The sequence below is a fragment of the Amycolatopsis tolypomycina genome, from assembly GCF_900105945.1.
GTDB lineage: Bacteria > Actinomycetota > Actinomycetes > Mycobacteriales > Pseudonocardiaceae > Amycolatopsis > Amycolatopsis tolypomycina.
Genome location: NZ_FNSO01000002.1, coordinates 56,686 through 170,005 on the forward strand (window position 1 = coordinate 56,686; position 113,320 = coordinate 170,005).

Here is a 113,320-nt window from a genome sequence, read left to right on the forward strand (position 1 = left end):
GGCGGTGGCACCTATCGGCTCGTCCTGCTCGACGGCTCGACCCTGCTGCTCGGCGACCTGCACGCGGACGTGACGTTCGCCGAGGGCGAGCGGCTCACCGTCCTCGTCGATCGCGGCCGGTTCGTCCGCGCCATGCTGCCCGAAGAGGTCGACCCGGCGGTTCCCGCGGCTTTCGTGCTGGGCGGCGCCGGGGTCCTCGGCGTCACCGTGCTCCGCTACGGCTATCCGCTCCGCCGGCTCAGCAGCGGCTGACCTGGTGCGCCCGCAGCACCTTCAGGCAGTGCTCCACCAGCTCGTCCGCGGCCTCCGGCTCGAACAGCGTCACGTACGACTCGTAGATCCCGTCCCGGTGGCCCGCCGCGTCCGGCAGGTAGCCCAGGTACCCGTCGGTGTAGCCGATCACGCGGGTGTGGCGGAACGGGCTGCCGCGGCGGATGCGCAGGCCCAGGGACGCGAACAGCTCGAACGGCGTGTGCAGCCAGGCGATCTCCCCCAGCGACACCACGCTGACCGGCACCTCGGCGCAGCCCGTCGGCCTGCTGCCCGCCGCCATCGTCGCCAGCATCGCGCAGCCCTCGTAGCGGGTCTGGGCGATCCGGACCGCCGGGTGGTCCTCGCCGTGGCAGGCCAGCTCGCGCTGCCACGCCGCCTCCGCCGCGTCGCGCAGCTCCACGCTGGTCTCGAGGGAGGGCACCTCGCGGTAGGGCAGGTGCAGCGTCGACCGGGTCAGCCGGACCGGGCCGGCCGCCGCGGCCGGGGGCGAGACCGCCGTCAGCGTGCGCGCGATCGACGTCGCGAGGTGGCCGCCGAGCGTGCGGACCTCGGCGTGGTCGCGGCCGCGGCGGACGAACCGGGAGCTCGCGTCGCCCGCCGCCCCCTGCAGGAACGCCGCGACCGGCTGGCCGACCAGCGTGGCCAGCTCGCGGCGGGTCGCGCCCGGCCAGTCCGCCGACCAGGCGAGGTTGTCCGGGCCGAGCACCGTGGGGTGGCTGGCGTAGTCGAACAGCAGCGCGGCCGGCCTGCCGTCGTCGTGCCGCAGTTCGAGCACGCCGAACGACGTGTCGTGCGGCCCGTCGGGCCGGTAGCGGTTGCTGCCGACGGCTTCGGTCGACCCCGCGTGCCAGCGGGCCCGGACCCGGCCGCGGCAGGCCCGCAGCCGCAGCGCGGCACTGGTGACCTTCTCCGCCATGCCGCCGACCAGCCCGGCGTCGCGCCGCCCCGGCAGGCCGGGGTGCAGCGGGCCGGTCCAGCCCTCGGGCCCGGAGTGCGTGTGCGACGCGCAGACGAGCACCCGGTCCGGGTCGATGCCGACCGCCGCGGCGACCGCGTCGGCCAGGGTGCGGGTCAGGCGAGCGTCGACGGCGAGGGCGTCCAGCGCCACCCACACCACACCGGGGTCGTCCTCGGTGGACAGCCAGATCAGCGACGCTTCGAGGTCGTCGTGCGTGCCGGTCGCCACGCCGTGCCGGGCCAGGTAGCCGCCGAGCGGGTGCCCGGGCCCCGGCGTGATCCGGACGTCTTGCGCGGCGAGCAGGAGCGCGGCGGTCACCAGGTCGATTCCAGGACGTCGACGACGCCGTCGCGGCCGGCGGCGCGCGCCACCCCGGCCAGCTCGGTGACGTCGTCGGTCGTGTGCAGCAGGACTTCCAGCAGCATCGGCAGGTTCAGCCCCGAGACCAGCTGGAGGCGCGGGTGCCCGGCGGCGAGCGTGCGGACGGCGTTGAACGGCGAACCGCCGTGCAGGTCGGCGAGCACGAGCACGCCCGGGGCGTCGCCGGCCAGCGCGAGCACGCGGGCGCCGAACTCGTCCGGGCTGTCGCGCGGGCTCAGCTCGCAGACCTTCAGCCGCGACTGCGGGCCGAGGATCATCTCGGCGGCCTCGCCGACGCCGGAGGGCAGCCGGCCGTGGCCGGCGAGGATGATCGGAACGGACAAGGCGGACTCCTAACTCTTCACCGGGGCCGATGGCGCGAACCAGCCGAGCCACCCCAGGACGACCCCGGCCACGACGACGACGCCGATGATCCAGACCGGCCGCAGCCGCGCCTTGACCGTCAGCAGGTAGACCCCGGCGGTGACGAGCACCGGGAGCAGGAACGGCAGCAGCTCGTCGAGCTGGTTCTGGATCGCCACCGCCTGCGTCACCGGCTGCCCCTGGACCGTGGTGGTCTGCCGGTAGGTCAGCGTGGTGACGACCTTGACGATCGACGGGATGAACCCGCCGAGGACGACGAACCCGAGCACGGTCGCCCCCTGCGCGACGCGCGCGAGCGCGCCGGCGGCGAGGTGCCCGGCCAGCCGCTTCCCTTCGCGGTAGGCGAACCCGAACTGCCAGCGCCGGATCAGCGCGTACGGCACGAGCACCATCACGGCGGCGAAGACGGGCCCGAGCCAGTTGCCCTGCAGCGCCCACGACGCGCCCATGGTGAAGACGATGCTGTTGTACAGCGCGAAGACGACGGTGTCGCCGATGCCGGCCATCGGCCCCATCAACGCGATCTTGGTGCTGGCCGCCGACTTCGGCGTCCCCGCTTCTTCGAGCGCGACGCTGGAGCCGAGGATCAGCGGGCCGCCGACGAGCACCGAGGTGTTGAAGAACTGCAGGTGCCGCTGCAGGCCGGCGACGTAGTCGGCCTTTTCCGGGTAGAGCCGGCGCAGTGCCGGCTCCATCGAATACGCGAAGCCGAGCGCCTGCATCCGCTCGTAGTTCCAGGAGATCTGGCTCGACCAGAAGTACCGGCGGTACACCCGCCGCAGGTCCTGTTTCGTCAGCCTCGGGTCCACTGTGGACTCGTCGGCGGCGGCTTCGGGGACGACGATGGCCGGCTCGTCGCGCTTCAGCGTCACGAACAGCATCGCGACCGCGACGCCGATCAGCGCGATCCCCAGCACCGGCAGGTGCAGGTACGCGAACCCGACGAACCCGATCAGCAGCAGGTACCAGTACCGCGACAGCTCCATCATGCCGAGCAGCAGCGCGAACCCGACCGCGGGCAGCAGCGAGCCGGCCAGTGTCATGCCGTGGACGAACCCGGCCGGGATGCTCGCGGTGATGTCCTTGACGAGCCCGCCGGACGCGGCGAGCGCGGCGAGGAACGTCGGGACCGCGCGCACCGCCACCCACGGGACCAGGCTGACCCAGTGGATCAGCGCCAGGCCGCGGGCGTTGCCGTCGGCGGCGTAGCCGTCGGCCCGGTGCACCAGCGCGGTGGTGACCATCTTGCCGACCGGGTCCAGCGCCGAGAGCAGGATCGCCGCCGGCAGCCCGACGCCGATGCCGATCGCGGCCTGCGCGGCCGCGTCGCCGGCGGCGCCCGCGGCCAGCGCGGTGCCGACGATCGCGCCGGTCTGGTAGTCCGGGATGGTGGCGCCGCCGTAGGTGTAGACGCCGAGGGCGGCCAGCTCCAGCGTCGCGCCGATCAGCAGGCCGAGCAGCGGGTGGCCGGTGATCAGGCCGGCCACCGAGCCGGCGATGAGCGGGCGCTGGGCGTAGATGAGGAACGGCCCGAGGCCGTCGTACGTGCAGTAGATCGCCCAGAGGGTCAGGGCCAGCGCGACGAGCATGCGGTGCTAAAGCCCTTTCCGGTCGAGCAGCGGGACGAATTCGGCGGGCTTGTCCTGCGGCAGCAGCTGCGTGACCAGCGGGACGCCGGCGACGGCGAGCTTCCGGTAGGCGTCGGCCTCGTCCGCGGTGACCGCGACCGAACGGGTGACCATGGTGTAGGAATCACCCGGCCGGGGGGCGACGTTGCCGACGTTGACGAGCTCGGGGCGCAGCCCGCCCTCGACGAGGCGGAAGACGTCGCCGGGGTGCTTGGCGATGATCATGACGTCCGCGCCGGCCTCGGCGGCCAGGGTGGCCTCGACCGTGAGCACGTCCGTGGGCAGCCCGCGGGCGGCCTGCGGGAGCAGCATCCGCTGCAGTTCGTCGGCGGCGACCTCGTCGTTGCAGACGATCAGGCGGCGTACGCCGAGGCGGCGGGTCCACGCGAGGGTGACCTGCCCGTGGATCAGCCGGTTGTCGATCCGGACGTGTGCCCCCGCCATAGTTCTCCTCCCGGACGGCAGGAGACATACTGGTTCGTACCAGTATCTGTGTCAACACTGCCGGTGACCGGCCTTCGCGCGGCCGACGGAAGGACCCCTCAGACCTTCCGTCGGCCCACGAGCGCGAAGTCCCCCTGGATTTTCTCCCGGACCCTCCCATAAAGGTATATACCAGTATGGACCGACGTGATCGACTGTCAAGACCCGGAGCACGGCGAAATCCGAAAAATTCTCGACCGGTCAGCCGACCGAAATTGTCCGGAACATTCCGGGAGAAACCGCGCAACCTCACCCGGTCACCGTCGTTAACCGCATCGTCCGTTCAGGGGAGGAAAGCATGCCGGCCGTCAGATCGAACATCGTCCCGCTCCGGCACGCGCGGCCCGGCGTGGTGGCGTACGTGAAGAGCCCGGCCGAGTGGTTCGTCGCGAACAGCGGCTGGATCCAGGGCACCGAGGGCGTCGCGCTGATCGACACCTGCGGCACCGAGCAGGCGACCCTGGAGCTGCTGCGCGACGTCCGCAAGTACGCCGGCGAGCAGGAGCTCACGGTCGTCATCACGCACGCGCACGGGGAGCACCACAACGGACTGGGCGTCGCCCTGCGTGACGGCGGGACCGCACTGGCCGCGCCGGGCAGCCTCGACCAGGTGAAGGCCGGCCCCCAGACGTACGGCAACGTCTTCACCTACACCCGCTGGGGCGCGCTGGAGCCGCCCGCGCCGGAGGCGGTCCGCCCGGTGACCGGCCGGCACGAGCTGGACCTGGGCGGCGCGACGGTCGACGTCGTGGCGGTGCCGGGCGTCGCGCACACGGCGGGCGACCTGGTGGTGCACGAACCGCGGTCGAGCACGCTGTTCACCGGCGACCTCGTGTACATCGGCGACACCCCGATGGCGGTCCACGGCTCGATCCCCGGCTGGCTCGACGCGCTCGACTGGCTCCAGGACACCTTCCGCCCGCGCACGGTGGTCCCCGGCCACGGCCCGGTGGCGACGCCGGCACACCCGGCGATCCACGCGATGCGCGGCTACCTGGAGTGGCTGCTGGAGGCGACGGTGCGCCAGTCGAACTTCACGAAGCTGGCGAAGCAGGCGTCGCTGCGCTGGCCGTCGTGGCGCAACCCGGAGCGGCACATCGGCAACCTGATGCGCGCGTACGCCGACCAGCACGGCCGCAAACTGGACGTCGACCTGGCGATCGACGCGGTCCTGGCCGCGGCGGGCGGCCGGATCGACCTGGATTCCCTGCTCGGGAGCGAGCCGGCCCGGCGGATCTCCTAGCCGCACCAAGCGCCCCAATGTGGCGTTGGTTGCGTCCAACGCACCGAACGCCACATTGAGGTTTTCTCAGTAGGGCTGGGCTCGGGTGGGCGTGTTGGCGTGGGATGAGGCGTGGGGCCCCTGGTAGGACTGGATTTGCGAAGATCGAATCCTAGAGTTCCAGAGGCCCCACGTGATCCATTATGGTGCCACCCTCGATGTGGCGCGTGAACTGGTCTGGTTCGTTGCCCGTGTCCTGCACACCGAGCGTCGGCGGCGTGGCACCCGCCGGGGCCGGCGCGCGTTGACCCCGTACTGGCAGGCGGTGCTGGTGCTGCGCTGGTTCCGCGACGCCACCCCCCTGCACCGGCTGGCGGCCGACCATCGCATCAGCGTCGCCACCGCCTACCGCTACCTGCACGAAGCGATCACCGCCCTCGCCGCCCAGGCCCCGGACCTGCATCAGGTCCTGCGCGAGCGCCACACCCGAGGTGACACACACGTGATCCTGGACGGCACCCTGATCCCGTGTGACCGGGTCGCGGCGACCACGATCAAAACCAAAGGTAAGAACCGTGGCCGGATCGTGCACCTGTGGTACTCGGGCAAGCACCGCGCCTTCGGCGGGAACATCCAGTTCCTGGCCAGCCCGGACGGGTTCCCGCTGTGGGTCTCGGCGGTGCTGCCCGGCTCCCGCAACGACCTCTCCGCCGCCCGCGACCACGGAATCGTCGGCGCGTTGACCGCCGCTGCAGGTCAGGGCCTGAGAACTCTGGCCGACAAGGCCTACCACGCCGCCGGGATCGGCATCCTCACCCCGTTCAAGAAAACCGCAGGTCAACCACCCCTCAACGCCCGGCAACGGGTCCACAACCTGCTGCACGCCCGGGCCCGGGCCCTGGGTGAACGCGCCATGGCACTCCTCAAAACCCGCTGGCGAGCGTTGACCCACATCAGCCTCTGCCCCCACCGCATCGGCCACATCGTCCAAGCAGCCCTCGTCCTCACCCACCACGAACACCACGGCCGCTACTGAGAAAACCTCATTGGGGCGCTTTAGGACCCGGCGCCGCCGAGGCTCTCCAGGAGCGTTCGCAGGGTCGCCGCCAGCTCGTCGCGCTCGCCGGGGGCCAACGCCGCCAGGATGCGGTGCTCGGTCTCCACGTGGTCCGGTAGCGCGCGGTCGATCAGCTCCCCGCCCGCCTCGGTGAGCCGCACCCGGACGCCGCGACCGTCCGCCTCGTTCGGCGTGCGCGCCACCAGCCCGCGCGCCTCCATCTTGTCGAGCCGCTGGGTGATCGCCCCGGACGTCACCATCGCCGAGCGCATCAGCTCCGTCGGCGTCAGCCGGTACGGCGGACCGCTGCGGCGCAGGGTCGCGAGGACGTCGAACGTCGCGCGGTCCAGGCCGTGGCGGGCGAACGTGCGGCGCAGCTCCGCGTCGACCAGCGCGCTCAGCCGGGACAGGCGGCCGATCACCGCCATCGGGGAGACGTCGAGGTCGGGGCGCTCGGCGTGCCACTGCGCCAGCACCCGGTCCACGTGGTCGGCCATCGGCACAGGGTAACGGATGCCTTAGCGGTAAGTGAGCATTGGCCATTTACCTTAGCACTGAGGTAATCTGCCTTAGTGCTAAACAAACAGCTCCTCCTCACCGCCCTCGCCCCGGCCATCTGGGGCACCACCTACCTCGTCACCACCGAGTTCCTGCCGCCCGACCGCCCGCTGCTCGCCGCCGTCATCCGGGCGCTGCCCGCCGGCCTGCTGCTGGTCGCGCTCACCCGCCGGCTGCCGAAGGGCGACTGGTGGTGGCGGTCGCTCGTGCTCGGCACGCTGAACATCGGCGCCTTCCTCGCCCTGCTGTTCGTCGCCGCCTACCGGCTGCCCGGCGGGGTCGCCGCCACCCTCGGCGCCCTGCAGCCGCTGCTCGTCGCCGGCCTGTCCACCGGCCTGCTCGGCGAACGCCTGACCCGGCGCACCGTGCTCGCGGGCGTCGCCGGGGTCGTCGGCGTCAGCCTGCTGGTCCTGCAGTCCAGCGCCCGCCTCGACGCGATCGGCGTCGCCGCCGCGGCCGGGGGCGCGGTCGTGATGGCCTTCGGCGTCGTGCTGAGCAAGCGCTGGACGTCCCCCGCTCCCCTGCTGGCCACGACCGGCTGGCAGCTCGTCGCGGGCGGCCTCGTCCTCGTACCCGTCGCGCTGGCCGTCGAAGGCGCGCCGCCCGCGTCGCTGTCCGGCGCGAACCTCGCCGGCTACGCCTACCTCGCGCTGATCGGCGCCGCGTTCGCCTACGCCCTGTGGTTCCGCGGGATCCGCGCCCTGCCGGCGACCCACGTGACGTTCCTCGGGCTGCTGAGCCCGGTCGTGGCCACCCTGCTCGGCTGGCTCGTGCTCGGCCAGCGGCTGACGGCGTGGCAGCTACTGGGCGCCGTGATCGTGCTCGCCGCCGTCGTGGCCGCGGGGCGGCGGCCGTTGGGCCGGACGGGGGCTGATAATTATCAGCCTTTGACAACTCCTCGCCGGGCCACCGACGCTGAAATGGTCTGAACAACTTGCGATCATCGGCCTCGACGAGGAGGCGCCCGTGCGCACGAAGACGTCCGTCCGGAAACGGCTTGCGGTACTGGCCGCGGCGGTCGCGGTGGTCACCGCGACCGCCCCCGCCGCCGAAGCGGTGCCGGCCACGATCCCCCTGAAGATCACCAACAACTCCGGCCGCAGCGACCCGGTCTACATCTACGACCTCGGCACGAACCTGGCCACCGGGCAGCAGGGCTGGGCCGACGCGAACGGCGGGTTCCACGCCTGGCCCGGCGGCGCGAACCCGCCTGCCCCGGCGCCCGACGCGTCGATCCCCGGCCCGGCCAACGGCCAGTCGATCACCATCCGGATCCCGAAGTTCTCCGGCCGGATCTACTTCTCCTACGGGCAGAAGCTCGTCTTCAAGCTCGCCACCGGCGGCCTGGTGCAGCCGGCGGTCCAGAACCCGTCGGACCCCAACGTCAACACCCTCTTCAACTGGTCGGAGTACACGCTCAACGACGGCGGCCTCTGGATCAACAGCACCCAGGTGGACATGTTCTCCGCGCCGTACGCGGTCGGCGTGCAGCCCGTCGGCGGCACCACGCGCAGCACCGGGCACCTGAAACCGGGCGGCTACAACGGGTTCTACACCGCGCTGCGCGGCCAGCCGGGCGGCTGGGCCAACCTGATCCGGACGCGCTCCGACGGCACGGTCCTGCGGGCACTGGCCCCGAGCCACGGCATCGAAGCGGGCGCGCTGCCCGCGACCGTGCTGCAGGACTACATCAACCGCGTCTGGACGAAGTACAGCTCGTCGACGCTGACCGTGACACCGGTGGCCGACCAGCCGAACGTCAAGTACTACGGCCGGGTTTCGGGCAACACCATGAACTTCACGAACACCTCCGGCGGGTTCGTGACGGCGTTCCAGAAGCCGGACTCCGACAGCGTCTTCGGCTGCTACAAGAACCTCGACGCGCCGAACGACATCCGCGGCCAGATCTCGCGCACGCTCTGCGCGGGCTTCAACCGCTCGACGCTGCTGACCAACGCCAACCAGCCGGACACGAGCTCGGCGGGCTTCTACCAGGACGCCGTCACCAACCACTACGCGCGCAAGATCCACGCGCAGATGGCCGACGGCAAGGCGTACGCCTTCGCGTTCGACGACGTCGGCCACCACGAGTCCCTGGTCAACGACGGCAACCCGGCAACGGCCTACCTGACGCTGGACCCGTTCAACTAGAGCCGCACGACGACCGGCGCCACCGGCGTGTCCCCGAGCAGTGCGCACCGGGGCGCGCCGGTGCTCGCCGGCACCGGCCGCGCGCGGCCTCTCACCTCCTCCACCGGCTGTCCGCACGCGACCAGTTCCACCACCAGCACCGGTACGACGAGCAAGATCCGTCCACGCATGACCGGCTCACCCCGATCCGTCTCCACCACTCCCACCGGGCACACGGCGGCCGTGGCGGAGGCGGTTCAGGTGGTCCCGCAGGCTCACCGGATCGGCCGAGCGGGGTGAGGTCGAAGGCCGCGGCTGAACCCGTAACCCGCGTGATCCGAGCCGTAACTCGCGTGATCCGGGCCGTTCCGGCTTCAGTCACGCGAGTTCCGGCTTCAGTCACGCGAGTTCCGGCTTCCGTCACGCGAGTTCCGGCTTCCGTCACGCGAGTTCCGGCTTCCGTCACGGCGGCCGAGCAGGAGCCGGGTCATGATGGAGCTGTGCGGATCACGGCTTGGTGGGGCGGGCTCAGCCCGCGGCGGCGGTTGATGCTGAGCAGTGTCGCCGTCGGCGTGGTGGCGGTGGTCGTCATCGCCTTGATCGCCGGCTCCGGGGCCAAGGCCGCGCCCCAGGCCGGGACGCCGGACCAGGACAAGCCCGGTCCCGTCCTGCTCGTCCCCGGCTACGGAGGCGGCCGGGGCGCGCTCGAAACCCTCGCCGAGCGGATCCGGCAGGCCACCGGCCGCCCGGCCGAAGTCCTCACGCTGGCCGGCGACGGCACCGGTGACCTCGTCGAACAGGCCGCCGTCCTCGCCGAAGCCGTCGAGAAGGCCTACGAACAGGGCGCGCCTTCGGTCGACGTCGTCGGGTACTCCGCCGGCGGTGTCGTCGCGCGGCTGTGGGTCGGCCGGGAAGGCGGCGCGCACCAGGCCCGCCGGGTCGTGACGCTCGGCGCGCCGATGCACGGCACCGGCCTGGCCACGGCGGGTGGCGCGCTCGTCCCGGGCGGCTGTCCCGCCGCCTGCGTGCAGCTCGCGCCGGGCAGCAGCCTCCTGCAGGAGCTGGCCAAGCAGCCGCTGCCGCCGGGCCTGCCGTGGCTGTCGCTCTGGACGGAGAACGACGAGACCGTGACCCCGCCCGACACCGCCCGGCTCGACGGCGCCGTCAACGTCTCGCTGCAGGAGGTCTGCCCCGGCAACGCGGCAGGCCACGGCGACCTGCCCACCGATCCCGCCGTCACCGAGATCGTCCTGCAGGCCCTCGGCACCACGCCGCTCGAGGCACCCGCCGAATGCCTCAGCTCGTGACGTCCTTCGTCGCGAAGTTCGCCCACGCGGCCCCGAAGAACACGACGATGTAGCCTGCCTGCAGCAGCAGGCCGTGGTCGATGTTGCGCCACAGCACCGGATCGCGGAAGAAGTCGATCCACGACAGCCAGTAGTGCGTCGGCAGGTAGGGCTTCACGGACGCGGCCGCGTCCAGCGTCTCCAGCACCGAGCTCGTGATGAGCACGGCCAGCCCGCCCAGCGCGGCCCCGAGCGCCGAGTCGGACACCGTCGAAAGGAACACGGTGATCGCCGCGAACCCGAGCATCGACACGACGATGTAGCTCACCGCGCCCAGCAGCCGCAGGCCCAGCGCGGACGAGCTGAGCGACTGCCCCGACAGCGACGTCACGCCGGTCGGCTGCCCGCCCGGGCCGGCGACGCCCGGGTTGCCGCCGGTGCCGAACAGGATCACGCCGAGCACCAGCGACGTCAACACGACGATGACGATCGCCGCGGTGACGTACACGGCCAGCGCGACCATCTTGGCGCCCAGCAACCGCGTCCGGCCGACCGGCCGCACCAGCAGGTAGCGCAGGGTGCCGGTGGCCGCTTCGCCGGCGATCGCGTCGCCCGCCGTGACGGCGACCGCGATCGGCAGGAACAGCGGCAGCACCAGCGCGAGCGCGGCCGCCGGGAACAGCGCGCCGTCGTTCACCACCGCGGAGAGGAACGCCCCGCCCTGCCCCGGCGGCGGCGCGAAGTCCGCCGTCGCCAGGAAGACGCCGACGATCGCGGGCAGCAGGCACAGCAGCAGCACGCTGAACCACACCCGCGGCCGCAGCACGAGCTTCCGCAGCTCGACGCCGATCACCGCGTCGCCCCGAACCGGTCCGAACCCGGGCCGGTCAGTTCGAGGACGACCTGTTCCAGGGTCCGCTGTTCGGCGTGGATCGACGTCACGCGCACCCCTGCCTCGACGAGCATCGCGTTCAGGGCCGCCGGATCGGCGTGCCGGATGACCAGGCGCTCGCCGTCGCGGGCTTCGAGCTGCCCGTCGAGCACCGCGGCCGCCTCGGCGGGGTCCGGCGTGCCGACCAGGATCCGGCCGGTGGCCGCCCGCAGCGTGGCCAGGTCCTCTTCCAGCACGAGCCGGCCGCGGTCGACGACGCCGACGCGCGTGCACAGCTGTTCCACTTCGGCCAGCAGGTGGCTCGACAGGAACACCGTGGTGCCGCCCGCGTTCAGCGCGACCAGCAGCTCGCGGATCTCCTTGATGCCCTGCGGGTCGAGCCCGTTGGTCGGCTCGTCGAGGATCAGCAGCCGGGGTTTCCGCAGCAGCGCGCCGGCGAGCCCGAGCCGTTGCCGCATGCCGAGCGAGTACGCCTTCACCGGCCGCTGGTCGACCCCGCCCAGCCCGACCTGTTCGAGGGCTTCGTCGATGCGACGCCGCCGGGTGCGCCGTCCTCCGCCGCGGCCTGCGGCGTCGAGCAGCGCCAGGTTCCGGCGTCCGGACAGGTGCGGGTACGCGGCCGGGCCCTCGACGAGCGCGCCGACCTCCGGCAGTACCTCGGCGACCCGCTTCGGCACCGGTTTGCCGAGCACCTCGATCTCCCCGGCGGTCGCGTAGACCAGGCCGAGCAGCATCCGGACCAGGGTGGTCTTGCCCGAGCCGTTGGGGCCGAGGAAGCCGTAGCGGTCACCTTCGCGGACCTCGAGGCCGACCCCGTCGACGGCCACCGTGCGGCCGTAGCGCTTGGTCAACGCGTGCGTGACGATCACGGGCCGCTCCGGCGCAGCCGGGACAGCTCGTCGGCCACGGACTTCAGCACCTCCGGGGTCACCGTCCCGGCCAGCAGGTAGGAGCGCCGGGACACCGACGACCGCACGATGGCCAGTGACAACGGCGTGATCGACAGCTGCACGACGCTCCCCGCGGCCAGCTTGACCTGCACGGCACCGGCCTTCCCGGCCGCCTCGCCCGCCGCGTTGGCCACGGTCCGCGGCACGGCGATGACGGCGAAGGCGGCCAGCCCGCGGCCGTAGAGCGCGGCGCCCTGCACGCCCCCGAAGTTCGACGACAGCACGGGCCGCCCGCCGAGCTGCGAGGGCAGCGTGACCTGGCTGAACGCGCCGAGCGTGTCGGTGACGTCCGGGGCACTCGCCACGGTGAACCCGGACCCGAGCACCGGTCGCGGCGCCTCGACGACCGGCATCGTCTGCTCGAGCTGCCGGAACTCGGTGACGAGGATCGGCGCCTCCTGTCCCCGCGCGGTCACCTCGACCCGTACCGCGACCCCGGTGCCGGCGTCCGCCCAGACGTCGACGCGCCCGACGGTCGTGTCCGGATCGGCGGGGACGAGCCGCAGCCCGGACGCGGCGACCCCGGCGACGTTCCGCCCCGGCAGCGAGCTCACCGGATCGCCCTGCGCGGCACGCAGGATCCGCCGCGCGAGCTCGGGCGGCAGCAGGTCACCGGCCCGCGGCAGCCGGACACCCGGCTCGCCGATCAGCGAGGTCAGCGTGTTGTCGCCGTAGTCCCAGGTGTATTCGCCATCGGGCAGCCGGTAGACGTCGTGCTCACCGGCGGTGCCGAGGATGTCGACGCGGTACCGGTCGGGCCCGGCGTACCAGGCACGCATCGGCGTCCGCATCGAGAAGAGCGCGGTGACGGCGGCGAGGTTCGGCAGTTCGGGCAGGGCGAGCGACCCGGCACTCTCGGCGTACCCCTGGTACGGCTTCCCGGCGGAGTCCAGCACGAGGGCCCGCAGCCGCTCCGGATCGACGGCCGCACCACCCGGAGCAACGGCGGCGACAACCGAAGGAGCGGAGACAAGCACCCCGGCCACGGCGGCGACGACCGCCCACCGGCGCCCCTTCCCGTGCCGCAACACCATCAGGCATCACCTCTTCGTCCTTTGTACGCCATGGCCCCGGGTCCCCAGCTAGAGTCGAAGGGTGACGAATCCCGTTCATGCTGCCGTCCTGAGCTAGTTCCCGCTCCGGTCCTTCGCACACCCCGCACCTCTCGCGGGTTCTTCGACGTGCCCGCAGCAAGAACGGAAACCCCATCCAGTGGCTCACCTCGTCATGCCCGGCGAACCCCCTCGCCGGCTCTTCACCCCACCGTCCCGCCTCGCAACCGCGGCGGACGACAGCCTCTCCGCCGACGCAGCCCTGGCCATGATGCAAGAGGGCACCGCCCTGCTCTGGCACGGCGACTACCCGTCGGCCCGCCGCCTCCTGACCGCGGTGAACCGCCGAATCCCCCAGCCCCCACCGAACGACTACCACCGCCACCGCACGAACCAGTCCCACCGCGCACGCCTGTTGTCCCTGCTGTACGTACCCCTGGATCCCGGCCACGTGATCCCGCTGCACCGGGCACCGGACGTCTCGGCAGCCTGCCTCGCGGTGTACGGGCCCCTGGATGTCCCGGCAGCGGTGCCATTGCGGGAGCTGCTCGGCGCGCTGGGAGCGGCGGAGTGGCGGCGAAGTGGCGTCGCGATACGGGCACTCGGAGCACGGATCCACCCGCACTACGGCGTGTTCGCCCCGATCCGCCAGGAGTACGTCGACCTGGTGGCGAAGGCACCATTGCCGAGCACGGAGCAGGCATTCGACATCGGAACGGGAACGGGCGTACTCGCAGCGGTCCTGGCCCATCGCGGCGTTCGCCGAGTGGTGGCAACGGACACGTCGGCGCGGGCGGTCGAGTGCGCGGTCTCGAACCTGGCGAGGCTGGGTTTCGCCGACCGCGTCCAGGTGGTGGAGGCGGACCTCTTCCCCCGCGGCCGGGCCCCGCTGCTGGTGGCCAACCCACCATGGCTCCCAGGCCGCCCCCGCGGACCACTGGACCACGCGGTGTACGACCCGGGCAGCCGAATGTTGAGGGGCTTCCTGGATCGGGCGAGGAGGCACCTGACGCAGGACGGAGAGGCATGGCTGGTGTTGTCGGACCTGGCGGAGCACCTGGGACTGCGCACGCGCGAGGAGCTATTGGGCTGGATAGCGGCGGCGGGGTTGCGGGTGGCGGGCAGCACGGAGGCAGCGGCACGGCATCCGAAGGCGCTCGACCCGAGTGACCCGCTGCATCGCGCAAGGACAAAGGAAGTGACAACCCTCTGGCGACTCAGGGTGTAGCGAAACCCACGGCGCAGACCGGCCAGCAAAACCGGCAGCCGACAGCGCAAGCCAACCACCGAAGCGAACGAAACCGGCGGCCGGCAACGCAAGCCGGCCAACGACGTCACCAGACCTCCCCCGCCCCTCATCCCAGCCGCACTTAAGTCGACGACCGGGTTTGTCAAGGCACGCTTTCCCGCCTTGACAAACCCGGGCGGCGACTGACAATCCGAGAGGAGGGGCGGGGGAGGTCGGACCCGCAGCCGCGGCAGACGTCCCGGCAAAAGACAAAAGAATGTCCTCGCCGGACGGGCAGGCTCCGGGATGACCAAGCCCCGCTGCCACCTCACGTTGGCGAGGTGGGCCGCTAGGTGGTCATCCCGTCGCCTGAACGAGGCCATTTCACGGCCTCAGGCGACGGGATGACCACCCTGCTCCTTCTTTTGGTCCAGTGCCGCTACCGCCTCCACCGCTTCCCTTGTCTCCCTTACGTTGTGTGCTCTGAATACTGCTGCTCCCGCTTTTGCCGCGATTGCCGTGGCTGCCAGGGTTCCCGCCAGGCGGTCTTGGGGCTCCACGTCCAGTGTTTCGCCGATCAGGTCCTTGTTCGACAGGGCCACCAGTACCGGCCAGCCGGTCTCCGTCAGCCGGTCGAAGTGCCTGAGGAGCTCCAGGCCGTGGCGGGTGCTCTTGCCGAAGTCGAACGTCGGGTCCACCAGTATCCCGCCGCGCGGTACCCCGGCCGCCACCGTGCGTGACGCCGCCTCCGTCAGCTCCGCTGTCACCTCTGCCACCACGTCGTCGTAGCGTGGCCAGAACGGGCGCTCGGGGGTGGGGGCCGGGTACGGGTCCGTGCGGACCGGCATGCCGCCTACGTGGGAACACACGTAGCCCGCGCCGAACTCCGCGGCCACCTCCACCAGCTTCGGGTCGGCGCCCGCCCACGTGTCGTTCAACAGATCCGCGCCCGCTTCGCAGACCTGGCGGCCGACCTCGTGGCGCCACGTGTCGACGCTGATCACCAGGTCCGGGTGGCGGTGACGCACCTCGGCCACGAACGGCACCACCCGGCGGCTCTCCTCGTCGACGTCGACTTCGGGGCCTTCGCCCGCCTTCACCCCGCCGATGTCGACGATGTCGGCGCCCGCGGCGACCGCGCGGTCCACCGCCTCGAGCGCCGCGGTGTCGGCGAAGGTCGCGCCCTTGTCGTAGAACGAGTCGGGGGTGCGGTTGACGATGGCCATGACCAGGGCGCGGTCGCCGGGCATGCGACGGCCCCGGAAGACCATCTCCGGCCGGTGTGACGTCATGGCACCAACCCTGCCAGGTCACGGCTGGGTCCGAAACGCCGCGTCCGGGGTCCGCGCCGGTTATCCTCGGGCGCGCAAACCGATCAGGGGGGACGAAATGAGCGAGGAACCGGCCCGCAGCGACGCCGAGGCGATGATCGCCGAGGCCAAGAAGGCCCTGTGGGTCATGGTCGGCCTGCTGGCCGTGCTGTGGCTGGTGCAGCTCGTCAACGCCCCGACCGGCTACGACCTCAGCCGCGAGTACGGCATCGAAGCGCGCGACCCGACGTCGCTGCCGGAAATCCTCAGCTCCCCGTTCCTGCACTTCAGCTGGGGCCACATCGAAGGCAACTCGGGACCGCTGTTCATCTTCGGCTTCCTCGCCGCCTACCGCGGGGTGAAGAAGTGGCTCGGCGTGAGCCTGCTGATCATCGTCGCCAGCGGGCTCGGCGTGTGGTTCATTTCGCCGTCGCACTCGGTCACCGTCGGTGCCAGCGGCCTGGTCTTCGGCTACTTCGGGTACATCATCGTGCGCGGCCTCTTCGACCGGCACCTGATCGACATCGTGATCGGGCTGGTGATGGCGCTGTGCTTCGCCTACACGTTCACGTCGCTGCTGCCGTCCGAGGAAGGCGTCAGCTGGCAGGGCCACCTGTTCGGCTTCGTCGGCGGCATCATCGGCGGCTGGCTGTTCCGCGACCGGCGGCCCAAGGCGGTCGCCGCCCCCGACCCGGCGACCACCCTGCTGCCCAGGAACCTCAGCTAGGCGGCTCGAACTCCGCCTCGACGTCGATCCGGACGTACCGGCCGATCACCGCGCGCGGCACCCGCATGCCGAGCGGCGCCCGGTCCAGCGTTCCGGTCGCCCGCACCCGGGTGCCGGTGACCGGCTCGACGGTCAGTGTCAGCGGGCACGACGTCCCGCGCAGCCGCAGCTCGCCGGTCACCTCCCAGCCGTTGTCCTGCCGCCGGACGCTCCCGGACACGAACGTCAGGTCCGGGTGGGCCGCGCTGTCCAGCAGGTTCGGCTTGCGCAGGTCGACGTCGCGCCGCTCGTTCCGCGTGTCGAGCGCGCCGAGGTCCAGCTCCGCGCGGACGGCGGTCACCACGCCGTCGCGCACCTGGACCGTGCCGGTGCGGACCGGGATCGTGCCGTGCACCCGGTTGACGCCGAAGTTGCGGACCTCGAAGGCCGCCGTCGTCCGTCCACTGCGGACGGTCCAGGTGCCGGCGCGCAGCGCGGGCGCGGTGTGCGGGCTCATCGCGCACCCGCCGGGGCCGGCAGGGCCGCGTGGAGCACGCGGTGCAGGTCGACCCGGTCCGGGCCGGGCAGCAGCGCGGGGTCCTCGCCGGCCAGCAGCTCGGTGGCCATGATCGCCTCCTGGACGGCTTCGATCGTCGCCGTCGACGCGCCGAACCCCACGACGGCCAGTGACCGGTCTTCGGCGATGAGCGTGTAGCTCGCGCCGACGCCCTCGACGTCCCGCACGGCGGGCCAGATGCGCTCGCGGCCCGCCCGCAGCTCGGCGGCCGACTGCTCGGCGCCGCGCGGCCCGTCGAACCAGGTGAGCTGGGCGTAGGTGGCCGCGTCCGACGCCCAGTGCGCGTCGGTGACCCGGTAGCTGCCGGTGTCGAGCCAGGTGGTCCCGGCCGGCCGCCGGGCCGCGGCCGCGTCGGCGGACGCGGCGTCGGGCCAGAAGGTGACGACGGCGCCGGCCGGGCCGCCGAGCTGGGTGAGCGTCGCGGCACCGAGGGCGCCGTCGCCGAGGTCGCAGGCCCCCAGCGGACTCCGGAACTGGTGGATGGTGGCGTACATCGGGTGCTCCTTTTCGCTGGTCAGTGCGTTGGGAACCACTCTCGCCGCCGGCCGCGGCCCGGACATCAGTGCCAGTACGGAGGGCGACGCGGAAACCGGACACGGAGGGGATACTGCTCGGGTGACGCGCAGCGAACCGTTCGTCGGGCGGGCCGGTGCCGCGGCCGACCTGCGCGGGTGGCTCGCGGCGGCGGACGGCGGCACCGGCGCGCTGGTGCTCGTCGGCGGCCCGGCGGGGATCGGCAAGACCCGCCTGGTCGAGACGGTCACCGGGCCGGCCGCCGTCTGGGGCCGGTGCGTCGACAACCCGGGTGCCCCGCCGCTGTGGCCGTGGCGGCGGGTGCTGCGGGCGCTGCCCGCGGTGGGCGCCGAGATCGACCAGGCCCTCGCCGACCTCGACGACGCCGCCGACCTCGTGGCCGCGCGGTTCCGGTTCGTGGCGACGGCCGCGGACGCCCTCGTCGCGGCCGCCGAGCCGGCCGGGCTCGTCGTGGTCCTCGAGGACGTCCACTGGGCCGACGAGGCGTCCCTGCGGCTGCTGGGGCACCTGGCCGGGGAGATCCGCCGGTCGCGGCTCGCCGTGGTCGCGACCTACCGGGACACCGGACCGTACCCCGACGCCGTGGGCGACCTGCTGGGCAGGCCGGGCACCGAAAGCCTCCGCCTGGAGCCGCTGACCGAGCCCGACGTCCGCGCCTACCTCGCCGAAGCCGGCCGATCGGGGGTCGACGCCGTCGACGCGCTGCGGCGCTCGGGCGGGAACCCGCTCTACCTCAAGGCGGTGGCCCGGTCCTCGGCGACCGGCGGCGGCGAGGCAGAGCTTCGGCACCTCGTCCGCACCACCGTCGCCGGGCTGGAGGCCGGGACGCGGGAGCTGCTGGCGATCGCGTCGGTCCTCGGCGAGGAAGTCGACGCGCACGTCGTCGCCGAAGTGGCCGCGCAGCCGGCCGACGACGTCGTCGCGGCGCTCGACCGCGCGGTGCGGGCCGGGGTCCTGCGGCCCGCCGTCGCCGGCTCGCGGCGGTTCGCCCACGCCGTCGTCCGCGACGGGATCTACGCCGACCTCGACCAGGGCGTCCGCGAGGAACTGCACGCACGGGCGGCGGCCGCGCTGGAGCACCGGGCCGAGCCGGGCGTGGTGGCCGGGCACTGGCTGCGGTCGGCGGCGACCCCGGACGCCCTCGCCAGGGCCGCGGACTGGGCCGAAGCGGCGGCGCAGGACGCCACCCGCTCGCTCGCCTTCACCGAAGCCGCGCGCTTCCTGGACCTCGCGCTCGGCTGCCGCCGCCGGGCCGGCACCCGCGACGGGCTCGCCGCGCTGCTCGTCGACCTCGCAACCGCGGAGTACCGGGCGGGCCGGTTCGCGCGCAGCCTCGGGCACGCGCGCGAGGCCGTGGAGCTGACGTCCGACCCGGCGCTCGTCGCCGCCGCGGCGCTCGTCGTCCGGGACACCTCGGCACCCGACCTGCTGCCCGCGATGGCCGAGCTCACGGCGTCCGCGCTGGCCGCGACCGGGCCGGCCGCGGACCCGGCCGTGCGCGCGAAGCTCCTCTCGCAGTCGGCCGCGGTGACCGCCGACTACGGGCGGGCGACCGAAGCCGTCGCGACCGCCGACGAAGCACTGGCGCTGGCCGAGCGGTCCGGCGACCAGGAGGCGCTGCTCGACGCCGTCCGCGCCCGGATGAAGATCCGCCCGTTCGAGCTGCCGCTGACCGAGCGGCTGCGGCTCGGCGCGCTGGCGGTGGCGCTGGGCGGCACGGGACGGCCGCTCGTGGCGCTGTGGGGGCACAAGTGGCGGGTGGACGCGGCGTTCGAGGTCGGCACCGTCGCCGTCGTCGACACCGAGGTGTCCGCGATCGCCGCGCTGGCCGCGACCACCCGGCTGCCGCTCGTCCGCTGGCACGAGCTGCGGCTGCGGGCCTCGGTCGCGGCCTACCGCGGCGCGTTCGCCGAGGCACGCACCCACAACCGGCTGGCCCTCGAGCTCGCCGAGGCGGAGCTGGCCGAGGACCGGTCCGCGATCGGGATGTCCTTCGCCTTCGCCCAGCAACTGGCCGAAGTCGTCGGCGATCCGGCCGAGCTGCCCGACGGCTACGACGAGCTGCTGGCGATCGCGCCGCCGCTGCCCATCACGGTCGTCTCCCGGCCGCTCTGCGCGCTGATCGCGGGCCGGCTCGACGAGGCACGGGCCGGGTACGACGCGCTGCGTCCCCGCCTGCGCGACCCCGACTTCATCGGGCAGGCGCCGGGGATCGGGCCGCACCTCCTGCCGCTGCTGGAGGCGTTCGAGGACGTCGAAACGGCGGAGTGGCTGGCCTCGCGGTTCGCCGGTGCGTCACCGGTCGGGTCGGGCGGGGCGGGCACGTTCTGCAGCGACTGCTCCAGCAGCTGGGCCGGCCGGCTGGCCGCGCTCCTCGGGCGGCACGCGGAGGCCGTGGCGCACTTCGAGGAGGCGATCGCGTGGGACACGCGGCTCGGCGCCCGGCCGTACGTGGTGCACAACCGCGTCCGGCTGGCCGGCGCGCTGGCCGCCGCCGGGGAGCCGGCCCGCGCGGAAACCCCGGCCCGCCAGGCGGCCGACGAAGCCCGGCGGCTCGGCATGCCCGGCTGGCTGCGGCAGGCCACCGCGCTGCTCGACCGGGTGCGGACCGAGGCCGACCCGCTGACCGGCCGCGAACGGGAGATCGTGGCGCTGGTGGCCGGCGCGCTGAGCAACCGCCAGATCGCCCACCGGCTCGTGCTGTCCGAGCGCACGGTGGAAAGCCACGTCCGGAGCGTCCTGGCCAAGCTGGGGCTGGCGAACCGGACCGAGGTGGCGGCCTGGGCGCACCGCCGCGGCCTCACTGTGTCAACCGGGGCTCCGCCCCGGGCCGGGGGCTCCGCCACCCGGAACCCCCGGTGAGCGGACCGAACGCGAACACCGCCTCGGTGAACTGGTCCGGGTCGAAGTCCATGGCCTGGTGGGCCTGGCCGCGCATCGGCACGACGTCCGCGCCGGGAATCCGTTCCGCGACCGCGTGGGCCGCGAGCCGGAGGTAGGCCGGGCTCTCGGTGCCGGCGAACAGGCGGACCGGGATCGCGATCTCGCCGAGCCACTCGTCGAACACCACGCCCTCGACGACGTCGAGCTCGCGCGGGATCGTGGGCGCCGCGGCCACCCGGGCGCGCCAGACCGGCGTGCCCCGCATCGCTTCGACGTCCGCCGGTGGGAGCCGGAGCGCTTCCTGAAGGAAGATTTCGAGGATCTTCTCCGGGTCTTCCGCGGCCCGCATGCGGTTTCGCGCGTCCGGGCCGACCACGGACCCACCCGGCTCCGGCCGTGGCGGCTCGTACGCCACCAGCCTGCGGACCGCTTTCGTGAGCCGGACGGCTTCCAGCGCGCACAAGGCGCCGTAGGAGTGGGCGACGAGGTAGACGTCTCCGCCCGCGGCTTCGGCGACGGCGGCGATGTCCTCGCCTTCGCGCCGGATGTCGTAGGCCGGCGCTTCGGCGCGGCTGAGGCCCCGGCCGCGGCGGTCGACGACGTGCAGGCGGTAGCGCCGGGCCAGCCGGTCCTGCACGGCGGCCCAGCGCGTGTGGTCCGCGCCGGTGCCGTGGACGAGGACCATCGGCGGGCCGTCGCCGAGGGTCTCGAAGCCGATGACCGTCCCGTCGGGCGAGGTGACCGATGCCGTCATGGTCCCGAGGCTAGCCGCCTTGCTCCGAGCTGACCTCGGCTCGCGCCGAAGCCCGCGCGTTCGGGCAGTCTGTGTGGCGCTGTGCCTGCGCTATGAGGTCGCTGTGCATCGGGCCGCGCACGCTGCGGACGTGGCGCCGCTGTGGTGATCTGGACCGGTGGCGATCACGTTTCCCCGCACCGCGCTGGCGGCCGCGGCGGCGTTGCTGGTCCTGGGGGCCGGGCTGGTCCTCGGCGCCGGCACGACCACCGACGACGCCTACGCCGCGGGCGCGCCGGCGCCGGTCACCACCACCCCGGCCACCTCGGTCGCTCCGCCCAGGTCCGCCGCTTCCGCGGTCGGGGCCCTGTTCGCGAACGGGAGCCACTTCTGCTCGGCCAGCGTCGTGCACTCGGGCGCCGGCGATCTCGTCCTGACCGCCGCGCACTGCGTCCGCGACGGCATGTCCTTCGCCCCGGGCTACCACGACGGCGTCGCGCCGTTCGGGATGTGGACGGTGACCTCGGTGGCCGTCGCCGGCGGCTGGACGGCCTCGGCGGACCCGGACCTCGATTTCGCGTTCCTGACCGTCCGGCAGGCCGGAAACCCGGCTTCGCTGGAAAGCCGCACCGGCGCGAACGTGCTCGGCACGAATCGCGGTTTCGAGCACCGGATCACCCTCACGGGCTACCCCGACACGACCGATTCCCCGGTGGTCTGCGACGGGAACACCACCCAGGCGGACACCTATCAACTGCGCGTGGCGTGCCCCGGTTTTCCGGACGGAACCAGCGGCGGGCCGTGGGTGACCGGCGGCGAAGTCATCGGCGTCATCGGCGGTTACCAGCTCGGCGGCGACAGCCCGGACGTTTCCTACAGCGCGTATTTCGACGACGACATCGCCCGGTTGTACGCGTCGGTCACCGGCTGAAACGCGAAACCGGGCCCGTGTCCCGGGAGGACACGAGCCCGGTTCACTTTTTAGCTCAGCAGGACACGATGAGCCCGGTGAGCGCCGAGCACGTCTTCGACGCGCTGTCGTTGGCGGGGTTGGGATCCGCGGGCGAGCTCGCCGTCCGGGCCGCCGTCGTGGTGTACGAACCGAGTGCGAGCAGGCCGCCGTTCACCGAGAACTTCGGCGTCGCCGAAGCGCCGCTGGCCAGCGAAGCGACGTCACAGTTCACGGTGCGGGTGGTGCCGACGCGGACGCAGCCGTTGCCGCTGGCGAACGACAGGCCGGCCGGATACGTGGCCACGACCCGGATTCCGGTCGCCGCGGACGGGCCGTTGTTCGTCACCGTGAGCGTGTAGTCGATGCGCGCGTTCAGCCCGCCGTGCCCGGTGGCGCCCAGCGCGACCTTGATGTCGGCGTTGGTCACCGGGTTGCCGATCGTGATGACCGGGCCGTCGAAGGTCTCGAACGAGTAGTTGTCACCGACGAACTGGTGCTGCAGCGTGAACGACCCGGGTGCCGCGGTGTCCTTGACGCGCAGGGTCCACACCGTGGTCTTCGTGCCGCCGGCCTCGAGGTCGCCGAACGCGGCACGGTAACTGCTGCCGGCCTGGAAGCAGCCGACCGCCGTCGTGTTGGTGCAGGAAACGACGTCGACGACGTCGGTGATCGCGGTCGGCGTGCCGTAAATGGCGCCCTTCGCGAAAGTCACCGTGAAATCGCGGTCGTTGTGAATGGTTTGCGTGACGGTGAATGTCTGCCCCGGAAGTACCGTGGTGGGACTGACTTCGACGGAACTGGTGGGGGTGTCCGCCTGCGCGGCGGGGGCGATTGCGATGAACGCCGTGGCCAGTGCGGCCACCGAGGACAGGATCGTGGTCCGTCGCCAGCTTCTTTGCATAGTCGTCATCTCGCTGTTCCGGTCCGGGGAATGCCGCTCTGACAGATGGTGCATTGGGGTCTTTTTGGACAGCCGACGCTGATCAGTCGTCGCACTCCCGGAATTCGTTACCGCCATCCGGACGCGTTGCGGCACGGCCGTCAGGAGGGACGCCAGCGGCCGTTCATCTCACCCGGGCGGGGCGGCGGGCCCGGCAAATCGGGGCCTTTCGCCGACAAACCCTCGATGAGCAGGGCGAGGTACCGGTTGCGCAGCTCGAGCGTGCGGTCCGGGTCGCCGTCGACGCGGATGGCGGCGCAGCACTCGAGGATCATGCCGATGTCCTCGGGGACGGCGTCCGGGCGCAGCCGCCCGGTTTCGTGCGCGCGCTCGACCAGCTTCTTCGTGAGCTCGCCCGCGCGGCGCGCGTCCTGGCCCATCTCGGGGGTGGGGGTGAACGTGCCGGCGAGGTGGACGGTCAGCGAGTGCACGTCGTGCTCGACGACCCGGGCGAGGAACCCGGTGAGCGCCGCCCAGCCGTCCGGCTCCTCCGCGGCGACCTCGGCTTCGCCGATGTAGAGCAGGAGCCCGTCGTGGCAGATGTGGCGGAGCAGGATCTCCTTGCTCGGGTACCGGCGGTAGAGCGCGCTGATGCCGACGCCGGCGCGCTCGGCCACCTGCGAGATCGGCGCCTTCGGATCGCCGAGGAAGACGTGGCGGGCGGCGTCGAGGATGAGGATGTTGTTGCGGGCGGCCTGGCCGCGGCGGCCGGGCAGGGCGGCTGTCTCACTCATGCGCCGAGATTACCACTGGAACGGATCGTTCCGGTCTGCTACAGTTCGGAACGAAGCATTCCGTTCCACCCTCTCGAGGAGTTCACCATGACGGTCCCCGCCCTCCGCCCGTTCCGCGCCGAGATCCCCCAGTCCGCCCTGGACGACCTGCAGAACCGCCTGCGCGGCGCGCTGTGGCCGGACGACCTGCCCGCCGAGTACGGCGTCACGAACGAGCGGGTCCGCGGGCTGGCCGAGTACTGGCTGGAGAAGTTCGACTGGCGGGCGTTCGAGGCGCGGCTCAACGCGTACCCGCAGTTCGTCACCGAGATCGACGGCGAGAACATCCACTTCCTGCACGTCCGCTCGTCGCGGCCGGACGCGACGCCGCTGGTGCTGACCCACGGCTGGCCCGGCTCGATCGTCGAGTACCTCGACGTGATCGGCCCGCTGACCGAGCCGGCATCGGCCGACGAGCCGGCGTTCCACCTGGTCATCCCGTCCCTGCCGGGCTTCGGCTTCTCGGGCCCGACCCGCTCGGCGGGCTGGGGCACGCACCGCACGGCGGCGGCGTGGACCGAGCTGATGAGCCGGCTGGGCTACGAGAAGTACGGCGCGGTGGGCAACGACGGCGGATCGATGGTCTCGCCGGAGATCGGCAGGCTCGTGCCGGAGAAGGTCGTCGGGGTGCACGTCACGCAGCTGTTCTCGTTCCCGTCCGGCGACCCGGCCGAGATGGCGGACCTGAGCGAAGCCGACCAGGCCGCGCTCGCGCACCTGCAGTGGTTCTACGAGAACATGTTCTCCTTCAACACGCTGCACAGCCAGCAGCCGCACACGCTGGCGTTCGCGCTGGCGGACTCGCCGCTGGGGCTGCTGGCGTGGAACGCCCAGCTGTTCGGCGAGCACCTCGACCCGGAGTTCGTGCTGGCGAACGTGGCGCTGTACTGGCTGACCCGCACGGCAGGCTCGTCGATCCGCTTCTACTACGAAAACGAGCACGCGAAGGCCCAGCCCGAAGGCCCGACGACGGTCCCGACGGCCCTGGCCATGTTCGCGGGCGACTTCCAGTCGATCCGCCGTTTCGCCGAGCGCGACCACGCGAACATCGTCAGCTGGAACACCTACGACGTGACGGCGAGTTCGGGCGGCCCCCGCGACGCGGCGGGCCACTACGCGGCCCACGAGGCCACGGAGGTCCTGGTGGCCGACATCCGCGGGTTCTTCGCCGGCCTGACGCAGCAGCAGAGCTGGCCGGTGCTCGCCGCCTCCCACCAGGCCCTGCGGGCGGCCGTCGCGGGAGTGACGGACTGGACGGCCCCGACACCGTGCGCGGAGTGGAACGTCACCCAGGTCCTCCAGCACGCAGCAGGCGACCAGCTCGGCTACGCGGCGGCGATCACCGGAACGGGCGGCCCGGACTTCAACCCGTTCGCCCCCTCGGGTTCCCTGCCGGGCGCCCCGTCGGAGTTCCTGGAGCCCACGCTGGCCGCGGCATCGGCGGCGTTCGCCACGGTGGCACCGAACGCACCCGCCGTCCCGACGCCGTTGCCCCAGGGAGCCCTCCCGGCGGAGGTGGCAGCAGGAGCGGCAGCCCTGGACGCGGCGGTCCACGCCTGGGACATCGCAGTGGCCACGGGCCAGCAATCCCCCCTGACCCCCGAGCTGGCCGGCCAGCTCCTCCCGGTAGCACACCAGCTGGCCGAGCCCCTGCGCGGCTTCGCCTACGCCCCGGCCCTGGAGGACACCCCCGAGGACGACGCGGTGGCCACGCTGCTCCGCTACCTGGGCCGCAATCCACTGTGGACCGCCTGAAGCGAGGAGGCGGAAGTGCCTCCGCCCCAGGCGGGAGGCCGGAAGTGCCTCCGCCCCAGGCGGGAGGCCGGAAGTGCCTCCGCCCCAGGCGGGAGGCCGGAAGTGCCTCCGCCCCAGGCGGGAGGCCGGAAGTGCCTCCGCCCCAGGCGGAGTGCGGGAGTGCCTCCGCCCCAGGCGGAGTGCGGGAGTGCCTCCGCCCCAGGCGGAGTGCGGGAGTGCCTCCGCCCCAGGCGGAGTGCGGGAGTGCCTCCGCCCCAGGCGGAGTGCGGGAGTGCCGGGGGCCGCGTCGCGGCCCCCGGCACTCCCGCGCGTCCCTCGCAACCTCCAGCGCCTCAGCACCCCTCGGTACCTCAGCACCCGTCGGCACGCCCAGCACCTCAGCACCCGTCGGCACCCCCAGCGCCTCAGCACCTCAGCACCCCTCCGCAACCCCCAACACCTCGGCCCCCAGCAGTTCAGCACCCCCTCGGCAACCCCCAGTACCTCGGCACCCCGCACCACCCCGGCGGCCGCACCCGCCGGGGTGGACCCATCCGTCTCGGCCCACCACCCGGGGTGGCCCATCCGTCCCGGCCCACCACCCGGCTCCCGCCCACCTCCGGCGGCCCACTCCAGTCCCGCCGAGCCTTGCTGCACCCGACTCCCGACCCCCGGCGCCCAGCTCCCGACCCCACACGGCACTCGGCACCCGCCGGATCCATCCGACTTCGCTGCCCCAGCCCTGCCCCCTGCCCCGCCCCGGCCCGGCCCCTTGCCCCGACTTCAGCGCCCGGCTTCCAGCTCCCGCACAACAACCCGACACCCGACCACCCCCGCCCCACCCGACCACGCCACGCCCCCGGCTCCCGCATAGCAACCCCGCACCCCTCCGACACCCGACCGCCCCGCCGTCGTGCACGTGGCCGATGAGGCAACCAGCCGAGCGGCGTCCTACGTCCTGATCGGCACGGGCCTGCTCGCCGCGGGCGCCGTGCTGGCTTGCCTGCCCGAGTCGACCCAGTACTACCGGCAGGCCGCCCTGTGGCGATTCCGCCGGAAGAACTGATCGAGTCCGGAACAGAGACGCGAAGCCCCCCGGAGCCGCCGCACCGTCCCTGCCGCGAGTCCCGGCACACGGCCACCGATCACCCGCCCGCGACCTGCGGTCCTGACTGTCCGCACAGGCCGAGGAACCCACATTCGGCGCCTCCCGCCAACCCCGGACCCTCGGTACGGTGACCGCATGATGCGGAAGGCGGTTGCCATGCGGCGCGAGGAAATCGTGCGGGCCGCTCTCGCCCAGATCCGCCTCCGGGGCATCGCCGGCGTGCGGGCCGCCGATGTCGCCCACTCACTCGATGTCAGCACCGCGCTGATCTTCTACCACTTCGGGACCCTCGAAACGCTCGTCATCGAAGCCTTCCGGCAGGCCGCCGAACACGAACTGGCCAAGCTGAACGACGCGCTCGGCAAAAGCGGGCCCGCCGACAAACGACTTCGCGCCGTCCTCGGCCTGTACGGGCCCAGCAAGCACGACAACTGGCAGCTCTGGATCGAAGCCGGCGCCGCGGCCATGCGCGACTCCGCCCTGCGGGCCGTGCTGCAACGCCTCGACCTGCGGTGGCGGGACGCCGTTGTCGCGCTGATCGCGGAGGGTGTCGGGGCCGGGACCTTCCGGTGCCCCGATCCGCACGGCGCCGCCTGGCGGCTGACCGCCCTGCTCGACGGGCTCGCCGTCCAGGTCGTCGCGCGGCAGGGCACCGTCACCACCGGGGACTGCGCGCGGTGGGTCGAGCAGGCGATGGCGTACGAGCTCGGATGTTGACCGGGGGATCAGGAGGGGCGATGACCGAAACAGCCTTGCTCGAGGTGGCGTGGACCGATCCCGTCACCGGGTGCCGCGGGTACCTGGTGATCGACCGGCTCGTGCGCGGCGTGGCCAGCGGGGGCCTGCGCATGCGCCGCGGCTGCTCGCTGTTCGAGGTCCGCGGCCTGGCCCGCGGCATGACGCTCAAGGAAGGCCTCAACTACGACCCCGACGGCCGCTACATCCCGCTCGGCGGTGCCAAGGGCGGCATCGACTTCGACCCCTACGACGAGCGCGCCCGCGACGTCGTCGCCCGCTACCTGCACGCCATGCGGCCGCTGATCGAGCAGTACTGGACCATGGGCGAGGACCTGGGCCTGCGGCAGGACGTCATCGACGGCGTCATCGCCGAAATCGGCCTGCTCAGCCCCGTCCAGGCCATCTACCCGCTGCTCGAAGACCGCGAAGAGGCCACGGCCCGGCTGGCGGACGCGCTCCGGATGGAGGTCGGCGGCCTCGGGCTCGACGAGCTGGTCGGCGGCCTCGGCGTCGCGCAGGCCACGCTCACCGGGCTCGAAATGCTCGGCCTGGAGAACCAGCCGAACCGGGTCGTGCTCCAGGGCTTCGGCGCGATGGGCGGCGCCACCGCGCGCTTCCTCGCCGACGCCGGGTTGCGCGTCGTCGGCGTCTCGGACGTCCGCGGGGTCGTCGCGAACCCGGACGGGCTCGACGTCGAAAACCTGCTCCGGCACCGCGACCGCTTCGGCGGCATCGACCGCGACAACCTCAAGCCCGGCGACGAGCTCCTCCCGCCGGAAGCGTGGCTGGACGTGCCGTGCGAAGTCCTCGTCCCGGCCGCGATCTCCTACTGCGTCGACGCCGACAACCAGGCCAAGATCGGCGCCCAGCTGATCGTCGAGGCCGCGAACCTGCCGGTCACCCCGGACGCCGAAGAACTCCTCGACGCCCGCGGCATCCGCGTGATCCCGGACTTCGTCGCCAACTCGGCGACCAACTCGTGGTGGTGGTGGACGCTGTTCGGCGACGTCGGCGCGGACGCCGAGGAGGCCTTCGGCAAGGTCCGCGCCCGGATGCGCGCCCTGGTGACCAGCATGTTCGAGGTCGCCACCCTGGACGGGCTGAGCCTGCGCGCCGCCGCGCTGCAGCTGTCGGAGAAGAACCTCGAAGCCATCCAGGCCCGCTTCGGGTGAAGAGGGGAACGAATCCGGCGCCCAGATAGTTGAGCGTTGTATGAAACTCGGCATCTACAGCTTCGGCGACCGCGCGCCGGACCCGCACACCGGCGCACAGCCCACGTGGCGCAGACGCTGGCCGACACGCTCGAGCGGATCAAGCTGGCCGACGAGCTGGGCCTCGGCTTCTACGGCCTCGGCGAGCACCACCTCGACCAGTACGCGATCTCCAACCCGGGCACCGTCCTGGCCGCCGCCGCGAGCGTGACGAACCAGATCACCCTCAGCTCCGCCGTCACCGTGCTGAGCACCGAGGACCCGGTCCGCGTCTACCAGCAGTTCACCACGCTCGACCAGCTCAGCCACGGCCGCGCCGAGCTGCTCGCCGGGCGCGGGTCGTTCACCGAGTCGTTCCCGCTGTTCGGCAACGACCTCGGCGACTACGACGAGCTCTTCGAGGAGAAGCTCGCCCTGCTCCTGCGCATCGACCGCGAAGACCCGCTGACCTGGTCGGGCAAGTTCCGCCCGCCGCTGGAGAACGCGCGGATCCTGCCGCGGCCGTACGGCAGGCGCCTGCGCATCTCGGTCGGCACCGGCGGCAACCCCGAGTCGTCGATCCGCGCCGGCCTGCTCGGCCTGCCGGTGGTCTACGCGGTGATCGGCGGGCAGCCCGAGCGCTTCGCGCCGCTGGTCGACCTCTACCGGCAGGCCGGCGAGGCCGGGGAACAGGACCCGGCCGACCTGCACGTCACCATGGGCGCGATCGGCTTCGTCGCCGAGAAGTCCCAGGACGCCAAGGAAACCTTCTACCCGTACTGGCTCGAGACGATGAAGTACGGCGCCCGCGCCCGCGGCTGGGCGGTCCCGACGCGCGCCGAGTACGACGAATACACCCGCGACGCGAACGCGCTGTTCGTCGGCAGCCCCCAGGAGATCGCCGAACGCCTGATCACCGTCGGCAAGCTCACCGGCGCGGACCGGTACGCGATGCAGATGGACTGGTCCGGCGTGCCGCACGCCGAGGTCATGCGCGCGATCGAACTCCTCGGCACCGAGGTGCTTCCGTTGGTGGAAAAGGAGTTCTAGACGTCGTTCGCGGCGATGTAGCCGAACGTCATCGCCGGGCCGATGGTCGACCCGGCGCCGGCGTAGCTGTGGCCCATCACCGCCGCGCTCGCGTTGCCTGCCGCGTACAGGCCGCGGATCACGGAGCCGTCCGGGCGGAGCACCCGCGCCCGGGCGTCGGTGCGCATGCCGCCCTTCGTGCCGAGGTCGCCGGGGACGAGCCGCAGCGCGTAGTACGGTGCGCTCGCCAGCGGGGCCAGGCACGAGTTGGGCGTCACCGCCGGGTCCGTGTAGTAGTGGTCGTACGCACTCGCGCCGCGCCGGAACTCGGTGTCCACACCGGACCGCGCGAAGCCGTTGAATCGGTCCACAGTGGACTTCAAGGCGGCCGCCGGGACGCCGATCCGCGTGGCGAGGTCCGGCAGCGTCGACGCCTTGAACACCGCGCCGGCGGCGTACCAGGCGTCCGGGAACGGCAGCAGCGGCGCGATGTCGCGGAACAGGTACCGGTTGCGGTAGTTCTGGTCGACGATCAGCCACGCCGGGATGTCGGGGGCCGTCGGGTTCTTGTCGTACATGGTGTGCACGACGTCGCTGTAGGGCGCGGCTTCGTTGACGAACCGCTGCCCGGCCTGGTTCACGATCAGCCCGCCGGGCAGGGTCCGTTCGGCCAGGCAGAAGTACGGGTCGCCGGGGGTCGGGATGGCCGGGCCCCACCAGGCGTCGTCCATCAGGTCGAGGGCGGCGCCGGCCCGCTGCCCGGCGCGGTGGCCGTCGCCGGTGTTCTCCTTCGCGCCGACGGTCCAGTCGGTGCCGATCGGCTGCCGCTGGTACTGCGCGCGCATGGCGGCGTTGTGCTCGAACCCGCCGGAGCCGACGATCACGCCGCGCCGCGCCCGCACCAGCCCGGTCGGTGTCAGGACACCGGTGACCGCGCCGTCTTCGACGTTCAGGTCGACGAGCGGGGTGTTCAGCAGCACCGGGACGTTCGCCCGGAGCAGGCCGACGCGCAGCCCGGCGGCGAGCGACTGCCCCATGGTGAGCGGCTTCTGCCCGGCCAGCGCGGCCGCGGTGCCGCGGGCGAGACACTCCGCGGCGACGGCGGCGCCCTTGGCGTTCACCAGTGCGAGGTTCAGCCACTTGTAGTCGGCGCTGAAGACGACGAGCCCGGCCGGCGTGGCGAGGTAGGGCGGGTTCAGGTTGGCCAGTTCGGCGCCCAGCAGGCGGCCGTCGAGCACGTCCGGCTCGATCGACCGGCCGCCCGGCAGCCCGCCGGGGAGCTCCGGGTAGTAGTCGGAGTAGCCGTCCATGAAGCGGAACCGCAGCGGGCTGTTGGCCATGACGAAGGAGAGCATGGCCGGGCCGTGGCGCAGGAAGGCATCCTGCCGCGCGGCCGGGACATCCGGCCCGACGACGGCGGCGAGGTACTGCGCGGCCTTGGCGGGCGTGTCGGGCACGCCGGCGGCGAGCAGCACCTGGTTGTTGGGGATCCAGATCCCGGCCCCGGACCGCGCGGCGGAACCACCGAAGGTGGGCGCCTTTTCGAGGACGACGACGCTCAGCCCGCGCTTGGCCGCGGTGAGCGCGGCGGTCATGCCGGCGGCCCCGGACCCGACGACGACAACGTCGTACTCGCCGAGCGGCGCCGCGGCCGCCGGGGACGCAAGCCCGGCGGTGACGGCGAGGCCCACCCCGGCGGCGCTGCCGCGGAGGAGCTGACGGCGGGTCAGGTCGGCATCCATGGCGACTCCTCGCTCGCGGAAACGGCGAGGGACATGGTCTACGCCCGAGCAACGGAACTGGAACAGGTTCTACCCGACTGGAGCAGTGACGGCCGGGATCGCTCGGCCGGTGGCGCCAAGGGGAACCGGCATTCGGCGCAGGCTCGACCCGGCAGCGCCGCCGACCGCGACCGGCCCGGCCGCAACCCGCCTGACCGCCGTCGGCCCCTTCAGGCCGACCAGGTCACCGGCACCTCCTCCGGCCCCCGCACCGACAGCGGCGGCCGCCAGGCGATCTCCTCCGCCGGTACCGCCAACGCCAGCCCCGGCAGCCGCTCCACCAGGGCCCGTAGCGCTATCTCGCCCTCCAGTCGCGCCAGGGCCGCACCCAGGCAGAAGTGGATTCCGTACCCGAAGCCCAGCTGCTGCGCGTCCTTGCGGCGGATGTCGAACTCGGCCGCCGACGGGAACGCGTTCTCGTCGCGGTTCGCCGCTCCGACGTGGGCCAGTACCGCCTCGCCACGGCGGACCAGGACCCCGCTCAGCGTCACGTCCTCCAGCGCCACCCGCAGCAACGACGAGTCGACCGGGCCGTCGAAGCGCATGATCTCCTCGATCGCGCCCGGCGTCAGCGAGGCGTCCGCGCGCAACGCCGCCAGCTGCTCCGGGTGCCGGCACAGCAGGACCACTCCGCAGCCGATCAGGCTCACCGTCGTCTCGTGGCCCGCCAGCAGCAGTTGCGTGGCGAGGTCGATCAGCTCCGGCTCGGTGAGGCGGTCGCCGTCCTCGTCCCTGGCGTGCACCAGTGCGCTCAGGAAGTCGTCCGCCGGGCGGGCCCGCTTCTCCGCCACCAGCGCTCCCATGTCCTCCGCGCCGTCGCGGCGGGCCTGCTCGACGTCGGCCGGGGCGTGCTGCATCGGGGTCACGATCACGCGGGACCACCGGCGGAACCGCTCGCGCCCGGAGAACGGGACGCCGAGCAGCTCGCACATCACGAGCGTCGGCAGCGGGAAGGCGAACTCCTCGGCCAGGTCCGCCGGCGGGCCGTGGGCGATCATCGCCGTCAGGAGCTCGTCGGCGATCTGCTCGATCCGGGGCCGGAACGCGGCGATCCGGCGGACCGTGAACGCCTGCGCCGACAGCCGCCGCAGGCGGGTGTGGTCGGGCGGGTCCATGTTGAGGATGCTGTGCTCGCCGGTCGAGAAATCACCCGGCTCGATGAGGCACGGCGCGCCCGGGTACAGCAGGTTGCGGCTGAACCGCGGGTCGGAAAACACCGTCCGGACGTCTTCGTAGCGCGTCACCAGCCAGCCCTCGTGCCCGCTGGGGAACGCGATCCGGGACACCGGCGGGTGCCCGGCGTAGACCTCCCCCATCGGGACGGCGGGATGGTCCTTCTCGGCGGGATACACAGCGGTCATGCCGCCGATGATGAGCGTCGCTCCCGCCGTCGCGGAAGGCGGCGGACCCCGGAAAACCCGTCCGGACGCCGGAAACCGCCCGGACGGCCGCACGACGTCCATTGTAGACACCAGATCCCAAGTTGACGACACCCTCATCTTGTGGCTAAGTTGAGGACATACTCAAATTAAGGAGGATCCCTTGCCGAAAGTGCTCGCCGTCCTGGGCGTCGGCCCCGGGCTCGGCCTGTCGGTCGCCCGCCGGTTCGGCCGCGAAGGCTTCACGACGGCGCTGGTTTCCCGCAGCGACGCCCGGCACGCGGACTACCGTGCGTCGCTGTCCGGGGTCCGCGCCCTCACCTACACGGCCGATGTCACCGACGAATCCCGGCTCCGCGACGTGCTCGTCCGCATCACCGCCGACGCCGGAGAGCTCGACACGGTGTACTTCGGGCCGGCCGACGCCACCGGCGGTGGCGGGATCACGCCCCTCACCGAAGCCGGCGCCGGCACCCTGCGCGCGACGTTCGACTCGATCGTCGCCCCGGCGGCGCAGCTGGTCGAAGCCGTGCTGCCCGGCATGCTGGCGCGCGGCTCGGGTTCGCTGCTGTTCGCCGGCGGCCTGAGCGGCAAGTACCCGATGCCGATGCTCGGCAGCCTGGCCCCGGCGTCGGCGGCGCTGCGGATGTACGTCCTCACGCTGCACGCGGCCCTGCAGGGCACCGGCGTCCACGCCGGGCTCCTGACCATCGGCGGCCTCATCGAGCGCGGCGACATCCACCGCGTGTTCACCGCGCAGGACCACGGCTTCGAGGTGGGCACGCTCGACCCGGACGACATCGCCGACCGGGCGTGGACGCTCTACACCGAGCGGGAAGCCGAAGCCGAGTTCAACGCGATGGCGGCGGTCTAGCCGAGGTAGGCGAGTTCCGGGTGCGCGGCGACGTAGGCGTCGAGCAGCCGCCGGGCGACCGGCACCGAGCCGACCAGCGGGTGCAGCGCGAACGCCCGCAGCGCCGCCGCCCGCGAACCCGTCGTCGCCGCTTCGAGCACCGCCCGCTCGACGGCCTTGACCGTCGTCACCAGGCCGAGCGCGTGGTCCGCCAGCGGCGCGGTGGCGAGCGGGCGGGCGCCGCCGGTGCCGACCTCGCACGGCACCTCGACGACCGCGTCCCCGGGCACGCCCGGGAGCGCGGAGCCGTTGCGGACGTTGAGGATCAGCGTCGTGCGCTCGCCGTGCGCGAGGGCCCGCATCAGGGCCAGCGCGACCTTCTCGTAGCCGCCACCCTCGAGATCGTCTCGCTCACCTTCGCGCGATTCGGCCATGTACGTCGCTTCGCGCTCCAGGCGCGTGCGTTCCCACGACGCCAGTGAGGGTGAAGCGTAGAAATCGCGTTGCTGCTCCAGCAGGAACGCTCCGCGCGACTCCGCTCCGGCGGCTTCGCGGGCGAAGTAGTAGTAGTGCAGGTATTCGTTCGGAACGGCGCCGAGCGTGCGCAGCCAGTCCGCGCCGAAGAGCTTCCCCTCTTCGAACGACTCGCACGCGGCGGTGTCGGCGAGCAGCCGCGGCAGGACGTCCTCGCCGCCGACGCGGACCGAGCGCAGCCAGCCGAGGTGGTTCAGGCCCGCGTAGTCGAACTTCGCCGTCTTCGCGTCGATCCCGAGGGCCCGGGCGACGCGGCGGCACAGCCCGGCCGGCGAGTCGCAGATGCCGATCACCCGGCCGCCGAGGTGCGCGGCCATCGCCTCGGTGACCAGCCCCGCCGGGTTGGTGAAGTTGATGACCCACGCGCGCGGCGCCAGCTCGCCGACCAGCCGCGCGAGGGCGACGGCGACCGGGACCGTCCGCAGCCCGTAGGCGATCCCGCCCGCGCCGGCCGTTTCCTGGCCCAGCACGCCTTCCGCGTGCGCGATCTGCTCGTCGAGCCGCCGTCCGCGCAGCCCGCCGACGCGGATGGCCGAGAACACGAAATCCACATCGGACAGTGCGGCCCGCAGGTCGGTGGTGGTGCGCACGCGCGGCGCGGCCGCGACCCCGGCGGCCTGCTCGGCCAGTACCCGTTCGACCGCCGCGAGGCGCCCGGCGTCGACGTCGTGCAGGACGAGCTCGGTGACCCCGCCGCCGTCGAGCAGCGCGCCGTGCACCAGCGGCACGCGGAACCCGCCGCCGCCGAGGATCGCCAGCCTCATCCGGCGACCCTAGCAGCCGGATTCACGCAATCCGTGGCCGAAAGGGCGCAGCGCTTGCGAATCTCGCGCCGCTGACGCAGGCTCGGGCCACCGTTGCGTGATCCCCTGGAGGCGCCCGTGCCGGCTGAGCCCGCACCCGACATCGATGTCTTCCTGTCCGGCCTGTTGTTCTTCGACCTGGTGTTCACCGGGCTCGAGCACCCGCCGGCCCCGGGCACGGAGGTGTGGACGGGCGGCATGGGCTCGGGACCGGGCGGGATCGCGAACTTCGCGGTCGCGCTGAGCCGCCTGGGCCTGCGGACGTCGCTGGCTGCGGCGTTCGGCACCGACGTCTACGGGCGCTACTGCTGGGACGTGCTGGGCAGGCAGGAGCACATCGACCTGTCGCGGTCGCGGCGGTTCCCGGAGTGGCACTCGCCGGTGACGGTCTCGCTGGCCTACGCCGGCGACCGCGCGATGGTCACCCACGGCCACCCGCCGCCCGTCCCGGTCGCGGAGCTGGCCGGCTCCCCGCCGCCGAGCCGCGCGACGGTGGCCCACATCGGCCTCGACACGGCCGAGTGGGTGCACACGGCGCACCAGGCGGGCAGCCTCGTGTTCGCCGACGTCGGCTGGGACCCGTCAGAGGCCTGGTCGCCCGCGCTGCTGGAGCAGCTGGCGTGCTGCCACGCGTTCCTGCCGAACGAGATCGAGGCGATGCGCTACACCCGCACGGACACGCCGGAGGCGGCGCTGGCCACGCTCGCGGAGCTGGTCCCGATCGCGGTGATCACCCGCGGCGGCGACGGCGTGCTGGCGGTGGACGAGACGACCGGCGAGACGGCGGCGGTCCCGGCCCTCCCGGTGGAGGTGCTGGACGCCACGGGCGCGGGCGACGTGTTCGGCGCGGGTTTCGTGGCCGCGACGCTGACGGGCTGGCCCCTGGTGGAGCGGCTGCGGTTCGCGTGCCTGACGGCGAGCCTGTCGGTCCAGCACTTCGGCGGCGCGCTGGCGGCCCCGGGCTGGCACGAGATCGCCCAGTGGCACGCGCGGACCCGCAGCCCGGAGTACGCGTTCCTGGACGAGGTGCTGCCGGCGGAGACGGTGGCGGGCATCCGCCGCGGCCCGGTGACCCTCGGCTTCGGCGACGACAGCTGGCGCTGACCGGAGACCGGGGCCAGGCCGGACGCCGTGCCGGGTTGGGCCGGGCTCCCGGGTTGAGCCGGGCGAGGCCGGGCCACGCTCCGGGCTGGACTCCTGGCCCTGGCCGCTCCGTGCCGAGCCGCGCTCCAGCCCGGGCCGAGCGAGGCCGGGCCACGCTCCGGGCTGGACTCCTGGCCCTGGCCGGGCCACGCTCCAGGCCGAGCCGCGCTCCAGCCCGGGCCGAGCGAGGCCGGGCCACGCTCCGGGCTACCGGGTGGGCGGGGCAGGCTCCGGCCCCGCCCACCCGGTCTGCGCGAGTCAGCGTCTTCGGGCGGCGGCCGCGGGGGCGCCCCCCGAATTCCACTCTACCGGCGACCACCGACAATTCCCGGCGCTCGCAGGCGGGACGTTCACCCGACCGAGACCCGCAAAAGCCGGTTGTGGCTGTTGTGCGGCACGCCGTCCTTGTCACCGTCCACACTGGTCGCCAGCCACAGCCCGCTGTCCGGGGCCGGCTCGACCGTGCGCAACCGGCCGTACGTCCCGGTGAAGAACGACTGGACGTTCGTCAGCGTGTCCCCGCTGATCACGGTCCGGTACAGCCGCGCCCCGCGCTCGCAGGCCACGTACAGCGCGTCGCGGACGATCGCGATTCCGCTGCACGATGCCTGCGCCACCGGGTACGTCTGCTTCGGCGCGACGAACCCGTCGCACGATCCCGACGTCCCCTCGCACGACGGCCAGCCGTAGTTGCCGCCCTTCACGATCAGGTTCGTCTCGTCCATGACGTTGTTGCCGAACTCCTGCTCCCACAGCCTGCCCTGGGCGTCGAACGCCAGGCCCTGGATGTTGCGGTGCCCGTAGCTCCACACCGCATTCCGGAACGGGTTGTCCGACGGGATCGAGCCGTCCGGGTTGATCCGCAGCACCTTCCCGTTGAGGCTGCTGGTGTTCGGCGCGGTGCTGGTGTTCTGCGCGTCGCCGGTGCCCGCGAACAGGTACCGGCCGTCCGGGCTGAACCGCAGCCGGCCGCCGTTGTGGTACTTGTTGCGCGCGATGCCCGTCAGCAGCACCTGCTCGGTGTTCGTGAGCAGCGCGCCGGCGGCCGGGTCGTACTGGATCCGCACGATCCGGTTGTCCGTGGCCGAGGTGTGGAAGAGGTACAGCCAGTGGTCCGTGGCGAACGACACCGGGTTGATCTCCAGGCCCAGCAGGCCGCCTTCGCCGTCGGTGTTCTGCACGCCGGGCACGGTGCCGATCGTCTTCTTCGCCCCGGTCGCCGGGTTCAGGTGGACGATGTCGTGCGCGTCGCGCTGGTTGTAGAGGATCGTGCCGTCCGGCAGCGTCACCAGGCCCCACACGACGTCGTCGTCGGTGGCGATCTCCGTCGCGCCGCAGACGCCCTGCGCCGGCGTGCAGTCCGACCCGGCGCGGGTGGTGACGTCCAGGACCGGCGTGCTCGGCTCGCTGAGGTTGCCGTTGCGGTCGACGGCCCGCACCTGCAGGTGGTACGCCGTGTTCGGGGTCAGGCCGCCGAGGGTGGTGCTCGTCGTGTCCGACGTCCCGATCTGGGTGCCCGCGTGGTAGATGCGGTAGCCGGTGACGCCGGTGTCGTCGGTCGACGCCGTCCACACGAGACCGATCGACGTGCTGTTCACCGCGGTGGTGCGCAGGTTCGCCGGCGCGGACGGCGGCGTGTGGTCGTCCGACGGCGGCGTCTTGACGGCCAGCGTGCCGCTGGCCTGCGACACGTTGCCCGCCGCGTCCCGCGCGTTGACGTAGAAGCCGTAGGTCCAGTTCGGGCCGAGGTTGCCGCAGGTCGCCGTCAACGCGCCGGTCGTGCTCGCGCAGAGCTGGCCGTCGCGGTAGACGTCGTAGCCGGTGACGCCGACGTCGTCGGTCGCCGCGGTCCACGAGATCGTCGCGCTGCTCGAGGTGACGCCCACGAGCGTCGGCGTGCCGGGCGGCGACGGCGGCTGGACGTCCCCGGCCGCGCCGTAGACGCCGAACTCCTGCAGCGAATAGCCCCTCGACGCGTCGGTGCGGCACCGTTTCGTGCCGTACACCCGGACGTAGCGGCCGGTGCCGTCCAGTGCGGTCAGGTCCTCGACGCCGCCCTTGCCCGCGGTCGTCGCGTAGATCTTCGTCCACGTGACACGGTCGGTGGACGTGGCGATTTCGTAGGCGGTGGCGCAGGAAGCGTCCCACTGCAGCCGGACGCGGCTGATGTGCATCGCCGCGCCGAGGTCGACGTAGATCCACTGTGGATCGACGCCGGCCACGCTGGCCCAGCGGGTGCCCGAGTTGCCGTCGACCGCGTTCGCCGCCGGGCAGCACCCGCCCGACGACGACACCGTGACGGGCTTTCCCCGCGACAGCAACGGGTCGGCGGCGTCCGCCGGCCCGGTGATCGTCATCCCGGCGACGAGCGCAAGCGCGATCGCCCCCACTCGAATCCGTCTGCTCATTCCGTCCTCCGTGTCGGTGAGTGACGGCGGAGCGCTCCGGGATCGCGCCAGGCGACCTCGAAAAAACCTTACGAGGTGACCGTCCGGGTGGTCAACTCCCGTCCCGTTCGACGGAAAGCGTGTTCAGCCGCCCAAGGAAACCGCGGATGTACCCGGCGATGGCGTCGAGGTGCGTTTCCAGCGCGAAATGGCCGGAATCGAGCAGGTGGATTTCGGCGTCGGGCAGGTCGCGGGCGTAGGCGCGGGCGCCGTCGGCGATGAAAATTTCATCGTTTCCGCCCCAGACGGCGAGCAGCGGCACCCGGCTCGTGCGGAAGTATTCGTGGAACTTCGGGTACAGGCCGATGTTGTGGTGGTAGTCCGCGAGCAGCGCCTGCTGGATCGCCGCCGCGCCCGGCCGGTCGAGCAGTGCCTGGTCGTGGATCCAGACGTCCGGGCTGACCAGCGTCGGGTCGGGCACGCCGTCGAGGTACTGCGCCTTGGTCGCGTCGAGGGTGACCATGCCGCGCAGGTCGTCCTCGGTCAGCGTGCCGGCGGCCAGCTTCTGCGGCAGGCCGGCGCCCAGGCCGTCGACGTAGGCGTTGCCGTTCTGCGTGACGATCGCGGTCACCCGGTCCGGGTGCGCGGCGGCGATGCGCAGGCCCACCGGCGCACCGAAGTCCTGGATGTAGAGCGCGAAGCGGCCGAGGCCGATCCGGTCGAGCAGGCCGAGGGTGAGGTCGGCGAGCGCGTCGAAGGTGTAGGTGAAGTCGCTGACGGACGGCGCGTCGGACGCGCCGGCGCCGAGGTAGTCCGGCGCGACGACGTGGTAGCGGTCGGCCAGCGCCGGGATGAGGTGCCGGAACATGTGCGAGCTCGTCGGGAAGCCGTGGAGCAGCACGATCGTGGGCGCGTCGGCGGGGCCGGCCTCCCGGTAGAACAGCCGGTGCCCGGCAACGGTGGCGTAGCGGTGGTGAACGGTGACCACGGCGGTCTCCTCTCATGGTTATCTTTATATTTATCCATGAGATGACATAGGCTGTCAACGGTCGGGGACACTGCGGGCACGGACTTCGGGAGGCGGACATGGTCACGACGGCACCCGGCGAGGACCGCTCGCCGGCATTGGCGCTGGTCAACACCCGGCGCGTGGCGGCGGACGACCTGGCCACGCCGGCGCTTGCCGCGGCATGGCTGGGTGCGCACGGGCTGACGGCGGAGGTCCCCGACACGGCCGCGCTGAGCCGCCTGACGGACCTGCGGGAGGCGATCCGCGAGCTGCTCCGCTCCCCTGACGCGGCGGCCGTGTCGACGGTGAACGCGGCGGCCCGCGCGGACGGCGCCGCACTGGCGTTGACCTGGCGTGACGGCCCGGTCCGCGAGTGGGTCAGCACCCGGCCGGGCAGCCTGGACGCGGCGGTGGCGACCCTGGCACGCGACGCGATCGAGGTGGTCAGCGGCGAGCTCGGCCCGCTGGTCCGGCCGTGCGAGGCCCACGGCTGCATCCGGTATTACATCCGCGAGCACGCCCGCCGCCGCTGGTGCTCGACAACCTGCGGCGACCGAGTCCGAGCAGCCCGCCACCAGCGGCTGGTGGTGGAGCAGCGCGAAGGGACCAGCTGAGATTCCGCGGCCACCGCCGCGCGCCCTGCCGCGCCGCCGACGCGCGCCCGGCCGAAGCGCCCCGGACCAAAGTGCGCCGCCGCAGCCACGAGCCCTCCCGCCGAAGCGCCCCAATGTGGCGTTGGTTGCGCTCAACGCACCCAATGTGGCGTTCGGTGCGTCCAACGCACCGAACGCCACATTGGGGCGCATGGAACCGACCGGACCCCCGCGGCCGCGGTCAGTCGACCAGGGCGCCGCAGCTGATGTTGACCGTTGCCGCCGTCATTGCGGCCGCTCGGTCCGATGCCACGAAGGCCGCCGTCGCGCCCACGTCGGCCAGGGTTGCCGCGCGGCCGAGCATCGTCTTGCCCGCGATGCTCTGCTCGATCTCCGCCCTGGCCGCGAAGTCCGCCGGGAGCGTCTCCGGGATGCCGCCCGTGCGCAGCGTCACCGTGCGGATCCCGTGCGGGCCGAGCTCGGCGGCGAGCTGGCGGCGCATCGCCTCCAGCGCGTGGAACGCCACCTGCAGCCCGCCGACCGCGAACTCGCGCACCGGATCGCCCGCGCCCCCGAAGAACAGGATCGCGCCCGGGCGCCCGTCGGCGATCATCCGCCGGGCCGCCGCGCGGGCGGTCAGGAACTGGGTGCGCACGGCCGTCACCACCGGGCGCTCGTAGTCCGCGAGGGTCATGTCGACCAGCGGCGTGCCCTGGACGTCGCCGTGGCCGATGAGGTTGAACGAGACGTCGATCGGGCCCACGGCCGCGGCGTGCTCGTCGACCGAACGCTCGTCGAGGGCGTCGACCTCCGCCGTCTCGGCGAGACCGCCTGCCGCGCGGATGCGGTCGGCCACCTCGTCCAGCCGGGCCCGGGTGCGGCCGGCGAGGAACACCCGCGCCCCTTCCGCGGCGAAGGCGGTGGCGACGGCCGTGCCGATCCGCCCCGCGGCGCCGTAAACGATCGCGTTCTTGCCGGCGAGCAACGTCATGGAGTCCTCCGAATGTCCGGGTACGTTCACCGGTGCGTCGAACGGGCGCGCCCCGAATCGACACTCAAGGCCGCGGAACACCCACCGGGTTCGGCACGGTGACCAGCCCGCTGTCGACGACCGCCCGGCTCAGCGGCACGGCCAGCGCCAGCACCCGCTCGACCGCCGGTCCCAGCGCGGCCACCGGCGCCGCCGCGAGCCGGTCCGTGTCGTCCTCGAGCCGGCGGCGCAGCTCACGGCCGGCGCCGGTCAGGCGGCCGTCGGCGTCGAGGATGCCGCGGTCGCGCAGGCGGCCGGCCGCGGCGTCCCACTCCGCGTCCGACCAGCCGCGGTGGGGCTGGATGTCCGCCCGCGTGAGCACGCCGTCGCCGACGTGGGTGAGGGTGGTCTCCAAGCCGCCCAGCCCGGCGTGGACCGCGGCCAGGACGTGGCCGTCGCCGCGGTGCTCACGCAGGATCGTCGCCGCCAGCCACAGCCGCGCCAGTGGATCCTCCGGCATCAGCACGGCCGCCCACGCGGCCGCGAGCGGACGGCCGTCGAACGCGCACGCGTCCACCGCCCGCCACAGGAGCGAGCTCAGTTCCGAGACGTCGACGGCGACTCGGCGCAGCGCCGCCGCAACGGCCTCGATCCGGTCCCGGAGGACGGCGCCGGGCGCGGCGAAGGACCAGGCGTCCGGCAACGCCCGCGCGACCATCGCGGGCGCGAAGCCGAACAGCACGGCCGTCGCCGGTCCGGGACCGATCGGGCCCAGGGGCGCCAGCCGCCCCGCGAAGTACCCCATCCAGTAGCCGCGCAGGCCGGTCGCCTTCGCCGCGGCGGCCGTCTCGGGCGCGAAGTAGACGACGGCGTGCAGCGGTTCCACGGCCGCCCAGAGGCGACGAGCTGTCATGGCACTCCTCACGGGGTCAGCCGGTGCAGGTCGCGCGGGAAGAGCGTGACCTCACGGACGTTGGCGGCGCCGAGCAGCCGCGCTGTCCAGCGTTCCAGACCGAGGGCGAACCCGCCGTGGGGCGGCATGCCGTGCGCGAAGGCCTGCAGGTAGCCGGCGTACCGGGGCGCGGCCTCGCCCAGCACGGCGAGGTAGTCGGCGTGCCGGTGCAGGCGCTGGCCGCCGGTGACCAGTTCGACGCCGCGGAAGAGCAGGTCGAAGCTGTTCGAGTAGCCGGGTCGCGCGGGGTCCGGGTGGGTGTAGAAGGGCCGTTTCGCCATCGGGTAGCCGGTGACGAAGAGGAAGTCCGAACCGTGCTCCCGCAGCGCCCACGCCGAAAGCGCCCGCTCGTGCGCGGGAGCGAGGTCCGGCTCCCGCGTGTCCGCGCCGAGGAGTTCCAGCGCCGCCGCGAAGGGGATCTCCGGGATTTCGGCGGGCACGGTGACGAGCGCCGGGTCCGCCATCCCGGCGAGGACCTCGCAGGACGGCCATGACGTCGTGGTGGTCCCCGACGAACCCGAGTTCGACGTCGAAGCTGGTGTACTGCGCGAGGTGCCGGGCGGTGTCGTGCGGCTCGGCGCGGAAGACCGGGCCAGCCTGTTTGCAGAACTGCGGCGACTGCGCGAGGTAGGCGGGCCGGCCGAAGTAGTCGATGCCGAAGACGTTCGCGCCGGACTCGGTCGCCTCGGCCACGATCTTCGGCGTGTGCACCTCGGTGAAGCCGAGTGCGTCCAAAGTGGACCGAAACCCGCACACCGCGGCGGCGGCCACGGCGAAGCGCTCCTTCAGCGCGGGGTGCCGCAGGGCGACGGGCGCGTGGTCGAGGATCGTCGGCAGCGACGCGGCGAGCGCGGGCCGGTGCAGGTCGAGCGGCGATTTCGCGGCTTCGGCCAGCGTTTCCACGACGGGCTCGGTGAGTTCGACACCGCCGGGCGCGCGGTTGCCCACAAAGTGACCCACATGTGGACAACCTTCGGATGCGCGGGCCGAATTGCCGTCCTTGTCGGAGGGGGCCGGTAGACTGGACTCGGGACGCCCCCCAGGGAGGGTTGGGGCGCTTTTATCTCTCTTGCGCCGCCATGACAAGGCGTCCGCCGACGTGCCGAGGCAGGTCGACGGCCAGCACGCGAGAACTCATTTCGCCCTCCCAGCACGGATCCCTCGGGAGTGCGGGCGACGGGGGTAATCGCGGTGCCACCGCACTTTCACCGCCGGCAGGGCGGCCTCATCACGGCCCGGTGACGGGGGCCGGCCGGCGGGGCATGGGGCGCGCGGCGCCGTTCCTCCCCGCACTCCGGAGGGTCTTCGCCGCCCGGACACGGGACCGCCTTCCCAGCTACCGGCGGCTCTCTGGACCCGTGCGATCCGGGACTACTCGTCTCCATCAGCGCATTGCCGACCACGGTAACCGGCGGGAGGGGAGGACGCCCACGCATTTTCGGCCCCGGCGGGGGTGCGCGGGGCGGGGCGCGTGGGGCGGGCGCGCGGCGATGCGGCGCGGGGCGAGCGGGGCGCTCGGCGATGCGGCGCGGGGCGAGGCGGCGCGGGCGCGCGGGGCGGGGCGGGGGCTCGGCAATGCGGTCGGAAGCGACCACCCCCAAGCCCCCGGCGCGCCCCGACCTCCCCGACCCCGCAGCAGGCACTAACCAGCCAAACGTCACCCCCAAGCGACCGGCAGCTCTCGCACCCCGTACACGAGCGTGTTGTGCTTGAACTCCAGCTCCTCCCGCCCCACCCCCAACCGCAATTCCGGCACCCGCCGGAACAGGCCCGTCAAAGCCTCCTGCAGCTCCACCCGTGCCAGCTGCTGCCCCACGCACTGGTGCGCCCCGAAGCCGAACGCCACGTGGGTGCGGGGCGACTCGCGGTCGAAGTCCAGCTTGTCCGCTCCCGGGAACACCTCCTCGTCCCGGTTCGCCGAATTCAGCGCCGCCACCAGCCACTCGCCCGCGCGGACCCGGTGGGACCCGACCTGGACGTCCGATGTCGCCTGGCGCAGCACGCCCCACTGCACCACCGACAGGTACCTCAGCAGTTCCTCCACCGCCCGCTCCGGCGACGCCAGCACCACCTCGCGCTGCCCCGGGTGCTCCAGCAGCACCAGCGTGCTCAACGCGATCATGTTCGCCGTCGTCTCGTGGCCGGCCACCAGGAGACTCAGGCCGAGCACGACCAGCTCCTCCATCGTCAGGCCGGCCACGGACAGCCTGCTGAACAGGTCGTCCTGCGGATTCCGTTGCTTGGCCACGAACAACTCGGCCAGATAGCCCGACAGCGAGTCGTACGCCTGCTCGCCTTCCTCCCTCGTCGCGTCCGTGCTGACCAGCGTCGCGCTCTGGCGCTGGAAGTGCGCGCGGTCCGCGTACGGCACGCCGAGCAGCTCGCAGATCACCAGCGACGGGATCGGCAACGCGAACTCCTGCACCAGGTCCGCCCGCCCCGGCCCGGCGAGCATCGCGTCGAGGTGGCTGTCCACCAGCGAACGCACGTACCCGCGCAGCGCCTCCACGCGCCGCACCGTGAACTCCGGGATCACCTTCTTCCGGAGCCGGGAATGGTCGGCACCGTCCAGCTGGATGATCGACCCCGGGCTGACCTCGAAGTCGAGGTCCGCGTTGGGGTTCGCGTGCACCGAGGACGCGCCGCGCGAGCTCATCGTGCGGTCGGCGAGCACCGCGCGGACGTCGGCGTAACGCGTCACCAGCCACGCGTCCATGCCCGCCGGGCAGCGCACCTTCGACGTCGGCGCGGTTTCCCGCAGTGCGGCGTAGGTCGCGGGCGGGTCGAACGGGCAGCCGGCAGGCCGGGTCGTCGGGAGGGCCGGGGTTGCGGGTGCGGCCGTCACGGCGGATCACCTCTTTCTTCCGGTGGTCTCTGACCCTTCCACCATGGAGAAGACCGTGGGCCGGCCGCCGCACTTGCGACCCGGATGGCCTAGCGGGCGCCGTACGCGCCGCCGTTCACGTGGACGACCTGGCCGGTGAGGTGCGCGGCTTCCGGCGCCGCCAGGAACCGTACGGTGTCCGCGATTTCCTCCGGACGCCCCGCCCGCCCGTTGAGCGCCACCGAAAGCCGCGCCGCCAGCCATTCTTCGGTCAGCGTGCCGTGGAAGAACTCCGTGTCGAGGACGACGCCCGGCGCGACGACGTTGGCCGTCCCCGCGGCCCCCAGCTGCCGCGCGAGGTCGGTGTTCCACGCCTCGATCGCCGCCTTCGCCGCGCCGTACGAGCCGGAGCCCTGCTTCGCCGCGATGGAGCCGAGAGTCACGACACGCACGTTGTCCGCGAAGCGCGGCTTCAGCGCCGCGGTGACGAGCACGGCGGAAAGCACGTTGGCCTCGAAGTTCGCCTGCCACGCGTCGGCGAGCCCCTTGAGGTCGCCGGGCGCGGGCGCCTCGCGGACCCGGTCGGTGTTGCCGCCGGCGTTGTTGACCAGGACGTCCACCCGTGCGGGCAGGTCCGCCAGCGCGGCCTGCACCGCCGCCGGGTCGCTCGCGTCGAACGCCACTGCCCGCGCGCCGATCCGCTCCGCCGCCGCTTCGAGGACGTCCTTGCGCCGCCCGGTGACGGTCACCCGCTCGCCCGCCGCCGCGAACCGGCCGGCGATCGCCAGCCCGATGCCGGTGCCGCCCCCGGTGACCACGATTTCCCGCTGTTCGCTCATGTCGCCATCTTCGCCGAGGAAACCGCTTCCCCACCGGATTTTCCCGGCAAGCGGGACACGAACCCGCATTAGTTAAGAAACTTTACGAATAACTCTTGACGCACTGCCGAACCCCGGCGAACCTGGACCCACGCCGCAGTCAGAGTCCGCCCAGTCCCCCGGAGGCAGCATGACCCGGCGCGCGCTCGTGCTCGTCGCAACCCTGTTCCTCGCCCTCGCCGGCGCCGCAAGCGCGGACGCGGCCACCACCCAGCCGACCTTCCTCACCTTCTACGGCTGGTGGGACAACACCCCGCCCGGCGGGGACATCGCCTACCCGCAGATCCACGACACCGCGGGCGGCAAGGGCACCTACACCGACCCGATCACCTTCGCCACCAGCAGCGACGAGCTGAAGCCCGGCACCAAGGTCTGGGTCCCGCGGGTGAAGAAGTACTTCATCATGGAGGACGGCTGCGACGAGTGTTCCGACGACTGGAACAGCGAAGGCCCGAACGGCGGCCCCGGCCTGCGCCACATCGACCTCTGGCTCGGCGGCCAGGGCGGCAGCGCCTTCGACGCGATCGACTGCGAAGACGCGCTCACGCACTACAACCCCGACAACACCCCGGTCATGGAGCCGGTCGTCGTCGACCCGCCCTCGAACGAGCCGTACGACCCGACGCCGATCTTCGACACCAGCACCGGTGAGTGCTACGGCGGCGCGCAGCCGAACACCACGGTCGGCCAGTACCGCAACAACTCCACCGGCACCTGCCTGGCCGCCCCGAGCAGCGGCACGACGCTGAAGGTGGCCGCCTGCACCGGAACCGCCGAGCAGCGGTTCACCTTCCACGGCGCGTTCCTCGTGATCAACGACAGGTGCGCGGGCATCTCCGGCAGCTCGATCGTGCTGCAGACCTGCACCGGCGGCCCGGCACAGCAGTGGTCGATCAACCCCGACGGCACCATCTCCGACATCCAGAGCAGCAGCAAGTGCTTCCGCGCCTCCAGCACCACGCTCACCGCGGGCAGCTGCTCCGGCACCGCTGCCCGCTGGACGTTCACCCCGGCCGCCACCTCGGGCCTCACCGTGACGCCGTCGTCGGTGTCGGTCGCGCCGGGCGCTTCGGCGACGGCCACCGTGACCTCCGCCGAGGCCGCCACGCTCTCCGCGAGCGGCGCTCCCGCGGGCGTGACCGTGTCCTTCTCCCCCGCGTCGGTGCCGGCCGGCGGGACCTCGACCGTCACGGTCGCCGCCGCGGCCACCGCGGCCCCCGGCTCGGCGACGATCACCCTCACCGGCGGCACGAAGACGGCCTCGATGAGTGTCACCGTGACCGGCGGCTCGGAAGCCCTGCTCTCACAAGGGAAGCCCGCGACGGCGTCCTCCCTCGAATCGTCGTCGTACCCGGCGGGCGCGGCCTTCGACGGCAACCTGACGAGCACGCGCTGGGCGTCCAAGGAGGGCAGCAACGCGGAGTGGCTGCGCGTCGACCTCGGCGCGGCGAAGTCCGTCACGCACGTCAAGCTGAGCTGGGAAGCCGCGTACGGCAAGGCCTACAGCATCCAGACGTCCGCCGACGGCACGACCTGGACGACGATCTACACCACCACGAGCGGCAACGGCGGCACGGACGACCTCACCGGCCTGACCGGCACCGGCCGGTACGTCCGGATGAACGGCGTCACGCGCGGCACGTCGTACGGCTACTCGCTGTACGAGATGCAGGTGTACGGACCGGCATAGTTGCCAGACCGGCAACAGGGTTTGCCTTCTCGGGGACGTTGTCCGCATGCTCGGAGGACGTCCTTGAGGAGGAACCATGTCCCACGACCACCCGATGACCGTCGACGCCATGCTCAAGCAGGACTTCTGGGAAGCGCTGTACCAGCGTGACGAGCACCGGATCTGGAGCGGGAACGTCAACGTCAACCTGCGCACCGAGGTCGAAGGGCTGAAACCCGGGCACGCGCTCGACCTCGGCAGCGGCGAGGGCGGCGACGCGATCTGGCTCGCGAAGCAGGGCTGGACGGTCGACGGTGTCGACATCTCGACCATCGCGCTCGCCCGCGCCGCGGAAGCCGCCGCCGAGGCGGGCGTGACCGTGAACTGGCTGCACCGCAACATCCTCGAGTGGCGGCCGGAAGCGCAGTACGACCTGGTCTCGGCGCAGTACATGCACCTCCCGCCGGACCTGCGCCGCGACGTCTTCACGGCGGCCGCGGCGGCGCTCCGGCCGGGCGGCTCGCTGCTGGTCGTCGGGCACTCGCCGAAGGCCATGCGGCAGTTCGACGGCCAGAAGCCGCCGGAGGAGCTGTACTTCGAGCCCGAGGAGATCACCGGCTACCTCGGCGACCCGTGGCAGTGGGTGGTCGAGACGTGCGAGACACGCGGCGAGGGCCACCACACCGACGCCGTCTACCGCGCGCGGCGCCTGGAGTCCTGACCCGCGAACGGGGGCACTTTCACGTGAAAGTGCCCCCGTTCGGGAGTGGATCAGGCGAGCTCGAGGCCGTAGGCCTGCAGCTCGAGGGTGAGCGGGTAGAAGTAGCTGGTCTGGGTGTCGCCGCCGGACAGCGTGCCGAGGCCCTTCGAGCCGTCGTACGCGGGGCCGCCGGAGTCGCCGTGGTCGGTGTGCGCGGTGGTGCCGAACTCGTGGTTGAGCACGCCGACGTCGAAGTTGACCGACTCGTCGACCGAGGTCACCTCGCCGCTGCCGCCGCCGGTGGTCGAGCCCTGCTTCTGGATCTGCTCGCCCACGGTCGGCGTGGCCGCGCTGGTGATCTGCTGGCCGGTGTTGATCTCGCCGGGGCCGGTGCCGTTCGGGCGGGTCAGCAGGCCGGAGTCGGCGCCGGGGCAGTCGCTTTCGACGACCTGCGCGCCGGAGACGTCGCCGCCGGACCAGGTGCCGCCGAGGTTGGTGCAGTGGCCCGCGGTGAGCAGGAACGGCGAGCCGCCGCGGGTCACGTTGAAGCCGAGCGAGCAGCGGCCCTGGCTGTTCTGGATCGCGTCGCCGTCGGCGATGTACAGCTCCAGCTTCCCGGTGCGGTGCTCGACGCGGACGCTGTCGCCGTACTTCGCGGCGGCCGCGGAGACCTTGTCGGCGGCCTCCTTGCCGGCCGCGTCGTAGACCTTCACCACGACCTGGTTGGTCTTGGTGTCGATGCCCCACGCGGTCTGCGGCACGTTCTTGACCGCGTCCAGCTCGTTCTTGACGCTCGTGAGCGCGGCGAAGGTGTGCTTGACCTTCTTCGCGGTGAAGCCGGCGGCCTGCACCTGCTGCATCGCGGCGTCGTCGACGACGTTCACGACGGCCTTGCCGTTCTCGAGGTAGATGCCGCCGGACGCGGCGCCGAGGGCGTTCGCGACCTGGGTGGCGCCGGTGATGGCGTGGGCCTGCAGCTCGGCGAAGGCCAGCGGGGACGCGGTGGCCACCGAAGCACAAACACCGCTGGTCAGCGCGGCGGCCGACAAGACGGCGAAGGTCTTGAGAGCGGTCTTCCGGGGAGTCATCAACTTCCTCCAGGGTTGCCGTTGAAGCCTGTGCCGACACTTTCGTTGCCAGGCAACCAACGCACTACCGACGAAGGTTGGTTAATAACCAAGGGAACCGGACATACCACTCAGACCGCCCCGAACGGCCTACCGCGTCACCCCGTTGGGCCTACTCCCGCGGCCAACGGACGTGGTCTTCGTAGCCGGGGTTCTTCTTCAGGTACCCGGCGATGAACGGGCAGACCGGCACGATCGTCCCGCCGCGGGCGACGACGTCGTCGAGCGCGCCCGCCGCCAGTACCTTGCCCAGGCCCTGCCCGGCGAAGGCGTCGTCGATCTCGGTGTGCGTGAACACCGTGAGGTCGCCGCGCCGGTCGTACGCGGCGAAGCCCGCCAGCTTGTCCGCCGCCCACAGCTCGTAGCGGTTCTCGCCGGGGTTGTCGACCACCCGGTTTTCCTCGGTCATCTGCTCTCCTCGTTCGGTGACACCACCATCGTGCGACGGCCGGCCACCGCGCGCCGACCGGGCCGGGAACGCCGCTGCGCCGGCCGGGGGAAGTGCTCGTCCCGTTCGTGTGCTTCGCGGCTGTTCCCCTTGGCGGGCACCGCGACCGGCTGGTTGCCTCGCGGGGTGCCTGATCAGCCGTTCGTCCTCCCCGAGTTCTACATGCCCCACCCGGCGCGCCTGAACCCGCACCTCGACCGGGCGCGCGAGCACAGCAAGGCGTGGGCGCGCGAGTTCGCCATGATCGACGTGCCGCAGCACGGCACCGTGATCTGGACCGAGCACGACCTCGACTCCCACGACTACGCGCTGCTCTGCGCCTACACCCACCCCGACGCCGGCGCCGAAGAGCTCGACCTGATCACCGACTGGTACGTCTGGGTCTTCTACTTCGACGACCACTTCCTCGAGCTCTACAAGCGCACCGGCGACATCGAGAGCGCGCGCGGCTACCTCGACCGCCTGGACCTGTTCATGCCCGCCGAAGGCGAGATCACCGCGACCCCGGAGAACCCGGTCGAGCGCGGCCTCGCCGACCTGTGGACCCGGACGGTCCCGCACCGCTCGGCCGGCTGGCGGCGCCGGTTCGCCGACAGCACGAAGGCGCTGCTCGACGAGTCGCTGTGGGAACTGGCCAACATCAACGAAGGCCGGCTCGCCAACCCCATCGAGTACGTCGAGATGCGGCGGAAGGTCGGCGGCGCACCGTGGTCGGCGAACCTGGTCGAGCACTCGGTGCACGCCGAGGTGCCCGGCGAAATCGCCGCGTCCCGGCCGATGGAAGTCCTGCGCGACTGCTTCGCCGACGCCGTGCACCTGCGCAACGACCTGTTCTCCTACCAGCGCGAGGTGCAGGACGAGGGCGAGCTGTCCAACGGCGTGCTCGTGTTCGAGAAGTTCCTCGGGCTGAGCACGCAGCAGGCGGCCGACGCCGTCAACGACCTGATCACCTCGCGCCTGCACCAGTTCGAGCACACGGCGCTCACCGAGGTACCCGCGCTGTTCGAAGATCCGCTGTTCGAGGGGCGCTGCGTCGACCCGGCCGCCCGCGCGGCCACCTTCGCCTACGTCAAGGGCCTGCAGGACTGGCAGTCCGGCGGCCACGAATGGCACCTGCGGTCCAGCCGGTACATGAACGAAGGGGCACGCGGCCTCGGCGGCTCCGCGTCGAGCATCTTCTCGTCGGTGCTCGCCACCGCCCCGCAACGGCTGCGGGCCCACAGCTCGACGCCGTTTTCCGCGGCCGGCCTGCCGCGTCCGTCGCTCGACCTGCCACTGCCGCTGCGGCTCAGCCCGCACCTGTCCGAGGCCCGCGACCGCAACGTCGACTGGGCGCGGCGCACGGGCCTGCTCGACGGCGTGGTGTGGGACGAGCGGCAGCTGCGGGCCGCCGACCTGCCGCGGTACGCCGCGGGCATCCACCCGGACGCGACGGCCGACGCCCTCGACGTCACCAGCGGCTGGCTGACCTGGCGCACCTACGCCGACGACCACTACCCGCTCGCGTTCGGTGCCACCCGCGACCTCGCGGGCGCGAAGGCGGCCAACTTCCGGCTGCCGGCGTTCATGCCGGCGGACGGCGCGCCGATGCCCACGCCGATGACACCGCTGGAAGCAGGCCTGGCCGACCTCTGGCCGCGCACCCCGGCGGAGCGCCGGCCCGCCGTGCGCCGGGCGGTCGAGGCGATGACGTCGAGCTGGCTCTGCGAGCTGGCGAACCAGGCCCAGAACCGCATCCCCGACCCGATCGACTACGTCGAGATGCGGCGCCGGACGTTCGGCGCGGACCTCACGATGCAGCTCGCGCGCGGCCACGCGCTGCCGACGGCGCTGCACCGCGCGCGCCCGGTGCAGACCCTCGAGCACGCGGCGGCGGACGTGGCGTGCCTGGCCAACGACCTGTACTCCTACCGCAAGGAGATCCAGTACGAGGGCGAGCTGCACAACGCGGTGCTGGTGGTGCGGAACTTCCTGGACTGCCCGGTGGAGCGCGCGGCCGAGGTGGTGACCGACCTGGTCCACGCCCGCCTGGCGGAGTTCGACCACGCGGCGGCGACCGAGCTGCCGGCCCTGTACCGCGACGACGCCACGGAGCGGACGCTGCTCGGGTTCGTCCGGGAGCTGCGCGACTGGCTGGCCGGGACCGTGCACTGGCACCAGACCTCGGCCCGCTACACGGAGCCGGAGCTGGGCTGCCGGCCGGCGGCGGTCCCGGTCTTCGGCGGCCCGACCGGCATCGGCACGTCGTCGTTGCGCATCTCGTCGCTGCTCCCCGCGGGTCGCTGAACGGCGTTACCCCGGCGGAGGCGATACTCGGGGTCGCACCCGGTATCGGAGGGAGTTCCGTGAAACTGACGGTCTACGGCGCGAGCTGGTGCCCGGACGTGAAGCGCAGCCGCGCGCTGCTCGACCGCGAAGGCGTCGAGTACGCCTACGTGGACGTCGAGGCGGACGCGGAGGCCGAGCGCCGCGTCCGCGAGCTGCAGGACGGCGCCCGCCGGATCCCGGCCATCGTCTGGGCGGACGGCTCGTTCCTGGTCGAGCCGTCCGACGAAGAGCTGAGCGCGCGGTTGTGAAGCTGCTGCGCGAACTGCCCCTGGGCACGCGCGTGGTGGTGCGCTACCGCATCGAGGGCGGCTTCACCGATGCGCTCGGCAACCTCGTCGCCCGCGACGAGACGACGTGCACGGTGGAGACGCGGCGCGGCCCGGTCGTGGTCGCGTTCGACGCCGTCGCGCTCGCCAAGCCCGTGCCCCCGCCGCCGGTCCGGAAGTCGCGGTTCGACGAGCTGGTCGCCAAGGCGGAGGCGGAATCCGTCGACGGCTGGGACTTCTCCTGGCTCGACGGCCGCGCCACCGAGGAGCGTCCTTCCTGGGGCTACCAACGGCTGCTGGGCGCCCGGCTCGGCGGCGTCGAGGCGGCCCTCGACCTGGAAACCGGCGGCGGCGAAGTCCTCGACGGGTGTCCGTCCCTGCCGCCGCTGATGATCGCGACGGAGTCCTGGCCGCCGAACGTCGCGAAGGCGTCGGCCCGCCTTCGCGCGCGCGGGGTGGTCGTCGTGGCCACCGACGGCATCCCGTTCGGGGACAACGTGTTCGACCTCGTCTCCAGCCGCCACCCGGTGACGACCGACTGGCCCGGCATCGCCCGCGTCCTGCGTCCCGGCGGGACGTACTTCTCCCAGCAGGTCGGCCCGGCGAGCGTGTTCGAGCTGGTCGAGTTCTTCCTCGGCCCGCAACCGGAGGAAGCGCGCGACAGCCGTCACCCCGACCGGGCGGTGCGGGAAGCCGAAGCGGCGGGCCTCGAGGTGGTCGACCTGCGCGCGGAGTCGCTGCGCACCGAGTTCTTCGACGTCGGCGCGGTGGTCTACTTCCTGCGCAAGGTGATCTGGATGGTGCCGGGCTTCACGGTCGGGCAGTTCCGGGAAAAGCTGCGCGAGCTGCACGAACGCCTCGAGCACGACGGCCCGTTCGTCGCTTACACGACGAGGTTCCTCATCGAGGCCCGGAAGCCTTGACGATCGCCGCTTCGACGCCGTCGAGCAGCAGCTCCAGGCCCGCCTCGAACGACAGCCGCGCCTCGCGCTCGAGGTAGGGCTCGTCGGAGCCGGACGCCTCGTACTCGCCCTCCTCCCCCAGCCGCGCCACCGTCGGGAACCGCTGCGTCAGATCGGGTGCCAGCTCGCCGAGCAGCGCCGACCGCGCGGACCACCAGTCCTCTTCGGACTGTCCCGTCTCGCGCGCCGCCTGCCGCGACTCCGCCGCCGCCTGGACCGAGCCGCGGACGACGTTGAACAGGGCCGCCACCACCCAGCGCACCCGGGACAGCGGCAGCCCGGTCGACGCCAGGACGGACAGCAGCGTCTCCTGCACGTGGAACTCCCCCGGCCCGAGCACCGGCCGCGCCGGCGAGACCTGCAGCAGCCACGGGTGCCGCAGGTGCAGGTCCCACAGGGCGGCGGCCAACGACAGCGCCGCCGAACGCCACCCGTCGGAAGCGGGGAAGGACGACGGCAGCTCGCCCAGCGTCCGGTCGTACATGAGGTCGACCAGCTCGGTCTTGCCCGGCACGTACGTGTACAGCGCCATCGCCGTGCGGCCGAGCCGCTCCCCGACCGAACGCATCGACAGCGCCGGCATGCCGTCGGCGTCGGCGATCTCGATCGCCGCGGCGACGATCGCCTCGACGGACAGGCCCGGCTTGGGTCCCGGGCCCGTGCGCGGCGCCACCACCCGCGGCCCCCACAGCAGCTCCATGGACCGGCGGGCGTCGCCCTGACCCGCGAAGACGACCACCTTGCCGACTCCTTACACCCTAAAGTAATGTACGCTGAAGAATCACTTTACAGCCTAAAGTATCAAGAAGGACGGTATGACTTCACCCAGGCGGGCCGCCGACACCCACGACGTGATCGAGGTCCGGGGGGCCCGGGAGAACAACCTGACCGGCATCGACCTGGACATCCCGAAGCGCCGGCTCACGGTGTTCACGGGCGTCTCCGGCTCCGGCAAGTCGTCCCTGGTCTTCGGCACCATCGCGGCCGAGTCCCAGCGGCTGATCAACGAGACCTACAGCGCGTTCCTCCAGTCGTTCATGCCGAGCCTCTCGCGCCCGGACGTCGACCTGCTGGAGAACCTCAGCGCGGCCATCGTCGTCGACCAGGAACGGATGGGCGCCAACTCGCGCTCGACGGTCGGCACCGCGACCGACGCCTACGCCATGCTGCGGATCGCCTTCTCGCGGCTCGGCGAGCCGTACGTCGGCACGTCCGGCGCGTTCAGCTTCAACCTGCCCGAGGGCATGTGCCCGGCCTGCGAGGGCCTCGGCCGGGTCTCCGACCTCGACGTCGACGCCCTGCTGGACTTCGACCTCTCGCTCAACGAAGGCGCGATCCAGGTGCCGGGCTTCACCCCGGACACCTGGTACGTGCAGACCTACCTCTCCTCCGGCTTCTACGACCCCGACGCCAAGATCCGCGACTTCACGCCGGAGCAGCTGGACGCCCTGCTGCACAAGGACTCCTGCAAGGTGAAGGTCGGCAAGACCAACGTCACCTACGAGGGCCTCGCCGTGAAGGTCCGGCGGCTCTACCTGCACAAGGACGTCGAATCGCTGCAGCCGAAGCTGCGGGCGTTCATCGAGAAGGCGGCGACCTTCAAGACCTGCGGCGAGTGCGGCGGCGCCCGGCTCAACCAGGCCGCGCTGTCGGCCAAGATCGAGGGCCGGAACATCGCCGACTGCGCCGCGATGCAGATCAGCGACCTCGCCGAGTTCGTCCGGCACCTCGACGCGCCGTCGATCCGGCCGCTGCTGGGCAACCTGCGCGACACCCTCGACTCGCTGGTCGAGATCGGCCTCGGCTACCTCTCCCTCGACCGCGAATCCGCGACGCTCTCGGGCGGCGAGGCGCAGCGCGTGAAGATGGTGCGCCACCTCGGATCCAGCCTCACCGACGTCACCTACGTCTTCGACGAGCCGACCGTCGGGCTGCACCCGCACGACATCGAGCGGATGAACAACCTCCTGTTGTGCCTGCGGGACAAGGGGAACACGATCCTGGTCGTCGAGCACAAGCCGGAGACGATCCGGATCGCCGACCACGTCGTCGACCTCGGCCCCGGCGCGGGCGCCGACGGCGGGCGGCTCTGCTACACCGGCAGCGTCGACGGCCTGCGCGCGTCCGGCACGCTCACCGGCCGCCACCTCGACCACCGGGTGACACTGCGGGACGAGGTCCGGAAACCCACCGGCCACGTCTCGATCACCGGGGCCAGCCTGCACAACCTGCGTGACGTCAGCGTCGACGTCCCGCTCGGCGTGCTGACCGTGGTCACCGGGGTGGCCGGGTCCGGGAAGTCGTCGCTGATCCACGGCTCGCTGGGCAGGCGCGACGACGTCGTCGTGGTCGACCAGTCGGCGATCCGCGGGTCCCGCCGCTCCAACCCGGCGACCTACACCGGCCTGCTCGACCCGATCCGCGCCGCGTTCGCCAAGGCCAACGGCGTCAAGGCGAGCCTGTTCAGCGCCAACTCCGAGGGCGCCTGCCCGAAGTGCAAGGGCCTCGGCGTGATCTACACGGACCTGGCGATGATGGCCGGGGTCGCTTCGGTCTGCGAAGAGTGCGAAGGCAGGCGGTTCACGCCCAAGGTGCTCACGTTCGAGCTGCGCGGCAAGAACATCAGCGAGGTGCTGGCGATGTCCGTCGCCGAGGCGCGCGAGTTCTTCACCGGCGGCAACGCGCGGACGGTGCTCGACCGGCTCGCCGACGTCGGCCTCGGCTACCTCACCCTCGGGCAGCCGCTGACCACGCTTTCCGGCGGCGAGCGGCAGCGGCTCAAGCTGGCGATCCGGATGGCCGAGCGCGGGTCGACGTACATCCTCGACGAGCCGACGACCGGGCTGCACCTCGCCGACGTCGACCAGCTCCTGGCCCTGCTCGACCGGATCGTCGACGCCGGCAACACGGTGATCGTCATCGAGCACCACCAGGCCGTGATGGCCCACGCCGACTGGCTGATCGACCTCGGACCGGGGGCCGGCCACGACGGCGGCCGGGTCGTCTTCGAGGGCACGCCGGCCGAGCTCGTCGCGGACGCCTCGACGCTGACCGCCCGTCACCTGCGCGAATACCTGGAGAAGCCGTGAAGCCGACCGGTCTGCTCGAGGTGACGGCGGTGCGGCGGGTGACGCCGCGGGTGGTGCGGGTGACCTTCACCGGCGCCGGGCTCGATTCCCTCGAGCCGTGGCCCGACCAGCAGCTCAAGCTGCTCTTCCCGCCACCGGGACGGCCGGTGCGGCTGCCGTCGGCCGACGACGACGTCATGCGCTGGTACCAGGCGTACCTGGCGATCCCGGCCGAGGAGCGCCCGGTGATGCGCAGCTACACCGTGCGCTCGCACGATCGCGAGACGATCGACGTCGACTTCGTCCTGCACTCCGGCGCGGCGGGGCCGGCCACCGCGTGGGCGGCCCGGGCGGCGGTGGGTGACGTCCTCGGCCGGTACGGCCCGGACCCCGCCTACCGGCGGCCACTGTCCACAGCGGACACGCTGCTGTGCGCGGGCGACGAGACGGCGATCCCGGCCATCGCGTCCCTGTTGTCCGAAGTGGACAATGCGGTGGCGTTCGTCGAGGTCGCGGACGCGGCGGAGGAGCAGCCGCTGCCCGGCGAGGTGCACTGGCTGCACCGGAACGGCGCCGAACACGGCAGCCTGCTCCTGGCGGCGGTGCGCGAGGCGGCTTGGCCTTCCGGTTCGGTGACGGCGTGGCTGGCGGGTGAAGCGGGCGTGGTGCGTTCGCTGCGACGGCACCTCGTCGGCGAGCGCGGCCTGGCCAAGAACGCCGTCGAGTTCACCGGTTACTGGCGCCGCAGCCTGACCCAGGACGACGCCCCGACCCCGGAAGACCTGGCCGACGCGGCGGAGAAGCTGGAAGACTCGGCCGGGTGGAAGGGGAACTGACGGCATCGGGCATCGACCCGGCGGCGGTGGTGACGGCCGAGGAGATCGGCGGCGGAACGTACAACCGGGCGATCCGCCTGGTGCTGGCGGCCGGACGGCGGCTGGTGCTCAAGATCGCGCCGTCCGGCCCCGGCCTGACGTACGAGCACGACCTGCTGGCGACGGAGGCGGAGTACTACCGCCTGGCGTCCGGGCCGCTGCCGTCGGTGATGGGCGCGGGGCCGGAGTTCCTGCTGATGACGGAGGTGCCGGGCGAGCCGTGGAACCGCACGCCCGGCGCCGGCCCGCACCTGCGCCGCGAACTGGGCGCGATCGTGGCCCGCCTGCACGAAACGACCGGCCCCGGCTTCGGCTACCTCCAGGATCCGCTGCACCCGACGTGGCCCTCGGCGTTTCGGGCGATGGTGGACGCGGTCCTGGCGGACGCCGTCCGTTACGGCGTCCGCCTGCCGCGCCCGGCGGCGGAGATCGCGCACCTGGTGCGGCGGCGCGAGCCGCTGCTGGAGCCGGTGACGACGCCGGTGCTGGTCCACTTCGACCTGTGGCAGGGCAACATCCTCCTCGACGGCGACAGCGTCTCGGGCATCATCGACGCCGAGCGCGCGTTCTGGGGCGACCCGGTGGCGGAGTTCGTGTCCCTGACGCTGTTCCACGACCTGGATGCACCCTTGCTGGAGGGCTACGGCGCGGGCCACTTCGACGCCCCGGCCCGGCGACGGCTGACGTTGTACCGGGTGTACCTGGGCTTGATCATGCTGGTGGAAATGGTGCCGCGGCAGGACACGAACGCGGACCGCGAGCGGTTCGTTGCGGCGTGGCTGGCTTCGAACCTGGACTCGGCCCAGCGGGCGCTGTGACCGCAAGCCGCTCACGTGAACACCAGCGAAACCAGCTCGTCCACGAACGGCTCCACCAGCTCCGCCCCGGTCCGGTTCAGGGCACTGTGGAACAACGCGACCCGTCCGTGCGCCCCGACGAACACCACCGCCGCCGCGCGGCCGGGGGTCACGCGCAGCTCGTGGCCCGCCTCGACGCAGCGTTCGAAGCCCGCTGTCAGCCGGTCGATCACGTCCAGGAGCGGGCCCGTCGGGCGGGCGCCGGACTCCAGCCCGGACGCGCCGTTCGCCAGCATCAACCGGTAATGGCCCGGGTTGTCCATCGCGAACGCGCAGTACGCGTGAATCTGCGCCCGTACCCGGCCGACGACGTCGGTTTCGCCGATTGACTCCTCCGCCGCGCGCATCGAATCCCGCAGCCGGGCGTATTCGTGGTCGAGCAATCCGCGGACCAATTCCGCACGATCGGAGAAATGCTGGTAGATGCTCGCCGGGGCGATGCCGACGGCGCGGGCGACGCCGCGGATCGTCAGCCCGTCCTCGCCCCCGAGCTCGGCGAGCAACCGGCCGGCCGCGGCCAGGATCTCACCGCGCAACCGTTCGCCTTCGCCCCAGCGGTTTCTCGTCCGACCCATTCCCGCTTCGACGCGTTCCGCCACCCGCCTATTCATACGCCCGCGGCGGACGGCGCCGTATTCCGGGGTGCGGAAAACGCCTTCAGGAAACCAGCGAGGGGTACAGCGCGGGAAGATCGGCGGCGAGCCCGGCCCGCACGTTCCTGCTGAGGTCGTCGGCGAGCACCTCGAACCGGCCCTCCGCGACCCCGTCCAGCGCCAGTCCCGCCACGACCGCCGGGTCGCTCTTCGGGCCGTCGACGCCCTTGGCCATGTCGGTGTCCATGTACCCGACGTGCAGCGCCGTCACCTGCGTCTTCTGCCGCGCCAGCTCCAGGCGCAGCGCGTTGGTCAGCGACCAGGCCGCGGACTTCGCCGCGGAGTAGGCCGCGACCTGCGGTGCGGTGAACCAGGACAGCACCGACAGCACGTTGAGCACCGCGCCACCGCCGTTGCGCTCGAGGACCGGCGCGAACTCGCGCGTCACGGCGAGCGTGCCGAAGTAGTGCGTGTCCATCTCCAGCCGGATGTCCTCGAGGGACCCGCCGAGCAGCGACGCCCCGGTCGACGAGCCGGCGTTGTTCACCAGCAGCGTGACGTCGCCCGCGGCGGCCACGGCTTCGCGGATCGACGCCGGATCCGTGACGTCGAGGCGCAGCGGAACCACGCCCGGCAGGTCGATGGACTCGGGATTCCGCGCGGCCGCGTACACCTTGGCCGCGCCGCGCTCCAGCAGTGCCGCGGCGAACCGGCGGCCGAGTCCCCGGTTCGCTCCGGTGACCAGTGCCACCGCACCCGTGATGTCCATGACGAGCTCCTCTCGCACCTGGCTTGCTCGTTGCAAGCTAGCCGAAACCGACTCTACGACGTAAACTTGCTCCGAGCAAGTCAGGTCGAAGGGATCACACGATGAGCCGTCGCATCACCTGGGCGGACGCCGCCTGCCCGATCGCCCGCGCCGCCGACGTCCTCGGCGAGCCGTGGACGCTGCTGATCCTGCGCAACGCGACCGCGGGCACCACCCGGTTCGAGGACTTCCGCAGCCAGCTCGGCATCGCCGACAACGTGCTGACCACCCGGCTGGCCAAGCTCGTCGACCGCGGCCTGCTGACGAAGCTCCCCTACCGCGACGGCGGCCGCACCCGGCACGAGTACCGCCTCACCCAGGCCGGCTCGGACGCACTGCCGGTGCTGCACGCCCTCGGCACCTGGGGACACACCCACACGACCTCGGACGCCGGGCCGACGACACTGGTCCACACGCGCTGCGGGCAGCCCACCCGGCCGGGCGCGAACTGCGACAGCTGCGGGAAACCCCTGGCCAGGGGCGATCTGGCGTGGCGCGGATCGTGGCTCGGCGAGGACGAGATCCCGCTGGCGAATCCGGTCGACTGAGCCGAACGGCCCCAAGCCGGTACGAAAGTCGGGTCACAAACGCCGGGCGATTCCGTAAGTTCGACACCCAGCGCGCGCATATCCGGCAAATTCCCCACGGCAAGGAGTCGTCCCGATGTCCCGCAAGTACCTGCTGCCCGGCGCCGCCGCTCTGGCGATGATCGTGACCCCGCTGACCGCCGCCCCGGCCCTCGCGGCGCCGGAAGCCGCCACGATCGTCTACTACGACACCTCGGCCGCCCCCAGCTTCCGCGCGGTGATCAACGCGGGCGCGGCCAACTGGAACGCGGCGGTGTCGAACGTCAAGCTCCAGGAAAGCTCTTCGGGCGCGTCGCTGCACTATACCGAGGGCAACGACCCGCGCGGCTCGTACGCCCAGACCGACGGCCACGGCAGCGGCACGATCTTCATCGACTACACGCAGGCACAGCAGTACGACAAGACCCGCATCGCGGCCCACGAAACCGGGCACGCGCTGGGCCTGCCGGACCACTACGAAGGCCCGTGCTCGGAGCTGATGTCGGGCGGCGGCCCCGGCCCGTCGTGCACCAACGCGAACCCGAACGCGACCGAGGCGTCCCGGGTGGAATCCCTGTGGGCCAACGGCTTCACCGGCGCCCGCAAGGCCGCGACCCGCGTCTACGAAATGACCATGCCGGTGCGGTAACGGGCAGCACGCACGTCGGCTAGGTTCTGGGCATGCTCACCACGCTGGCCGTCGCGAACTACCGCTCGCTGCGTGACCTGGTGCTGCCGCTGTCCGGCCTGACCGTCGTCACCGGACCCAACGGCAGCGGCAAGTCGAGCCTGTACCGGGCGCTGCGCCTGCTGGCGGACGCGTCCCGCAACGGTGCCGTGGCGGCGCTGGCCAGGGAAGGCGGCCTGCCGTCGACGCTGTGGGCCGGTCCGGAGAACGGCGTGCGCCGCGGCACCACGCGGGTCCAGGGCAAGGTGCACACGAAAGCCGTCGGCCTGCGGCTCGGCTTCGCGGGCGACGACTTCGGCTACGCACTCGACCTGGGCCTGCCGGTGCCGGGCGCGACGCTGTTCAACCTCGACCCCGAGTTCAAGCGGGAGGCGGTGTGGTCGGGGCCGGTCCTGCGGACGGCCGCGCTGCTCGCGGACCGGGCCGGCCCCTCGGTGCGCACCCGCGTTTCGTCCGGGGCATGGGGCGAGGAGCGGTTCAAGATCCGGTTGACGGACAGCATGCTGAGCGAGTTCGCCGACCCGCGGGCCTGCCCGGAACTGCTGGTGCTGCGGGAGCGCATCCGCTCGTGGCGCTTCTACGACCACTTCCGCACCGACGCGGACGCCCCGGCCCGCCAGTCCCGCCTCGGCACCCGCACCCCGGTGCTGTCCCACGACGGCGCCGACCTCGCGGCGGCCCTGCAGACGATCATCGAGGTGGGCCGGGCCGCGGAGCTCGCGGAGGTGGTCGACGCGGCCTTCCCCGGCTCGACGGTGGAGGTGCGGCGCTCCGAGGACGGCCTGCTGGCGGTCGAGTTCCGCCAGCACGGGCTGCTGCGCCCGCTGTCGGCGGCGGAACTGTCGGACGGCACCCTGCGGTTCCTGCTGTGGGTGGCGGCCCTGCTCACCCCGCGCCCGCCGGAAATGCTGGTGCTGAACGAGCCGGAGACGAGCCTCCACCCGGACTTGTTGCCGGCACTGGCCACGTTGATCGCGACCGCGGCCAAGGAGACCCAGCTGGTGGTGGTGTCCCACGCCCAGCCCCTGATCCGCGCCCTCGCCGCGATCACCGACGTGGGCACGGTGGAGCTGGAGAAGGAGTACGGCGAGACGAAGGTGGCCGGCCAGGGCCGCCTGGACCGCCCCGCCTGGCACTGGCCCGGCCGCTGACCAAGCGCCCCAATGTGGCGTTGGTTGCGCTCAACGCACCGAACGCCACATTGGGCGCGTTCAACGCACCGAACGCCACATTGGGGCGTTCGGAACCTCAGCGGCCGGCGGTGCTCTCGCGGATCTCCAGTGCGAACGGGGTCTGGATGTCCTGCGGCGGTGACGTCTTGTCCCCGGTGATCCGCCGGTGCACGAGGTCCACCGCCGCCTCGGCCAGTGCCGTCTTGTCCGGTGCGATCGTCGTCAGCGACGGCAGCGAGAATGCGCTCTCTTCGTTGTTGTCGAACCCCACGATCGCCACGTCCTCCGGCACCCGCAGGCCCCGCTCGGCCACCGCGCGCAGGGCGCCGATCGCCAGCAGGTCGTTGAAGCAGAACACCGCGTCCGGCGGCGACGGCAGCGCCAGCAACGACTGCATCGCCGTCGCGCCGACCGCCCGGTGCCACATCTGGGCCGGTGCCACCAAAGCGTCCGAATAGGACAATCCGGCCTCGGCCAGTGCCGCCCGGTACCCGGCCAGGCGCTGCGACGACGTCCCGCGCGCCGGGTTGCGCCCGATGGCCGCGATGCGCGTGCGGCCCAGGGAGGCCAGGTGGGCCACCGCCGTGCGCGCCGCCAGGACGTTGTCGATCGCCACGTGGTCGATCGGCACGTCCACCGCGTGCTCGCCAAGCAGCACCAGGGGGATCCCGCCCGGGTCGGCCGGGAAGTCCGCCGCCTCCAGGGCTTCCGGGTGCACCAGAGCCCCGTCGACCAGGTGCGGCCCCAGCGAAGAAAGCGTTTCCCGCTCGCGCGAGCGGGTGCCCTGCGTCTGCTCGATCAGGACGCTCCAGCCCCGCTGCTGCGCCGCCGTGATCACCAGGCCGGCCAGCTCGCCGAAGTACGGGATCGACAGCTCCGGCACCATCAGCGCCAGGAACCCGGTGCGGCCGCGCCGGAGGTTGCGCGCCCCGATGTTCGGCCGGTACCCCGTCGCCGCCAAGGCTTCTTCGACACGCCGCCGGTTCTCCGGCTTGACGAAGGCGTAGCCGTTCACGACGTTCGACACCGTCTTCACCGACACTCCGGCAAGCGTGGCGACGTCCTTGAGCGTCACGGTCACGGGCGGTCCCTTCAGAGAGTGAGCACGAAGTGTAGCCAACGATGACCGGTTTACAACGTTGTTCCAACGATGTAAAAAGTACTCCAAGGCTCTCGGAGTGACCCCGATCACCCCGGAGCGGGCCACCGATGACGCTGCCCGAGGAGTCGCCGTGCTCTTGCCGTCCCGTCCCCGCCTTCTCCTGGTCACCGCGGCCGCCGCCGCGCTGACCCTCACCTCCTGCACCAGCCGGGAGGAAACCCCGGCCGCCCCCGTCAGCGGCGGCGGCCCGGCCGCCAGCGCCCAGTCCGCCGCACCGTCCGCCGGCGGCTGCACGCTCGACCGGACCGGCTACCCGAAGGTCGACCTCAAGACCGCGGTGGTGGGGTTCTCCCAGTCCGAAAAGGAGGCCAACCCCTTCCGGACCACCGAGACGCAGTCCATCCGTGACGAAGCCGCCAAGCTGGGGATCGGCAAGCTGCTGGTCACCAACGCCCAGAGCGACCTGAACCGGCAGATCAGCGACATCAAGTCGCTGCTCGACCGCGGCGCCCAGCTGCTCGTCGTCGCGCCGCTCAACTCCGACGGCCTCCAGCCCGCGCTCGACGCGGCGAAGGCCAAGAAGGTCCCGGTCGTCACCATCGACCGCAAGGTGACGTCGCAGCCGTGCACGGACTACCTGACGTTCATCGGCTCCGACTTCGTCGAGCAGGGCAAGCGCGCCGCCCAGGCGATGGTGAAGTCGACCGGCGGCACCGGCAAGGTGGCGATCCTGCTCGGCTCGTCCGGCAACAACGTCACCACCGACCGCACCAAGGGCTTCAAGGACGAGCTCGCGAAGACGCCGGGGCTGTCCGTGGTCGCCGAGCAGACCGGCGAGTTCGACCGGTCCAAGGGCCAGGCCGTGATGGAACAGCTCATCCAGAGCCACCCGGACATCACCGCCGTCTACGCCGAGAACGACGAAATGGGCGTCGGCGCGGTCAACGCGCTCAAGACGGCGGGCAAGGCACCGGGCAAGGACGTCAAGATCGTCTCCATCGACGGCACCCGCAACGCCGTGCAGCTCATCGTCGACGGCAGCTACAACGCCGTCATCGAGTCGAACCCGCGCTTCGGCCCGCTGGCCTTCCAGACGCTGCAGAAGTTCGAGAACGGCGAGCCGATCCCGCCGAGCGTCGTGATCAGCGACGACCAGTACGACGAGACGAACGCCGCCCAGAAGGTCGGGAACTCCTACCGATGACGGCCACCACCGAAGTGCGCACCGCGCCGGTGCTCGAGGTGACCGGGGTGACCAAGCGGTTCACCGGCACCCTCGCCCTCGACGACGTCAGCTTCGCGCTGGCGCCGGGCGAGGTGCACGCGCTGGTCGGCGAGAACGGCGCCGGCAAGTCCACGCTGATCAAGGTGCTCACCGGCGTCCACCGGCCCGACGCGGGGCAGGTGCGCCACCTCGGCGAGCCGGTGGCGTTCAAGCGGCCGATCGACGCCCAGCGCGCCGGCATCTCGACCATCTACCAGGAGGTCAACCTCGTCCCGCTGATGAGCATCGCCGGCAACGTCTTCCTCGGCCGCGAACCCCGGACGAAAACCGGGCTCGTCGACTGGCGGAAGCTGAACGCCGATGCCCGCGAACTGCTCAAGGGCTACGGCATCACCGACGACGTCCGGCGCCCGCTGCACACCCTCGGTGTCGGCGCGCAGCAGATGGTCGCGCTCGCCCGCGCGGTCTCGACCGACGCCAAGGTCGTCATCATGGACGAGCCGACGTCGTCGCTCGAGCCGCGCGAGGTCGAGACGCTGTTCGAGGTGCTGCACCGGCTGCACGACCACGGCATCGCGATCGTCTACGTCAGCCACCGGATGGACGAGCTGTACCGGGTGTGCGACCGCGTCACCGTGCTGCGCGACGGCCGGGTCGTCCACAGTGGACCGCTGAAGCCGTTGCCGCGCATCGAGCTCGTGTCGCTGATGCTCGGCCGCGAGATCCGGCAGATCCGCGAAGAGGGCGTCACGGCGTTCGGCGAGGAACACGACGTCGAGCACGAGCCGCTGCTCAAGGCGGAAAACCTCAGCGGCCTGCGGAAGCTGCACGGCGTCTCGGTGAGCATCCGGCCCGGCGAGGTCGTCGGGCTGGCCGGCCTGCTCGGCTCCGGCCGCAGCGAGACCGCGCGGGCCCTCGTCGGCGCGTTCCCCCTCGACGGCGGCAGCGTGCTGCTGGCCGGGAAACCGCTGCGCACCGGCCGGATCAAGAACGCCGTGCGGGCCGGGATCGCGCTGCTGGCCGAGGACCGCAAGACCGACGGCATCATCCCGAACCTGTCGGTCCGGGAGAACATCGTGCTCGCCGCGCTGCCGGCGCTCTCGCCGTTCGGCCTGGTCAGCAGGGCCAGGCAGGACCGGATCGTCAAGATCTTCACCGACCGCCTGCGGATCAAGGCCGCGAGTCCCGAGCAGAAGGTGTCGGAGCTCTCGGGCGGCAACCAGCAGAAGGTGCTGCTCGCCCGCTGGCTCGCCACCGGCCCGAAGGTCCTGCTGCTCGACGAGCCCACCCGCGGCATCGACGTCGGCGCCAAGGCCGAGGTCCAAGCCCTGATCGACGAGCTCGCGCGGGAAGGCCTCGGCGTGCTGCTCATCTCGTCCGAACTGGAGGAACTGATCGACGGCGCCGACCGCGTGGTCGTCCTGCGCGACGGTGCGGTGGCCGGCGAGCTGACCGGCGACCGCATCACCGAGGAGAACGTGCTCACGGCGATAGCAGCGGAGGGTGACAACGATGTCGACCGCCACCCTTGAGCGCGCGAAGGTCACCGCGTGGCTGCAGAACTACGGCGTCTACCTGGCCGTCGTCGTGCTGCTGCTGTTCAACGTGGCCTTCACCGAGAACTTCCTGTCCGCGGCCAACTTCCGCACCCAGCTGGTGCAGGCGGCGCCGGTCTGCATCGTCGCGCTCGGCATGGCGCTGGTGATCGGTACCGAGGGGATCGACCTGTCGGTCGGCTCGGTGATGGCGATCGCCGCCGCGCTCATCCCGCTCTACCTGGGCGCCGGCCCCTTGACGGCGATCCTCGTGGCCGTCGTCGCCGGGGTGGTTTCGGGCCTGTTCAGCGGCTACCTGGTCGCCCACCTGGGCATCCAGCCGATCATCGCGACCCTGGCGCTGCTGGTCGGCGGCCGCGGGCTCGCCCTGGTCATCGCGCACGGCCAGCTGGTCCAGCTGCACAACCGCGACTTCCTCGCCCTCGGCACCGGCGACGTCCTCGGCGTGCCGGTCACGGTGATCGTCGCGGGCGTGCTCGCGGTGCTGGCCGGGCTGGTCGTCCAGCGCACGACGTTCGGCCGCCACCTGGTCGCCATCGGCGGCAACCGGGCGGCGAGCACGCTGGCCGGGCTGCCGGTGAAACGCGTGCTCGTCAGCGTCTACGTCATCTCCGGGGCGCTGGCCGCGGTGGCCGGCGTGCTGGCGACGTCGAGGCTGGGCGCGAGCGACCCGAGCGACGTCGGCCTGCTCATGGAGCTGTCCGCGATCACCGCGGTCGTCGTCGGCGGCACCCCGCTGACCGGCGGCCGGGTCCGCGTCCTCGGCACCGTGTTCGGCGCGCTGCTCATGCAGCTCGTCCAGGCCACCCTGATCAAGCACAACCTGCCGGACTCGACCGCGCAGATGGTCCAGGCGGCCATCATCGTCGCCGCGGTCTACGTCGCCCGTGAGCGGAGCAGCCGATGACCCGGACCGCGGAACGCAACGCCGCCTTCGCGGGAGTCCTGCAACGCCAGGGTGCGGCGGTCGTCCTCGTGCTCGGCATGGCCGCCGCGTGGTTCGCCTTCCCCCGCTTCGGGTCCGCGGACAACCTGCGCGACCTGGCGCTGCAGAGCTCGTTCCTCGCGGTGATCGCGCTCGGCATGACGTTCGTGATCATCTCCGGTGGCATCGACCTCTCGGTCGGCTCGAACTACGCGCTCGGCGGCGTCCTCGCCGCGTACGGCGCCCAGTACGGCCTGGTCGTGGCGATCCTGTTGCCGCTGGCGGTGTGTTCGCTGATCGGGTTCGTCAACGGCGTGCTCATCGCGCGCACCGGGATGGCGCCGTTCATCGTCACGCTGGCGTCCCTGCTGTTCGCGAGAGGACTCTTGCTGGCGCTGACGTCCGAAGGCGCGACGACGTACAAAGTGGACCCGGGCTCGGCGTTCCTCTGGCTGGGCCAGGGCACGATCTTCGGCATCGGCGTGCCGGTGTACCTGACGCTGGTCCTGTTCGCGCTCGGCGGGCTGCTCCTGCGCCGCACCCGGTTCGGCCAGTCCGTGTTCGCCATCGGCGGCGCCGAGCAGTCGGCCGTGCTGATGGGCCTTCCGGTGGCCCGCACCAAGATCGGCCTCTACACGCTCAGCGGCGCGCTCGCCGGCGTCGCGGGCATCCTCACCGCCGCGTACCTGCAGTCCGGCGTCACGGTGATCGGCGTCGGCACCGAACTCGACGCGATCTCCGTCGTCGTCATCGGCGGCACGCTGCTCACCGGCGGCGCCGGCACGGTCATCGGCACGCTCGTCGGCGTGCTGCTGCGCACGCTCATCCAGAACGTCATCAACCAGATCGGCACCCTCGACTCGAACTACCAGACGGTGGTGAGCGGGGCCTTCCTGCTCGTCGTCGTGGTGATCCAGCGCCTGCTGGCGCGCTCCCGAACCCGCTGAACCCTGCTCCCCAACCAGGAGGTTCACCGATGTTCCGCCCCGCCCGACTGGCCGCCGCGCTGGCCATGGCCCTGACCGGACTCGCGGTGCCCGCCGCGCACGCCGAGTCCCCACCGCAGTGGCAACGGCTCGCCCCGCCGCTGTCCACGCCGTGGACGAACGACGTCTCCCCCGCCAACGCCCTCCCCGACTACCCGAGACCGCAGCTGACCCGCGCGAAGTGGCAGAACCTCAACGGTGTCTGGGAGTTCTCCTCGGCGAAGCCCGGGGAAGCCGCCCCGATCGGCAAGACGCTCGGCGAGCGCATCCTCGTGCCGTACCCGGTCGAGTCCGCGCTGTCCGGGATCATGCGCCACGAGACGAACATGTGGTACCGCCGCACGTTCCAGCTGCCGCGCGACTGGCGCGGCCAGCGGATCCTGCTGCACTTCCAGGCCGTCGACTACGACACGACGGTGCTCGTCAACGGCAAGACCGTCTCCCGCCACACCGGCGGCTACGACGCGTGGTCCGTCGACGTCACCGACGCCCTGACCACCGCGCGCGACCAGGAGTTGATCGTCGGCGTCGCCGACCCGAACGACACCGGCGGACAGCCGCTCGGCAAGCAGCGCAAACCCGGGGACGGCATCTTCTACACGCCGTCGTCGGGCATCTGGCAGACCGTGTGGCTGGAGCCGGTGGCGCCCGCGCGCATCGACCGCCTTGACCTCACGCCGGACCTCGGTTCGGTGACGGTGAACGCGGTCGTCGGCGGGCCGGCGCGGCAGCGCGTCGAAGCCGTCGCCTACGACCGCGGCCGCGTGGTCGGCCGCGTGACGGGTGACGCGAACAAGCCGTTGAAGCTCAAGGTGGACCGGCCGCACCTGTGGTCACCGGACGACCCGTTCCTCTACGACCTGCGGGTGAAGCTCGTCCCGTCGGGTGACGAGGTCGGCTCGTACTTCGGCCTGCGCACGGTCGGCCTCGGCAAGACCGCCGACGGCAAGCAGCGGATGCTGCTCAACGGCAAGTTCGTCATGCAGGTCGGCCCGCTCGACCAGGGCTTCTGGCCGGACGGCATCTACACCGCGCCGACCGACGCGGCGCTGAAGTTCGACCTGGAGCAGGAGAAGGCGCTCGGCTTCAACATGGTGCGCAAGCACATCAAGGTCGAGCCGGACCGCTGGTACTACCACGCCGACAAGCTCGGGTTGCTGGTGTGGCAGGACATGCCGTCGATGAAGGACGACATCGAGCCGCCCGCCGCCGCGCGCGTCACGTTCGAGTCCGAGATGAAGCGGATGATCGACCAGCACCGCAGCTTCCCCTCGATCGTGAGCTGGGTGCCGTTCAACGAAGGCTGGGGCGACTACGAGGTCGGCCGCATCGCCGACCTGGTCAAGTCCTGGGACCCGACGCGGCTGGTGAACGCCGAATCCGGCGTCAACTGCTGCCGGTCGGAACCGGACAGCGGCCGCGGTGACATCTACGACGACCACAGCTACACCGGTCCGGGCACGCCCATGCAGACCGGCACCCGCGCGGCGGTCGACGGCGAGTACGGCGGCCTCGGCCTCAAGGTGGCCGGCCACGAGTTCGACCCGGCGGGCAGCTTCGCCTACGAGATGGAGCCCGACAGCGCGACGCTGACCCGGCGCTACGGCGAGCTGCAGCAGCGCCTGCTGCTGGTCGCGCAGCGGTGCGGCGTGTCCGCGGGGGTCTACACGCAGACCACCGACGTCGAGAAGGAGGTCAACGGCTTCTTCACCTACGACCGGCAGGTGAAGAAGATGGACTTCGCGGCGGTCCGCACGGCGAACCTCGCGGTGATCAAGGGTGCCACCGGCGCTCCGGTCGCCGGCCCTTCGGTGCCCGCCGGCACGCCCGGGATCGACGGCATCGCCGCGTACCCGTTCGACGAGAACGCGGGCACGGTGGCCGCGGACGTCGTCGGCGACCACGACGCGACGCTCGTCGGCGGCGCGTCCTGGACGGCCGGGAAGAACGGTTCGGCGTTGGCGGTGAACGGATCGGGCCAGTTCGCCGACACGGGCGCGGCCCTGCTGAACACCGAAGGCAGCTACAGCGCGGCGGCGTGGGTTCGCTTCAACGCCGTGGGCGACGGCTTCCAGACCGTCGTCAGCCAGGACGGCCCGAGCAACAGCGCGTTCTTCCTGCAGTACTCGGGTGCGGACCACCGGCTGGCGATGAGCTTCGTGGGCACGCGGGCCCTGGCATCCACGGCTCCGGAACCGAACCGCTGGTACCACGTCGTAGGCGTCCGCGACGCGGCATCGGGCACGCTCAAGCTGTACGTCGACGGTCAGCTGGCGGCCACGAAGAGCGTCTGCCTCGGCGAGGCATCGACGGGCCACACGGTGATCGGCCGCGGCAAGTACGGCGGCAACCCGGTCGACTTCCTCAACGGAGCCGTCGACCAGGTCCACGTCTACGACCGGGCATTGTCCGACGCCGACGTGAGCGCGTTGTACTCGAGCGGCAAGTAGGGCGCCCGTGACGGCCACCCGCCGTGGTGGCCGTCACGGTTGACCTGGAGCACGCTCCAGCCCCTAGCGTCGATCGGGCAACGACGTACTGGGGAAAGGAACCCGCCATGACCGACGCGCGCTTCGAACTCGGCCTGAAGACCTTGACCGCCATCGACGGCGAGAGCGGGCAGCGCGTGCTCGACAACCTCGCCGACGTCTCCCCCGCGCTGGCGGAAGCCGTCGTGTCGTGGGGCTTCGGCGAGGTCTACGCGCGGCCGGGCCTGGCGCCGCGTGACCGCCAGCTGGTGACGCTCGGCATGCTCACCGCCCTCGGCGGCTGCGAGCCGCAGCTGGAGGTGCACGTCAACGCGTCCCTCAACGTCGGGCTGACACCCGCGGAGATCGTCGAGGCGCTCCTGCACTCGGCCGTCTACTGTGGATTCCCGAAGGCGCTGAACGCGACCTTCACGGCCAAGAAGGTCTTCGCCGAGAGGGGGCTGCTGCCGGTGACGAGCGCATGAGGGTCGTCCTGTTCGGCGCGACCGGCATGGTCGGCCAGGGCGTACTGCGGGAATGCCTGCGCGACGAACGGGTCGAGGAGGTGCTGGCGATCGGCCGGTCCCCGGCCGGCACCAGCCACCCGAAGCTGCGCGAAGCCGTCGAGGAGGACCTGTTCGCCCTCGAGCCGATCACCGGGTACGACGCCTGCTTCTTCTGCCTCGGGGTGTCGTCGGTGGGCGTGGCGCCGGAGGAGTACGAGCGGATCACGTACCAGCTCACCCTTTCGGTGGCCCGCAAGCTCCCGGACGGCACCACGTTCGGGTACGTCTCGGGCGCGGGCGCCGACAGCACCGAGCGCGGCCGCGTGCGCTGGGCCCGCGTCAAAGGGGCGACCGAGAACGCGCTGGCACGGCTGCCGCTGCGGACGTTCGCCTTCCGCCCCGGCTACATCCAGCCGCTGCACGGCAGCACGTCGAAGACCCGGCTGTACCGGGTGCTCTACCGCGTCGCGATGCCGCTGTACCCGGTGCTGAAGCGGCTGTTCCCGCGCGCGGTGACGACCACCGAGGACATCGGGCTCGCGATGCTGGCGGTGGCTTCGGCGGGGTACGCGCGGCCGATCCTGGACAACGCGGACATCACCGCCCTCGCGCGACGAGCCCGGCCAGCAGGTTCGTGAGCCCTTCGGCCAGCCCGAACACCGGCGCGTCCCCCTGCTCGACGGCCGCCACGGCCGCCGTCGGGTGGGCCGCGGGCCACGAGCCCGACAGCAGGACCACGACCCCGCGGGCGAAGTGCCGGGCCGCGTCCGACGGCAGCTCCGGCACCCGGACCCGCACCAGCTCGCCCAGCCGTTCGGTGTTCGCCGCGGCCCGGCGCCGGAAGCTGCGGGCGAAGTCCACCGGGATGTTGCGCTCCAGCACCGGCGCCATCGAGCTCAGCAGCTCGCACAGCACCCGACGGCCGGTGAGCGTCGCCGCGATCGTCGAGGCGACCCGCTCCTCGCGCGCGAAGCCGGGCTCCGGCGGGCCCGGCTCGCCCAGCGCCTCCTCCAGCTCGTCCAGCCACGCCGTCCACGCGCTGTCGAGGACCTCCAGGAAGATCGCCTCGCGGCTGTCGAAGTACCGGATGACGTTGGACTTCGCCAGCCCGACGTGACAGGCCAGCTCCCGCAGGCTGATGTCGGCGACCGGACGCTCGGCGAGCAGCTCCCCCGCCGCGGCGAGGATCGCCCGCCGGCGCGCCTCGATCTGTTCGGGACGGCGGGCGCGCTGGAATCCGGCGCTCATGGCGCCGAGGCTACCGGTCGGTCGAGGCCTTGGTCCCGGTGTCGCGGCGCGTCTTGACCCGCTGATAGCTCCAGATCAGCAGCGCGAACAGGATCACCGACGACAGGATCAGGCTCGACCCGGTGCTCCAGCCGCTGAACGGCAGCGACTTGACCGTGCCCCAGACGATCCCGGCCGCCAGCAGCGCCAGCCCGGCCAGCACCGACCCGGCGATCCGCAGCGGCGACGACACGCTGTCCTCGGCCGCCTTCATCGCGCGGTCGCGCACCGGGTCGACGTACCGCTCGAGCGCCGGGAACTCCGACGCCAGCACCAGGAGCCCGGCGAGCACGAGCAGCAGCCCGGGGCCGGGCAGGACGAGCAGCAGCACCCCGACCAGCAGCAGGACGGCCCCCGCCACGGTGATCAGGATCCGCTTCGTCTGTTTGCCGATGCCCACTCGGTGTCTCCCGTCGTCCTGTCCGATTGTTCCTGGTCGCGGCCTCGCGTGCCACTCACGAGGGCCCGTGCCCTGGCCGCGGCCACGGTCAGGCCCGCCAGCGCGACCACGCCGAGCGCGACCACGAGGCCCGGCCAGACGTGCAGCACCTGGCTGTAGGTACCCCGCCGTCCGGCGAATACCCACCCGAGCAGCTGCGGCAGGAAGACCAGCGGAACGAGCGGCAGCAGCGGCGGCACGACCCGCCACCACGCGCGCTTCCGGGCCCGGCGCACACCGAGCACGGCGAGCCCCACCGCGACCAGGGCCAGCGCGCCGAGCACCCGGTCCGCGACCACCCCGGCGGGTAGTGCGGGTTCCGGCGCGCCGCCTTCCAGCAGGCTCGCGAGGTCCTGTGCCAGCAGCTCGGCCTCGTTGTCCAGGGCCATCCCGGTGTTGGCGAGCACGGCGACGCCGTAGCCGCCGGGCAGCAGCAGCTGCGCCGCGGTGTGGGAGAACCACTCGCCGGTGTGCCCCACGCGGCCGTCCCGGACGCGCCAGCCCAGCGCGTAGTCGCGGCCGGCCGCGGGGGTGTGCGCGCCGCGGACCGACTCGGGGGTCAGCACCCCACCGCCGTCCTGCTGCGCTCGCAGCCACTTCGCCAGGTCTTCGGCGGTGCTGAGCACGCCGTGGCTGCCACCGGTGAACCAGTCCGGTTCGGACACGGGCACCTCGATCCCGAAGGCCCGCACGTACCCCTCGGTCCCGGACGGCGGCGCGTCGGCGGAGGCGCTGTGGGTCATGCCGAGCGGCCGGAAGACGTGCCCGTCGAGGTAGTCCGCGAACGGCCGCCCGCCAACGACTTCGACGATCCGCGCGGCGACCTCGTAGTTCGGGTTGTGGTAGTGGAACCGCGCACCCGGCTCGTCGGCGAGTGGCGCGTCCCGCAGCCGGGCGACGGCCTCGGCAAGGGTGTGCGGCTGCGGCAGCGTCAGATCGGGGAAGGCTTCGTCGGCCATGCCGGAGGTCTGTTCCAGCAGCATCCGGACGGTGATCCGGGCACCGCGCGGATCGGCGAGCCGGAAGTCCGGCAGGTACCGCGTCACGGGATCGTCCAGGTCAATTCGGCCGTCCTCGACGAGCCGAAGGACGGCAAAGGCGGTCATGGACTTGCTCACCGACGCGATCGGCAGCCGAGTAGACGCGGTCATGGGGTTGCCGTCGGCATCGTGGCCATAGCCCGCGACGCGGACGACGTCGTCGCCGTGCGTGACCGCGATGGCGGCGCCCGGCAGGCCGGTGTGGTCGAGGTAGGCGCGGACGTAGCCGTCGATGTCAAGCGGAGCGGCCGCGCGCGCCGGGGTCGCGGTGGCGAGCAGCAGGGCTGCGAGCAGGAGGAAGAGCCTGGTCATGCCGCTGAAGGTAGGTGCCGGGCACCCCGGCTGACTGCTGCCGGACGGCGGGTACCACCCCCTACTTTCGGCACCCCCTGCGCTCGTCATGTGGAGATTCGTTGCAGCGTAAGGGTTTATGCATTCTTGACATCGGCAACCACCTGATCGAGTGATGACTTTTGTTCGATAGCAGGTAGTTTGGAGGTATGACCGGCAACGCGGCTCACTCCTCCTCCGAAGCGGTGGCATTCGCCGACCGCATCGGTGAGCTGCTCACGACCATACGCTCCGCCGAGGCCGAACTTGGTGCGCTGCTGGTGGAAATCGAGCAGCGTGGAGTGCTGGAGCTGTTCGGATACCGTTCTGCAGCACGGCTTCTGGAGCACCTCGCCGACGAGCCCAAGCCTTTCGTGGAACGTCTGATGAAGCGTGCCCGCTTGGTCAATCCCGGCCGCAACCTCGATGGCAGCCCGATTCCCGCCCTGGCACCCGCGACCGGTGTCGCTGCCCGGGCTGGGCGGCTGAGCAACCCGATGATCGACGTGATCACCGATGTCCTGACCCAGGTTCCGCCCGAGCATCGGTTGAGTGCCGAGGCCAACCTGCTGACCTTCGCCGAGGAGGCTGGCCACAAGCAAGTTGCCGCTCTCGGTGCCCGCATCCTCGCCCATCTCGTCCCCGACGGCCCCGCCCCCGACGACACCGAGCCGGTGGCGCCGACGCGGGAGTTGTTCCTGCGCCGGAAAAGAACCGGGGTATGGGAGCTGAGCGGCCGGTTCGACGACGAAACCGGCACCCGCGCCAACGCGTTGCTCGACGCCCTGGCCGAACGCCGCACCGGAGACGACGGCCCCGACTTCCGCACCACCCCGAAACGCTACGGTGATGCCTTCTCCGACGCCGTGGATCTCGCCCTCAACTCCCCGGACCTGCCGATGCAGGCCGGGGAACGCGCCCACGTCATGGTCGCCGTGTCGTTGGCGGATCTGAGGTCCGGGGTCGGGAAGGCCACCCTCGGCGACACCGGGACGATGACTGCCGCCGAGGCCCGGGTCCACGCCTGCGACGCCATGATCATCCCCGCGGTCCTGGGCGAGAAAAGCGAACCCCTCAACCTCGGCCGCCTCCGGCGCCTGATCTCCGCAGGCCTCCGCCGAGCCCTGTTCCTCCGCGACCGAGGCTGCGCCTTCCCCGGCTGCCACCGCCCACCCCGACACTGCCAGGGCCACCACATCCGGCACGTGCGCCATGAGGCGCGTGTTTATCCGATCGGAGGTGCAAGACCTCCGACGCTGGATCGTCACAGCGGTTCGGTGAAGCTGAGGGCAGCCTGACCTGCGGGAATGGGCAGGTTGAGGTGGCAAGCGGCCCTGACAAAGTCGAGTCGTGCCAGTATCGCCAGATGGTGCGGGCTCGGTGAGCGAGACGAGAAGGTATACGAATAGGAATCAGTGTCTGAAGCCTCGTTATGTGGAGCCGACTCGAACCTGGCGGATATGGGTCGGTAGTGCAGTGCGCGTGAACCAAGTGGTAGGGGTAGCGTCCGCCCGGGAATTGTTCTCGGGCAGCCTGTGGAGAAAGTCTGTGGCGTATTCACAGGGACTGCCGGGGTAAAGCTGGGTGCCTCACTCGTCGATCGGGAACACGTGAACATGGGAACCACCGCAAGCCTTCCATAAACGGGTCACAGCCGGTGGTCTGATGACGGATAGGCGCATTGCCTGCCGAGAGGCTTGCGATGGGGCGGAGTCGCCGTAGTACTCCGAGGACGGGAAAGCCGTCCACATGGGGAAGGGCGACAGCGAGACGAAGCAGGGAAGTTGAGGTAATGCCAGAAGAAGCCTCACCGGTGAACATCGGTGATCTGCTGTTGGTGCCGTTCACCGCAGGGCAGCGGGTACTGGGAATGCAAACGAAGCTGCACCGTTGGGCGGCGGCCGATCCCGGCCGCCGGTTTGATGATCTCTATAACCTCGTGGCCGACCCCGCATTCCTCGTCACGGCGTGGGAACGGGTGTCGGGGAACACCGGAGCACGCAGCGCGGGTGTCGATCGGCGGACTGTCCGCTCGATCACCGAATCGAAACTGGGTGTTGTCGGGTTGTTGGAGGAAATCCGGGCTGATCTGAAGGCTCGGGCGTTCCGTCCGCTCCCGGTCCGGGAACGGCACATTCCCAGAACCGGCGGGAAGACGCGCCGGCTGGGGATACCGACCGTGACCGATCGGGTCGTTCAAGCCTCGCTGAAGCTGGCCCTGGAACCGATCTTCGAGACCGGGTTCCGGGACTCCAGTTATGGTTTCCGGCCCAGGCGCCGGGCCCAGGACGCCGTCGAGGAGATCCGCCACTATGCCCAGCAGGGCTATGAGTGGGTCTTCGAGGGCGACATCGCCGCCTGTTTCAACGAGATCGACCACACCGCCCTGCTCGGGCTGGTGCGGAAACGGATCAAGGACAAGCGGATCCTGGAGCTGATCAAGGCGTTCCTGCGCGCGGGAATCCTCAGCGAGGACGACGCCGACCGGGACACCCATTCCGGAACCCCTCAGGGCGGCATTCTGTCGCCACTGCTGGCCAACATCACTCTCTCCGAACTGGACGACTATTTCCACCAGATCTGGGAGAACCACAGGAACTCCTGGACCCGGGCGCGCCATCGCCAACGCGGCGGCGCAACATTCCGGCTGACCCGTTATGCCGACGACTTCGTCGTCCTGGTCAACGGAACCCGAGACCACGCGGAGAAACTATGGGATGAGATCGGTGCGATCCTGGACCGGATCGGGCTTCGGCTCGCCCCGGAAAAGACACAGATCGTGCACATCGACGAGGGATTCGACTTCCTGGGATTCCGCATCCAGCGGCACACTCAATACGGAAGCGACCGGAAACTGATCTACACCTATCCGTCGAAGAAGTCGATGACTTCCATCAAACGGAAGGTGAAGGCAGCGACCAAGCGGATCACCCATCAGGACGCGGACCGACTGTTCCGGCAACTCGGGACGATGACCCGCGGATGGGCCCAGTACTTCCGGCACAGTTCCTCCAGCAAGGCCTACCACCATCTCCAGCACTACCTGTGGTGGCGGGTCTGGGAATGGCTGAAGAACAAACACCCCCGCACCAGCAGACGGTGGATCATCCGCCGCTACTACAACCGGTGGTGGCCGGAATACAACAGTGTCGCACTCTGGCAACCCGCCACGATGACCATTCAGCGTTATCGCTACCGGGGCCACCGGATACCGACACCATGGGACAAACCAGGCGTCTCGCCTGCCTGACGGCGACTCGTGGAGAGCCCGGTACTCGGAAACGGGTACGCCGGGTTCGGGAAAGCGGCAAGGGGAAACGACCCGGCGAAATCCGGACACCACGCCCCCTGCCGACTCTCACTGGGCAGACGGCGGCCCCACAAACTTGAACAACCTGATCCTGATATGCGCCCACCACCACCGGCTCCTGCACCGCTCCGGCTGGGAAGTCCGCATCGCCCCCGACGGCCTCCCCGAATTCCTCCCACCAGCATTCATCGACCGGCGCCGAAAACCGCGGCGCAACAACCTCCACGAACCCCTGCCATTCGCAGCCTGAACACGGGAAAGGCCCGCAGCCACACGGCTACGGGCCCACACCCACGCCCGCCGAACTCAGCGAACCGATCCCGGAAATCTTCACTCAACCGCCCGAGGCGACAGCCCCCGACTCGCAACAACCTCAGCCCGACCACCAGCCGGCCCCCGCGTCACCGCGACGGCCGGCCGCGTCACTCCGCTGCCAGCAACTGTTCGAACGGAACGAAATCCGGCTCCTTCGCCACCGCAACCCGCCCCTCGGCCGCCGATGCCAGTTCCGCGCCCGCCTTCTCGATCCGCCGCTGCAACGCCCCCGCCGCCTCGCCACTGCCCCAGTCGGACGAAGCCGCGTACACGCCCGTCGCCACTGGAGCCGCCTTCAAGTACCCGAACAGCGGCCGCAACTGGTAGTCCACCACCAGGGAATGGCGTTCCGTCCCGCCCGTCGCCGCCAGCAGGACCGGCTTGCCCACCAGCGAATCCGTGTCCAGCACGTCGAAGAACGACTTGAACAGCCCGCTGTACCCGGCCGTGAAGACCGGCGTCACCGCGATCAGCGCGTCCGCGGACACCACCGTCTCGATCGCCGTGCGCAGCTCCGGGCTCGGGAAGCCCGTCAACAAGTTCTTCGTGATGTCCAACGCGATGTCCCGCAGCTCCACCACGGAAACCTCGACCGGCGCCCCGGCCGCGGCGGCAGTCGCCGCGGCCAGGCGGTCGGCCAGCAGGCGGGTCGACGATGGCACCGACAGACCCGCCGTCACCACTGCGAGCTTCATACCCCAGCCTCCACCGAAGCCGAAGCCGAAGCCGCCGCCGAAGCTGCCGCCTTGAGAGACTCGTGGGTCGGCGCGTCCGGCACATGAGCCGGCCGCATGGCGTCCAACTCCTTCCGCAGCACCGGAATGACCTCCGAGCCGAGCAGGTCGAGCTGCTCCAGGACCGTCTTCAGCGGCAGCCCCGCGTGGTCCATCAGGAACAGCTGGCGCTGGTAGTCACCGAAGTGCTCACGGAACGTCAGCGTCTTCTCGATGACCTCCTGCGGGCTGCCCACCGTCAGCGGCGTCTGCGAGGTGAACTCCTCCAGCGACGGCCCGTGCCCGTACACCGGCGCGTTGTCGAAGTACGGCCGGAACTCGTTCCACGCGTCCTGGGAGCGGGGCCGGATGAACGCCTGCCCGCCGAGGCCGACGATCGCCTGGTCCGCCGAGCCGTGGCCGTAGTGCTCGAAGCGCTGGCGGTAGAACGCGATCAGCTGCTGGAAGTGGGACGTCGGCCAGAAGATGTGGTTGGCGAAGAAGCCGTCACCGTAATACGCGGCCTGCTCGGCGATCTCCGGGCTGCGGATGGACCCGTGCCACACGAACGGCGGAACTCCGTCCAGCGGCCGGGGCGTCGACGTGAAGCCCTGCAGCGGGGTGCGGAACTTGCCTTCCCAGTCCACCACGTCCTCGCGCCACAGCCGCCGCAGCAGCGCGTAGTTCTCGACTGCTAGGGGGATGCCCTGGCGGATGTCCTGGCCGAACCACGGGTACACCGGGCCCGTGTTGCCGCGGCCCATCATCAGGTCCACGCGGCCGTCGGCGAGGTGCTGCAGCATCGCGAAGTCCTCGGCGATCTTCACCGGGTCGTTCGTCGTGATCAGCGTCGTCGACGTCGACAGGATCAGCTTGGACGTCTGCGCCGCGATGTAGCCGAGCATCGTCGTCGGGGACGACGGGACGAACGGCGGGTTGTGGTGCTCGCCCGTCGCGAAGACGTCGAGGCCGACCTCCTCCGCCTTGAGCGCGATGCGGACCATCGCCTTGATCCGCTCGTGCTCCGTCGGCTCGGTGCCGTTGGTGGGATCGGTCGTGACGTCGCCCACCGTGAAGATTCCGAACTGCATGACCTGCTCCCTTCGCGAGCCCCATCTTACATGCGCGTTCAACTACTTCCAAGCAAGAGATATTCCGGCCGACAAGTGCCTTGGGGGCACCGGCTAAGGTCGGGGACATGGACGCGGAGCTCGCTCGGCTGGGTTTGGCAGAACGTTCGGTACGACTACTCGCCGGTCGCGACATCTGGGCCTCGATCACCCCCTTGCTCGCCCCGCGCCGGAACCTCGTGGCCGCCTTCGGTCACGTCGGGCCCGGCGCGGCGGCCCTGCTGCCCTTGCAACCCGGCGACACGCTGATCACGGACGCGAGCCTGGACACCGTGCTGTCCGGCGCGACCAGCCCGCACGCGCTGCTGCACTGGGTCAAGGCGGGCGTGATCGTGCACTCGCTGCGGGGGCTGAACGCGAAGCTGGTGATCGCCGAGGACGACCCGTCGTTCGTCGTGGTCGGCTCGGCCGACGTCACCGCCGCCGGCCCGCGGCAGCTGTTCGAGGCCGTCACCGTCTCGCACGAGCGGCACACCGTCGAGGAGGCCCAGGAGGCCTGGCTCGAGTGGTGCGACCTCGCCGGCCCGTCGCTGACCGCCGGCGACCTGGAGCCGCTGCTGGAGCAGTACGGCGCCGGCAAGCCGGTCACGGCCCGCCCGGCCACGACCCGGCCCGCCCCCGCACCCGCCCGCCCGGTGGTGACCAGCCGCCCGGCGACCCCGGTCCGCCCCGCGGCCGCGACGCCGCCGCCATCGCCGGTCCGCCCGGCAGCCCCGACGCCACCACCCTCGCCGGTCCGCCCCGCGAGTCCCGCCGCCGGTTCCCCGGTGCGCCCCGCGAGCCCCGCCGCCGGTTCCCCGGTGCGCCCGGGTGCGCCGGAGCACACCGGCACCGCGGCCCAGCCCGGCACGGCCCTATCGCCCGCCTCTCCGGCGCAGCCGGGGGCAGGCACGCCCGGGCCCGCAACGTCCCCCACCGCACCGGCCGGCCCGGCGCAGCCGGGCGCGGGCGTCCCGGCGGCCGCCCAAGCCGGCGAGCCCGGCGCCGGGGCCCCGGCGGACACTTCCGCAGCGCCCGCCACCACGGAACCGGTTGCGACAGCCGAGCCGGAAGCCCCCGAAGCCACCGACGTGCCCCGCCCGGCCTGGCCGCGCCCGGCCGAGCTCTACCTGGTCAGCCTCGTCGAAGGCGGCGAACCGTCCGCCGAGGCCGAGTACCGGCTCGAAGAGCTGCAGCGCGAGTACACCCACCCCGGCGAAAACGGCGAATCACCGTTCCGGGTCGAGCTGCTCTGGGCCGACGACGGCCAGGGCCAGGACCCGCCGCGCACCCTCCGCGCCGGCGTGCACGTGATCCCCGTCTACAGCCAGAAGCAGGGCCGTCCCCTCGTCGGCTCCCGGATCGAGGCACCCGGCCTCGTCCTGCAGGCGCACATCGACGAATTCGCCTACCCCCGCCGGACGTACTGCTACGTCCTGACCCGGCAGTCGGCCGCCAAACCGGCCTTCGGCGACCTCCGCAAGGCCCTCGCCGCGATCGGCGAGAAGCCGAACTTCCGGAACAGCTTCCAGGTCCCGCGGAAGATCGAAGCCCTGCTGGGCCTGTGGCCCGACCTGGGCTACGACCCCCGTTAGGGGGCGGCGCACGCCACTCCGGGAGCGGGAGCGCGCGAAAGTTGTCGGGGGTGGCGGATATCCTGCACTACGGTGCAGGCGAGTCCGCACCACCACCAGCACTTTCGCGAGCCACGATCCGGGAGAACGACCCTGTGACTGCCGAGACCTTGTACGGGGCCGACGACCTGACGCATCTCGAGGGTCTCGAAGCCGTCCGCAAACGCCCCGGGATGTACATCGGCTCCACCGACAGCCGGGGCATCAACCACCTCTTCTCCGAGGTGGTGGACAACTCGACCGACGAGGGTGTCGCGGGCCACGCGACGAAGATCGTCGTCACCCTGCACGCCGACGGCAGCGTCCAGGTCGACGACGACGGCCGCGGCATCCCCACCGGCACCCACGCCAAGTCCGGTTTGTCCGGCGTCGAGCTGGTGCTCACGCGGCTGCACGCCGGCGGCAAGTTCGGCGGCTCCGGCTACAAGACCTCCGGCGGTCTCCACGGCGTCGGCGCCTCCGCGGTCAACGCGCTGTCCCACCGCTTCGACGTCACGGTGAAGCAGGACGGCAAGGTCCACCAGATGTCGTTCAAGCACGGCGTCCCCGGCACGTTCGACGCGCCCGGGCCGAAGGCGAAGTTCACCCGCCGCTCCGGGCTGAACGTCGTGGGCAAGATGAAGCGCGGCGAGCGCAGCGGCACCTCCATCCGCTACTGGTACGACGCGCGCTACTTCGAGTCCGGCGCGGCGCTCGACGTCGAAGGCGTGCGGGCCAAGCTGCGCAACACCGCCTTCCTCGTCCCGGGCGTCACGTACGTGCTGCGCACCGCGATCGAAGACACGATCAACGAGGAGACCTTCCACTTCCCGCACGGCCTGGCCGACATGGTCGACTTCCTGGCCCCGTCGGGCGAGAAGCCGGTCTGCGGCACGCTGCTGATCACCGGCGAAGGCACGTACAAGGAGAACGCGGCCGACGCCGCGGGCGTCATGCAGTCCAATGTGGAGCGCCACGCCGAGGTCGAGGTGGCGCTGCGCTGGGGCACCGGCTACGAGCGCACGGTCGAGTGCTTCACCAACACGATCCGCAACGTCCACGGCGGCACCCACCGCCGCGGCTTCGACCGCGCGGTCACCAAGGCGTTGCAGGAGGCCATCTCCAAGACCCGCGGGCTGCTCAAGCCCAAGGAGGACATGCCGACGATCGAGGACGTCCTCGAGGGCATGACGGCCGTGATCCACGTCCGGCTGCCGGAGCCGCAGTTCACCTCGCAGACCAAGGACGAGCTGTCCACCGCCGGCATCACCCGGGTCCTGCAGGGCATCGTCGACAAGCACGTCAAGGCCTGGACCGAGGACCGCAAGACGAAGTCCGAGGCCAAGGTCGTGCTGCAGAAGGTGGTCGACGCCTCCCGCGTCCGGCTCACCCAGAAGCAGCAGAAGGACGCCGCCCGGCGCAAGACCGCGCTCGAAGGCGCGGCGATGCCGCCGAAGCTGGTCGACTGCCGCACCACCGGCGTCGCCCGCAGCGAGCTGTTCCTGGTCGAGGGCGACAGCGCGCTGGGGTCGGCGCGGATGGCGCGCGTCTCGGAGTACCAGGCGCTGCTGCCGCTGCGCGGCAAGATCCTCAACGTGCAGAAGGCGTCGCTGGGCGACACGCTGAAGAACGCCGAGATCGCGTCGATCGTCCAGGTGCTCGGCGCGGGCACCGGGCGCACGTTCGACCTGTCGACCATGCGCTACGGCCGGGTCATCCTGATGGCCGACGCGGACGTCGACGGCTCGCACATCCGCACGCTGCTGATCACGCTGTTCGCGAAGTACATGCGCCCGGTGATCGAAGACGGCCGGCTGTACGCGGCGATGCCGCCGCTGCACAAGCTCGTCACGAAGGGCCGCAACCCGGAGACGCACTTCACGTACACGCAGCAGGAGATGGAGACGAAGTACGCCGAGCTGGAGCGGGCCGGCAAGAGCATCGTCACCCCGGTGCCGCGGTTCAAGGGTCTCGGCGAGATGGACGCCGACGAGCTGTGGGAGACCACGATGAACCCGGCCACCCGCTCGGTCCGCCGCATCACCATGGACGACGTCGAGGCCGCCGAAGGCGCGCTCGAACTGCTGATGGGCGAGAAGGTCGAGCCCCGGCGCAACTGGCTGGTCGCCTCTTCGGACCGGATCGACCGCGAAGCCATCGACGCTTAAGTTTTCGTAGCTACCAAGGAGTTCTGCCGTGGCACGCCGCAAGGGCACCACCACCAAGGTCGATCCCAGCGCGTTCGACTCCCCCGGTGCGCACGTCTTCGACAACTCGCTCAAGACCGAGATCGAAGACTCCTACCTGGAGTACGCGTACTCGGTCATCCACTCGCGCGCCCTGCCGGACGCGCGAGACGGGCTGAAGCCGGTGCACCGCCGGATCCTGTACTCGATGAACGAGAACGGCTACCGCCCCACGCACGCGTACGTGAAGTCGTCGCGCGTGGTCGGCGACGTGATGGGCAAGTACCACCCCCACGGCGACGTCGCGATCTACGACGCCATGGTGCGGCTGGCGCAGGACTTCTCCCTGAACGTCCCGCTCATCGACGGCCACGGCAACTTCGGCTCCCCCGACGACGGCCCGGCCGCCTCGCGGTACACCGAAGCCCGCATGTCGCCGGAGGCGATGCAGCTGGTCGGCGAGCTCGGCGAGGACACCGTCGACTTCCGCCCGAACTACGACGGCTCGCTCGAAGAGCCGTCCGTGCTGCCCGCGGCGTTCCCGAACCTGCTGGTCAACGGCACGTCCGGGATCGCGGTCGGGATGGCGACCAACATGATCCCGCACAACCTCGGCGAGGTCATCGCCGCGGCGCGGTGGCTGATCACGCACCCGTCGGCGACGCTCGACAAGCTGATGGAGTTCGTGCCCGGCCCCGACCTGCCCACCGGCGGCAAGCTGCTGGGCCTCGACGAGGTCCGCCGCGCGTACGAGACCGGCCGCGGCGTGGTCCGGATGCGCGCGAACGTCGAGACCGGGCCCCTCGAAGGCAGCCGCGGGCGGCAGGCGATCACCGTCACCGAGCTGCCCTACGGCGTCGGCCCGGAGAAGGTGATCGAGAAGATCACCGACGAGGTCAACAAGTCGAAGCGGCTCACCGGCATCGCCGACGTCAAGGACCTCACCGACCGCGAAAACGGCACCCGGCTGGTCATCGAGTGCAAGGTCGGCGTCAACCCGCAGGCCCTGCTCGCCGACCTCTACCGGCTGACGCCGCTGGAGCAGTCGTTCGGCATCAACAACCTGGTCCTCGTCGACGGCCAGCCGCAGACGCTGGGCCTGAAGGAACTCCTCGAGGTCTTCCTCCGCCACCGCTACGACGTCGTCACGCGGCGCACCAAGTACCGCCGCCGCAAGCGCGAAGAGCGCCTGCACCTGGTCGACGGCCTGCTGATCGCGCTGCTGAACATCGACAAGGTGATCCGGCTCATCCGCGAGAGCGAGAACGCGCAGGCCGCGAAGGACGGCCTGATGACGCGCTTCAAGCTGTCGGAGATCCAGGCCACGTACATCCTGGACACGCCGCTGCGCCGGCTGACCAAGTACGACCGCCTCGAACTCGAGTCCGAGCAGGAGCGGCTGCGCGAGGAGATCGCGGAGCTGACCAAGATCCTCGACGACGAGTCGGTGCTGAAGAAGCTCGTCTCCTCGGAGCTGGCGAAGATCGCGAAGGACTTCCCGACCGAGCGCCGCACCGCGCTGATCGACGGCGACCTGAAGGAGGTCCTGGCCGCGTCGAAGCCGTCCGGACCCCTCGAAGTCGCGGACGACCCGTGCCAGGTGATCCTCTCGGCGACCGGCCTGGTCGCCCGCACCGCTGCCGAGTCCGAAGAAGCCACCGAGACGCGCCGCCGCAACGGCCGCGTGAAGCACGACGCCGTGGCGGCGCTGGTCCACACGACCGCCCGCGGGCAGGTCCTGCTGGTGACCAGCCGCGGCCGCGCGTTCAAGACGGACGTGCTGCCGCTGCCGGTGCTGCCCGAGCAGGCCGGCACGGTGTCACTGCGCGGCGGCATGGCGGCTCGCGAGCTGGTTCCCCTGGAAAAGGGCGAGACGGTGATCGGCATCGCGCCGCTGGGCGAGCAGGCGGCCGGGTCGCCGGGCCTGGCGCTGGGCACGAAGGCCGGCGTCGTGAAGATCTGCGCGCCCGAGTGGCCGGTCCGCTCGGACGAGTTCGAAGTGATCTCGCTGAAGGACGGCGACGAGGTCGTCGGCGCGACCTGGCTGACGGACGGTTCGGAGACGCTGGCGTTCGTGTCGTCGGAGGCGTCGCTGCTGAAGTACGCGGCGTCCCTGGTCCGCCCGCAGGGCCTGAAGGGCGGCGGCATGGCGGGGATGAACGTGGGTTCGGGATCGGTGGTGTTCTTCGGCGCGGTCCGCACGGACGACGACGAGCACGGCGAGCCGCTGGTGATCACTTCGACGGGCCAGAGCGTGAAGGTGACGCCGTTCAGCGAGTACCCGGCCAAGGGCCGCGCGACGGGCGGTGTCCGGGCGCAGCGGTTCCTCAAGGGCGAGACGGCGCTGCGCGTGGCGTGGATCGGCCCCCGCCCGGCGGGCGCGGCCCGCAACGGAGACCCGGTGGAGCTCCCGGAGATCGACGTCCGCCGCGACGGCTCCGGCCACGCCCACCCCGGCCCGGACGTGGTGGGTCACCTCATCGAACGCGACTGACGCTCGTGAGTGGTAAGGCGCGTTAGAACCCGCCTTACCACTCACGACCGCGGCAGGCCGTAGAACTCCCGCAGCCGGCGGACCAGTTCTTCGGCCGCCGCCGGGCCGGTTTCGCGCGGCCGGGTTCCGGCGGGATCGTCGTCGCCGAACACGGCGACCAGCCCGCCGGTCCGCTGACCGGCTTCCGCCGTCGAGATCGCCCGCACCCGCACCCTCCGACCGTTCATGAAGAATGTTCATGTTAGTCGGGGGTGCGGGGCGAACGCTAGGCGACCTTGAACGACTGAGCGGCGCTGCCGCTACAGGCCGCCTGGACCAGCTGGACGCTGTCCGCGGTGGACGCGCCGGGCACGGTCAGGCACTTGCCGCTGTGGCGGGCGACGAAGTGGTAGTGGCCGCCGCCCTCGGACACCGGCTGCCACTGCTGGTTGCCGCCGCCGCTGTAGGACCACAGCTGCAGCCCGGCGTTGTCCGCGGTCGAGACGTCGGTGACGTCGACGACCTGGGCGGCGTTCGTCCGGTTGTTGATCCGGTCGTAGCCGCCGCTGGTCGGGGCGAACTGGTACTGCTGGGCCGTCGTGCCGTTGCAGGTGTACTGCTGGATCACGGTGCCGTTGGCGCTGCCGGCCGCGCGGGCGTCGACGCACTTGCCGGACGCCTTGTTCGTCACCGCGTACCAGGCCGCGGGGTCGATCGTGCCCGGGTCGGTCGGGGTCGTCGAGCCGCCCCTGAGCCACTTCAGGCCGTCGAGCACGAACCGGTTCTGGTCGGCGCTTTCGAACGTCGACGACAGCGCGGTGTTCGTCTCGTAGTTCATCGCGTTGTGGCCGAAGTTGGCGTAGAGCATCTTGTAGTTCTTGTTCGTCCACGCGATCGGGTAGTAGCCGCTGTACCAGGTCTGGTTCGGGTCGGTGCCGATCGGGAAGGTCGACGAATCCATCGACGCCAGGATGGAAATGTTCGAGTTCTGGCGCAGGTCGTACTGCCAGGCGTACCACTCCGACGTCGACGACCGGATCGTCGCCGGCAGGTTCGCCGTCGCCGGGTGGGTGCGGTTCTCGATCCGCAGCGTCTCCGGGGTCGGGCCCCACGTGTTCGACGTGAACCGGCCGGTGCCGAGGAAGTCGTTGTGGAACCAGTTCGCGTACGACGGCGTCGAGCTGTCGTTGTAGGCGGTCACGTGGAAGCCGAAGAACCCGCCGCCGGCCTGCATGTACCGCTGGAAGCCCTGGAACTGCGCCTGCGACTGCGGCTGGTCGTCGAGGAACAGCACCACCTGGTACTGGTCCGGGGTGATCGTGGTGAGCTGGTTCCAGTTGGTCGTCGCGGTGTAGGTGAAGCCGTTGGCCGCCGCCTGCTGCGGGAACCAGACGTTCGCTTCCTTCTCGAAGCTGATGTGCGCGGCGTCGTAGCTGCCGCTGTAGAAGGCCAGCACCTTGAACGGGGTGGCGGCCTCCACGGCCGGGGCGCCGAGGGCAAGCCCCAGACAGGCGGCGAAGAAGGCCAGGATTCTGAGCACGGGACGGCGGGGCATGCGTGAACCTTTCCGGTGGGGGCGGGGGATCACCAGGGGCGGTGCGGGTACCGCAGGCCGAAGCCGTACGGGAACAGTGCGGGCTTGCCGTCACCGGCGTTGATCGGCTGCTGGTCGGCGCCGCGCATCCAGGTCACCGGCAGCTTGCCGGTCGGGTTGTAGTCGCCGAAGAGGACGTCGGCGACCCCCTGGCCTTCGCTGCCCGGCAGCCACGACGCGACGAGCCCGGCCCAGTCCGGCAGCTGCGCGGTGATGTCGAGCGGCCGCCCGGACACGAGCACGACCACCGTCGGCACCCCCGAGTCCTTCAGCTTCTGCAGCGTGGCGAGGTCGGTGGCGTCCAGCCCCATCCCCTGGGGCCGGTCGCCCTTGCCCTCGGCGTACGGCGTCTCCCCCACGACCGCGACGGCGACGTCGTAGCCGGCGTCGATTCCCGTGCCGTCCTTGGCGAAGGTGACGTTCGCGGACTTCTGCCGCATGCCCTGCAGGATGCTGGTGCCCGGGATGACCGGGCCGCTGGTGCCCTGCCAGCCGACGGTCCAGCCGCCGGACTGGTTGCCGAGGTCGTCGGCGCTCTTGCCGGCCACGAAGATCTTGCTGCGCTTGCCCAGCGGGAGGACGTGGCCCTCGTTCTTCAGCAGCACCTGCGATTCCCGCACGGCCTGGCGCGCGAGGTCGCGGTGCGGCCTGCTGCCGATGGTGTTCAGGAGCCGCCGGTCGGTCAGCGGGTGCTCGAACAGGCCGAGCTCGAACTTCTTGGTGAGGATGCGCCGGTTGGCGTCGTCGATCCGGCTCATCGGCACGCGGCCGGAGTCCACCAGCGACCGCAGCGTGTCGATGAACTTCCGCCATTCGAAGGGCACCATGACCATGTCGATGCCGGCGTTGATGGAGGCCTCGACCTCTTCGGGCGTGAACCCGGACTTGCCGTCGATCTTGTCGACGCCGTTGTAGTCGGAGACGACGATCCCGCCGAAGCCGAGTTCCTTCTTGAGCACGTCGTTGATCAGGTACGAGCCGGCGTGCAGCTTGACGCCGTTCCAGCTGCTGTAGGAGATCATCACCGACCCGACCCCGCGCCGGACGGCCGCTTCGAACGGCGGCAGGTGGATCGCGCGCAGCTCCTGCTCGCCGAGTTCGGTGTTGCCCTCGTTGACACCACCGGTGGTGCCGCCGTCGCCGACGTAGTGCTTGGCGGTGGCCAGCACCCCCTTGTCCTGCAGCCCGGTGATGATCGACGTCATCCGCGTGACGAGCCGCGGGTCCTCGCCGAAGGACTCGTAGGTCCGCCCCCAGCGATCGTTGCGGGCGACGCACAGGCAAGGTGCGAAGTCCCAGTCGATCCCGGTACCGGCGACCTCGTCCGCGGTGGCACGGCCGATCTTCTCGACGAGCTTCGGATCCCGCGTCGCCCCGAGGCCGATGTTGTGCGGGAAGACGGTGGCACCGTAGACACCGTTGTGGCCGTGAACGGCATCGACACCGTAGATGAGCGGAATCCCGAGCGGCGTGGCCAGCGCGGCTTTCTGGAAGCCGTCGTACATGTCGGCCCAGGCGACGGGCGTGTTCGGCGTGGGCTGCGAGCTGCCCCCGGAGAGCAGCGACCCGAGCCGCCCACTGGTGACATCGGCGGGGCTCGTGACCCCGAGCCGCTCGGCCTGCATCATCTGCCCGAGCTTGTCATCGAGGCTCATCCGCGACAGCAGATCGGCCACCCGCACCTTGACGGGCCGCCAGGAATCCTTGTAGGCGGGCCGATTCCCGGCCAGCGCGGGCGTTTCGGAGGCGAGCAGCAACCCGACGGCCAGCGCACCGATGCCCAGCCTGCGTCCGAGGCGCATCCGGGTCCTCCTCGTCGAGAGACCAAAATTCACGCCTTGGATTAAGACACAGCGCGCAGCAGTTGGTCCAGACCTCTCAACGAACTCGGGTACCGCTCACCGGGACCGGCCGCTCAGCGGTCCGAGCGCAGCGAAGCCGGGTCGAAGCTCTCCCAGTAGGCGTCCTCGTCCTCGACGCTGCTCGCCGGAGCCGGAGCCGGCGCCGCCGCCGCGGGCGCCTCACCCAGCCGCTCCGCTCGCAGCCGCTGGAACTCCTCCACCGTCATCCCCGGGTCGTCGTCCTCCGCGCGGGCCGGTGCCGGCATTCCCGTCATCTGCTCGATCATGAACGTCATGTCCTCGCCGAGCAGCAGGGCGACCTTGTTGTACCCGTCCTGCGTCGCCTCGCGCATGGCCGCCCGGGTGACCTCCACGATCAGCGGCCCCAGCTGCTCGCCCACGTTCACCGCCGACGGTGCCAGCCACAGCCGCAGCAGCTTGCCCCGCGCGTCGACCGTCACCTCGACCTGGCCGTCGCGGTCGTGCGCCGTGCCCGAGGCCGACGCCAAAAGCTCCTCCACGCGGGCCATCGCCTCTTCGCGGGCGCGGGCCTGGGCGATCAGCTGGCGGGTCGTGATCACCGCGGTCCCCCTCCGTACGAATACGTCTCGGCGTCCGGGTCGTCGTCCGGGATCGGCTCGTAGCCCAGGGTTTCCAGCTGTTCGCGGTCGACCACCGGAGCCAACGCGTGGTACATCCGGTCGCCCGCCCGCCGGGTCGCGCGCTGGGCCAGCTCGAAGATCTGGTCGGCCAGCACCGCCGACCCGTGCCGCAGGGCCGAGCGGTGGATGCTCAGCCCCGTCAGCAGTCCGCCCGGCGCCACCTGGACTTCGATCCCGTCGGCAGCCGCCTTGCCCACCACCGGGCCCGAACGCGCGAACCGCGCGGACGCCTCGGATTCCGCCCGTGCCGCCTGCTCCGCGATCCGCGCGGAAGCCAGCTCGACGTCGAATTCAGCCACAACTCACCCCGTGGGCCGGTAGAAGCCGATGAACGACTGCCCCGCGTTCGTGGTGCGGATCTTGCTGATCTGCACCGGATCACCCGCCTCGACCATCTGGCCGTCGCCGATCACCATCGCCACGTGGCCGGACCACACGACGAGGTCGCCGGGCAGCAGCTGGTCGATCGACGGCACCTCGGCGCCGACCGTCTGCTGCGCCGCCGTCCGCGGCAGCTGCATCCCCGCGTCCTGGTAGGACGTCATCACCAGGCCGCTGCAGTCGAGGCCGACACCCCGCGCGGTCCCGCCCCAGACGTACGGCACGCCGAGCTGCGAAAGCGCCGCGCGCACCGCCTTCGCCGCCGTCTCGTTCGGCGCCATCACCTGCTTGCCGCCGGGCAGGTTGATCGCGACGCCGGAGCCGGGCTGCGGCGGGATCGCCACCGGCAGCCGCGGCTTGTGCACGGCGCCGCCGCCCCCACCGCCGCCGCCCCCGCCGTCGGAGCCGCCCGAATAGCCGCTGCTGCTGTTGAACGACGACCCGACCTTGGTCGCGGACGCCGATGACGACGACGTCGTCTGCTCCTCGCCGCCGAGGCGGGTGCCGATCGCGGTGAGCTCGTTGATCGTCTGCTCGCTGAACGTCGCGGCCTGGCCGGTCAGCTGGGTGATCTTGGTCTGCAGCTTCATCAGGATGTCGCGCGACGCGGCCCCGCGGCTCTCCGGCGGCTGGATCGACTTCACCGCCGCCAGCGCCTTCATCGACGCCGCGATCTCCTTGACGATCTGGTCGCGGATCTGGTCGTTCTTGATCTCGCCGACGTGCAGTGCCTCGGCCGCCTCGGTGACGGCCTTCTCGATCTCGGCGCTCTCGTCGAGGAGGTCCTGGACCTCCTTCTCCAGGCTCTGCGACGTCGCGGTGGCGCGGTCGGTCGTCGAGCCCGAGCTGGCCGAAGCCAGGTTGACGCGCTGCTCCGAAGCGACGTCGCGGCTGCGGCCCACCGACGTCTGCAGGGCGTAGTGCGCGTCACGGGCGCCGCCGATCGCGGCCGGGTCGTGACGCAGCTTCTGCGCGAACTGGTTCGTGGTGTCCAGGCCGTGCCGGACGAGCTGGCCGGTCTCGTGCTCGGTCACGCGTCCCGCCCGAGGTCACCGCCGAGCCGCCGGACGACGTCGCCGTGCTCGCCCTCGACCGCCGCGTAGTTGCGGTCGGTCTGCCGGGCGGCCTCGCCGACCTGCCGCCAGCCGCCGCCGACGCGGTGCAGCTTCTCCTGCAACGCCCGCATCCGGCCGCTGTAGGCGCCGGAGAACCCGGCCTCGCTGCCCATCTCCGAGAAGCCGTGGCCGCCGAGCGTCACGTGCGGGCCGACGTGCTTGTCGGCCGCCCCTTTGACGTCGTCCCCGAGCGGGTCGACTTCGCGCGCATACCGCGTGTACGCGCCGTCCTCGACGTGAAAACCCGAACCGTCCACTGGCCCTCCCTGTCACCGGGGGTGCGACGCGCGCGCGGCACCCCCGGTTCCCCTGCTCAGGGAATCAGCCTAGTCCACAGTCCTTACCCGAGTGGGCGAATTGCCCGGAGTCAGCCGATGACCTTCTTGAGCCAGTCCGGGTCCTGCCAGGACACGATCGAGCCGTTCGCGGTGACCGTCGGCGTGCCGAACCCGCGCTGCCCGCCGCCGAAGTCCTGCGCCAGCTTCGGGTCGTTCTCGATCTGCTGGAACGCCGTGTTGAGCTGCTGGTCGTAGGTGCCGGCGTTGACCGTCTGGGCGAACGCCGGGTCGGTGATGCCGACGTTCTTGCCGAGCTCGATCAGCTGCGCCTTGTCGTAGCCGCGCTTGCCCTCTTCGGGCTGGTTGGCGAACAGCGCGTCGTGGAACTGGAGGAACTTGCCGGCGTCGGCCGCGGCCAGCGCCGCGTTCGCCGAGTCGAGCGAGTAGCCCGGCGGGCTGGAGCGCTGGTTCAGCAACGGCACCATGTGGTAGCGCACCTGCAGCTTGCCGTCGTTGATCGCCTGCTCGACCTCGCCCTTGTACTGCTTCTCGAACTCGCCGCAGATCGGGCAGAGGAAGTCGGCGTAGACGTCGATCGTGGCCTTGGCGCCGGCCTTGCCCACGGTGACGACGACGCCGTCGCGCTTCTGCGTGACATCACCCGCCAGCGAGCTCGTCGTGCCGGCGTCGATGACCTTGCCCTCGGTCTTGTTCCGGTCCGAGATCGTCCAGATCACGCCGCCGATCACGAGCGCGGCCACGACGACGACGGCCCCGATCCCGATGATCCACTTCCGCCGGTCACCGGACGTCCCCCTGGCCTGCGCGACCACGTTCGAACCGGCCTGCGCCGCCTGACGACGCTTCCGAGCGGTCCGCTCAGCTCCACCCACTGTGTATCAGTTCCCTTCCGCGATACCCGAGTAGTCGGGTTCGGGTTCGCCCGAGTTCCCGCGACCTCGCGCCAGCCAGCCGTCGAGCGACAGCCACGTGCGCGGCCGCACCACCAGCCAGACGGCGAGCAGCGCGAATCCCGTGTCGCGGAGGATCTCCTGCGGGTACTCGGTCTGCCCCGCCGCCACCTGGCCGCCGCCCCCGAAGCACCCGCAGTCGATGCTCAGGCCGCGCGCCCACGACTGGGCGATGCCGGCGATGAGCACGACGAGCAGCCCCAGCGAGGCCGCGGCGGCCCACCGGGTCGCCAGGCCCGCGAGCAGCGCCAGCCCGAGCACCAGCTCGACGAGCGGCAGCGCGAGGGCCACCACGTTTTCGAGTGCGCCCGGCAGCACCTGGTACGCCTGCACGGCGATCAGGGTCTGCCCGGGATCCGCCAGCTTGATGGCGCCGGAAACGAGCCAGACGGCCGCCAGCCCGAGCCGGGCGAGCGTGCCGACGGTGTTCAGCACGGGTTGGGACGGTCGCACCACGCACTTAGGCTAGCGGGGGGACCTGAGAACAACGTGAGGCGGAGGGAGCGGCCGGATGCGGTGGCGCGCGCTGCTCGGCTCGGCGTTGCTCCTGGTCACGGCGTCGGCGTGCGGTCCGGCGAAGGTGTCGCCGACGGACTCGCTCGTCACCCGGGCGAGTGCCACGGATCACCTGACGATCGGCATCCGGTTCGACGCGCCGGGGCTTTCGGAACGCACGATCGACGGCCGGTTCGTCGGGTTCGACGTCGATGTCGCGACTTTCGTCGCGAGTGAGCTCGGCGTTCCCGCGAAGGACATCACGTGGCGGGAAACGACGTCGGCGACGCGGGAGACCGACCTCACCTCCGGCGCCGTCGACCTGGTGGTGGCGAGCTACTCGATCACCGACAAGCGCAAGGAGCTCGTGGCGTTCGCCGGCCCGTACTTCACGACCGGGCAGGACCTGCTGGTGCGGCGGACGTCGGCCGACATCACCGGGCCGGAGGTCCTCAACGGGCGGCGGCTGTGCTCGGTCACCGGCTCGACGCCGGCGCAGCAGGTGAAGGACAAGTTCGCCCAGGCCGTCCAGCTGGTCGAGTACCCGCGGTACTCCGACTGCGTGACCGCCCTGCTCGCCGGGCAGATCGACGCGGTCACCACGGACGCGGTGATCCTCGCCGGCTACGTCGCGCGCGACCCGGAGCTGTTGAAGATCGTCGGGAAGCCGTTCTCGAAGGAGAACTACGGCGTCGGCCTGCGCAAGGGCGACACCCAGGGGGTGTCCGCGGTCGACGACGCGATCCGGAAGATGATCTCCTCCGGCGAATGGCTGCGCTCGCTCAACGCGAACATCGGCCCGTCCGGCTACCAGCTGCCCCCGCCCCCCGAGGTCACCGCGAAGTGAAGCTCCCCGACCTGCCGGTCCGGTCCGTGCTGCCCGACGTCCTGGCCGCGCTGGACTCCCACGGTGCCGCCGTGCTCGTGGCGCCGCCCGGCACGGGCAAGACGACGCTGGTGCCCCTCGCGCTGGCTTCGGGTGACGGCCGGGTCGTGGTCGCCGAGCCGCGGCGGCTGGCGGCCCGCGCCGCGGCGGCCCGGATGGCGGCCATCCTCGGGGAGCCGGTCGGCGAGACCGTCGGGTACGCGGTGCGCGGCGACCGGAAGGTGTCCGCGCGGACCCGGATCGAGGTCGTGACGTCGGGGTTGCTGGTGCGGCGCGTGCAGGGCGACCCGGAACTGCCCGGCGTCTCGACGGTGCTGCTCGACGAGTGCCACGAGCGGCACCTGGACGCCGACCTGCTGCTGGCGCTGCTCCTGGACGTCCGCGCCGGGCTGCGCGAAGACCTGCGGCTGCTGACGACGTCGGCGACGGTCGCGTCCGGCAGGCTCGCGGCCCTGCTCGGCGACGCCCCGGTCGTCACGGCCACGGCCCGGACGTACCCGGTGGAGTTCTCCTACGTCCCGCCGGCGCGCGGTGAGCGTGTCGAGGCGTGTGTCGCGCGGGCGGTGCGGACGGCGTTGGCCTCGGGCGACGGCGACGTGCTCGCGTTTCTGCCCGGAGCCGGGGAGATCGCGCGGACCGCCGGGTTGCTGCGACTGTCCGAATTGGACACTGTGGACGTCCTCCCGCTGCACGGCCGGTTGTCGGCGGCGCACCAGGACGACGCGCTGCGGCCGCGTGACCGGCGCCGGGTGGTGCTGGCGACGGCGGTGGCGGAGTCGAGCCTGACGGTGCCGGGCGTGCGCGCGGTGGTGGACTCGGGACTGGCGCGCGTGCCGCGGGTGGACCACCGGCGCGGGCTGCCGGGCCTGGCCACGGTCCGCGTGTCGGCCGCGGTCGCCGCCCAGCGGTCCGGACGCGCGGGCCGCGAGGCGCCCGGGCGCGCGTACCGCTGCTGGGCCGAGCACGAGCAGGCGACGCTGCCGGCGTACCCCGAGCCGGAGATCCGCACGGCCGAGCTGGCCCGGCTGGCGTTGGAGCTGGCGTGCTGGTCGACCCCCGACGGCAGCGGCCTCGCCTGGTGGGACCCCCCGGGCGAAGGAGCCTTGGCGGCGGGCCGGGCGCTCCTGGCGACACTGGGCGCGACCGCCGAAGACGGGACGGTGACCCCGCGCGGGCGGCGGATGGCGGACCTCGGCCTGCACCCACGGCTGGCCCGCGCGCTGCTGGACGGAGCTGCCGAAGTCGGCGCCCGCAACGCGGCCGAGGTGGTGGCGCTGCTGGACGCGGGCGCGACCCTGACGGACGTGCACGCGGAGCTGCGCCGCCTGCGCTCGGCGGGCGACGAAGGCGCGCGGCGCTGGAAGCGCGAGGTGGACCGCCTCGCCAAGCTGGTCACCGGGACGGGACAGCCGGATCCCGCGCTGGTCGTCGCCCTCGCGCATCCCGAGCGGCTGGCCCGGCGGCGTCCGGGTGGCGCGCCCGTCTACCTCATGGCGGGCGGCACCGCGGCCGAACTCCCACCCGGCAGCGGCCTCGACGCCGAGTGGCTGGCCGTCGCCGAAGCCACCCGCGACCCCGGCCGCGTCCACGGCACCATCCGCCTCGCCGCGGCCGCCGACGAACGCCTCGCCACCCGCGTCGCCGGGGTGTCCGAAGTGGACGAAGTCACCTGGGACGGCGACGTCGTGGCCCGGCGCGTCCGCAAGCTCGGCGCCATCACGCTGTCCGGGAAGCCGCTCGAGGACGCCGACGTGCACGACGCGCTCGTCGCCGGGCTCCGCGCCGAGGGCTTGGGCCTCCTCAGGTGGAGCCAGGACGCGACCCGCCTCCGCGACCGGATGGCGTTCCTGCACCGCGTCCTCGGCCCGCCGTGGCCCGCGGTGGACGACGCCACCCTGCTGTCCGATGTGGACAGCTGGCTGAACCTCGGCACCGCCCGCCGGAAGGCGGACCTCGCGAACCTCGACGCGGGCACGGCGCTGAAGGCGCTGCTCCCCTGGCCGGAAGCCGCGAAGCTCGACGACCTCGCTCCGGACCGCCTCGAAGTGCCGTCGGGGTCGCACATCCGCGTCGACTACACCGGCGACCAGCCGGTCCTGGCGGTGAAACTCCAAGAGACGTTCGGCTGGACCGAAACGCCCGTGCTCGCCGGCGTCCCGGTGGTGCTGCACCTGCTCTCCCCCGCCGGCCGCCCGGCCGCGATCACCGCCGATCTGGCGTCTTTCTGGACGTCGGGCTACCCGGCCGTGCGCGCCGACCTGCGCGGCCGCTACCCCAAGCACCCCTGGCCGGAGGACCCGGCCGGCGCCGTCCCGACCCGGCACACGCGCCGCCGCACCTGAGCGACCCCGACGAAAGTCGGGGGCGGTCCACGACCGTCGTCCGATGCCCGCGCACCCCCGCCAGCCGCAGACTTCGAGGCATGATCACACTCAGGGGACTCACGAAGCGCTACGGGGAGAAAACCGTCGTCGACGCGCTCACCTGTGACGTCGCACCGGGGCAGGTGACCGGTTTTCTCGGGCCCAACGGCGCCGGGAAGTCGACGACCATGCGGATGACGGTCGGGCTCGACCACCCGCAGGCGGGCGAGGTCCTGGTCGGCGGGAAGCGGTACGCCGAGCTGCGGCACCCGCTGCGGGAGGTCGGCGCGCTGCTCGACGCCAAGGCCCTGCACCCCGGCCGCAGCGCCGGGAAGCACCTGCTGGCCATGGCGCGCAGCAACGGCATCGCGGCGAGCCGCGTCGAGGAGGTCCTGGCGACCGTCGGGCTGTCCGACGTCGCCGGCAAGCGGGCCGGCCAGTTCTCCCTCGGCATGGGGCAGCGGCTGGGCATCGCGGGCGCGCTGCTCGGCGACCCGGGGGTGCTGCTGTTCGACGAGCCGGTCAACGGCCTCGACCCGGACGGCGTCCGCTGGGTGCGGCAGCTGATGCGCTCGCTGGCGGCCGAGGGGCGGACGGTGTTCGTCTCCAGCCACCTGATGAGCGAGATGCAGCTGACCGCCGACCACCTCGTGGTGATCGGCAAGGGCAAGCTGCTGGCCGACGCCCCGGTGCCGGAGTTCATCGCGGGCAACTCCCGCACCACGGTCGCGGTCCGCGTCCCGGCCGCCGCCGAGCTTTCCGCGTTGGACGCACGGCTGCGCGCCGAGGGCGGGCTGACGCACCCGGGCGAGCCGGGCGAGCTGGTGGTGGACGGCATCGCCGTCACCCGCGTCGGCGACCTCGTGCACGAGCTGGGGATCCGCGTGCACGGGCTCGCCGAGCGGACGGCGTCGCTCGAGCAGGCGTACATGGAACTGACGGCTTCTTCGGTGGAATACGGGGTTTCGGCATGACGGCATCGGTGGAGGTACGCGGCGGCGGCCTGTCGGGCGCGGTGGCTTCGGAGTGGACGAAGTTCTGGTCGGTCCGCGCCACGTGGTGGTGCCTGGTGGCGGGAACGGCGCTGATGTTGTTCTACGGAACGCTGTCGGCCATCGCCCAGCGCGTCGGCGACGACCCACAGGGCGCCCACACGGTGGCCCTCGGCGGCGGGTTTTATTTGACCCAGTTCGCGGTGATCGCCCTGGCAACGCTGTTCGTGACGAGCGAGTACGCGGGCGGAGGCATCCGGTCGACGCTGCTGTGGACCCCGGTCCGGTCCCGGGTGGTCCTGGCGAAGGCGGCGGCGCTGGCCCCGGTCCTGTTCGCGTACGGAGTGCTGCTGTCGTCAGCGGGAATGGCACTGGCCACAACGGTGATGGACGGCCACGGCCTGCCGACGTCGTTCGAAGCGGCCTTCACGACGGCATCGGGCATGGGCGGGTATTTCGCAGTGCTGGGCCTGCTGTGCACGGGCATCGCCTGGGCCCTGCGCAGCGCGGCGGGCACGCTGGTGTCGGTGATCGTGCTGCTGGTGCCGTTGCCGCTGATCGTGGCATCGCTGGGCTTGCCGGAGGCGATGCCGTACTTCCCGGGGATCGCGGGCGTGAACGCGATGGTCGAGGCAGGCCAACCAAACCCGATCACGATGACGGTGGCCCCGTACGCACCCTGGGTCGGGCTGGTGATCTGCGCGGCGTGGGCCGCAACGGCGCTGGTGACGGGCGCGGCGGTGTTGCGCAGGCGGGACGCCTGACGTCGGCGGCGGGGACCGGAATTGTCGGTGCCTTCCGGTAGCGTGGAAACCGGGGGGCGCCCCCGCGGGGTCGGCACGAAATCACGCCACGCCGATCCCCGCCAGGATCTCCCGGGCGCTCGCCACCAGCTCCTCCAGACTCGGCGGCGCCAACGATCCGGTCCCCGCCAACGCCCCGAAGATCGTGCCCTCCATCCAGTCCACCACGATCCGCGCGTGCCGCTCGGGGTCCGCCGAACCGGACGCCGCCAGCACCGCCGTCGCCTGGCGCCGGATCTGGAGGCCGCCCTCGTCGTACGTCGCGCGCAGCTCCGGGCGCCGCGTGGCCTCCAGCGCGAACTCGTACCGCGCCAGCATCCGCGTCCGGCCCGAAGTGATCGCGTCGAACGCGTATCCCGCGACGAACTCCGCCAACGACCCCGACGACTTCGGCGCCGCCTGGTCCAGCACCACGATCCGCGCGATCGCCAGCTCCAGCAGCGCCGCCCGGGTGCGCGCGTAGTACGACGTCGAGCCCACTGGCAGGCCCGCAGCGCGGTCCACCGCCCGGTGGGTCAGGCCGCGCATGCCCTCCGCCGCGATCACCTCGATCGCTGCGTCCGCAATCACGTCCACGCGTTCCACGAGACCGCACTCTACAGGTGTAGAGTCCTCTACAGATGCAGAGGAGGCGGACATGCACGCGATAGTGGCCGGCGGCGGCATCGGCGGCCTGGCTGCGGCGGCGGGGCTGCACCGGGTCGGCTGGACGGTCACCGTCCTCGAGAAAGCCCCCGCATTCGGCGACGTCGGCGCCGGGATCTCGCTCTGGCCGAACGCGCTCCGCTGCCTCGACGAACTCGGCGTCGACCTCGGCGAGCACCTGGCCCCGCAGCGCGAGGGCGGCTTCCGCGACCGGCGTGGCCGCCGCATCACCCGCTTCGACAGCGCCGAATTCACCCGGCGGCACGGCCGCCCGCTCGGCGCGATCCACCGGCGGGACCTCATCGCCGCCCTCCGCGACGCCGTCCCGGCCGGAAGCCTCGAGACCGGCGCCGAAGTCACCGAAGTCCGCGAAGACGGCCTTGTCCGCGTAGGGGGCGAAGAACTGCGCGCCGACCTCGTCGTCGCGGCCGACGGCATCCACAGCCGGGCCCGCCACCTGCTCTTCCCCGGCCACCCGGAACCGGTGTACGCCGGCAGCACGGCGTTCCGCGGCGTCGCGCACCTCCCCGGCACCGGGCTGAGCACGAGCTTCGACCGCGGCACCGAGGTCGGCGTCCTCCCGCTCACCGGCGGCGACGTCTACTGGTGGCTCTCGACCCTCGCCGAGCCGGGCACCCGCCGGGCCGACCTCGAGCAGGCGTTCCGCGGCTGGCACGAGCCGATCCCGGCCCTGCTCGCCGCCACCCCGCCGGACGCCGTGCTGCACCACGACCTCTACTACCTGGGCACGCCACTGTCCGCCTACACCCGCGGCCGGGTCGCGCTGCTCGGCGACGCCGCCCACGCCATGCCGCCGTTCCTCGGCCAGGGCGGCTGCCAGGCCATCGAGGACGCCGTCGTGCTCGCCCACGCCGTGTCCACAGAGGACAGTGTCGCGGCGGCGCTCGAAAGCTACGACCGGCGGCGACGGCCGCGCAGCCAGAAGGTCGTCCGCGAGTCCGTCCGGATGGGCAAGCTGGGCCCGCAGCTGACCAATCCGATCGCGACCGCCCTGCGCACGGCCGTGCTGAAGCGGCTGCCGGCCAAGACGACGGCGCGCGTCGGCGCGGGCATCACGGGGTGGACGCCGCCGCGTCTCCCCCGACCAGTCCCGCCTCGTACGCCGTGATCGCCGCCTGCACCCGGTTCTTCGCGCCGAGCCGGGTCAGGATCGTGCTCACGTGCGCCTTCACCGTGCCCTCGACGACGAACATCTTCGCCGCGATGTCCGCATTGGACAGTCCGGATCCCAGTAGTGTCAGCACTTCCCGCTCACGCGGGGTCAACGCGGCGATCCGCTCCCGGGCCGCGGCGGCACGGGCCAGCTGACCGCCGGACAGCCGGGCGATCACCCGCTGCGCCACCTTCGGCGAGAGGAAGGCGGCACCGCCGGCGACGGCGTGGATGCCGGAGAGCAGCTCGCGCGGGTCGCCCGACTTCAGCAGGAACCCGCCCGCACCCAGGCTCAGCGCGCGCTCGATGTAGTCGTCCTCGCCGAACGTGGTCAGCATGATCACGCCGGTCGCGGGCAGCAGCCGGCGGATCTCGGCGGCGGCGCCGAGGCCGTCCAGCCCGGGCATCCGGATGTCCAGCAGCACGACGTCCGGGTGCGTGGCGAGAACCTGCGAAACCGCTTCCCGGCCGTCGGACGCCTCGGCGACGACCTCGATTCCGGCATCGGCGGCCAGGATCGCCGCCACGCCGGCCCGCATCATCGCTTCGTCGTCGGCCAGCACGACCCTGATCACGGCGCCCCCTCGGCGAACTTGTCCTTGGCGACCAGTTTCCCATCGGCGAAACACAGCCGGAAGGCGGCGTAGTCGTTGTCGAGCCACGACCGCCCGGTGCCGTAGTACTCGCACGCGACGCCGGCCACGGCCGGCCGCGGCGGCTCGCCCCGCACCGGCCGGGCGGCGCGTTCGCGCTCGGGCAGCTGCGGCGCCACGTCGGCCCGCGGCTGCCCGATCCGCAGCTGCTCGTAGACGCCGGCGGGCAGCTCCGACGAGTTCCACTGGTGGAGGAACGCGATCCCGGCGACCGCGAGGACCATGGCGAACAGGCCGAGCGGCACGGCGACGGCCTGGATCAGGCTGCGCCGCACGTCGCGCCGGGCCAGCTCGAGCTCCCGGGCCGACGTCGACACCTCGGCCTCGTCGTCACTCTCCTGCCGCTCGACCGGCGCGGCCCCGTGCGGCAGCGTCGCGGTGACGGCGAACCCGCCGGCGTCGTCGGGCCCGGCCCGCAGCGTCCCACCGGCGAGCCGGACGCGCTCGCGCAGCCCGATCAGCCCGACGTGCCCGGACGCGGCCCCCGGCAACGGCCCGGCCGGCGGCGGCGCGTTGACGACGCGGACATCGGTCCGCGCGCCATCACTGGTCACCCGCACGGTCACGGCGGCCCCCGGCGCGTGCTTCGCCACGTTCGTCAGCGCTTCCTGCACGACGCGGTAGGCGGCGCGAGCCACCATCGGCGGCACGCCATCGGTGTCTACTGTGGACTCGATGAGCAGCCCAGACGCCCGCGCCCTGGCGATGAGTTCGCCGAGATCGCCCTGCACGGGCTCCACGGGCGCGGCATCCTCCCGCAGCACGCCGATGATTTCGCGCAGCCGCTCGGTCGCCGTCGCGGCACTGGTCCGCAGCTGCGCGGCGGCGTCACGCTGGGCATCGTCAAGCCCACCGGCAACTTCGAGCGCGGCGGCGCGGACGGCGATCAGGCTCAGCTCGTGCCCGAGCGAGTCGTGCATGTCGCTGGCAATCCGCGCACGCTCCCGCAGCCGCGCCTGTTCGGCGACCAGCCGTTGCCTGCTTTCCATTTCTTCGGCCCGGCGCCAGCCCGCGCGGGCGAGCTCACCGCGCACCCGGACGTACCGCCCGAGCAACCACGGCGACAGCCCGGCGAAGACGAGGATGGCGACCATCGCCGCCCAGTCACCGAGGCCGTCTTGGCCGAACACGAGCGCGATCGGCAGCCCCAGCACCGCGCAGGCAATACCGGTGAGGATGCCCGGGCGAGCCCGCGGCATCCGCAGGCCGGCCTGGTAGCTCATCGCGACCAGCACGAAGACCACCCACACGGGGACGTGGTCCCCATAGGGAAACGGCACAGCAAGCGCCCCGGCCAAGGCAACCCCGAGCGAGACGGTGGGATACCGCCGAGCGGTCCCCACCGACCCGACCACGACGGCAAGCCCACCGGCCAGCTCCCAGTAGGACCGGCTCTCCAGCGTCCCCACGACGACGGTGAACGCGAGAAAGACCCCGATCGCGACGTCGAGCGCCACCCGCCACCTGCGCTTCGTCACCATCCGCACCCCGCCGAAGTTACAACCCGTGACGGCGGCCGACCACTGCCGAAAGTCAACCTTTCAGCGTGTTCCCGAACGCTCGAGTCTCCGGCCAGGACCGCGCGGCGGCGGTGCGCGATCGCCGCGTCTTACCTCGCGGGGTCGCTAGCCCGGCTCGGCCTCCACTCCTGATCGTCGGCAACCGTGAGCAGTGCTCTCGAATCAGATCACCGCCCGCAGCCGAGGGGAGATCACTGCTCTCTCTTCAGAGCAGCGACATCGAGCAAGTCGCGAGCAGCGCTCTCAACCGCGACCACCGATCTTCACATGCGCGCGAGCAGTGCCCCCAGCGTCACCCGCCGCGCACCGAACAGGAGAGCAGTGCTCTCAAACGCGACCGCTGCCCCCCGACAGCCCGAGAGCAGTGCTCTCGAAGCTGAGCACTGCCCACCCTCACAGCGAGAGCAGTGCTCTCGATAGCGACCACCGATCTTCCCGTGCGCACGAGCAGTGGCCCAGCATCGCCCACCGTACAGCAATACAAGAGCAGTGCTCTCAATCGAGACCAGCGATCTAACTACACATGAGAGCCGTGGCCCATCATCAGCCGGCGTCCACGCCAGGACCCGAGCAGGGTTCCAACACCAGTCGGCGTCCACGCCAGACCCAAGCAGCATTCCCAGCCCAAGTCGGCGTGCACACCAGGGCCCGCGCAGCATTCCCAACGCCAGCCGGCGCGCGCACCAGGGCTCGAGCAGATTTCCCAACGCCAGTCGGCGTCCACAGCAGGGCCCAGCAGCGCCCTCAGCGCCAGTCTGCACGCGAACCGGCGCCCGAGCAGGGCTTCCAACGTCGGTCGGCGCACACCGGCACCCGACCAGCGCCAGCCGTCGCGCACCGAACACGAGAGCAGTGCTCTCAAACGAGACCACCGCTTCCCATAGCCCGAGAGCAGTGCTCTCAAACGCGACCACCGCTCCCCAGGCGCCCAAGAGCAGTGCTCTCGAAGCTGAGCACCGCCCACCCCCGCGACGAGAGCAGTGCTCTCACCACCCGGCCCAGGACGAACCCGACACGGTCGGCGGACCTCTCGGCACGCATATCCGCACACCAGCGCCCGCGGTGTTGCATGATGATCCACCATGGCCGAGCGCACACTCGCCGACCAGTTGGGCGGCTACCTCCCCGAAGGCATCGAGGCCCTCGAAGAGCACGAGCGGCAGGACCTCGCCAACGCCCTGCGCGACGCGCGCAGGCGGCAGGCGAAGGCGCTCGCCGAAGCGGGCGAAGAAGGCCTTCGGTACGTTCCCGCGCTGCTGCGCGGCGCCGTCCGGAAGGCAGTCGGCCTGTGACGGCGGACAAACGGACGCAGAACTACGCGGCCGAGGCGGAGATCCTCAAGCTGGCCCGCGTCCTCGACGTCGAGCCCGCGCGCCTGGCGTACCTCGCCCGCGTCGACGCCGATGATCTGCAGGCCTTCCGGGAGCAGGTCACCGACACGCTGTTCGACGCCAACGCCGCCGTGCTGCAGCGGATGGCGCTGGCCGCGCGGATCGTCCCGGTCGCGGTGCTCGCCAAGATCGCCGAGAAGGTCTTCGGCCCCCTTCTCTGCGCCCGGATCGCCGGGCTGGTCGACGTCGGGCGCGGTGTCGACGTCGCCAAGCGGCTGAGTCCGCGGTTCCTCGCCGAGGTGGCGGCGGAACTCGATCCACGGCGGGCGAGCGCGATCATCAGCCGCATTCCGCTGGACACCGTCCTCGCCGTCGCGGCCGAACTGGCGCTCAGACAAGACTGGATCACCCTCGGCCGGTTCGTCGGGCACCTGCCGGACCTCACCGTGCGGCGGGCCCTGGAGCAGATCGACGACCCGGCGCTGCTGCGGATCGCGTTCGTGCTCGATGACAAGCACCGCATCGACCACGTCGTCGGCCTGCTCCCGGCGCACCGGCTCGGCCGGCTGGTCACCGCGGCGAGCAAGAACGAAGACCTCTGGACACCGGCGCTCGATCTCCTGACCCACTTGGGCGACGCGCGGCGCGCCACGCTGGCACCGCTGGTCGCCGGCCTGCCCGACGGCTTCCGGGAACGCGTGCAGGCGACGATCAGGGAGCTGCCGTAGGCGAGCGAACTCCCGGCCGAGCCCGGCGTCGCCACGATCCCGGCGACGACGAACGGGGTGGGGTAAACCACACCAAAACAGTGCGGTTTGCCCCAATGTGCCCACCCCCGCCGCCTGGAACCCTCGAGGTCGGGCGAAAGGGGCCACGATGAACAAGCTGGGATGGGCAATGGCCGCGACGGTGACGTCGGCGGTGTTGTTCTTCTTCGGCACGGGCTTGGCCCCGGTGCCCGAACTGGCCTGGCTGGCACCGCTGCCGATCTTGCTGCTCGCGCCCCGCGTTCCCGGCGCCGCCGCAATGGCGTGCGCGTTCGTCGCCCACCTCGCGGGCAGCGCCGGAAGCTGGACCTACTTCTGGCATTCCCTGGCGATCCCACGGCCCGCGGCGATCGCGATCCTCGGCGGCAGCGCACTCCTGTTCGCCCTCTCCGCAGGCCTGTTCCGGCTGCTCGTCCGGCGCGGGCACGGATTGCTCGCCTCGCTCGCCGCGCCCGCGTTGTGGACCGTGGTGCTCTACACGATTTCCCTCCTCAACCCGACCGGCGTCATGGACACCCTCATGACGACGCAGGCCGACCGGCCGTCCGTGCTGCGGCTCGCCGCGGTCACCGGCGGCTGGGGCGTCGAGTTCCTCGTGCTGTTCGTCCCGGCCGCCGTGGCCGCCGCGCTCGCTCCGGGCGTTCGCGGTCTCCGCCGGCTCGCCGGGCTGGTCACCGTCGCCGCCGCGCTGGGCGCGCTGGTCTTCTGGACCACGCCGGTGCCGGCCGGGCCGTCGACGCGGGTGGCGCTGGTCGCGCCCGGCCAGAGCCGCTGGGCGGTCGACGTCGCCACGCCGGACGGCCAAGCTCTCGTCCTGTCCTATGTGGACCAGATCGGCCGGTTGCCCGGCGGCGTCCAGGCCGTGGTGCTCCCCGAAGCCGCCTTCGCGGTGGACCAGGCCAGCCGGCCGCGGCTCGTCGAAGCCTTCTCCGACGTTGCCCGCACGCGGAATCTCAACGTCGTCACCGGCGTCGTCGACACGACGCCGGACGGCCGGTTCAACGCCGCGCTGGCGATCCCGCCGTCCGGGCCACCGGTGGAATACCGCAAGTGGCACAACGGGGACTCCCCGAACATGGCGTCCGGCACCCAGCTCGCGCACCTCGCCGGGATCGGGCTGATGGTGTGCATGGACGTCAACTTCGGTGACCCGAGCCGCGATTACGGCCGGGCCGGCACGGGCCTGGTGCTCATCCCGGCGTCCGACGAAGACGTCGACGGCTGGGCACACAGCCGCACCGCGCTCATCCGCGGCGTCGAAAACGGCTTCTCGGTGGCGTGGAGCGCGGCCCGCGGGACGCCGATGCTCGCGGACTCGCGCGGCCACGTCCTGGCCGACGCCCACACCGGCGGCAGCCCGTTCACGGTGGTCGTCGCCGACGTCCCGATCGGGCCGGGGAAGACGCCGTACGCACGCTTCGGCGACTGGTTCGCCTGGCTCTGCGGCCTGGTCGCGCTGGCCGGGATCGTGACGGCCGCGAGCAGGCCGTCACACGTCGAGAGCGCGAGCGTTGCGTAGCACCTTCGACCACGCCGGATCCGCGCAGAGCGCGCAGCCCGGGCCGAAGAAGACCCCGCGCGCCTGCTCGTCGCCGGCCAGCCAGAAGCGGAACCACGCGGTGATCGCGCCGCGGAAGCCGCCGCCGTCGCCGGCCGGGGTGAAGTGGGTGGCGCCGGCGAGCTCGCCGTAGACCGCGGGGACGTGCGACGCGGCGTAGTAGCGCGGGATCACCAGCAGCGCGGGCGGCACGATGATGTCGAGCTGGCCGCCGAGGAAGAGCACCGGGCCGTGCAGTGCTTCGACGGACCCGAGCGGTCCCGGCTCGATGGGGACGGTGGTGGTGACGAGCGGGTCGGCGCCCGCGGCGATGGCCCCGCCGCCGCCCTGGGAGTGCCCGGTCGCGCCGATGTGCGCGGTGTCGATCCGGCCGAAGTACCGGCTGCCCGGCCGGGCGTTTTCCGCGACGAGCGTGCGGGCACCGTCGAGCATTTCCCGGCCGGTTCCGGAGTTCACCGTGTTCGCGGCGGCCACGACGAACCCGTAGGACGCGAGGTGCCGCAGCAGTCCCGCGTAGACGGCCGGAACGGCTCCGGTGCCGTTGCCCCACACGATCACGGGGTGCTTGCCGTCGCCGAGGTCGGCCGGGCGGAAGACGGTGTGGGTTGCGTCGAGAGCCTCGCTGACGACGGCGAAGGGACCTGGCTGATCCCACTGCACCGGCGCCGCCTGGGCGGGCTGCGGAGTCACGAAAAGGACCGTCAAGAGCACCACGAGCCACAGCCGTCGCATGTCTTCTCCCTGTCACGTCGCCGGAACAGCCGAAGACATGATCGGTCGGGAACGCCCTCACCCTGATTGTGACCCGACACAAAGAACGGCCGCGATCTCTGATCGTTTTCCCAGGTCGACTCCAGGGAAATGTGACCGATCATGATCTGCGTCACGTACTGACGGGTAACTGGAGGCAACGGAATGCGGGTCACCAACGGCGGTGCCAAGCGGATCCTGGCCGTGCTCACCGCGGCGCTCACCTTCGGCGCGATCGCCCCGGCGGTCGCGGAGGCAGCCCCGAGCAGCGGCTGGAACGACTGGGGTTGCCGCCCGTCCGCCGCGCACCCGGAGCCCGTCGTGCTGGTGCACGGCCTCGGCGCCAACGACACCGTCAACTGGTTCTTCCACGCCCCGAAGATCGCGGCCCAGGGCTACTGCGTGTTCTCCCTGACGTACGGCACGGGCATCCTCGGCCCGGGTGTCGGCGGCCTGGCCTCGATGCGTGACAGCGCCGCACAGCTCGGCCGATTTGTCGACAAGGTCACGGCCACGACCGGCGCGGCGAAGGTGGACATCGTCGGCCACTCCGAAGGCAGCACGATGCCCGCGTACTACCTGAAGTACGGCGGCGCGGCCAAGGTCGCGCACTTCGTCGGCTTCGGCGCGAACTACCGCGGCACGACGCTCGGCGGCCTCGGCGCGCTGGCCAAAGCCCTCCTGACGACGGTGCCCGGCCTCGCCACGGTCCTGCGCACGGCGTGCGGCGCCTGCTCGGAGTACCTGGCCCCCTCGGCGTTCCTCGACGACCTCGCCCGCGGCGGCGTCCACGTGGCCGGGCCGACGTACACGAGCATCGTGAGCAGGTACGACGAGGTGGTGACGCCGTACACGAGCGGAATCCTCGGCGAACCGGGGACGACGGACATCGTGCTGCAGGACTTCTGCTCCGCCGACGCGTCGGGCCACCTGAGCCAGGCGATCGACCCGAACGTCACCGGGCTGATCCTGCACGCACTGGACGCGTCCTACGCGCCGACGTGCACGCCGTTCACCCTGCCACTCTGACCCCGGCGCGCCACACCGCGCGGGTCAGCGGCACGCCCGGCCGGTACGCCAGGTGTGTCACCGAAGGCGCGTCGAGGACGTGGACGTCGGCCCGCGCGCCGGGCCGCAGGACGCCCACGTCCTCGCGGCGCAAGGCCTTCGCCCCGCCCGCCGTCGCCGCCCAGACCGCTTCCTCGATCGTCATGCGCATCTGCAGCACCGCCGTCGCGACGCAGAACGCCATCGACGTCGTGTACGAGCTGCCCGGGTTGGCATTGCTGGCCAGCGCCACCGTCGCGCCCGCGTCGAGCAGGCGGCGCGCCGGGGCGAGGGGCTGGCGGGTCGACAGGTCGCACGCCGGCAGCAAAGTCGCCACCGTCTCGGACGCGGCCAGCGCCGCAACATCCGCGTCCGAAAGGTACGTGCAGTGGTCGACGCTCGCCGCGCCCAGTTCCACGGCCAGCCGGACGCCGGGGCCTTCGCCGAGCTGGTTGCCGTGCACCCGCAGGCCCAGCCCGCGCTCGGCCGCAGCCTTCAGCACCCGCTCCGACTGGGCTTCGTCGAACGCCCCCGTCTCGCAGAACACGTCCGCCCAGCGCACGCTTTCCGCCACGGCGTCGAGCATCTCGCCGCACACGAGGTCCACATAGGACTCCGCAGCGGCGCCGGGTGGCACCAGGTGCGCGCCGAGGAACGTCACCTCGTCGGCCACCTCGCCGGCGATCCGGGCGCTCCGCGCTTCGTCCGCGACCGTCAACCCGTAGCCCGTCTTGGTCTCCAGGCAGGTCGTCCCCTGCCGGGCCGCTTCGTCGACGTGGCGGCGCAGGTTCGCCGCCAGCTGCTCGTCGGACGCCTCCCGCGTCGCCCCGACCGTGATCGCGATTCCGCCTGCCGTGTAGGGCTTCCCGGCCATCCGCGCCTCGAACTCGGCCGTGCGGTCGCCGGCGAAGACGAGGTGCGTGTGGCTGTCGACCCAGCCCGGGAGCACCGCGCGGCCGTCGACGTCGACGCGCTCGTCGGCGTCCGGCGCGCTCGCCGCCGGGCCCACCCAGGTGACGCGCGCGCCGTCGAGCACCAGGGCGGCGTCGGTCAGCCTGCCCAGGGCCGGGTCGTTGGTCGTGAGCTCGCCGATGCCCGTGATCAGGACTGCCACAGTGCCTCGATCTCCTTCGCCAGCACGGTTTCCGGTCGGTCGATCAACTGGTGGACGCCGTCCCGCACGACCTCGCGGCCCGCGACGACGACGTGCCGGACGTCGGGTGCCGACGCCGCGAACACGACACCGGACGGCTCGATCCCGGCGGTCCGCACCGAATCCAGGTTCGCGGTGACGAAGTCCGCGCCCGCCCCCTCGGCGAGCGCGCCGACCTCGCCCCACCCGATCGCCGCGTGGTCCGTGCCCGCTTCGAGGAGCTCGTCGGCGCTGAACCGGCCGCGTTCCTCGCTGGCCAGCCGGTCGTCCAGCTCCAGCGCCCGGATCTCCTCGAAGGCGTCGACGACGGCGTTGCTGTCACTGCCGATGCTCAGCCGCACGCCGGCGTCCCGCAGGGCGCGGGCCGGGCCGATGCCGTCGCCGAGGTCGCGTTCGGTGGTCGGGCAGAAGCACGCCCGCGCGCCGCTCAACCGCTCGATGTCCGACGCCGTCAGGTGCGTGGCGTGCACGGCGACCAAACGCTCGGTCAGCACGCCGTGGTCGTCCAGCAGCTCGGTGGGCGTGCGGCCGTAGGCGGCCTGGCACTGCTCGTTTTCCGCGCGCTGCTCGGAAAGGTGGATGTGCACGACGCGCTTGCTGTCCACAAGCGACAGCTGATCCGCCGGCACGGCCCGCACCGAGTGGATGGCCGCGCCGACCCGGAACAGCTCGTCTTCCTTCAGCTCGGAGACCCGCGAGGCCCACGCCGACGCCGAGCCGTCGGAGAACCGCCGCTGGACCTCGTCGGGCGCGACGCCGATCCCGCCCGCCAGGTAGCAGGTGTCGAGCAGCGTCAGCCGGATCCCCGCGTCGGCCGCGGCCTGCCGCAGCGCCGCCCCCATCGCGTTCGGGTCGGCGTAGGGCTTCCCGCCGGGCGCGTGGTGCAGGTAGTGGAACTCGCCCACGCTCGTGTACCCGCCGAGCACCATCTCGGCGTACACGCCGCGGGCCAGCCGGTAGTACGCGTCGGGGTCGAGCCGCGACGCCAGCGCGTACATCCGCTCGCGCCACGTCCAGAACGTGCCGCGCTCGTGGTGCGTCCGGCCCCGCAGCGCCCGGTGGAAGGCGTGCGAGTGGCCGTTCGCGAACCCCGGCAGGGTGAGCCCGGGCAGGACGGTGCCCGCGCGCGGTGCGTCCGGTGTCACCGCGGTGATGCGGCCGTCGGCGACGTCGATCCGCACGCCGGACGCGATGCCGCCGGGCAGCCAGGCTTGGTTGCACCAGAAAACTGTCGGTGCCGCGCGATACGCTGGAACCGGGGGGCGCCCCCGCGGGTCGGGAGTCGGGTCTGGGGTCAGTTCGGGGGTCACCGCGCCAGCCGCTCCAGCACCGTGGCCAAAGCCGCGGCGCCCGCTTCGACGTCGTCGGCCTCGGCGAACTCCTCCGGCGAGTGGCTGATTCCCGTCGGGTTGCGCACGTAGAGCATCCCGGACGGCACGAACCCGGCGAGGATGGCCGCGTCGTGGCCGGCGCCCGTCGGCAGCTCCGGCGGTGCGCCGAGCCAGCCGCCCAGGTCACGCCGGAGGGCGTCGTCGAACACGACGTCGTCCGAATAGGACTCGCGCGTCACCGTCACCCGGCAGCCCTCCGCCCGCGCCGCTTCCGAGGCTGCTCGCGCGATTTCCTCGACGAGCGCCGGGGTCGCGGTTCCGGGCACCCGCGCGTCGAGCCACAGGTCCACAGTGGACGCGATGACGTTGGTGCCGCCCGGTGTCGGCACCAGCCTGCCGACCGTCGCCCGCGCGTCCGGGACGGCCGCCGCCAGCCGCCGGACGGCGGTGACCGTCGCGGCGGCGGGCAGCATCGGGTCGGCGCGGTCGGCCAGCAGCGTCGCCCCGGCGTGGTTCCCCTGTCCCGCGAAGGAAAACCGCCACCGCCCGTGCGCGATCACCGTGCTGCCGACGGCCACCGGCGAGCCGAGGTCGATCAGTCCTCGGCCCTGCTCGACGTGCAGCTCAAGGAACTTCCCGACCAGCCCGAGCCGCTCGGGATCGGCGCCCACCAGGGCGGGGTCGAACCCGGACTTCGCGGCCGCTTCGGCGAACGTCACGCCGTCGGTGTCCCGCAGCCCGCGCGCCTTGTCGGCGTCGATCGTGCCGGTGAGCAGCCGCGAGCCGAGGCACGGGACACCGAACCGGCCGCCCTCTTCCTCGGCGAACACGACGACGGCGAACGGCTTCCCGGGCCGGAACCCGCGTGCCTGCAACGCTTCCACCGCGGCCAGCGCGCTCGCGACGCCGAGCGGGCCGTCGAAGGCGCCGCCGCCGGGGACCGAGTCGAGGTGGCTGCCGGTGACGACGGCGTCCGGCCCCGGCGGGCCCCACCAGGCCCAGATGTTGCCGTTGTGGTCGGTGTCGACGTCGAGCCCGAGGCCGAGCGCGCGCTCGCCGAACCACGCCCGCAGGTCCTGCTCGGGCGCGTCGAAGGCGTGCCGCGAGTAGCCGCCGCGCTTCGGGTCGCGCCCGACGTCGGCGATCTCCCCGAGCAACCCCGAGGCGCTCACTCGGCCTCCCGCATCGGGACGCGCACGCCACGCTCGCCGGCGACGTCGGCCGCACGGTCGTAGCCGGCGTCGACGTGCCGGATGACGCCCATGCCCGGGTCGTTGGTGAGCACCCGCTCGAGCTTCTGCGCCGCCAGCAGCGTCCCGTCCGCGACGCTGACCTGGCCCGCGTGGATGGACCGGCCCATGCCGACGCCGCCGCCGTGGTGGATCGACACCCAGCTGGCGCCCGAGGACGTGTTGACCAGGGCGTTGAGCAGCGGCCAGTCGGCGATCGCGTCGGAGCCGTCGGCCATGCCCTCGGTCTCGCGGTACGGCGAGGCGACGCTGCCGGAGTCGAGGTGGTCGCGGCCGATGACGACCGGCGCCTTCAGCTCGCCGCTGGCCACCATCTCGTTGAACCGCAGGCCCGCCAGGTGACGCTCGCCGTAGCCGAGCCAGCAGATCCGGGCGGGCAGGCCCTGGAACGCCACGCGCTCGCCGGCCAGCCGGATCCAGCGGGCGAGGGATTCGTTCTCGGGGAACAGTTCGAGCATCGCGCGGTCGGTGGCCGCGATGTCCTCGGGGTCGCCGGAAAGCGCGGCCCAGCGGAACGGGCCGTTGCCCTCGCAGAACAGCGGGCGGATGTAGGCGGGCACGAAGCCGGGGAAGTCGAACGCGCGCTCGCAGCCGCCGAGCTTGGCCTCGCCGCGCAGCGAGTTGCCGTAGTCGAAGACCTCGGCGCCGCGGTCGAGGAACCCGAGCATGGCCTCGACGTGGTCGGCCATCGACTCGCGCGAGCGGTCGGTGAACTCGTCGGGCTTCTTGGCCGCGTAGTCGTGCCAGTCGTCGACGCTGACGCCCTTGGGCAGGTAGGACAGCGGGTCGTGCGCGGACGTCTGGTCGGTGACGATGTCGACCTCGACGTTCCGCCGCAGCAGCTCCGGCAGCACCTCGGCGGCGTTGCCGACGACGCCGACCGACAGCGCTTTGCCTTCCTTCTTCGCCTTGGTGACGCGGGCGATGGCGTCGTCGAGGTCGTCGGCCACCTCGTCGAGGTAGCGGGTCTCGACGCGGCGGTGCGCGCGCTGCGGGTCGCACTCGATGACCAGCGCGACGCCGTCGTTCATGGTCACCGCGAGGGGCTGCGCGCCACCCATGCCGCCGAGGCCGGCGGTCACGGTCAGCGTCCCGCGAAGGGACCCGCCGAACTTCTTCTTCGCGACGGCGGCGAACGTCTCGTACGTGCCCTGCAGGATGCCCTGGGTGCCGATGTAGATCCACGAGCCCGCGGTCATCTGCCCGTACATGGTCAGGCCCTGCTGCTCCAGGCGGCGGAACTCGGGCCAGGTCGCCCAGTCGCCGACCAGGTTCGAGTTCGCGATCAGCACGCGCGGCGCCCACTCGTGGGTGCGGAACACGCCGACCGGCTTGCCCGACTGCACCAGCAGCGTCTCGTCGACGTCCAAAGTGGTCAGTTCGCGGGTGATGGCGTCGAAGCTGGCCCAGTTGCGGGCGGCCTTGCCGGTGCCGCCGTAGACGACGAGGTCTTCGGGCCGCTCGGCGACGTCGGGATCGAGGTTGTTGTGGAACATCCGCAGCGCGGCTTCGGTCTGCCACGACTTGGCGGTGAGCTGGGTGCCGCGGGCGGCACGGACGACGCGGGACATTCTCAGACCTCCAGACGGGCGGCGTCGAGGACGGCGCCGGAGCGGACGAGTTCTTCGGCGGCCGCGATCTCGGGCGCCAGGTGGCGGTCGGGGCCGGGGCCCGCGACCTTCGTGCGGAGCAGGTCGCGCACCGCGCCGGTGACCGGCGACGGCGCCAGCGGCGCGCGGAAGTCCAGGGCCCGGGCCGCCGTCAGCAGCTCGATGGCCAGGACGGTGGTCAGGCCGTCGACGGCCTTGCGCAGCTTCCGCGCGGCCGACCAGCCCATGGAGACGTGGTCCTCCTGCATGGCGCTGCTCGGGATGGAGTCGACCGACGCCGGGACGGCGAGCCGCTTGAGCTCGCTGACCACGGCGGCCTGCGTGTACTGGGCGATCATGTGGCCGGAGTCGACGCCGGGGTCGTCGGCGAGGAACGGCGGCAGGCCGTGCGAGCGCGCCTTGTCGAGCATCCGGTCGGTGCGGCGCTCGGCGATGCTGGCGACGTCGGCGATCGGGATGGCCAGGAAGTCCAGCACGTAGGCGACGGGCGCGCCGTGGAAGTTGCCGTTGGACTCGACGCGGCCGTCGGCGAGGACGACCGGATTGTCCACAGCGGACATCAGCTCGCGCTCGCCGACGAGCTCGGCGTGGGCGAGGCTGTCGCGGGCGGCGCCGTGGACCTGCGGGGCGCAGCGCAGCGAGTAGGCGTCCTGGACGCGGTTGCAGT

Annotated in this window: 102 protein-coding genes and 4 pseudogenes (2 of these 106 running past the window's edge); 52 read left to right on the plus strand and 54 right to left on the minus strand. The window is 71.9% G+C overall.

Annotated elements, in window-relative coordinates:
• Positions 1-252: the 3' portion of a hypothetical protein gene (locus BLW76_RS01805; protein WP_091304111.1), read on the plus strand. The gene continues 519 nt to the left of window position 1, outside the view; the window shows 252 of its 771 coding nt (coding positions 520-771); the start codon falls outside the window, past its left edge; the stop codon is at positions 250-252.
• Here the strand turns inward: BLW76_RS01805 and BLW76_RS01810 are convergent.
• Genes BLW76_RS01810 through BLW76_RS01825 form a run of 4 tightly spaced genes read right to left on the minus strand, consistent with a single transcriptional unit; the run spans position 239 to position 4,047 of the window.
• A complete protein-coding gene (locus BLW76_RS01810; protein WP_091304112.1) occupies positions 239-1,549 on the minus strand; it encodes a hypothetical protein in 1,311 nt (436 codons plus the stop codon). The genes BLW76_RS01805 and BLW76_RS01810 overlap by 14 nt on opposite strands.
• Positions 1,546-1,935: a PTS sugar transporter subunit IIA gene (locus BLW76_RS01815; RefSeq protein WP_091304113.1), complete on the minus strand. Its 390-nt coding sequence runs from the start codon at positions 1,933-1,935 to the stop codon at positions 1,546-1,548. The genes BLW76_RS01810 and BLW76_RS01815 overlap by 4 nt, the downstream gene beginning before the upstream one ends.
• 9 nt (positions 1,936-1,944) lie before the next feature.
• Entirely contained in the window at positions 1,945-3,564 is a 1,620-nt protein-coding gene (locus tag BLW76_RS01820; protein ID WP_091304114.1) for a PTS system mannose/fructose/sorbose family transporter subunit IID, read from the minus strand.
• A 6-nt stretch (positions 3,565-3,570) separates the two neighbouring features.
• Entirely contained in the window at positions 3,571-4,047 is a 477-nt protein-coding gene (locus tag BLW76_RS01825; RefSeq protein WP_091304115.1) for a PTS sugar transporter subunit IIB, read from the minus strand.
• 337 nt (positions 4,048-4,384) lie between these two features.
• On the opposite strand from BLW76_RS01825, the gene BLW76_RS01830 reads away from it, so the two are divergent.
• Positions 4,385-5,329, plus strand: a complete 945-nt coding sequence (locus BLW76_RS01830; protein ID WP_091304116.1) for an MBL fold metallo-hydrolase — start codon at positions 4,385-4,387, stop codon at positions 5,327-5,329.
• 172 nt (positions 5,330-5,501) lie between these two features.
• Entirely contained in the window at positions 5,502-6,344 is an 843-nt protein-coding gene (locus BLW76_RS01835) for an HARBI1 family protein (protein ID WP_091304117.1), read from the plus strand.
• A 20-nt stretch (positions 6,345-6,364) separates the two neighbouring features.
• Here BLW76_RS01835 and BLW76_RS01840 read toward each other — a convergent pair whose 3' ends face one another.
• Positions 6,365-6,862 carry a MarR family winged helix-turn-helix transcriptional regulator gene (locus BLW76_RS01840; protein ID WP_208613188.1) on the minus strand — a complete coding sequence of 166 codons (498 nt, stop codon included), beginning with the start codon at positions 6,860-6,862 and terminating at the stop codon, positions 6,365-6,367.
• Between the two features lie 75 nt (positions 6,863-6,937).
• On the opposite strand from BLW76_RS01840, the gene BLW76_RS01845 reads away from it, so the two are divergent.
• Entirely contained in the window at positions 6,938-7,852 is a 915-nt protein-coding gene (locus BLW76_RS01845) for an EamA family transporter (RefSeq protein ID WP_091304119.1), read from the plus strand.
• Between the two features lie 37 nt (positions 7,853-7,889).
• Positions 7,890-9,074, plus strand: a complete 1,185-nt coding sequence (locus tag BLW76_RS01850) for a glycoside hydrolase family 64 protein (protein ID WP_091304120.1) — start codon at positions 7,890-7,892, stop codon at positions 9,072-9,074.
• Here BLW76_RS01850 and BLW76_RS01855 read toward each other — a convergent pair.
• A complete protein-coding gene (locus BLW76_RS01855; protein ID WP_091304121.1) occupies positions 9,071-9,244 on the minus strand; it encodes a hypothetical protein in 174 nt (57 codons plus the stop codon). The genes BLW76_RS01850 and BLW76_RS01855 overlap by 4 nt on opposite strands.
• Positions 9,245-9,553: 309 nt before the next feature.
• Here BLW76_RS01855 and BLW76_RS01860 point away from each other — a divergent pair, with 309 nt between their 5' ends.
• A complete protein-coding gene (locus BLW76_RS01860) occupies positions 9,554-10,360 on the plus strand; it encodes a lipase family alpha/beta hydrolase (protein WP_244170016.1) in 807 nt (268 codons plus the stop codon).
• Here BLW76_RS01860 and BLW76_RS01865 read toward each other — a convergent pair.
• From BLW76_RS01865 to BLW76_RS01875, 3 genes are read right to left on the minus strand one after another with little or no spacing between them, the layout of a single operon-like run.
• Complete coding sequence (locus BLW76_RS01865; RefSeq protein WP_091304122.1) at positions 10,350-11,192, minus strand: ABC transporter permease; 843 nt, start codon at positions 11,190-11,192, stop codon at positions 10,350-10,352. The genes BLW76_RS01860 and BLW76_RS01865 overlap by 11 nt on opposite strands.
• Positions 11,189-12,100 carry an ABC transporter ATP-binding protein gene (locus BLW76_RS01870; RefSeq protein ID WP_091304123.1) on the minus strand — a complete coding sequence of 304 codons (912 nt, stop codon included), beginning with the start codon at positions 12,098-12,100 and terminating at the stop codon, positions 11,189-11,191. Before BLW76_RS01870 ends, BLW76_RS01865 begins: the two co-directional genes overlap by 4 nt.
• Positions 12,097-13,215, minus strand: coding sequence for a hypothetical protein (locus BLW76_RS01875; RefSeq protein ID WP_091304124.1), 1,119 nt, complete (start codon positions 13,213-13,215; stop codon positions 12,097-12,099). Before BLW76_RS01875 ends, BLW76_RS01870 begins: the two co-directional genes overlap by 4 nt.
• A 286-nt stretch (positions 13,216-13,501) precedes the next feature.
• Between BLW76_RS01875 and BLW76_RS01880 the strand changes: the two genes are divergently transcribed.
• Positions 13,502-14,461, plus strand: a complete 960-nt coding sequence (locus BLW76_RS01880; RefSeq protein ID WP_341866462.1) for a methyltransferase — start codon at positions 13,502-13,504, stop codon at positions 14,459-14,461.
• Positions 14,462-14,853: 392 nt separating this feature from the next.
• On the opposite strand, the gene folP is transcribed toward BLW76_RS01880, so the two are convergent.
• Positions 14,854-15,753, minus strand: coding sequence for a dihydropteroate synthase (gene folP, locus BLW76_RS01885; protein WP_091304125.1), 900 nt, complete (start codon positions 15,751-15,753; stop codon positions 14,854-14,856).
• 97 nt (positions 15,754-15,850) lie between these two features.
• Here folP and BLW76_RS01890 point away from each other — a divergent pair, with 97 nt between their 5' ends.
• Positions 15,851-16,498, plus strand: a complete 648-nt coding sequence (locus BLW76_RS01890; protein WP_091304126.1) for a rhomboid family intramembrane serine protease — start codon at positions 15,851-15,853, stop codon at positions 16,496-16,498.
• Here BLW76_RS01890 and BLW76_RS01895 read toward each other — a convergent pair.
• Together BLW76_RS01895 and BLW76_RS01900 are read right to left on the minus strand one after the other, a co-directional pair.
• Complete coding sequence (locus tag BLW76_RS01895; protein WP_091304127.1) at positions 16,491-16,994, minus strand: YceI family protein; 504 nt, start codon at positions 16,992-16,994, stop codon at positions 16,491-16,493. The two genes, BLW76_RS01890 and BLW76_RS01895, sit on opposite strands and share 8 nt — an antisense overlap.
• Positions 16,991-17,548 (minus strand): hypothetical protein, encoded by a 558-nt coding sequence (locus BLW76_RS01900; RefSeq protein WP_091304128.1) that lies wholly within the window; start codon positions 17,546-17,548, stop codon positions 16,991-16,993. The genes BLW76_RS01895 and BLW76_RS01900 overlap by 4 nt, the downstream gene beginning before the upstream one ends.
• 121 nt (positions 17,549-17,669) lie before the next feature.
• Here BLW76_RS01900 and BLW76_RS01905 point away from each other — a divergent pair, with 121 nt between their 5' ends.
• Positions 17,670-20,450 carry an ATP-binding protein gene (locus BLW76_RS01905; protein WP_091304129.1) on the plus strand — a complete coding sequence of 927 codons (2,781 nt, stop codon included), beginning with the start codon at positions 17,670-17,672 and terminating at the stop codon, positions 20,448-20,450.
• On the opposite strand, the gene BLW76_RS01910 is transcribed toward BLW76_RS01905, so the two are convergent.
• Positions 20,389-21,225 carry an alpha/beta fold hydrolase gene (locus BLW76_RS01910; protein ID WP_091304130.1) on the minus strand — a complete coding sequence of 279 codons (837 nt, stop codon included), beginning with the start codon at positions 21,223-21,225 and terminating at the stop codon, positions 20,389-20,391. The two genes, BLW76_RS01905 and BLW76_RS01910, sit on opposite strands and share 62 nt — an antisense overlap.
• 157 nt (positions 21,226-21,382) lie before the next feature.
• On the opposite strand from BLW76_RS01910, the gene BLW76_RS01915 reads away from it, so the two are divergent.
• Positions 21,383-22,135 carry a trypsin-like serine peptidase gene (locus tag BLW76_RS01915; RefSeq protein WP_091304131.1) on the plus strand — a complete coding sequence of 251 codons (753 nt, stop codon included), beginning with the start codon at positions 21,383-21,385 and terminating at the stop codon, positions 22,133-22,135.
• 55 nt (positions 22,136-22,190) lie between these two features.
• Here the strand turns inward: BLW76_RS01915 and BLW76_RS01920 are convergent, their stop codons facing one another.
• Both BLW76_RS01920 and BLW76_RS01925 read right to left on the minus strand, forming a co-directional pair.
• A complete protein-coding gene (locus tag BLW76_RS01920; protein WP_091304132.1) occupies positions 22,191-23,018 on the minus strand; it encodes a DUF11 domain-containing protein in 828 nt (275 codons plus the stop codon).
• Between the two features lie 179 nt (positions 23,019-23,197).
• Positions 23,198-23,830, minus strand: a complete 633-nt coding sequence (locus tag BLW76_RS01925) for a TetR/AcrR family transcriptional regulator (protein WP_091304133.1) — start codon at positions 23,828-23,830, stop codon at positions 23,198-23,200.
• 87 nt (positions 23,831-23,917) lie between these two features.
• Between BLW76_RS01925 and BLW76_RS01930 the strand changes: the two genes are divergently transcribed.
• From BLW76_RS01930 to BLW76_RS01945, 5 genes and pseudogenes are all read left to right on the plus strand, one after another.
• Positions 23,918-25,624 (plus strand): TIGR03086 family metal-binding protein, encoded by a 1,707-nt coding sequence (locus BLW76_RS01930; RefSeq protein WP_091304134.1) that lies wholly within the window; start codon positions 23,918-23,920, stop codon positions 25,622-25,624.
• 898 nt (positions 25,625-26,522) lie between these two features.
• Positions 26,523-26,669, plus strand: coding sequence for a hypothetical protein (locus BLW76_RS48280; RefSeq protein WP_167384432.1), 147 nt, complete (start codon positions 26,523-26,525; stop codon positions 26,667-26,669).
• A gap of 177 nt (positions 26,670-26,846) precedes the next feature.
• The gene (locus BLW76_RS01935; protein WP_091304135.1) at positions 26,847-27,428 is read left to right on the plus strand and encodes a TetR/AcrR family transcriptional regulator; all 582 of its coding nucleotides are present in this window, start codon (positions 26,847-26,849) and stop codon (positions 27,426-27,428) included.
• Positions 27,429-27,448: 20 nt separating this feature from the next.
• Positions 27,449-28,621: a Glu/Leu/Phe/Val dehydrogenase dimerization domain-containing protein gene (locus BLW76_RS01940; RefSeq protein WP_091304136.1), complete on the plus strand. Its 1,173-nt coding sequence runs from the start codon at positions 27,449-27,451 to the stop codon at positions 28,619-28,621.
• Positions 28,622-28,661: 40 nt separating this feature from the next.
• Positions 28,662-29,689 (plus strand): annotated as a pseudogene (locus BLW76_RS01945) (LLM class flavin-dependent oxidoreductase).
• On the opposite strand, the gene kstD reads toward BLW76_RS01945, so the two are convergent.
• Positions 29,686-31,410: a 3-oxosteroid 1-dehydrogenase gene (gene kstD, locus BLW76_RS01950; protein WP_091304137.1), complete on the minus strand. Its 1,725-nt coding sequence runs from the start codon at positions 31,408-31,410 to the stop codon at positions 29,686-29,688. The pseudogene BLW76_RS01945 and the gene kstD overlap by 4 nt on opposite strands.
• A 209-nt stretch (positions 31,411-31,619) precedes the next feature.
• Complete coding sequence (locus tag BLW76_RS01955) at positions 31,620-32,810, minus strand: cytochrome P450 (protein ID WP_091304717.1); 1,191 nt, start codon at positions 32,808-32,810, stop codon at positions 31,620-31,622.
• A 190-nt stretch (positions 32,811-33,000) separates the two neighbouring features.
• Here BLW76_RS01955 and BLW76_RS01960 point away from each other — a divergent pair, with 190 nt between their 5' ends.
• The gene (locus BLW76_RS01960) at positions 33,001-33,702 is read left to right on the plus strand and encodes an SDR family NAD(P)-dependent oxidoreductase (protein WP_244170054.1); all 702 of its coding nucleotides are present in this window, start codon (positions 33,001-33,003) and stop codon (positions 33,700-33,702) included.
• Here BLW76_RS01960 and BLW76_RS01965 read toward each other — a convergent pair.
• On the minus strand, positions 33,699-34,979 hold the full coding sequence (locus tag BLW76_RS01965) for a 6-phospho-beta-glucosidase (RefSeq protein WP_091304139.1): 1,281 nt from the start codon (positions 34,977-34,979) through the stop codon (positions 33,699-33,701). The two genes, BLW76_RS01960 and BLW76_RS01965, sit on opposite strands and share 4 nt — an antisense overlap.
• A gap of 117 nt (positions 34,980-35,096) precedes the next feature.
• Between BLW76_RS01965 and BLW76_RS01970 the strand changes: the two genes are divergently transcribed.
• Positions 35,097-36,122, plus strand: coding sequence for a carbohydrate kinase family protein (locus BLW76_RS01970; protein ID WP_091304140.1), 1,026 nt, complete (start codon positions 35,097-35,099; stop codon positions 36,120-36,122).
• Between the two features lie 389 nt (positions 36,123-36,511).
• Here the strand turns inward: BLW76_RS01970 and BLW76_RS01975 are convergent, their stop codons facing one another.
• Positions 36,512-38,569, minus strand: coding sequence for a PQQ-dependent sugar dehydrogenase (locus tag BLW76_RS01975; RefSeq protein ID WP_244170017.1), 2,058 nt, complete (start codon positions 38,567-38,569; stop codon positions 36,512-36,514).
• Between the two features lie 91 nt (positions 38,570-38,660).
• Positions 38,661-39,536, minus strand: a complete 876-nt coding sequence (locus BLW76_RS01980) for an alpha/beta fold hydrolase (protein ID WP_091304142.1) — start codon at positions 39,534-39,536, stop codon at positions 38,661-38,663.
• 98 nt (positions 39,537-39,634) lie between these two features.
• Between BLW76_RS01980 and BLW76_RS01985 the strand changes: the two genes are divergently transcribed.
• The gene (locus tag BLW76_RS01985; RefSeq protein ID WP_091304143.1) at positions 39,635-40,171 is read left to right on the plus strand and encodes a CGNR zinc finger domain-containing protein; all 537 of its coding nucleotides are present in this window, start codon (positions 39,635-39,637) and stop codon (positions 40,169-40,171) included.
• A gap of 220 nt (positions 40,172-40,391) precedes the next feature.
• Here the strand turns inward: BLW76_RS01985 and BLW76_RS01990 are convergent, their stop codons facing one another.
• The 5 genes and pseudogenes from BLW76_RS01990 to BLW76_RS02010 all read right to left on the minus strand — a co-directional run bounded on the left by BLW76_RS01990 (position 40,392) and on the right by BLW76_RS02010 (position 45,735).
• Positions 40,392-41,141: an SDR family NAD(P)-dependent oxidoreductase gene (locus BLW76_RS01990; protein ID WP_091304144.1), complete on the minus strand. Its 750-nt coding sequence runs from the start codon at positions 41,139-41,141 to the stop codon at positions 40,392-40,394.
• 64 nt (positions 41,142-41,205) lie between these two features.
• Positions 41,206-42,033, minus strand: a complete 828-nt coding sequence (locus BLW76_RS01995; protein WP_091304145.1) for an SCO6745 family protein — start codon at positions 42,031-42,033, stop codon at positions 41,206-41,208.
• Between the two features lie 8 nt (positions 42,034-42,041).
• A pseudogene (gene aspS, locus BLW76_RS50750) lies at positions 42,042-43,210 on the minus strand (aspartate--tRNA(Asn) ligase).
• A gap of 519 nt (positions 43,211-43,729) precedes the next feature.
• Positions 43,730-44,917: a cytochrome P450 gene (locus BLW76_RS02005; RefSeq protein ID WP_091304146.1), complete on the minus strand. Its 1,188-nt coding sequence runs from the start codon at positions 44,915-44,917 to the stop codon at positions 43,730-43,732.
• An 89-nt stretch (positions 44,918-45,006) separates the two neighbouring features.
• Positions 45,007-45,735: an SDR family oxidoreductase gene (locus BLW76_RS02010; protein WP_091304147.1), complete on the minus strand. Its 729-nt coding sequence runs from the start codon at positions 45,733-45,735 to the stop codon at positions 45,007-45,009.
• Between the two features lie 169 nt (positions 45,736-45,904).
• Between BLW76_RS02010 and BLW76_RS02015 the strand changes: the two genes are divergently transcribed.
• Complete coding sequence (locus BLW76_RS02015) at positions 45,905-47,464, plus strand: discoidin domain-containing protein (RefSeq protein WP_091304148.1); 1,560 nt, start codon at positions 45,905-45,907, stop codon at positions 47,462-47,464.
• A gap of 76 nt (positions 47,465-47,540) precedes the next feature.
• The gene (locus BLW76_RS02020; RefSeq protein ID WP_091304149.1) at positions 47,541-48,164 is read left to right on the plus strand and encodes an SAM-dependent methyltransferase; all 624 of its coding nucleotides are present in this window, start codon (positions 47,541-47,543) and stop codon (positions 48,162-48,164) included.
• Positions 48,165-48,214: 50 nt separating this feature from the next.
• On the opposite strand, the gene BLW76_RS02025 is transcribed toward BLW76_RS02020, so the two are convergent.
• Entirely contained in the window at positions 48,215-49,231 is a 1,017-nt protein-coding gene (locus tag BLW76_RS02025; protein WP_091304150.1) for a S1 family peptidase, read from the minus strand.
• A gap of 151 nt (positions 49,232-49,382) precedes the next feature.
• The gene (locus BLW76_RS02030) at positions 49,383-49,679 is read right to left on the minus strand and encodes a GNAT family N-acetyltransferase (RefSeq protein WP_091304151.1); all 297 of its coding nucleotides are present in this window, start codon (positions 49,677-49,679) and stop codon (positions 49,383-49,385) included.
• Positions 49,680-49,880: 201 nt separating this feature from the next.
• Here BLW76_RS02030 and BLW76_RS02035 point away from each other — a divergent pair, with 201 nt between their 5' ends.
• The 4 genes and pseudogenes from BLW76_RS02035 (at position 49,881) to BLW76_RS02045 (ending at position 53,235) form a co-directional block, all read left to right on the plus strand.
• Entirely contained in the window at positions 49,881-52,004 is a 2,124-nt protein-coding gene (locus tag BLW76_RS02035) for a terpene synthase family protein (protein ID WP_244170056.1), read from the plus strand.
• Positions 52,005-52,063: 59 nt separating this feature from the next.
• A complete protein-coding gene (locus BLW76_RS02040) occupies positions 52,064-52,294 on the plus strand; it encodes a glutaredoxin domain-containing protein (RefSeq protein WP_091304153.1) in 231 nt (76 codons plus the stop codon).
• A pseudogene (locus tag BLW76_RS49420) lies at positions 52,291-52,494 on the plus strand (putative acetyltransferase); the annotation flags it as partial. The gene BLW76_RS02040 and the pseudogene BLW76_RS49420, both read left to right, overlap by 4 nt.
• Positions 52,468-53,235: a methyltransferase domain-containing protein gene (locus BLW76_RS02045; RefSeq protein ID WP_208613207.1), complete on the plus strand. Its 768-nt coding sequence runs from the start codon at positions 52,468-52,470 to the stop codon at positions 53,233-53,235. The pseudogene BLW76_RS49420 and the gene BLW76_RS02045, both read left to right, overlap by 27 nt.
• Here BLW76_RS02045 and BLW76_RS02050 read toward each other — a convergent pair.
• Positions 53,213-54,013 (minus strand): TetR/AcrR family transcriptional regulator C-terminal domain-containing protein, encoded by an 801-nt coding sequence (locus BLW76_RS02050; RefSeq protein ID WP_091304155.1) that lies wholly within the window; start codon positions 54,011-54,013, stop codon positions 53,213-53,215. The two genes, BLW76_RS02045 and BLW76_RS02050, sit on opposite strands and share 23 nt — an antisense overlap.
• 76 nt (positions 54,014-54,089) lie before the next feature.
• On the opposite strand from BLW76_RS02050, the gene BLW76_RS02055 reads away from it, so the two are divergent.
• Genes BLW76_RS02055 through BLW76_RS02065 form a run of 3 tightly spaced genes read left to right on the plus strand, consistent with a single transcriptional unit; the run spans position 54,090 to position 58,035 of the window.
• Positions 54,090-56,363, plus strand: coding sequence for an ATP-binding cassette domain-containing protein (locus BLW76_RS02055; protein ID WP_091304156.1), 2,274 nt, complete (start codon positions 54,090-54,092; stop codon positions 56,361-56,363).
• Positions 56,360-57,178 carry a siderophore-interacting protein gene (locus BLW76_RS02060; RefSeq protein ID WP_091304157.1) on the plus strand — a complete coding sequence of 273 codons (819 nt, stop codon included), beginning with the start codon at positions 56,360-56,362 and terminating at the stop codon, positions 57,176-57,178. The genes BLW76_RS02055 and BLW76_RS02060 overlap by 4 nt, the downstream gene beginning before the upstream one ends.
• Positions 57,163-58,035 (plus strand): phosphotransferase family protein, encoded by an 873-nt coding sequence (locus tag BLW76_RS02065; protein WP_091304158.1) that lies wholly within the window; start codon positions 57,163-57,165, stop codon positions 58,033-58,035. The genes BLW76_RS02060 and BLW76_RS02065 overlap by 16 nt, the downstream gene beginning before the upstream one ends.
• Before the next feature lie 11 nt (positions 58,036-58,046).
• Here BLW76_RS02065 and BLW76_RS02070 read toward each other — a convergent pair whose 3' ends face one another.
• Positions 58,047-58,610: a TetR/AcrR family transcriptional regulator gene (locus BLW76_RS02070; RefSeq protein WP_091304718.1), complete on the minus strand. Its 564-nt coding sequence runs from the start codon at positions 58,608-58,610 to the stop codon at positions 58,047-58,049.
• Positions 58,611-58,731: 121 nt separating this feature from the next.
• Positions 58,732-59,436, minus strand: a complete 705-nt coding sequence (locus BLW76_RS02075; protein WP_091304159.1) for an SDR family oxidoreductase — start codon at positions 59,434-59,436, stop codon at positions 58,732-58,734.
• A 101-nt stretch (positions 59,437-59,537) separates the two neighbouring features.
• Between BLW76_RS02075 and BLW76_RS02080 the strand changes: the two genes are divergently transcribed.
• The 3 genes from BLW76_RS02080 to BLW76_RS02090 all read left to right on the plus strand — a co-directional run bounded on the left by BLW76_RS02080 (position 59,538) and on the right by BLW76_RS02090 (position 61,880).
• On the plus strand, positions 59,538-60,023 hold the full coding sequence (locus BLW76_RS02080; RefSeq protein WP_091304160.1) for a winged helix-turn-helix transcriptional regulator: 486 nt from the start codon (positions 59,538-59,540) through the stop codon (positions 60,021-60,023).
• Between the two features lie 115 nt (positions 60,024-60,138).
• Entirely contained in the window at positions 60,139-60,690 is a 552-nt protein-coding gene (locus BLW76_RS02085) for a snapalysin family zinc-dependent metalloprotease (protein WP_091304161.1), read from the plus strand.
• A gap of 32 nt (positions 60,691-60,722) precedes the next feature.
• A complete protein-coding gene (locus BLW76_RS02090; protein ID WP_091304162.1) occupies positions 60,723-61,880 on the plus strand; it encodes an AAA family ATPase in 1,158 nt (385 codons plus the stop codon).
• Between the two features lie 97 nt (positions 61,881-61,977).
• On the opposite strand, the gene BLW76_RS02095 is transcribed toward BLW76_RS02090, so the two are convergent.
• The gene (locus BLW76_RS02095) at positions 61,978-62,982 is read right to left on the minus strand and encodes a LacI family DNA-binding transcriptional regulator (protein ID WP_091304163.1); all 1,005 of its coding nucleotides are present in this window, start codon (positions 62,980-62,982) and stop codon (positions 61,978-61,980) included.
• A gap of 151 nt (positions 62,983-63,133) precedes the next feature.
• On the opposite strand from BLW76_RS02095, the gene BLW76_RS02100 reads away from it, so the two are divergent.
• The 7 genes from BLW76_RS02100 (at position 63,134) to BLW76_RS02130 (ending at position 71,307) form a co-directional block, all read left to right on the plus strand.
• Entirely contained in the window at positions 63,134-64,207 is a 1,074-nt protein-coding gene (locus BLW76_RS02100; RefSeq protein WP_091304164.1) for an ABC transporter substrate-binding protein, read from the plus strand.
• Positions 64,204-65,760 carry a sugar ABC transporter ATP-binding protein gene (locus BLW76_RS02105; protein WP_091304165.1) on the plus strand — a complete coding sequence of 519 codons (1,557 nt, stop codon included), beginning with the start codon at positions 64,204-64,206 and terminating at the stop codon, positions 65,758-65,760. Before BLW76_RS02100 ends, BLW76_RS02105 begins: the two co-directional genes overlap by 4 nt.
• Positions 65,741-66,691: an ABC transporter permease gene (locus BLW76_RS02110; protein ID WP_091304166.1), complete on the plus strand. Its 951-nt coding sequence runs from the start codon at positions 65,741-65,743 to the stop codon at positions 66,689-66,691. Before BLW76_RS02105 ends, BLW76_RS02110 begins: the two co-directional genes overlap by 20 nt.
• On the plus strand, positions 66,688-67,656 hold the full coding sequence (locus tag BLW76_RS02115) for an ABC transporter permease (protein ID WP_091304167.1): 969 nt from the start codon (positions 66,688-66,690) through the stop codon (positions 67,654-67,656). Before BLW76_RS02110 ends, BLW76_RS02115 begins: the two co-directional genes overlap by 4 nt.
• Before the next feature lie 29 nt (positions 67,657-67,685).
• Positions 67,686-70,145, plus strand: a complete 2,460-nt coding sequence (locus tag BLW76_RS02120) for a LamG-like jellyroll fold domain-containing protein (RefSeq protein WP_091304168.1) — start codon at positions 67,686-67,688, stop codon at positions 70,143-70,145.
• 107 nt (positions 70,146-70,252) lie between these two features.
• On the plus strand, positions 70,253-70,648 hold the full coding sequence (locus tag BLW76_RS02125; RefSeq protein WP_091304169.1) for a carboxymuconolactone decarboxylase family protein: 396 nt from the start codon (positions 70,253-70,255) through the stop codon (positions 70,646-70,648).
• Positions 70,645-71,307, plus strand: coding sequence for a Rossmann-fold NAD(P)-binding domain-containing protein (locus tag BLW76_RS02130; RefSeq protein ID WP_091304170.1), 663 nt, complete (start codon positions 70,645-70,647; stop codon positions 71,305-71,307). Before BLW76_RS02125 ends, BLW76_RS02130 begins: the two co-directional genes overlap by 4 nt.
• Here BLW76_RS02130 and BLW76_RS02135 read toward each other — a convergent pair.
• Genes BLW76_RS02135 through BLW76_RS02145 form a run of 3 tightly spaced genes read right to left on the minus strand, consistent with a single transcriptional unit; the run spans position 71,267 to position 73,747 of the window.
• Positions 71,267-71,917, minus strand: coding sequence for a TetR/AcrR family transcriptional regulator (locus BLW76_RS02135; RefSeq protein ID WP_091304171.1), 651 nt, complete (start codon positions 71,915-71,917; stop codon positions 71,267-71,269). The genes BLW76_RS02130 and BLW76_RS02135 overlap by 41 nt on opposite strands.
• 10 nt (positions 71,918-71,927) lie before the next feature.
• On the minus strand, positions 71,928-72,356 hold the full coding sequence (locus tag BLW76_RS02140) for a PGPGW domain-containing protein (RefSeq protein WP_091304172.1): 429 nt from the start codon (positions 72,354-72,356) through the stop codon (positions 71,928-71,930).
• Positions 72,323-73,747 carry a serine hydrolase domain-containing protein gene (locus BLW76_RS02145; protein WP_244170018.1) on the minus strand — a complete coding sequence of 475 codons (1,425 nt, stop codon included), beginning with the start codon at positions 73,745-73,747 and terminating at the stop codon, positions 72,323-72,325. Before BLW76_RS02145 ends, BLW76_RS02140 begins: the two co-directional genes overlap by 34 nt.
• A 188-nt stretch (positions 73,748-73,935) precedes the next feature.
• On the opposite strand from BLW76_RS02145, the gene BLW76_RS02150 reads away from it, so the two are divergent.
• The 3 genes and pseudogenes from BLW76_RS02150 to BLW76_RS49425 all read left to right on the plus strand — a co-directional run.
• Positions 73,936-75,063: an HNH endonuclease signature motif containing protein gene (locus tag BLW76_RS02150; RefSeq protein WP_091304173.1), complete on the plus strand. Its 1,128-nt coding sequence runs from the start codon at positions 73,936-73,938 to the stop codon at positions 75,061-75,063.
• 494 nt (positions 75,064-75,557) lie between these two features.
• Positions 75,558-77,015 (plus strand): group II intron reverse transcriptase/maturase, encoded by a 1,458-nt coding sequence (gene ltrA / locus BLW76_RS02155; RefSeq protein ID WP_167384433.1) that lies wholly within the window; start codon positions 75,558-75,560, stop codon positions 77,013-77,015.
• A 109-nt stretch (positions 77,016-77,124) separates the two neighbouring features.
• Positions 77,125-77,325, plus strand: a pseudogene (locus tag BLW76_RS49425) (HNH endonuclease); the annotation flags it as partial.
• Between the two features lie 172 nt (positions 77,326-77,497).
• Here the strand turns inward: BLW76_RS49425 and BLW76_RS02160 are convergent.
• Together BLW76_RS02160 and BLW76_RS02165 are read right to left on the minus strand one after the other, a co-directional pair.
• On the minus strand, positions 77,498-78,085 hold the full coding sequence (locus tag BLW76_RS02160; protein WP_091304175.1) for a CE1759 family FMN reductase: 588 nt from the start codon (positions 78,083-78,085) through the stop codon (positions 77,498-77,500).
• The gene (locus BLW76_RS02165) at positions 78,082-79,194 is read right to left on the minus strand and encodes an LLM class flavin-dependent oxidoreductase (RefSeq protein WP_091304176.1); all 1,113 of its coding nucleotides are present in this window, start codon (positions 79,192-79,194) and stop codon (positions 78,082-78,084) included. The genes BLW76_RS02160 and BLW76_RS02165 overlap by 4 nt, the downstream gene beginning before the upstream one ends.
• 107 nt (positions 79,195-79,301) lie before the next feature.
• Here BLW76_RS02165 and BLW76_RS02170 point away from each other — a divergent pair, with 107 nt between their 5' ends.
• The 3 genes from BLW76_RS02170 (at position 79,302) to BLW76_RS02180 (ending at position 85,505) form a co-directional block, all read left to right on the plus strand.
• On the plus strand, positions 79,302-80,807 hold the full coding sequence (locus BLW76_RS02170) for a hypothetical protein (protein ID WP_091304177.1): 1,506 nt from the start codon (positions 79,302-79,304) through the stop codon (positions 80,805-80,807).
• Between the two features lie 134 nt (positions 80,808-80,941).
• Positions 80,942-82,993 carry a DNA gyrase/topoisomerase IV subunit B gene (locus BLW76_RS02175; protein ID WP_091304178.1) on the plus strand — a complete coding sequence of 684 codons (2,052 nt, stop codon included), beginning with the start codon at positions 80,942-80,944 and terminating at the stop codon, positions 82,991-82,993.
• Positions 82,994-83,021: 28 nt separating this feature from the next.
• The gene (locus BLW76_RS02180; RefSeq protein WP_091304179.1) at positions 83,022-85,505 is read left to right on the plus strand and encodes a DNA gyrase/topoisomerase IV subunit A; all 2,484 of its coding nucleotides are present in this window, start codon (positions 83,022-83,024) and stop codon (positions 85,503-85,505) included.
• Positions 85,506-85,546: 41 nt separating this feature from the next.
• Here BLW76_RS02180 and BLW76_RS47550 read toward each other — a convergent pair whose 3' ends face one another.
• The 9 genes from BLW76_RS47550 to BLW76_RS02220 all read right to left on the minus strand — a co-directional run bounded on the left by BLW76_RS47550 (position 85,547) and on the right by BLW76_RS02220 (position 92,761).
• On the minus strand, positions 85,547-85,732 hold the full coding sequence (locus BLW76_RS47550; RefSeq protein ID WP_143060528.1) for a hypothetical protein: 186 nt from the start codon (positions 85,730-85,732) through the stop codon (positions 85,547-85,549).
• A gap of 38 nt (positions 85,733-85,770) precedes the next feature.
• Positions 85,771-87,039, minus strand: coding sequence for a ThuA domain-containing protein (locus tag BLW76_RS02185; RefSeq protein ID WP_091304180.1), 1,269 nt, complete (start codon positions 87,037-87,039; stop codon positions 85,771-85,773).
• A gap of 29 nt (positions 87,040-87,068) precedes the next feature.
• Positions 87,069-88,880, minus strand: coding sequence for a glycoside hydrolase family 3 protein (locus BLW76_RS02190; protein ID WP_091304181.1), 1,812 nt, complete (start codon positions 88,878-88,880; stop codon positions 87,069-87,071).
• A gap of 113 nt (positions 88,881-88,993) precedes the next feature.
• Positions 88,994-89,500: a YbaB/EbfC family nucleoid-associated protein gene (locus tag BLW76_RS02195; protein WP_091304182.1), complete on the minus strand. Its 507-nt coding sequence runs from the start codon at positions 89,498-89,500 to the stop codon at positions 88,994-88,996.
• On the minus strand, positions 89,497-89,880 hold the full coding sequence (locus tag BLW76_RS02200) for a hypothetical protein (protein WP_091304183.1): 384 nt from the start codon (positions 89,878-89,880) through the stop codon (positions 89,497-89,499). Before BLW76_RS02200 ends, BLW76_RS02195 begins: the two co-directional genes overlap by 4 nt.
• A gap of 3 nt (positions 89,881-89,883) precedes the next feature.
• Positions 89,884-90,996, minus strand: coding sequence for a C40 family peptidase (locus tag BLW76_RS02205; RefSeq protein ID WP_091304184.1), 1,113 nt, complete (start codon positions 90,994-90,996; stop codon positions 89,884-89,886).
• Positions 90,993-91,334, minus strand: a complete 342-nt coding sequence (locus BLW76_RS02210) for a hypothetical protein (RefSeq protein WP_091304185.1) — start codon at positions 91,332-91,334, stop codon at positions 90,993-90,995. The genes BLW76_RS02205 and BLW76_RS02210 overlap by 4 nt, the downstream gene beginning before the upstream one ends.
• A gap of 110 nt (positions 91,335-91,444) precedes the next feature.
• Positions 91,445-92,188, minus strand: coding sequence for a DsbA family protein (locus BLW76_RS02215; protein ID WP_091304186.1), 744 nt, complete (start codon positions 92,186-92,188; stop codon positions 91,445-91,447).
• A 66-nt stretch (positions 92,189-92,254) separates the two neighbouring features.
• A complete protein-coding gene (locus BLW76_RS02220) occupies positions 92,255-92,761 on the minus strand; it encodes a MauE/DoxX family redox-associated membrane protein (RefSeq protein ID WP_091304187.1) in 507 nt (168 codons plus the stop codon).
• Between the two features lie 76 nt (positions 92,762-92,837).
• On the opposite strand from BLW76_RS02220, the gene BLW76_RS02225 reads away from it, so the two are divergent.
• The 4 genes from BLW76_RS02225 to BLW76_RS02240 all read left to right on the plus strand — a co-directional run bounded on the left by BLW76_RS02225 (position 92,838) and on the right by BLW76_RS02240 (position 97,826).
• Complete coding sequence (locus tag BLW76_RS02225) at positions 92,838-93,668, plus strand: glutamate ABC transporter substrate-binding protein (protein ID WP_091304188.1); 831 nt, start codon at positions 92,838-92,840, stop codon at positions 93,666-93,668.
• Positions 93,665-96,049 carry an ATP-dependent helicase HrpB gene (gene hrpB / locus BLW76_RS02230; protein ID WP_091304189.1) on the plus strand — a complete coding sequence of 795 codons (2,385 nt, stop codon included), beginning with the start codon at positions 93,665-93,667 and terminating at the stop codon, positions 96,047-96,049. The genes BLW76_RS02225 and hrpB overlap by 4 nt, the downstream gene beginning before the upstream one ends.
• Before the next feature lie 80 nt (positions 96,050-96,129).
• Entirely contained in the window at positions 96,130-97,044 is a 915-nt protein-coding gene (locus BLW76_RS02235) for an ATP-binding cassette domain-containing protein (protein ID WP_091304190.1), read from the plus strand.
• Entirely contained in the window at positions 97,041-97,826 is a 786-nt protein-coding gene (locus tag BLW76_RS02240) for an ABC transporter permease (RefSeq protein ID WP_091304191.1), read from the plus strand. The genes BLW76_RS02235 and BLW76_RS02240 overlap by 4 nt, the downstream gene beginning before the upstream one ends.
• Positions 97,827-97,907: 81 nt before the next feature.
• Here BLW76_RS02240 and BLW76_RS02245 read toward each other — a convergent pair whose 3' ends face one another.
• Positions 97,908-98,441 carry a TetR/AcrR family transcriptional regulator gene (locus tag BLW76_RS02245; RefSeq protein WP_244170019.1) on the minus strand — a complete coding sequence of 178 codons (534 nt, stop codon included), beginning with the start codon at positions 98,439-98,441 and terminating at the stop codon, positions 97,908-97,910.
• A 61-nt stretch (positions 98,442-98,502) separates the two neighbouring features.
• On the opposite strand from BLW76_RS02245, the gene BLW76_RS02250 reads away from it, so the two are divergent.
• A complete protein-coding gene (locus tag BLW76_RS02250) occupies positions 98,503-99,639 on the plus strand; it encodes an FAD-dependent monooxygenase (protein WP_244170020.1) in 1,137 nt (378 codons plus the stop codon).
• On the opposite strand, the gene BLW76_RS02255 is transcribed toward BLW76_RS02250, so the two are convergent.
• Both BLW76_RS02255 and BLW76_RS02260 read right to left on the minus strand, forming a co-directional pair.
• Positions 99,584-100,258 (minus strand): response regulator, encoded by a 675-nt coding sequence (locus BLW76_RS02255; RefSeq protein ID WP_091304192.1) that lies wholly within the window; start codon positions 100,256-100,258, stop codon positions 99,584-99,586. The two genes, BLW76_RS02250 and BLW76_RS02255, sit on opposite strands and share 56 nt — an antisense overlap.
• Complete coding sequence (locus BLW76_RS02260) at positions 100,255-101,817, minus strand: sensor histidine kinase (RefSeq protein ID WP_208613208.1); 1,563 nt, start codon at positions 101,815-101,817, stop codon at positions 100,255-100,257. The genes BLW76_RS02255 and BLW76_RS02260 overlap by 4 nt, the downstream gene beginning before the upstream one ends.
• 1,121 nt (positions 101,818-102,938) lie before the next feature.
• On the opposite strand from BLW76_RS02260, the gene BLW76_RS02265 reads away from it, so the two are divergent.
• The 3 genes from BLW76_RS02265 (at position 102,939) to BLW76_RS02275 (ending at position 105,473) form a co-directional block, all read left to right on the plus strand.
• Positions 102,939-103,148, plus strand: coding sequence for a hypothetical protein (locus BLW76_RS02265; protein ID WP_043776570.1), 210 nt, complete (start codon positions 102,939-102,941; stop codon positions 103,146-103,148).
• Complete coding sequence (locus tag BLW76_RS02270) at positions 103,145-103,915, plus strand: hypothetical protein (RefSeq protein WP_091304194.1); 771 nt, start codon at positions 103,145-103,147, stop codon at positions 103,913-103,915. The genes BLW76_RS02265 and BLW76_RS02270 overlap by 4 nt, the downstream gene beginning before the upstream one ends.
• Before the next feature lie 148 nt (positions 103,916-104,063).
• Positions 104,064-105,473, plus strand: coding sequence for a nitrilase-related carbon-nitrogen hydrolase (locus BLW76_RS02275; RefSeq protein ID WP_091304195.1), 1,410 nt, complete (start codon positions 104,064-104,066; stop codon positions 105,471-105,473).
• On the opposite strand, the gene BLW76_RS02280 is transcribed toward BLW76_RS02275, so the two are convergent.
• Positions 105,444-106,244, minus strand: coding sequence for a poly(ethylene terephthalate) hydrolase family protein (locus BLW76_RS02280; RefSeq protein WP_091304196.1), 801 nt, complete (start codon positions 106,242-106,244; stop codon positions 105,444-105,446). The genes BLW76_RS02275 and BLW76_RS02280 overlap by 30 nt on opposite strands.
• Before the next feature lie 183 nt (positions 106,245-106,427).
• On the opposite strand from BLW76_RS02280, the gene BLW76_RS02285 reads away from it, so the two are divergent.
• The gene (locus tag BLW76_RS02285; protein WP_091304197.1) at positions 106,428-107,291 is read left to right on the plus strand and encodes an esterase/lipase family protein; all 864 of its coding nucleotides are present in this window, start codon (positions 106,428-106,430) and stop codon (positions 107,289-107,291) included.
• Here BLW76_RS02285 and hutI read toward each other — a convergent pair.
• The 5 genes from hutI to hutH form a co-directional block, all read right to left on the minus strand.
• Positions 107,275-108,423: an imidazolonepropionase gene (hutI, locus tag BLW76_RS02290; RefSeq protein ID WP_091304198.1), complete on the minus strand. Its 1,149-nt coding sequence runs from the start codon at positions 108,421-108,423 to the stop codon at positions 107,275-107,277. The genes BLW76_RS02285 and hutI overlap by 17 nt on opposite strands.
• The gene (locus tag BLW76_RS02295; RefSeq protein WP_244170021.1) at positions 108,411-109,643 is read right to left on the minus strand and encodes a formimidoylglutamate deiminase; all 1,233 of its coding nucleotides are present in this window, start codon (positions 109,641-109,643) and stop codon (positions 108,411-108,413) included. Before BLW76_RS02295 ends, hutI begins: the two co-directional genes overlap by 13 nt.
• Before the next feature lie 125 nt (positions 109,644-109,768).
• A complete protein-coding gene (locus BLW76_RS02300; protein WP_091304199.1) occupies positions 109,769-110,965 on the minus strand; it encodes an allantoate amidohydrolase in 1,197 nt (398 codons plus the stop codon).
• Positions 110,962-112,614, minus strand: a complete 1,653-nt coding sequence (hutU, locus tag BLW76_RS02305; RefSeq protein WP_091304200.1) for a urocanate hydratase — start codon at positions 112,612-112,614, stop codon at positions 110,962-110,964. Before hutU ends, BLW76_RS02300 begins: the two co-directional genes overlap by 4 nt.
• A gap of 2 nt (positions 112,615-112,616) precedes the next feature.
• Positions 112,617-113,320: the final stretch of a histidine ammonia-lyase gene (hutH, locus tag BLW76_RS02310; protein WP_091304201.1), read on the minus strand. 823 nt of this gene lie beyond the right edge of the window; 704 of the gene's 1,527 nt are visible here — the last part of the coding sequence; the start codon falls outside the window, past its right edge — the gene reads right to left on this strand; its stop codon occupies positions 112,617-112,619.

Excerpts from the sequence above, each read along its gene's own strand:
- BLW76_RS01820 (WP_091304114.1), bottom strand. The coding sequence starts at position 3,564 with ATGCTCGTCGCGCTGGCCCTGACCCTCTGGGCGATCTACTGCACGTAC.
- BLW76_RS01825 (WP_091304115.1), bottom strand. The coding sequence starts at position 4,047 with ATGGCGGGGGCACACGTCCGGATCGACAACCGGCTGATCCACGGGCAG.
- BLW76_RS01830 (WP_091304116.1), top strand. The coding sequence starts at position 4,385 with ATGCCGGCCGTCAGATCGAACATCGTCCCGCTCCGGCACGCGCGGCCC.
- BLW76_RS01840 (WP_208613188.1), bottom strand. The coding sequence starts at position 6,862 with ATGGCCGACCACGTGGACCGGGTGCTGGCGCAGTGGCACGCCGAGCGC.
- BLW76_RS01855 (WP_091304121.1), bottom strand. The coding sequence starts at position 9,244 with ATGCGTGGACGGATCTTGCTCGTCGTACCGGTGCTGGTGGTGGAACTG.
- BLW76_RS01875 (WP_091304124.1), bottom strand. The coding sequence starts at position 13,215 with ATGGTGTTGCGGCACGGGAAGGGGCGCCGGTGGGCGGTCGTCGCCGCC.
- BLW76_RS01880 (WP_341866462.1), top strand. The coding sequence starts at position 13,502 with ATGATGCAAGAGGGCACCGCCCTGCTCTGGCACGGCGACTACCCGTCG.
- folP (WP_091304125.1), bottom strand. The coding sequence starts at position 15,753 with ATGACGTCACACCGGCCGGAGATGGTCTTCCGGGGCCGTCGCATGCCC.
- BLW76_RS01890 (WP_091304126.1), top strand. The coding sequence starts at position 15,851 with ATGAGCGAGGAACCGGCCCGCAGCGACGCCGAGGCGATGATCGCCGAG.
- BLW76_RS01895 (WP_091304127.1), bottom strand. The coding sequence starts at position 16,994 with ATGAGCCCGCACACCGCGCCCGCGCTGCGCGCCGGCACCTGGACCGTC.
- BLW76_RS01900 (WP_091304128.1), bottom strand. The coding sequence starts at position 17,548 with ATGTACGCCACCATCCACCAGTTCCGGAGTCCGCTGGGGGCCTGCGAC.
- BLW76_RS01910 (WP_091304130.1), bottom strand. The coding sequence starts at position 21,225 with ATGACGGCATCGGTCACCTCGCCCGACGGGACGGTCATCGGCTTCGAG.
- BLW76_RS01925 (WP_091304133.1), bottom strand. The coding sequence starts at position 23,830 with ATGAGTGAGACAGCCGCCCTGCCCGGCCGCCGCGGCCAGGCCGCCCGC.
- BLW76_RS01930 (WP_091304134.1), top strand. The coding sequence starts at position 23,918 with ATGACGGTCCCCGCCCTCCGCCCGTTCCGCGCCGAGATCCCCCAGTCC.
- BLW76_RS01935 (WP_091304135.1), top strand. The coding sequence starts at position 26,847 with ATGATGCGGAAGGCGGTTGCCATGCGGCGCGAGGAAATCGTGCGGGCC.
- BLW76_RS01940 (WP_091304136.1), top strand. The coding sequence starts at position 27,449 with ATGACCGAAACAGCCTTGCTCGAGGTGGCGTGGACCGATCCCGTCACC.
- kstD (WP_091304137.1), bottom strand. The coding sequence starts at position 31,410 with ATGGATGCCGACCTGACCCGCCGTCAGCTCCTCCGCGGCAGCGCCGCC.
- BLW76_RS01955 (WP_091304717.1), bottom strand. The coding sequence starts at position 32,810 with ATGACCGCTGTGTATCCCGCCGAGAAGGACCATCCCGCCGTCCCGATG.
- BLW76_RS01965 (WP_091304139.1), bottom strand. The coding sequence starts at position 34,979 with ATGAGGCTGGCGATCCTCGGCGGCGGCGGGTTCCGCGTGCCGCTGGTG.
- BLW76_RS01975 (WP_244170017.1), bottom strand. The coding sequence starts at position 38,569 with ATGAGCAGACGGATTCGAGTGGGGGCGATCGCGCTTGCGCTCGTCGCC.
- BLW76_RS01985 (WP_091304143.1), top strand. The coding sequence starts at position 39,635 with ATGGTCACGACGGCACCCGGCGAGGACCGCTCGCCGGCATTGGCGCTG.
- BLW76_RS01990 (WP_091304144.1), bottom strand. The coding sequence starts at position 41,141 with ATGACGTTGCTCGCCGGCAAGAACGCGATCGTTTACGGCGCCGCGGGG.
- BLW76_RS01995 (WP_091304145.1), bottom strand. The coding sequence starts at position 42,033 with ATGACAGCTCGTCGCCTCTGGGCGGCCGTGGAACCGCTGCACGCCGTC.
- BLW76_RS02010 (WP_091304147.1), bottom strand. The coding sequence starts at position 45,735 with ATGAGCGAACAGCGGGAAATCGTGGTCACCGGGGGCGGCACCGGCATC.
- BLW76_RS02015 (WP_091304148.1), top strand. The coding sequence starts at position 45,905 with ATGACCCGGCGCGCGCTCGTGCTCGTCGCAACCCTGTTCCTCGCCCTC.
- BLW76_RS02020 (WP_091304149.1), top strand. The coding sequence starts at position 47,541 with ATGTCCCACGACCACCCGATGACCGTCGACGCCATGCTCAAGCAGGAC.
- BLW76_RS02025 (WP_091304150.1), bottom strand. The coding sequence starts at position 49,231 with ATGACTCCCCGGAAGACCGCTCTCAAGACCTTCGCCGTCTTGTCGGCC.
- BLW76_RS02030 (WP_091304151.1), bottom strand. The coding sequence starts at position 49,679 with ATGACCGAGGAAAACCGGGTGGTCGACAACCCCGGCGAGAACCGCTAC.
- BLW76_RS02035 (WP_244170056.1), top strand. The coding sequence starts at position 49,881 with ATGCCCCACCCGGCGCGCCTGAACCCGCACCTCGACCGGGCGCGCGAG.
- BLW76_RS02055 (WP_091304156.1), top strand. The coding sequence starts at position 54,090 with ATGACTTCACCCAGGCGGGCCGCCGACACCCACGACGTGATCGAGGTC.
- BLW76_RS02075 (WP_091304159.1), bottom strand. The coding sequence starts at position 59,436 with ATGGACATCACGGGTGCGGTGGCACTGGTCACCGGAGCGAACCGGGGA.
- BLW76_RS02080 (WP_091304160.1), top strand. The coding sequence starts at position 59,538 with ATGAGCCGTCGCATCACCTGGGCGGACGCCGCCTGCCCGATCGCCCGC.
- BLW76_RS02085 (WP_091304161.1), top strand. The coding sequence starts at position 60,139 with ATGTCCCGCAAGTACCTGCTGCCCGGCGCCGCCGCTCTGGCGATGATC.
- BLW76_RS02090 (WP_091304162.1), top strand. The coding sequence starts at position 60,723 with ATGCTCACCACGCTGGCCGTCGCGAACTACCGCTCGCTGCGTGACCTG.
- BLW76_RS02105 (WP_091304165.1), top strand. The coding sequence starts at position 64,204 with ATGACGGCCACCACCGAAGTGCGCACCGCGCCGGTGCTCGAGGTGACC.
- BLW76_RS02110 (WP_091304166.1), top strand. The coding sequence starts at position 65,741 with ATGTCGACCGCCACCCTTGAGCGCGCGAAGGTCACCGCGTGGCTGCAG.
- BLW76_RS02115 (WP_091304167.1), top strand. The coding sequence starts at position 66,688 with ATGACCCGGACCGCGGAACGCAACGCCGCCTTCGCGGGAGTCCTGCAA.
- BLW76_RS02120 (WP_091304168.1), top strand. The coding sequence starts at position 67,686 with ATGTTCCGCCCCGCCCGACTGGCCGCCGCGCTGGCCATGGCCCTGACC.
- BLW76_RS02125 (WP_091304169.1), top strand. The coding sequence starts at position 70,253 with ATGACCGACGCGCGCTTCGAACTCGGCCTGAAGACCTTGACCGCCATC.
- BLW76_RS02130 (WP_091304170.1), top strand. The coding sequence starts at position 70,645 with ATGAGGGTCGTCCTGTTCGGCGCGACCGGCATGGTCGGCCAGGGCGTA.
- BLW76_RS02135 (WP_091304171.1), bottom strand. The coding sequence starts at position 71,917 with ATGAGCGCCGGATTCCAGCGCGCCCGCCGTCCCGAACAGATCGAGGCG.
- BLW76_RS02145 (WP_244170018.1), bottom strand. The coding sequence starts at position 73,747 with ATGACCAGGCTCTTCCTCCTGCTCGCAGCCCTGCTGCTCGCCACCGCG.
- BLW76_RS02150 (WP_091304173.1), top strand. The coding sequence starts at position 73,936 with ATGACCGGCAACGCGGCTCACTCCTCCTCCGAAGCGGTGGCATTCGCC.
- ltrA (WP_167384433.1), top strand. The coding sequence starts at position 75,558 with ATGCCAGAAGAAGCCTCACCGGTGAACATCGGTGATCTGCTGTTGGTG.
- BLW76_RS02160 (WP_091304175.1), bottom strand. The coding sequence starts at position 78,085 with ATGAAGCTCGCAGTGGTGACGGCGGGTCTGTCGGTGCCATCGTCGACC.
- BLW76_RS02165 (WP_091304176.1), bottom strand. The coding sequence starts at position 79,194 with ATGCAGTTCGGAATCTTCACGGTGGGCGACGTCACGACCGATCCCACC.
- BLW76_RS02170 (WP_091304177.1), top strand. The coding sequence starts at position 79,302 with ATGGACGCGGAGCTCGCTCGGCTGGGTTTGGCAGAACGTTCGGTACGA.
- BLW76_RS47550 (WP_143060528.1), bottom strand. The coding sequence starts at position 85,732 with ATGAACGGTCGGAGGGTGCGGGTGCGGGCGATCTCGACGGCGGAAGCC.
- BLW76_RS02185 (WP_091304180.1), bottom strand. The coding sequence starts at position 87,039 with ATGCCCCGCCGTCCCGTGCTCAGAATCCTGGCCTTCTTCGCCGCCTGT.
- BLW76_RS02190 (WP_091304181.1), bottom strand. The coding sequence starts at position 88,880 with ATGCGCCTCGGACGCAGGCTGGGCATCGGTGCGCTGGCCGTCGGGTTG.
- BLW76_RS02225 (WP_091304188.1), top strand. The coding sequence starts at position 92,838 with ATGCGGTGGCGCGCGCTGCTCGGCTCGGCGTTGCTCCTGGTCACGGCG.
- BLW76_RS02235 (WP_091304190.1), top strand. The coding sequence starts at position 96,130 with ATGATCACACTCAGGGGACTCACGAAGCGCTACGGGGAGAAAACCGTC.
- BLW76_RS02240 (WP_091304191.1), top strand. The coding sequence starts at position 97,041 with ATGACGGCATCGGTGGAGGTACGCGGCGGCGGCCTGTCGGGCGCGGTG.
- BLW76_RS02250 (WP_244170020.1), top strand. The coding sequence starts at position 98,503 with ATGCACGCGATAGTGGCCGGCGGCGGCATCGGCGGCCTGGCTGCGGCG.
- BLW76_RS02260 (WP_208613208.1), bottom strand. The coding sequence starts at position 101,817 with ATGGTGACGAAGCGCAGGTGGCGGGTGGCGCTCGACGTCGCGATCGGG.
- BLW76_RS02265 (WP_043776570.1), top strand. The coding sequence starts at position 102,939 with ATGGCCGAGCGCACACTCGCCGACCAGTTGGGCGGCTACCTCCCCGAA.
- BLW76_RS02275 (WP_091304195.1), top strand. The coding sequence starts at position 104,064 with ATGAACAAGCTGGGATGGGCAATGGCCGCGACGGTGACGTCGGCGGTG.
- BLW76_RS02280 (WP_091304196.1), bottom strand. The coding sequence starts at position 106,244 with ATGCGACGGCTGTGGCTCGTGGTGCTCTTGACGGTCCTTTTCGTGACT.
- BLW76_RS02285 (WP_091304197.1), top strand. The coding sequence starts at position 106,428 with ATGCGGGTCACCAACGGCGGTGCCAAGCGGATCCTGGCCGTGCTCACC.
- hutU (WP_091304200.1), bottom strand. The coding sequence starts at position 112,614 with ATGTCCCGCGTCGTCCGTGCCGCCCGCGGCACCCAGCTCACCGCCAAG.